The organism is Micavibrio sp. TMED2, assembly GCA_002168225.1.
Lineage (GTDB): Bacteria > Pseudomonadota > Alphaproteobacteria > TMED2 > TMED2 > TMED2.
The window spans coordinates 114,433-229,775 of record NHBH01000009.1 but is presented as its reverse complement, the minus strand read 5'-3'; the positions used below and the strand labels follow the sequence as shown (position 1 = coordinate 229,775).

107 protein-coding genes and 1 other RNA gene (2 of these 108 only partly in view) are annotated in these 115,343 nt (G+C 59.1%); 56 read left to right on the top strand and 52 right to left on the bottom strand.

Going from position 1 to position 115,343, the window contains the following annotated elements; all coding sequences use genetic code 11:
• Positions 1 to 108 carry the 5' end (the start) of an A/G-specific adenine glycosylase gene (locus tag CBB62_12810; GenBank protein OUT39279.1) on the bottom strand. 1,056 nt of this gene lie to the left of the window's left edge, so 108 of the gene's 1,164 nt are visible here — the first part of the coding sequence; the start codon lies at positions 106 to 108; its stop codon lies off the left edge, out of view.
• A gap of 136 nt (positions 109 to 244) precedes the next feature.
• Between CBB62_12810 and CBB62_12805 the strand changes: the two genes are divergently transcribed.
• From CBB62_12805 to CBB62_12770, 8 genes are all read left to right on the top strand, one after another.
• A complete protein-coding gene (locus tag CBB62_12805) occupies positions 245 to 775 on the top strand; it encodes a hypothetical protein (protein OUT39278.1) in 531 nt (176 codons plus the stop codon).
• Between the two features lie 131 nt (positions 776 to 906).
• Positions 907 to 1,689 (top strand): hypothetical protein, encoded by a 783-nt coding sequence (locus tag CBB62_12800; protein OUT39277.1) that lies wholly within the window; start codon positions 907 to 909, stop codon positions 1,687 to 1,689.
• Positions 1,690 to 1,708: 19 nt separating this feature from the next.
• A complete protein-coding gene (locus CBB62_12795) occupies positions 1,709 to 5,170 on the top strand; it encodes a chromosome segregation protein SMC (GenBank protein OUT39276.1) in 3,462 nt (1,153 codons plus the stop codon).
• Positions 5,171 to 5,385: 215 nt separating this feature from the next.
• On the top strand, positions 5,386 to 5,712 hold the full coding sequence (locus tag CBB62_12790) for a hypothetical protein (GenBank protein ID OUT39275.1): 327 nt from the start codon (positions 5,386 to 5,388) through the stop codon (positions 5,710 to 5,712).
• A gap of 107 nt (positions 5,713 to 5,819) precedes the next feature.
• Positions 5,820 to 6,545, top strand: coding sequence for a F0F1 ATP synthase subunit A (locus tag CBB62_12785; protein OUT39274.1), 726 nt, complete (start codon positions 5,820 to 5,822; stop codon positions 6,543 to 6,545).
• Positions 6,546 to 6,632: 87 nt separating this feature from the next.
• Positions 6,633 to 6,857 carry a F0F1 ATP synthase subunit C gene (locus tag CBB62_12780; protein OUT39273.1) on the top strand — a complete coding sequence of 75 codons (225 nt, stop codon included), beginning with the start codon at positions 6,633 to 6,635 and terminating at the stop codon, positions 6,855 to 6,857.
• Positions 6,858 to 6,873: 16 nt separating this feature from the next.
• Positions 6,874 to 7,536 (top strand): hypothetical protein, encoded by a 663-nt coding sequence (locus CBB62_12775; GenBank protein OUT39272.1) that lies wholly within the window; start codon positions 6,874 to 6,876, stop codon positions 7,534 to 7,536.
• Positions 7,536 to 8,024, top strand: coding sequence for a hypothetical protein (locus CBB62_12770; GenBank protein OUT39271.1), 489 nt, complete (start codon positions 7,536 to 7,538; stop codon positions 8,022 to 8,024). Before CBB62_12775 ends, CBB62_12770 begins: the two co-directional genes overlap by 1 nt.
• A 64-nt stretch (positions 8,025 to 8,088) precedes the next feature.
• Here the strand turns inward: CBB62_12770 and CBB62_12765 are convergent, their stop codons facing one another.
• Both CBB62_12765 and CBB62_12760 read right to left on the bottom strand, forming a co-directional pair.
• Positions 8,089 to 10,179: a hypothetical protein gene (locus CBB62_12765; protein ID OUT39270.1), complete on the bottom strand. Its 2,091-nt coding sequence runs from the start codon at positions 10,177 to 10,179 to the stop codon at positions 8,089 to 8,091.
• A 74-nt stretch (positions 10,180 to 10,253) separates the two neighbouring features.
• A complete protein-coding gene (locus CBB62_12760) occupies positions 10,254 to 11,255 on the bottom strand; it encodes a hypothetical protein (GenBank protein OUT39269.1) in 1,002 nt (333 codons plus the stop codon).
• Positions 11,256 to 11,279: 24 nt separating this feature from the next.
• On the opposite strand from CBB62_12760, the gene CBB62_12755 reads away from it, so the two are divergent.
• The 5 genes from CBB62_12755 (at position 11,280) to CBB62_12735 (ending at position 15,160) form a co-directional block, all read left to right on the top strand.
• Positions 11,280 to 12,572: a glutamate-5-semialdehyde dehydrogenase gene (locus CBB62_12755; protein OUT39268.1), complete on the top strand. Its 1,293-nt coding sequence runs from the start codon at positions 11,280 to 11,282 to the stop codon at positions 12,570 to 12,572.
• 32 nt (positions 12,573 to 12,604) lie between these two features.
• A complete protein-coding gene (locus CBB62_12750) occupies positions 12,605 to 13,270 on the top strand; it encodes a nicotinic acid mononucleotide adenylyltransferase (protein OUT39267.1) in 666 nt (221 codons plus the stop codon).
• A 74-nt stretch (positions 13,271 to 13,344) separates the two neighbouring features.
• On the top strand, positions 13,345 to 13,767 hold the full coding sequence (locus CBB62_12745) for a ribosome silencing factor (protein OUT39266.1): 423 nt from the start codon (positions 13,345 to 13,347) through the stop codon (positions 13,765 to 13,767).
• A 51-nt stretch (positions 13,768 to 13,818) separates the two neighbouring features.
• Entirely contained in the window at positions 13,819 to 14,280 is a 462-nt protein-coding gene (locus CBB62_12740) for a 23S rRNA (pseudouridine(1915)-N(3))-methyltransferase RlmH (protein ID OUT39265.1), read from the top strand.
• Between the two features lie 64 nt (positions 14,281 to 14,344).
• Positions 14,345 to 15,160: a hypothetical protein gene (locus CBB62_12735; GenBank protein OUT39264.1), complete on the top strand. Its 816-nt coding sequence runs from the start codon at positions 14,345 to 14,347 to the stop codon at positions 15,158 to 15,160.
• On the opposite strand, the gene CBB62_12730 is transcribed toward CBB62_12735, so the two are convergent.
• Positions 15,155 to 16,597, bottom strand: a complete 1,443-nt coding sequence (locus tag CBB62_12730; GenBank protein OUT39263.1) for a 30S ribosomal protein S6--L-glutamate ligase — start codon at positions 16,595 to 16,597, stop codon at positions 15,155 to 15,157. The two genes, CBB62_12735 and CBB62_12730, sit on opposite strands and share 6 nt — an antisense overlap.
• 150 nt (positions 16,598 to 16,747) lie before the next feature.
• On the opposite strand from CBB62_12730, the gene CBB62_12725 reads away from it, so the two are divergent.
• The 5 genes from CBB62_12725 (at position 16,748) to CBB62_12705 (ending at position 22,965) form a co-directional block, all read left to right on the top strand.
• Complete coding sequence (locus tag CBB62_12725) at positions 16,748 to 18,307, top strand: phosphoglycerate mutase (2,3-diphosphoglycerate-independent) (GenBank protein ID OUT39262.1); 1,560 nt, start codon at positions 16,748 to 16,750, stop codon at positions 18,305 to 18,307.
• A complete protein-coding gene (locus tag CBB62_12720; protein ID OUT39261.1) occupies positions 18,304 to 19,527 on the top strand; it encodes a hypothetical protein in 1,224 nt (407 codons plus the stop codon). Before CBB62_12725 ends, CBB62_12720 begins: the two co-directional genes overlap by 4 nt.
• Positions 19,528 to 19,588: 61 nt before the next feature.
• Complete coding sequence (locus tag CBB62_12715) at positions 19,589 to 20,905, top strand: peptidase S41 (GenBank protein ID OUT39260.1); 1,317 nt, start codon at positions 19,589 to 19,591, stop codon at positions 20,903 to 20,905.
• A gap of 132 nt (positions 20,906 to 21,037) precedes the next feature.
• Positions 21,038 to 22,447 (top strand): hypothetical protein, encoded by a 1,410-nt coding sequence (locus CBB62_12710; GenBank protein OUT39259.1) that lies wholly within the window; start codon positions 21,038 to 21,040, stop codon positions 22,445 to 22,447.
• Between the two features lie 11 nt (positions 22,448 to 22,458).
• The gene (locus CBB62_12705; GenBank protein ID OUT39258.1) at positions 22,459 to 22,965 is read left to right on the top strand and encodes an RNA pyrophosphohydrolase; all 507 of its coding nucleotides are present in this window, start codon (positions 22,459 to 22,461) and stop codon (positions 22,963 to 22,965) included.
• Here CBB62_12705 and CBB62_12700 read toward each other — a convergent pair.
• The 7 genes from CBB62_12700 to CBB62_12670 all read right to left on the bottom strand — a co-directional run bounded on the left by CBB62_12700 (position 22,889) and on the right by CBB62_12670 (position 29,375).
• Positions 22,889 to 23,908 (bottom strand): hypothetical protein, encoded by a 1,020-nt coding sequence (locus tag CBB62_12700; GenBank protein OUT39257.1) that lies wholly within the window; start codon positions 23,906 to 23,908, stop codon positions 22,889 to 22,891. The genes CBB62_12705 and CBB62_12700 overlap by 77 nt on opposite strands.
• Positions 23,909 to 23,987: 79 nt before the next feature.
• Complete coding sequence (locus CBB62_12695; protein ID OUT39256.1) at positions 23,988 to 24,938, bottom strand: EamA family transporter; 951 nt, start codon at positions 24,936 to 24,938, stop codon at positions 23,988 to 23,990.
• Positions 24,939 to 24,941: 3 nt separating this feature from the next.
• Complete coding sequence (locus tag CBB62_12690; protein OUT39255.1) at positions 24,942 to 25,430, bottom strand: hypothetical protein; 489 nt, start codon at positions 25,428 to 25,430, stop codon at positions 24,942 to 24,944.
• Between the two features lie 13 nt (positions 25,431 to 25,443).
• Entirely contained in the window at positions 25,444 to 25,890 is a 447-nt protein-coding gene (locus tag CBB62_12685) for a hypothetical protein (GenBank protein OUT39254.1), read from the bottom strand.
• Between the two features lie 32 nt (positions 25,891 to 25,922).
• The gene (locus tag CBB62_12680; protein OUT39803.1) at positions 25,923 to 26,645 is read right to left on the bottom strand and encodes a beta-ketoacyl-ACP reductase; all 723 of its coding nucleotides are present in this window, start codon (positions 26,643 to 26,645) and stop codon (positions 25,923 to 25,925) included.
• Positions 26,646 to 26,735: 90 nt separating this feature from the next.
• Positions 26,736 to 27,911, bottom strand: a complete 1,176-nt coding sequence (locus CBB62_12675; GenBank protein OUT39253.1) for an acetyl-CoA acetyltransferase — start codon at positions 27,909 to 27,911, stop codon at positions 26,736 to 26,738.
• 180 nt (positions 27,912 to 28,091) lie between these two features.
• Positions 28,092 to 29,375, bottom strand: coding sequence for a hypothetical protein (locus CBB62_12670; GenBank protein ID OUT39252.1), 1,284 nt, complete (start codon positions 29,373 to 29,375; stop codon positions 28,092 to 28,094).
• Between the two features lie 574 nt (positions 29,376 to 29,949).
• On the opposite strand from CBB62_12670, the gene CBB62_12665 reads away from it, so the two are divergent.
• Positions 29,950 to 30,537 carry a polyhydroxyalkanoate synthesis repressor PhaR gene (locus CBB62_12665; protein ID OUT39251.1) on the top strand — a complete coding sequence of 196 codons (588 nt, stop codon included), beginning with the start codon at positions 29,950 to 29,952 and terminating at the stop codon, positions 30,535 to 30,537.
• Here CBB62_12665 and CBB62_12660 read toward each other — a convergent pair.
• A complete protein-coding gene (locus CBB62_12660) occupies positions 30,534 to 32,309 on the bottom strand; it encodes a hypothetical protein (GenBank protein OUT39250.1) in 1,776 nt (591 codons plus the stop codon). The two genes, CBB62_12665 and CBB62_12660, sit on opposite strands and share 4 nt — an antisense overlap.
• Before the next feature lie 103 nt (positions 32,310 to 32,412).
• Here CBB62_12660 and CBB62_12655 point away from each other — a divergent pair, with 103 nt between their 5' ends.
• On the top strand, positions 32,413 to 32,955 hold the full coding sequence (locus CBB62_12655; GenBank protein ID OUT39249.1) for a hypothetical protein: 543 nt from the start codon (positions 32,413 to 32,415) through the stop codon (positions 32,953 to 32,955).
• 54 nt (positions 32,956 to 33,009) lie between these two features.
• On the opposite strand, the gene CBB62_12650 is transcribed toward CBB62_12655, so the two are convergent.
• The 3 genes from CBB62_12650 to CBB62_12640 form a co-directional block, all read right to left on the bottom strand.
• Positions 33,010 to 33,222: a hypothetical protein gene (locus CBB62_12650; GenBank protein ID OUT39248.1), complete on the bottom strand. Its 213-nt coding sequence runs from the start codon at positions 33,220 to 33,222 to the stop codon at positions 33,010 to 33,012.
• A 44-nt stretch (positions 33,223 to 33,266) separates the two neighbouring features.
• Positions 33,267 to 33,677 carry a transcriptional repressor gene (locus tag CBB62_12645; GenBank protein OUT39247.1) on the bottom strand — a complete coding sequence of 137 codons (411 nt, stop codon included), beginning with the start codon at positions 33,675 to 33,677 and terminating at the stop codon, positions 33,267 to 33,269.
• Between the two features lie 140 nt (positions 33,678 to 33,817).
• Positions 33,818 to 34,462, bottom strand: a complete 645-nt coding sequence (locus tag CBB62_12640; protein OUT39246.1) for a uracil phosphoribosyltransferase — start codon at positions 34,460 to 34,462, stop codon at positions 33,818 to 33,820.
• A gap of 221 nt (positions 34,463 to 34,683) precedes the next feature.
• On the opposite strand from CBB62_12640, the gene CBB62_12635 reads away from it, so the two are divergent.
• Together CBB62_12635 and CBB62_12630 are read left to right on the top strand one after the other, a co-directional pair.
• Positions 34,684 to 35,754, top strand: coding sequence for a tRNA preQ1(34) S-adenosylmethionine ribosyltransferase-isomerase QueA (locus CBB62_12635; GenBank protein OUT39245.1), 1,071 nt, complete (start codon positions 34,684 to 34,686; stop codon positions 35,752 to 35,754).
• 8 nt (positions 35,755 to 35,762) lie between these two features.
• Positions 35,763 to 36,905 (top strand): tRNA guanosine(34) transglycosylase Tgt, encoded by a 1,143-nt coding sequence (locus CBB62_12630; GenBank protein ID OUT39244.1) that lies wholly within the window; start codon positions 35,763 to 35,765, stop codon positions 36,903 to 36,905.
• 340 nt (positions 36,906 to 37,245) lie between these two features.
• On the opposite strand, the gene CBB62_12625 is transcribed toward CBB62_12630, so the two are convergent.
• From CBB62_12625 to CBB62_12615, 3 genes are all read right to left on the bottom strand, one after another.
• Entirely contained in the window at positions 37,246 to 37,539 is a 294-nt protein-coding gene (locus tag CBB62_12625; GenBank protein ID OUT39243.1) for a 50S ribosomal protein L28, read from the bottom strand.
• A gap of 273 nt (positions 37,540 to 37,812) precedes the next feature.
• Positions 37,813 to 38,910 carry a hypothetical protein gene (locus tag CBB62_12620; protein ID OUT39242.1) on the bottom strand — a complete coding sequence of 366 codons (1,098 nt, stop codon included), beginning with the start codon at positions 38,908 to 38,910 and terminating at the stop codon, positions 37,813 to 37,815.
• A gap of 55 nt (positions 38,911 to 38,965) precedes the next feature.
• Positions 38,966 to 40,897 carry a metal ABC transporter permease gene (locus CBB62_12615; protein ID OUT39802.1) on the bottom strand — a complete coding sequence of 644 codons (1,932 nt, stop codon included), beginning with the start codon at positions 40,895 to 40,897 and terminating at the stop codon, positions 38,966 to 38,968.
• Positions 40,898 to 41,063: 166 nt separating this feature from the next.
• Between CBB62_12615 and CBB62_12610 the strand changes: the two genes are divergently transcribed.
• From CBB62_12610 to CBB62_12585, 6 genes are all read left to right on the top strand, one after another.
• Positions 41,064 to 41,399, top strand: a complete 336-nt coding sequence (locus CBB62_12610) for a hypothetical protein (GenBank protein ID OUT39241.1) — start codon at positions 41,064 to 41,066, stop codon at positions 41,397 to 41,399.
• Between the two features lie 130 nt (positions 41,400 to 41,529).
• Positions 41,530 to 42,141: a 3-isopropylmalate dehydratase small subunit gene (locus CBB62_12605; GenBank protein OUT39240.1), complete on the top strand. Its 612-nt coding sequence runs from the start codon at positions 41,530 to 41,532 to the stop codon at positions 42,139 to 42,141.
• 85 nt (positions 42,142 to 42,226) lie between these two features.
• Complete coding sequence (locus CBB62_12600; protein ID OUT39239.1) at positions 42,227 to 43,330, top strand: hypothetical protein; 1,104 nt, start codon at positions 42,227 to 42,229, stop codon at positions 43,328 to 43,330.
• 81 nt (positions 43,331 to 43,411) lie between these two features.
• Positions 43,412 to 44,581 (top strand): hypothetical protein, encoded by a 1,170-nt coding sequence (locus CBB62_12595; GenBank protein OUT39238.1) that lies wholly within the window; start codon positions 43,412 to 43,414, stop codon positions 44,579 to 44,581.
• Between the two features lie 110 nt (positions 44,582 to 44,691).
• Positions 44,692 to 45,804: a 3-isopropylmalate dehydrogenase gene (locus CBB62_12590; GenBank protein ID OUT39237.1), complete on the top strand. Its 1,113-nt coding sequence runs from the start codon at positions 44,692 to 44,694 to the stop codon at positions 45,802 to 45,804.
• Positions 45,801 to 46,649 (top strand): hypothetical protein, encoded by an 849-nt coding sequence (locus CBB62_12585; protein OUT39236.1) that lies wholly within the window; start codon positions 45,801 to 45,803, stop codon positions 46,647 to 46,649. Before CBB62_12590 ends, CBB62_12585 begins: the two co-directional genes overlap by 4 nt.
• Here the strand turns inward: CBB62_12585 and CBB62_12580 are convergent.
• On the bottom strand, positions 46,646 to 46,909 hold the full coding sequence (locus tag CBB62_12580; GenBank protein ID OUT39235.1) for a hypothetical protein: 264 nt from the start codon (positions 46,907 to 46,909) through the stop codon (positions 46,646 to 46,648). The genes CBB62_12585 and CBB62_12580 overlap by 4 nt on opposite strands.
• A gap of 42 nt (positions 46,910 to 46,951) precedes the next feature.
• Complete coding sequence (locus CBB62_12575) at positions 46,952 to 47,293, bottom strand: hypothetical protein (GenBank protein ID OUT39234.1); 342 nt, start codon at positions 47,291 to 47,293, stop codon at positions 46,952 to 46,954.
• A gap of 196 nt (positions 47,294 to 47,489) precedes the next feature.
• Between CBB62_12575 and CBB62_12570 the strand changes: the two genes are divergently transcribed.
• On the top strand, positions 47,490 to 48,527 hold the full coding sequence (locus CBB62_12570) for an aspartate-semialdehyde dehydrogenase (protein ID OUT39233.1): 1,038 nt from the start codon (positions 47,490 to 47,492) through the stop codon (positions 48,525 to 48,527).
• Between the two features lies 1 nt (position 48,528).
• The gene (locus CBB62_12565; GenBank protein OUT39232.1) at positions 48,529 to 48,831 is read left to right on the top strand and encodes a hypothetical protein; all 303 of its coding nucleotides are present in this window, start codon (positions 48,529 to 48,531) and stop codon (positions 48,829 to 48,831) included.
• Here the strand turns inward: CBB62_12565 and CBB62_12560 are convergent.
• The 3 genes from CBB62_12560 to CBB62_12550 are packed head-to-tail and all read right to left on the bottom strand — an operon-like array spanning position 48,805 to position 53,672.
• Positions 48,805 to 49,668 carry a pyridoxal kinase gene (locus CBB62_12560; protein OUT39231.1) on the bottom strand — a complete coding sequence of 288 codons (864 nt, stop codon included), beginning with the start codon at positions 49,666 to 49,668 and terminating at the stop codon, positions 48,805 to 48,807. The two genes, CBB62_12565 and CBB62_12560, sit on opposite strands and share 27 nt — an antisense overlap.
• Before the next feature lie 18 nt (positions 49,669 to 49,686).
• Positions 49,687 to 51,597, bottom strand: a complete 1,911-nt coding sequence (locus CBB62_12555; protein ID OUT39230.1) for a hypothetical protein — start codon at positions 51,595 to 51,597, stop codon at positions 49,687 to 49,689.
• 2 nt (positions 51,598 to 51,599) lie between these two features.
• The gene (locus CBB62_12550) at positions 51,600 to 53,672 is read right to left on the bottom strand and encodes a hypothetical protein (GenBank protein ID OUT39229.1); all 2,073 of its coding nucleotides are present in this window, start codon (positions 53,670 to 53,672) and stop codon (positions 51,600 to 51,602) included.
• A 366-nt stretch (positions 53,673 to 54,038) separates the two neighbouring features.
• Between CBB62_12550 and CBB62_12545 the strand changes: the two genes are divergently transcribed.
• Genes CBB62_12545 through CBB62_12530 form a run of 4 tightly spaced genes read left to right on the top strand, consistent with a single transcriptional unit; the run spans position 54,039 to position 57,518 of the window.
• Complete coding sequence (locus tag CBB62_12545; GenBank protein OUT39228.1) at positions 54,039 to 54,455, top strand: succinate dehydrogenase, cytochrome b556 subunit; 417 nt, start codon at positions 54,039 to 54,041, stop codon at positions 54,453 to 54,455.
• A 12-nt stretch (positions 54,456 to 54,467) separates the two neighbouring features.
• The gene (locus CBB62_12540; GenBank protein ID OUT39227.1) at positions 54,468 to 54,857 is read left to right on the top strand and encodes a succinate dehydrogenase, hydrophobic membrane anchor protein; all 390 of its coding nucleotides are present in this window, start codon (positions 54,468 to 54,470) and stop codon (positions 54,855 to 54,857) included.
• 5 nt (positions 54,858 to 54,862) lie between these two features.
• Positions 54,863 to 56,683, top strand: a complete 1,821-nt coding sequence (locus CBB62_12535; GenBank protein ID OUT39226.1) for a succinate dehydrogenase flavoprotein subunit — start codon at positions 54,863 to 54,865, stop codon at positions 56,681 to 56,683.
• 58 nt (positions 56,684 to 56,741) lie between these two features.
• Positions 56,742 to 57,518, top strand: coding sequence for a succinate dehydrogenase iron-sulfur subunit (locus CBB62_12530; GenBank protein OUT39225.1), 777 nt, complete (start codon positions 56,742 to 56,744; stop codon positions 57,516 to 57,518).
• Positions 57,519 to 57,775: 257 nt separating this feature from the next.
• Here CBB62_12530 and CBB62_12525 read toward each other — a convergent pair whose 3' ends face one another.
• Complete coding sequence (locus CBB62_12525; GenBank protein OUT39224.1) at positions 57,776 to 60,916, bottom strand: hypothetical protein; 3,141 nt, start codon at positions 60,914 to 60,916, stop codon at positions 57,776 to 57,778.
• A 177-nt stretch (positions 60,917 to 61,093) separates the two neighbouring features.
• Between CBB62_12525 and CBB62_12520 the strand changes: the two genes are divergently transcribed.
• A complete protein-coding gene (locus CBB62_12520) occupies positions 61,094 to 61,597 on the top strand; it encodes a hypothetical protein (protein OUT39223.1) in 504 nt (167 codons plus the stop codon).
• 16 nt (positions 61,598 to 61,613) lie between these two features.
• On the opposite strand, the gene CBB62_12515 is transcribed toward CBB62_12520, so the two are convergent.
• Together CBB62_12515 and CBB62_12510 are read right to left on the bottom strand one after the other, a co-directional pair.
• Entirely contained in the window at positions 61,614 to 62,135 is a 522-nt protein-coding gene (locus CBB62_12515) for a hypothetical protein (GenBank protein ID OUT39222.1), read from the bottom strand.
• A complete protein-coding gene (locus tag CBB62_12510) occupies positions 62,132 to 63,322 on the bottom strand; it encodes an aspartate aminotransferase (protein OUT39801.1) in 1,191 nt (396 codons plus the stop codon). Before CBB62_12510 ends, CBB62_12515 begins: the two co-directional genes overlap by 4 nt.
• A 125-nt stretch (positions 63,323 to 63,447) precedes the next feature.
• Here CBB62_12510 and CBB62_12505 point away from each other — a divergent pair, with 125 nt between their 5' ends.
• Entirely contained in the window at positions 63,448 to 64,089 is a 642-nt protein-coding gene (locus tag CBB62_12505) for a hypothetical protein (GenBank protein ID OUT39221.1), read from the top strand.
• A 2-nt stretch (positions 64,090 to 64,091) separates the two neighbouring features.
• Here the strand turns inward: CBB62_12505 and CBB62_12500 are convergent, their stop codons facing one another.
• Entirely contained in the window at positions 64,092 to 65,435 is a 1,344-nt protein-coding gene (locus CBB62_12500; GenBank protein OUT39220.1) for a hypothetical protein, read from the bottom strand.
• A complete protein-coding gene (locus tag CBB62_12495) occupies positions 65,435 to 66,856 on the bottom strand; it encodes a hypothetical protein (protein ID OUT39219.1) in 1,422 nt (473 codons plus the stop codon). The genes CBB62_12500 and CBB62_12495 overlap by 1 nt, the downstream gene beginning before the upstream one ends.
• Positions 66,857 to 67,282: 426 nt before the next feature.
• On the opposite strand from CBB62_12495, the gene CBB62_12490 reads away from it, so the two are divergent.
• From CBB62_12490 to CBB62_12480, 3 genes are all read left to right on the top strand, one after another.
• Positions 67,283 to 70,315, top strand: a complete 3,033-nt coding sequence (locus CBB62_12490; protein OUT39218.1) for an aminopeptidase N — start codon at positions 67,283 to 67,285, stop codon at positions 70,313 to 70,315.
• A gap of 84 nt (positions 70,316 to 70,399) precedes the next feature.
• Positions 70,400 to 71,488, top strand: coding sequence for a TIGR00341 family protein (locus tag CBB62_12485; protein OUT39217.1), 1,089 nt, complete (start codon positions 70,400 to 70,402; stop codon positions 71,486 to 71,488).
• Between the two features lie 14 nt (positions 71,489 to 71,502).
• Complete coding sequence (locus tag CBB62_12480; protein OUT39216.1) at positions 71,503 to 71,973, top strand: GNAT family N-acetyltransferase; 471 nt, start codon at positions 71,503 to 71,505, stop codon at positions 71,971 to 71,973.
• A gap of 2 nt (positions 71,974 to 71,975) precedes the next feature.
• Here the strand turns inward: CBB62_12480 and CBB62_12475 are convergent, their stop codons facing one another.
• Both CBB62_12475 and CBB62_12470 read right to left on the bottom strand, forming a co-directional pair.
• On the bottom strand, positions 71,976 to 75,149 hold the full coding sequence (locus tag CBB62_12475; protein OUT39215.1) for a hydrophobe/amphiphile efflux-1 family RND transporter: 3,174 nt from the start codon (positions 75,147 to 75,149) through the stop codon (positions 71,976 to 71,978).
• A 41-nt stretch (positions 75,150 to 75,190) separates the two neighbouring features.
• Positions 75,191 to 76,372 (bottom strand): efflux transporter periplasmic adaptor subunit, encoded by a 1,182-nt coding sequence (locus CBB62_12470; protein OUT39214.1) that lies wholly within the window; start codon positions 76,370 to 76,372, stop codon positions 75,191 to 75,193.
• Positions 76,373 to 76,520: 148 nt separating this feature from the next.
• Between CBB62_12470 and CBB62_12465 the strand changes: the two genes are divergently transcribed.
• The 3 genes from CBB62_12465 (at position 76,521) to CBB62_12455 (ending at position 78,165) form a co-directional block, all read left to right on the top strand.
• The gene (locus CBB62_12465; protein OUT39213.1) at positions 76,521 to 77,180 is read left to right on the top strand and encodes a hypothetical protein; all 660 of its coding nucleotides are present in this window, start codon (positions 76,521 to 76,523) and stop codon (positions 77,178 to 77,180) included.
• Between the two features lie 108 nt (positions 77,181 to 77,288).
• Positions 77,289 to 77,735, top strand: coding sequence for a hypothetical protein (locus CBB62_12460; protein ID OUT39212.1), 447 nt, complete (start codon positions 77,289 to 77,291; stop codon positions 77,733 to 77,735).
• A 4-nt stretch (positions 77,736 to 77,739) separates the two neighbouring features.
• Positions 77,740 to 78,165: a permease gene (locus CBB62_12455; GenBank protein OUT39211.1), complete on the top strand. Its 426-nt coding sequence runs from the start codon at positions 77,740 to 77,742 to the stop codon at positions 78,163 to 78,165.
• Here CBB62_12455 and CBB62_12450 read toward each other — a convergent pair.
• The 12 genes from CBB62_12450 to CBB62_12395 all read right to left on the bottom strand — a co-directional run bounded on the left by CBB62_12450 (position 78,148) and on the right by CBB62_12395 (position 92,144).
• The gene (locus CBB62_12450; GenBank protein ID OUT39210.1) at positions 78,148 to 79,062 is read right to left on the bottom strand and encodes a xanthine dehydrogenase accessory protein XdhC; all 915 of its coding nucleotides are present in this window, start codon (positions 79,060 to 79,062) and stop codon (positions 78,148 to 78,150) included. The two genes, CBB62_12455 and CBB62_12450, sit on opposite strands and share 18 nt — an antisense overlap.
• Positions 79,055 to 81,379, bottom strand: coding sequence for a xanthine dehydrogenase molybdopterin binding subunit (locus CBB62_12445; GenBank protein ID OUT39209.1), 2,325 nt, complete (start codon positions 81,377 to 81,379; stop codon positions 79,055 to 79,057). Before CBB62_12445 ends, CBB62_12450 begins: the two co-directional genes overlap by 8 nt.
• On the bottom strand, positions 81,379 to 82,845 hold the full coding sequence (locus CBB62_12440) for a xanthine dehydrogenase small subunit (protein OUT39208.1): 1,467 nt from the start codon (positions 82,843 to 82,845) through the stop codon (positions 81,379 to 81,381). Before CBB62_12440 ends, CBB62_12445 begins: the two co-directional genes overlap by 1 nt.
• A complete protein-coding gene (locus CBB62_12435) occupies positions 82,845 to 83,177 on the bottom strand; it encodes a hydroxyisourate hydrolase (protein OUT39207.1) in 333 nt (110 codons plus the stop codon). The genes CBB62_12440 and CBB62_12435 overlap by 1 nt, the downstream gene beginning before the upstream one ends.
• Positions 83,174 to 84,595, bottom strand: a complete 1,422-nt coding sequence (locus CBB62_12430) for a monooxygenase (GenBank protein ID OUT39800.1) — start codon at positions 84,593 to 84,595, stop codon at positions 83,174 to 83,176. Before CBB62_12430 ends, CBB62_12435 begins: the two co-directional genes overlap by 4 nt.
• An 8-nt stretch (positions 84,596 to 84,603) precedes the next feature.
• Complete coding sequence (locus CBB62_12425) at positions 84,604 to 85,110, bottom strand: OHCU decarboxylase (GenBank protein OUT39206.1); 507 nt, start codon at positions 85,108 to 85,110, stop codon at positions 84,604 to 84,606.
• Positions 85,107 to 85,487, bottom strand: a complete 381-nt coding sequence (locus tag CBB62_12420; GenBank protein OUT39205.1) for a DUF4440 domain-containing protein — start codon at positions 85,485 to 85,487, stop codon at positions 85,107 to 85,109. Before CBB62_12420 ends, CBB62_12425 begins: the two co-directional genes overlap by 4 nt.
• On the bottom strand, positions 85,484 to 86,371 hold the full coding sequence (locus CBB62_12415) for a chitin deacetylase (protein OUT39799.1): 888 nt from the start codon (positions 86,369 to 86,371) through the stop codon (positions 85,484 to 85,486). Before CBB62_12415 ends, CBB62_12420 begins: the two co-directional genes overlap by 4 nt.
• 5 nt (positions 86,372 to 86,376) lie before the next feature.
• Positions 86,377 to 87,558: an aminotransferase gene (locus tag CBB62_12410; protein ID OUT39798.1), complete on the bottom strand. Its 1,182-nt coding sequence runs from the start codon at positions 87,556 to 87,558 to the stop codon at positions 86,377 to 86,379.
• 37 nt (positions 87,559 to 87,595) lie between these two features.
• Positions 87,596 to 88,897 carry an allantoate amidohydrolase gene (locus tag CBB62_12405; protein OUT39204.1) on the bottom strand — a complete coding sequence of 434 codons (1,302 nt, stop codon included), beginning with the start codon at positions 88,895 to 88,897 and terminating at the stop codon, positions 87,596 to 87,598.
• A complete protein-coding gene (locus CBB62_12400) occupies positions 88,891 to 90,471 on the bottom strand; it encodes a gamma-glutamyltransferase (GenBank protein OUT39203.1) in 1,581 nt (526 codons plus the stop codon). The genes CBB62_12405 and CBB62_12400 overlap by 7 nt, the downstream gene beginning before the upstream one ends.
• Before the next feature lie 323 nt (positions 90,472 to 90,794).
• Positions 90,795 to 92,144, bottom strand: coding sequence for an AtzE family amidohydrolase (locus CBB62_12395; GenBank protein ID OUT39202.1), 1,350 nt, complete (start codon positions 92,142 to 92,144; stop codon positions 90,795 to 90,797).
• A 204-nt stretch (positions 92,145 to 92,348) separates the two neighbouring features.
• Here CBB62_12395 and CBB62_12390 point away from each other — a divergent pair, with 204 nt between their 5' ends.
• Entirely contained in the window at positions 92,349 to 93,203 is an 855-nt protein-coding gene (locus CBB62_12390) for a hypothetical protein (protein ID OUT39201.1), read from the top strand.
• Positions 93,204 to 93,216: 13 nt separating this feature from the next.
• Here CBB62_12390 and CBB62_12385 read toward each other — a convergent pair whose 3' ends face one another.
• Positions 93,217 to 93,411 carry a hypothetical protein gene (locus CBB62_12385; GenBank protein OUT39200.1) on the bottom strand — a complete coding sequence of 65 codons (195 nt, stop codon included), beginning with the start codon at positions 93,409 to 93,411 and terminating at the stop codon, positions 93,217 to 93,219.
• A gap of 170 nt (positions 93,412 to 93,581) precedes the next feature.
• Here CBB62_12385 and CBB62_12380 point away from each other — a divergent pair, with 170 nt between their 5' ends.
• From CBB62_12380 to CBB62_12360, 5 genes are all read left to right on the top strand, one after another.
• The gene (locus tag CBB62_12380; protein OUT39199.1) at positions 93,582 to 95,366 is read left to right on the top strand and encodes a glucoamylase; all 1,785 of its coding nucleotides are present in this window, start codon (positions 93,582 to 93,584) and stop codon (positions 95,364 to 95,366) included.
• Positions 95,367 to 95,490: 124 nt separating this feature from the next.
• Positions 95,491 to 95,943, top strand: a complete 453-nt coding sequence (locus CBB62_12375) for a hypothetical protein (protein ID OUT39198.1) — start codon at positions 95,491 to 95,493, stop codon at positions 95,941 to 95,943.
• Between the two features lie 70 nt (positions 95,944 to 96,013).
• The gene (locus CBB62_12370; GenBank protein ID OUT39197.1) at positions 96,014 to 97,426 is read left to right on the top strand and encodes a hypothetical protein; all 1,413 of its coding nucleotides are present in this window, start codon (positions 96,014 to 96,016) and stop codon (positions 97,424 to 97,426) included.
• A 128-nt stretch (positions 97,427 to 97,554) separates the two neighbouring features.
• Positions 97,555 to 98,061 carry a hypothetical protein gene (locus tag CBB62_12365; GenBank protein OUT39196.1) on the top strand — a complete coding sequence of 169 codons (507 nt, stop codon included), beginning with the start codon at positions 97,555 to 97,557 and terminating at the stop codon, positions 98,059 to 98,061.
• Positions 98,048 to 98,755, top strand: coding sequence for a GNAT family N-acetyltransferase (locus tag CBB62_12360; GenBank protein OUT39195.1), 708 nt, complete (start codon positions 98,048 to 98,050; stop codon positions 98,753 to 98,755). The genes CBB62_12365 and CBB62_12360 overlap by 14 nt, the downstream gene beginning before the upstream one ends.
• Before the next feature lie 10 nt (positions 98,756 to 98,765).
• On the opposite strand, the gene CBB62_12355 is transcribed toward CBB62_12360, so the two are convergent.
• The 8 genes from CBB62_12355 to CBB62_12320 form a co-directional block, all read right to left on the bottom strand.
• Positions 98,766 to 99,278, bottom strand: a complete 513-nt coding sequence (locus CBB62_12355; protein OUT39194.1) for a hypothetical protein — start codon at positions 99,276 to 99,278, stop codon at positions 98,766 to 98,768.
• 45 nt (positions 99,279 to 99,323) lie between these two features.
• Positions 99,324 to 99,833, bottom strand: coding sequence for a hypothetical protein (locus CBB62_12350; GenBank protein OUT39193.1), 510 nt, complete (start codon positions 99,831 to 99,833; stop codon positions 99,324 to 99,326).
• Between the two features lie 150 nt (positions 99,834 to 99,983).
• Positions 99,984 to 101,639: a microcin ABC transporter ATP-binding protein gene (locus CBB62_12345; GenBank protein OUT39192.1), complete on the bottom strand. Its 1,656-nt coding sequence runs from the start codon at positions 101,637 to 101,639 to the stop codon at positions 99,984 to 99,986.
• Positions 101,636 to 102,784, bottom strand: coding sequence for an ABC transporter permease (locus CBB62_12340; GenBank protein ID OUT39191.1), 1,149 nt, complete (start codon positions 102,782 to 102,784; stop codon positions 101,636 to 101,638). The genes CBB62_12345 and CBB62_12340 overlap by 4 nt, the downstream gene beginning before the upstream one ends.
• A gap of 9 nt (positions 102,785 to 102,793) precedes the next feature.
• Positions 102,794 to 103,882 (bottom strand): microcin ABC transporter permease, encoded by a 1,089-nt coding sequence (locus CBB62_12335; protein ID OUT39190.1) that lies wholly within the window; start codon positions 103,880 to 103,882, stop codon positions 102,794 to 102,796.
• A 14-nt stretch (positions 103,883 to 103,896) separates the two neighbouring features.
• Positions 103,897 to 105,771, bottom strand: a complete 1,875-nt coding sequence (locus tag CBB62_12330) for a hypothetical protein (protein ID OUT39189.1) — start codon at positions 105,769 to 105,771, stop codon at positions 103,897 to 103,899.
• Between the two features lie 213 nt (positions 105,772 to 105,984).
• Positions 105,985 to 106,770, bottom strand: a complete 786-nt coding sequence (locus CBB62_12325; protein OUT39188.1) for a histidinol-phosphatase — start codon at positions 106,768 to 106,770, stop codon at positions 105,985 to 105,987.
• A 53-nt stretch (positions 106,771 to 106,823) separates the two neighbouring features.
• A complete protein-coding gene (locus CBB62_12320; protein ID OUT39187.1) occupies positions 106,824 to 107,648 on the bottom strand; it encodes a hypothetical protein in 825 nt (274 codons plus the stop codon).
• A 194-nt stretch (positions 107,649 to 107,842) separates the two neighbouring features.
• On the opposite strand from CBB62_12320, the gene CBB62_12315 reads away from it, so the two are divergent.
• The 3 genes from CBB62_12315 to CBB62_12305 all read left to right on the top strand — a co-directional run bounded on the left by CBB62_12315 (position 107,843) and on the right by CBB62_12305 (position 110,553).
• Entirely contained in the window at positions 107,843 to 108,931 is a 1,089-nt protein-coding gene (locus CBB62_12315) for a hypothetical protein (protein OUT39186.1), read from the top strand.
• Positions 108,932 to 109,050: 119 nt separating this feature from the next.
• A complete protein-coding gene (locus CBB62_12310; protein OUT39185.1) occupies positions 109,051 to 109,521 on the top strand; it encodes a hypothetical protein in 471 nt (156 codons plus the stop codon).
• Positions 109,522 to 109,659: 138 nt separating this feature from the next.
• Positions 109,660 to 110,553 (top strand): prephenate dehydratase, encoded by an 894-nt coding sequence (locus tag CBB62_12305; protein OUT39184.1) that lies wholly within the window; start codon positions 109,660 to 109,662, stop codon positions 110,551 to 110,553.
• On the opposite strand, the gene CBB62_12300 is transcribed toward CBB62_12305, so the two are convergent.
• Entirely contained in the window at positions 110,550 to 111,554 is a 1,005-nt protein-coding gene (locus tag CBB62_12300) for a hypothetical protein (protein ID OUT39797.1), read from the bottom strand. The two genes, CBB62_12305 and CBB62_12300, sit on opposite strands and share 4 nt — an antisense overlap.
• A 152-nt stretch (positions 111,555 to 111,706) precedes the next feature.
• Here CBB62_12300 and ffs point away from each other — a divergent pair.
• The 5 genes from ffs to CBB62_12275 all read left to right on the top strand — a co-directional run.
• An RNA gene (gene ffs, locus CBB62_12295) (signal recognition particle sRNA small type) lies at positions 111,707 to 111,803 on the top strand.
• Positions 111,804 to 111,838: 35 nt separating this feature from the next.
• The gene (locus CBB62_12290; protein OUT39796.1) at positions 111,839 to 113,779 is read left to right on the top strand and encodes a hypothetical protein; all 1,941 of its coding nucleotides are present in this window, start codon (positions 111,839 to 111,841) and stop codon (positions 113,777 to 113,779) included.
• 44 nt (positions 113,780 to 113,823) lie between these two features.
• On the top strand, positions 113,824 to 114,147 hold the full coding sequence (locus CBB62_12285) for a YbaB/EbfC family nucleoid-associated protein (protein ID OUT39183.1): 324 nt from the start codon (positions 113,824 to 113,826) through the stop codon (positions 114,145 to 114,147).
• A 23-nt stretch (positions 114,148 to 114,170) separates the two neighbouring features.
• Positions 114,171 to 114,764 (top strand): recombination protein RecR, encoded by a 594-nt coding sequence (locus CBB62_12280; GenBank protein OUT39182.1) that lies wholly within the window; start codon positions 114,171 to 114,173, stop codon positions 114,762 to 114,764.
• A 40-nt stretch (positions 114,765 to 114,804) separates the two neighbouring features.
• Positions 114,805 to 115,343 carry the 5' portion of a pyrimidine 5'-nucleotidase gene (locus CBB62_12275; GenBank protein OUT39181.1) on the top strand. Its footprint extends 181 nt past the window's final position, so the window shows 539 of its 720 coding nt (coding positions 1–539); it begins with the start codon at positions 114,805 to 114,807; the stop codon falls past the right edge of the window.

The window sequence follows — 115,343 nt, the reverse complement described above, 5'->3', positions numbered from 1 at the left end:
CGCACAGCGCCATGGCAAGTGACGGCGATGACGGTCATACCAGTGGAGCAACGCATCACGCGATGGCACAACAACATCATTCAAACGGTCGTCTTTTGACTGTTTCATTATATATGTATGGATATCGCTAAAATGTGATGTTCATGCGGCAATGCAGTATTTGCCCTCTGATGGGCAATCCGCTTGAATATCTATCTATTGAGAGCATATTGCGCCACCCCGTCTTGGCAAGGGCCTGACATATATGTCTGACCAGTCAGATTCCACGGATGGGCCGACCTACCGGTCTGACGAGAAACCGTCGTTCACGCCCCGGCGACGCGGCAGCCTGCGCCCGCTCAACGCCATCATCCGTCCCATCAGCCGGAAAGCGGTCGGCAGCAAATCCATGCGGCTTGCCGATCTGCTCGATCACTGGGCCGATGTGGTCGGGCCACAATTTGCCGAACACACCGCCCCGATCAAGGTTATTGCTGGCAAAGGCCAGCAGGATGGCACAATACAGATCGCCATCAGTGCGGGCTTTGCACCGATCTGGCAACACGCGGAACCACAGCTTCTGGCCCGGATAAATGACTATCTCGGCGGTGCCCCGCGGATCACCCGAGTCGCCCTAAAACACCAATCCAGACCCGCTGCACCGCCCGTGAAGCGCCGCGCCGTCGGTGCCGCCACCCGTAAGCAACTGAGCGAAAATCTCGACGGTGTTGAAAACCCGGCCCTGCGCGACTCGTTGGAACGCCTTGGCTTGGCCCTACTTTCGCGCGGAAAATGACCGGATTTGTTTTCATCATGACCGGAATTTATCCGCAGAGACTTAACCCCGGCACAACATCGGTTTGTTGCGCCCCACATATCTAGTTGTCACCATTTGATCACACTTGGCCCGAGGAGCCACCCTTATCAATGCCAACCGCAACAACCGCTTTAATGACTGCTGAAACGACCAAGATCGCCAAAACTGTCCTGCGCCGCCTGCTGATCCTGCCGGTGGCCGCGACCGCTGTCATGGCGATGGTCAGCCTCGCCCCGGCACCAGCCGCCGCAGAGGATGCATCCGCATCAAGCACGATGCCACAGGTGGCACAGGCATCTGAGGTTCAGACTGATGGCCAGATCAGTATTCCGGGCAGCACTCCGGCAGTAACGGTTGCGCCAACCGATCAGCGGGTACTCGGCAATCCCGATGCGCCGGTGACCATGGTTGAGTTTTCCTCCATGACCTGCCCGCATTGCGCGAGCTTCCATAATGACACTCTGGCAAAGCTGAAGAAGGATTTCATCGATACCGGCAAGGTGAAGCTGGTGATGAGCGACTTCCCGTTTGACGGTGTCGCCCTTCGCGCCTCCATGCTGGCCCGCTGCGTACCGCCGAGCCGGTATTTCGACTTCGTCGATGTGCTGTTCAAGAACCAGCAGCGCTGGGCCCGTTCGCGCGATCCGATTGCCACTCTCAAAACCTTTGGCGCACTGGTCGGCCTCGACGCCACCGCAGTTGACGCCTGCCTCGCCAATGAAGACCTGCAGAATGCAATCCTGACCAGCCAGCTTGAGGCGCAGGAGCGATACAATATCCGCTCAACCCCTACTTTTATCCTCAACAACGATACCGACCGGATTGTTGGTGCCGAAGATTATGACGTTTTCAAACGCAAGATCGAAGCCCTGCTGCCCGACGAGGATTCGTAAGTAACAGCCCGGGTATTCAATGAAGTTTTCCAAGCTCCGCCTCCATGGTTTCAAAAGCTTTGTCGAACCGACCGAACTGACAATCGCACCGGGTCTTACCGGTGTTGTTGGGCCGAACGGCTGTGGCAAGTCGAACCTTGTGGAGGCGTTGCGCTGGGTCATGGGCGAGACCTCTGCCAAGCGTATGCGCGGCGGCGAGATGGAAGACGTCATCTTTGGCGGTACCGCCAACCGCCCGGCCCGTAACGTGGCAGAAGTCGCCCTCGGTCTGGAAAATGACAGCAAGACCGTCCCGCCACCATTCAATGATTTCGACGATCTGGAAGTCACCCGAAAGATTGAGCGCGGCAACGGCTCGGATTACCGGATCAATGGCAAGCCGGTACGTGCCCGCGACGTCCAGATCCTGTTCGCCGATCACGGCACCGGTGCAACCTCTACCGCCATGGTCAGTCAGGGCAAGGTTGGCGCGGTCATCAATGCCAAGCCGACCCAGCGCCGCTCGATCCTTGAGGAAGCTGCCGGTATCAGCGGTCTCCATGCCCGCCGTCACGAGGCCGAACTCCGGCTGAAAGCCGCCGAGAGCAACCTCGAACGGGTCGAGGATGTGCTGGGCACCATGGAAAACCAGCTCGCCAATCTGAAAAAGCAGGCCCGGCAGGCCGCCCGCTACCGCACCATGTCGGATCGCATCCGGCAGGCGGAAGCCCTGTTGCTGCACAAGAAATGGATTGATGCCGAGGCCGAGCTTGAACACAGCCAAGCCGTCTTCGCCGCTGCCGAAATCCGGGTCCGGGAACTGCTGGTCACCGTCGCCAGCGAAAGCACGGCACAGACCAATCAGGCCAGCGCCATGCCGCCGCTCCGCGATGCCGCCGCTGCCGCCTCGGCCAAGGTCCAGCGCCTGAAGCTGGAAGCCGAGCAATTGGCCAAGGAAGCCAAGCGGATCGAGAGCCAGCAGCAATCCGCCGCCCAGCGCCTCGAGCAGATCGAACAGGATCAGACCCGCGCCAGCACCCTGCTGACCGATGCCGCCGATGCGCTGGAGCGCCTCGGTCGTGAAAAGCGTGACATCGTCAAGGCACAGGACGGCGAGAATGACCGTGAAACCGAAGCGGTTGCCGCTGCCGGTGACGCCCAGAGCGAGGTTGCCCGCCTCGATGAGCGGGTTGCCGCCCTGACCCGGGAAACCGCCGTGCAGGAAACCGCGCAGCGCAACCTGAACCAGCGCCTTACCGATCTGGAAAAGCGCTTCAACAATATTACCGAAGAACGTGAACGCCTGAATGCCAAGCTGGCGACGCTTCAGGGTGACCTGATCCCGGAAGACCGGCTGAAAGCACTCGAGAAAGATGTCAGCGATGCCGAGGCGACACTGGCATCAGCGGAAGAGCAGCAGAACCAGACCGAGCAGAAAGTCAGCGCTGTCGAAGCCACGATGAACGAGGCCCGCAGCGACGAACAGGCGAGCAGTCAGGCCCTGAACCGGGTTCAGGCCGAGATCAGTGCGCTCCGACATCTGGTCGGCAAGGATGATGGCGATGCCAGCACCGGCAAGCCGGTTCTGTCCGAGATCAAGGCTGAGCCGGGCTATGAAACCGCGCTGGCAGCGGCGCTCGGTATTGCCCTCGACGCCTCGACCAATCCCGAGAATGATTTCTTCTGGCGCGAGACCAACGGTGTCAGCCTGAAAGCCCCGGCCAAAACCCAGCCGCTGCTGGACAAGATCGATGCACCGAAAGTGCTGCAAACCGCGCTCAACGGTATCGGTGTGGTTGAGGATCGCGCCACCGGCGATGACCTCGCCAAGAGCCTGCAGCCCGGTCAAATTCTGGTCAGCAAGGATGGCGAGAGCTGGCGCTGGGATGGCTATACCGCCCGTCGCATGGCCGCGACCGATGCCGCCGCCAAGCTCGAGCAACGCAACCGCCTGACCGCGCTGGAAAAGGAACTGGCCGCAGCCGAGAAGGAAGCTGCCACCAAGAAAACCGCGACCGAAGCGGCGAGCACAGCGCTCAATGACGCCCGCGAAGCCGCCCGCAGCGCGCGCGATGCTGTACGTGCCGCCTATACCACCGTTGGACAGGCACGCTCGGCCCTGACCCAGACGACACAGGCACAGTCCAAGGCTGCTTCCGAAGCTGCCGGTCTGAAGGAACGCATTGCTGGCCATGCCCGCGACCTAGACACGATCAAGGAACAGCGCGAGCAGGCCCATGGTGAACTGGCGGCGATGCCGTCACTGGATGAGGCGATACAGGTACTCGACGATTTCCGCGAACAACTGGCCGCCGCCCGTGAATCCGCCAATGACAAGCACCAGTTGGTTGACCGGATCAAACGCGAAATCTTTGGGCGCAAACGCCGCCTGACTGCTATCGACGATGAGGTCAAGGTCTGGAATGACCGTATGTCCGGTGCCGACGATCACAGCCAGGACCTCGCCAAGCGTGCCGCTGCCCTGCGTCAGGAACTGGAAGACCTCGCCAGTCAGCCGGAACAGCTGGCCGAGAAGGAGCAGTCCCTGCTGACCGCCCTGTCCGAGGCTGAGCGTGAGGGCAAACGTCAGAGTGATGCCCTGATCGAGGCAGAGGAAAACCTTGCCCAGATCGAGCGCCGCCTACGTCAGGCCGAGGGTCACTCCGCCGATAGCCGTGAAGCCCGCGCCCGTGCCGAAGCCGCCGTGGAGATGGCCCGCAATAGCTGCAAAAGCCTGACCGAGGAAATTGCCGAGCGACTGGATTGCAAACCGAACCAGACCCTCAGCATCTCCGAGCATGGCGAGGACAAACCGGTCCCGGCGCTGGAAGAGCTGCAGCGTCGTCTTGAGCGCCTGCGCCGTGAGCGTGAAACACTGGGTGCGGTCAATTTGCGTGCCGAGGAAGAAGCCGAGACACTGCAGACCGAAATCGACACGCTGGTTGCCGAGCGCGACGACCTGATCGCTGCGATCAACCGCCTGCGTCAGGGCATCGGCAAGCTGAAGAGCGAGGCACGCAACCGCCTGCTTGATGCCTTCGCCAATGTGGATCAGGCATTCCAGCACCTGTTCGTCACCCTGTTCGGTGGTGGTCGGGCACAGCTGACCCTGACCGAGGCGGAAGACCCGCTCGATGCCGGGCTGGAAATCTTCGCCTCACCGCCCGGCAAGCGTCTGCAGAACCTGTCACTGCTGTCCGGTGGTGAGCAGGCCCTGACCGCGATTGCCCTGTTGTTTGCGGTCTTCCAGTCGAACCCGTCACCGATCTGCGTGCTGGATGAGGTCGATGCACCGCTCGATGAGGCCAATGTGGATCGCTTCTGCACCATGCTCGACGAGATGGTGAAGACCGATACCACCCGCTTCCTGGTCATCACCCACCACCGGATGACCATGGCCCGGATGCACCGTCTCTATGGTGTCACCATGGGCGAGCGCGGGGTTTCGCAACTGGTTGCTGTCGATCTCGATGAGGGTGCCAGACTGCGCGAAGCGGGCTAAGTGCCGCACCCGCCGGAACTGTCCCCGTAAGGCGTTGAAATCAAACATATTTTTTAAGCGCATTTTGTATAATTTTCGCCATTCTTACTGCTTGACAGGACAGCCCCCCATCCTTACTTTGCGCGCTGACCGCGGTGCCCCGTTGTACTGCTGATTGTTTGATCATCCGGGTAGCCGGGCGGTTGAATGGAAAGCGACTACAGGGTACGGGTTCGATGTCGTCTGACGACCTCAAGACAAGAATTGCTGCTGCCAGACAAAAGGCCGGTATCGATGGTACCGACACCAGCCAAACGGCAAGCACAACAGGACATCTTGGGCAAGGCATGCGCGTCGGTATCGAGTTTGTCTCGGCGATCGGGGTTTCTACCTTCATCGGCTGGACGTTGGATAACTGGCTCGGCACATTACCACTGGCAATGATCGTCATGTTTGTCGTGGGTGCTGCTGCAGGTTTCCTGAACGTCTACCGTCTGGCACAAGATCAGGGTGGAATAGCAAAGCAAAACCCCGCCTCAACGGATGACAAGCCTGATACGTGAAATCTGTCCGTATGTATGTTGCAACAACCAGAACGACCTCTCGCCCGACGATCATACTCTGATCCGACACCCTGATCACCGAAGACCGCAAGACGACGAGAACGGCCGTGGCCCTAGATCCACTTCACCAGTTTCAGATCCAACCGATTATACCGATAGAGGTAGCCGGGATTGATCTGTCCTTTTCCAACGCTTCCCTTTTCATGGTCCTTGGCGCGGTGCTGACCGTTGCCTTCATGTCCATTGGCCTCAGCCGCCGCGCCCTGATCCCGGGCCGCTGGCAGTCTGCATCGGAAAGCATCTACGAATTCATCGCCAATATGCTGCGTGAGCAGACGGGTGCGAAAGGACGCGAGTTCTTCCCGTTTGTCTTTACCCTGTTCATGGTTGTCCTGATGGGCAACCTGCTCGGGATGATCCCTTACAGCTTTACCTATACCAGCCACATCATTGTCACCTTCACGCTGGCAATCGTTGTCTTTCTGCTGGTTACCATCCTCGGATTTGTGAAACACGGGCTGCATTTCCTCAGCTTCTTTGCCCCATCCGGCATTCCGCTGCCCCTGCTGTTCTTGGTTGTGCCGATTGAGCTCGTCGCCTATCTGTCACGTCCGATCAGCCTGTCGGTTCGTCTGTTTGCCAACATGATGGCCGGGCACATGATCCTGAAGGTTTTTGCCGGCTTTGCCGTGATGATGGGTATTGCGGGTGTTCTGCCGCTGATCCTCATCACCCTGCTGACCGGTTTTGAATTCCTGATTGCCTTTATCCAGGCATATGTGTTTGCCGTTCTGACCTGTGTCTATCTGAAGGATGCACTGGAACTGCACTAAACATTTGTATCAACAGCGTCGTTGTACAAAACCTCTCGGGCTTCGCCCATTTCGCTTAAACGAGTAAGAAAACAAGGAAACATTATCATGGAAGAACAAGCTGCACGCTTTATCGGCGCCGCTATTGCGGTCCTCCCACTCGCTGGTGTTGGCCTCGGTCTCGGCCACATCTTCTCCAACCTGCTGTCATCCATTGCCCGCAACCCATCGGTTGCCGGTGAGCTGAAAGCTACCGGTCTGCTGTACTTCGCACTGACCGAGGCTGTTGCTCTGTTCGCACTGGTTATCTCCCTGCTGATCCTGTTCGTCTGATCAGTCGGATTTACGCTTGAACTATCTGGAACATAAGGAAAGCCAGGTCATGGAAACTGCTGTTCGGCTGTATATCCAGAAGCTCGTATCGACCGGTGTCGTTGCGGCTTTTGTCTATGCCAGTACAGATGCAGTTGTTCTGGCTGCCGAAGCTGCCGCAGAACATGGTGAAGAAGGCAGCAGTGGTTTGCCACAGCTGAACCCTGCCAATTTCACATCACAGATTTTCTGGATGCTGCTGGTGTTCTTCTTGCTCTACCAGTATCTCCGCAAGCGCATTCTGCCGCGCTATGCCGAGGTTCTGGAAGAGCGTGAAGAGAAGATCACCGGTGATCTCGGCATGGCCGAGCAACTGCGTTCGGAAGCGGAAGCTGCCCAGACAGCCTATGAAGCATCGCTCGCCGATGCGCGTAAATCCGCCCATGAGACGATCGTCAAGGCGCAGGACAAGGCCGCTGCCGACATGGCTGCCAAGATTGCCAAGGTCGAAAGCACCATCAAGGGCCGTTTCACCAAGACCGAGAACAAGATCGCCGAACAGCAACAGGCTGTTTTCGCCGAGCTTGGCTCGATTGTCTCCGAGGCGGTTCATGACAGTGTCGAACGCATTGCCAATCTGAAACCGGCCGATGCCGATATCGAAAAAGCGGTCAAGCAAGCGCTGGAGGCGCGGAGCTGATGAGCCTGTTTCATGATACCAATACCTGGGTTCTGCTCGGTTTCCTGATCTTTGTCGGCTTCATCTACAAGCGGGCCGCCAATATCGTGACCACCAAGCTTGATGAGCGTGCGGACAACATCCGCAAGCAGATCGAGGAAGCCCGGACCCTGCGTGAAGAAGCCCAGGCCATGCTGGCCCAGTATCAGCGCCAGCAGCGCGATGCCGAGAAGGCCGCCGCAGAACTGGTTTCCGAAGCGAAGGTTCAGGCCGAGCACATTCTGAAACAGGCGCAGATCGATGCCGAAGCTGCCGCCGAGCGTCAGAAGAAGATGGCCGAAGCCCGCATCGCCCAGATGGAAGCCCATGCGGTTACCGAGATCCGGGCCGTGGCAGCGGAAGTCGCGGTTCAGGCGACCCGCAGCCTGATCGAGCAGAAGGTCGATGCCAAGAAAGCAGGTGATATCCTCGCCGACAGCATCGAGAAACTGCCCTCACGCATCAACTGAGCGCAGCCACCCGGTCATCCGGTCACTGAATAACTGATCTGAATAATGAGATTACGTAATACGCCTAGGCGCCTTTCGCCTGGGCGTATTGCTTTTTGGCGTATTCGCGCAGCTTGTAACGCTGCATGATGCCAGCATCCGTACGCGGCAGGCTCGGAACAAAGTCCCAGTGCGTCGGACATTTGAAAGCATCCTCGCGCTTGCGGATGAATGCCATCAGCTCCTTGATCAGTGCCTCTCCGGCCTTCTGATCCCTTGCCGGTACCACATAGGCCTTGGCGACCGTGCCCAGCGCCTGATCGGGTGCTGCTACCACAGCGCAATCGGCAACCGCCGGATGCTCCAGCAACATTTCCTCGATTTCCGGCGCCACGATCTCGTAACCGCCGTTATCGATGATGTCGTTCATCCGACCACCGAACCAGTAGAAGCCATCGGCATCGATGCTGTACAGGTCGCCGGTAATGTTCCAACCGTTCTTAACGTAATCGGTCTGGTTCTCACCCGCCAGATAGCGGCAGCCGGTTGGTCCCTTGACGATCAGCCGTCCGGTCATCCCGGTAGGAATGTCGCGATAACTCTCATCCACCACCCGGCACAGATATCCCTCCACCGGCTTGCCGGTCGCGCCCGGTCGCAATTCATCGAGCGGCGAGGCAATGACCCGGCCTAGCAACTCGGTTGACCCGAAGGCATCGATGATCGTGCTGCCGGTCAGGTTGTGCCACTGATTGGATAGCGAGGCCGATAGCATCTCCCCGGTCGAGATACAGGTTGTCAGGCCGGAGACATCATATTTCTTGGTATAGTCGAGCATGACGCGATAGCTGGCCGGTGACGAACAACAGATCGTCGCCTTCAGCTTGGTAATCGCCTGCATCAGGATTTTCGGCTCAAATTGCTGTAGCAGGATCGCTGATGCACCAACCCGCATCGGGAACAGGATTAGCGTCGACAGGCCGAATGCCTCACTGAGCGGCATATTGCTGACAAACACATCCTCCGGCCCCGACGGCATTGTGGTGCGCGGCAGGCAATCCGCCGTCACCATCAGATCGCGGTGATGGTGCATGGTGCCCTTTACCTCACCGGACGTGCCGCTGGTGAAGGCAATCAGGCAGATATCCTCGGCAGAGGTATCGAAATTGTCGAATTGCGGTTCCTTGGGCTGCATCAGCGGCTCGGCATAGCGCCAATCATTTGGTCCGGTTTCCGGTCCCTCATAATTCGCCGCCCCCTCGGGACGTTGACCGTTACCGGCAAAGACCAGCACTTCATACAGGCCCGGACGTTTCTCCTGTACCTTGGCGAGCTCAGCCGTCAGCCGGTCATCACAGAGCGCGAAATTCACCTGTGCCTTGTCGACGATCCGGGCCAGATCACGCGCCTTCATGGATGGCGGCGTCGGCACGGCAACCGCACCAACCTTGAGAATGGCCAGAAAGGCCGCACAGAGCAGCGGTGTATTGAACCCGCGGATCAGCACCCGCGAGCCGGGGATCACGCCCATTTCATCCATCAGCACATGGGCAAGCTGATTGGCATCCCGATAGACATCGGTATAGCTCCATACCCCCTTGGAGGTCTTGAAGCACGGGTTGTCGGCATGACCGGCAAACACCATACGATCGAGCAGATCGGTGACCGCATTAACCCGATCGGGATGGCGCAGCCAGATCTTGGTGAACTTGAACTCCGGCAACTGGTCTTCCGGCGGCATGTTATCGGCGCAGAAATTATCCCAGTGCGCGGTATAGCGCTGGCCCTGTTCAAGGGCGGCGATCTCCGCTTCCATCTGGTCGGCGGCTTCCGGTGTCACACCGCTGTCGCTCAGAATGGCGTCGATATCGTCCTGACTGGCATTATCGCCGGTGGCCGCCATCCAGGCCGCCATTTCATCCATATCGCCGAACTCACCATCGGGATCATAGCCGATCATGGTCGGCTCGGGTGCGTCCGGATCGCGGGCGGGTGCTGCCTCTGGCGCAGCCTCGGGCACCGCCGCCTGCTCGGGCAGGGGCGCCACATCATCCGCCTCGTCGTCGTCCATATACTGATTGGAACTCAGCTTTAATGGCGACAAAGCAGGTTTGTCGTCTCCAGCAACGGAATCATCGACAAATTCATCCGTATCGTTGGTTGAGCTGTCCGTCATCTCGGAATTGTTCTACCACTTTGCCTCAGGGCCCAGATCACTATGCCCATTTGTTTATTAAGCTACCATAATTATTAACTAAGTTCACCGCCATCGACGCTGATTACCTGCCCGGTAACCGCACGATTTCCCGGATCGGTGAGCCATTGCAACACTTCCCCCACTTCGGTCGGCGCGATCAGGCGGCGCTGCGGGTTACCAGCGGCGAGATCTGCCCGAACTGCCGACCGGTCACGACGAGTATGGGCAACAATCTGGTCAATTTCCACTGCCAGCCGGTCGGTATCGAGCAAACCGGCGCTGATGGCATTGACCACAACCCCGCTCTCGGCCACTTCACGGGCCAGAGCCCGCATCATGCCGACCAGACCATGCAGGATCATGCAGTTCGCCGTGCTGAGCGGCCGACCGCGCATGGCATCCTGTCCGAGCACAAAAACCACATGCCCGTGCCCGGCGGCCTGCATTGCCGGCAGGGTCGCCGCCATCAGGTTGCCGGCACCGATCAGCAGATTGTTCATCGACATCTGCACGCGCGCCGGATCAAGCTGGTCATAGGCACCGTAGACATCATCGCGCAGGGCGTAGACGACGATATCAAGCTTGCCGAACCCGTCAATCGCATGGTCCACCGCGCGCCGGATTGTGGCCGGATGGGTCAGGTCGGCGGTCACCGTCTGGACATCGCCATCGACCTCATTGATCAGCCGGGTTGCCGCCGTGGTCAGCCCCTCGGAGCCACGGGCCAGCAGGCTGACCCGACAGCCCACATCCACCAGCGCCCGGGCGCTGTAGAAGCCCATCTCACCGCTGCCACCGGCAATCAGGGCATGTTGGCCATCGAGTGCGTGCGGCATGAGCGAAAAACAGAAACCCTGGAGCTTACAAAACCCGGACATCTTCGTGGGCCGGGTGAATACGAGGATCAGCCTAGCGCGCCAACTGTTCATGTACAAAGCCTTATTACCGACGACGGGATGCAAGGCGGGAGAAATGTCGGAACAGGGTAACAGCCATAACTGTTGGTGTTTTTGATTGCAGGCCCAGAACCGTTGTAGAACAGTGGTAGACAGCATTCCGACAGGATTAGAGAGACCCCAATGAATTCCGCACCCGCGACCATGCAGACCACATCGGATATCGATGCCACACAGCTGATCGAGCGGATGGGCCGTGATGCCCGTGCCGCCGCCCGCATTCTGGCAACCATCCCGACCGAGCAGAAGAATGCCGCCCTGCGTGCCGCTGCCACCGCCATTGATGCCGCTGTGGAGCAACTGCTCGCCGCCAATGAGCAGGATGTGGCCTTTGCCCGCAACAAGGGTGTGCCCGAAGCAATGCTCGACCGGCTGGTCCTCACGCCGGAGCGGATCAAGGCCGTCGCCGATGCCGTTCGGGATATTGCCGAGCTGCCCGACCCGGTTGGCAAGGTCATGACCTCATGGGAACAACCCAACGGCCTGAAATTCAAGCGTGTGCGGGTGCCGCTCGGCGTGATCGGCATCGTGTTTGAGAGCCGTCCCAATGTCACCGCCGATGCCGGTGCCCTGTGCCTCAAATCCGGCAATGCGGTTATTCTGCGTTGCGGATCGGAGAGCCTCAACTCGGCCACCGTGCTGGCCGATTGTCTGCGCCAAGCCTGCGCTGAGAACGGTCTGCCAGAGGCAGCGATACAACTGGTCCCGACCCGCGACCGCGAGGCGGTAGGCGCGATGCTGTCCCGTCCCGACCTGATTGATGTGCTGATCCCGCGCGGCGGCAAGTCGCTGATCCAGCGGGTCATGGGCGGACAGGTACCGGTCCTCGCCCATCTGGACGGGCTGTGCCATGTCTATGTGGATGGTGAGGCCGATCTCGATATGGCCGAACAGGTTGTGGTCAATGCCAAGATGCGCCGCACCTCGGTTTGCGGCTCAGCCGAAACCCTGCTGGTTGATAGCAGGATCGCCGATACCGCCCTTGCGCGCCTGATCCCGGCGCTGCAGACCGCCGGTTGTGCCATTCGCGGCGATGCGGCGGCACAGGCGATCAATGATCTGGTCACCCCGGCAACCGAGGAAGACTGGCACACCGAATATCTGGCCCCGGTCATTTCGGTGAAGGTGGTCGATGGCGTCGATGCCGCGATCGAGCATATCAACCATTACGGCTCGCATCATACCGACAGCATCATCACCCGGAATGCTACGACGGCAGAACGTTTCCTCAACCGGATCGACAGCGCCATCGTCCTGCACAACGCCTCAACCCAGTATGCCGATGGTGGCGAATTCGGCTTCGGTGCTGAAATCGGCATTGCCACCGGTCGGCTCCATGCCCGTGGCCCGGTCGGTGTCGAACAGTTGACCACGTTCAAGTATCAGGTGCAGGGTAACGGTCAGACACGCCCGTGATCTGCTGAGCATTCGATACAACGACACCATCCATGCCATACGACCCTGTCGGTACAGTTCGCAACCGCACCCTGCCGGGCTACGGCAATACCGCGTTTTCACCGCCGCATATCGCCAGCGGAAAACTCTGGCGCGGCCTGCGTATCGGCCTGCTCGGCGGCTCGTTCAACCCGGCCCATGACGGCCATCGGCATATCAGCCTGATGGCGCTCCGCCACCTCGGTCTGGATCAGGTCTGGTGGCTGGTGAGCCCGCAGAACCCGCTCAAGCCCAGCCATGGCATGGCATCGATGGAAAGCCGAATCGAACAGGCAAAACGCATCGCCCGCCATCCGCGCATCATGGTCACCGATCTGGAGCAGCAACTGGGCACGCAATACACCTCGGACACGCTTCCGGCGCTGAAATCCGCGTTTCACGGCACGGATTTCGTCTGGCTGATGGGGGCAGACAACCTGTCGCAAATCCGGTACTGGGACCGCTGGCAGAGCATTTTCACCACAATGCCGGTTGCGGTTTTTGCTCGCTCTCCCTATTCTTTAAGAGCGTGTTCGTCACTGGCGGCGGCACGCTATCAACGGCACCGTCTAACCGGCCGACAGTCACGACGATTGTCAAAGGTTGGACCGCCAGCCTGGACCTTCCTCGCCATCCCCCTGCACGGGGCATCGGCAAGTGCGATCCGGGCAGCGGGTTAGATCAGGAGTTTGGTTCAGGTTTTGCCAATACTGTATGGATCACATCACGGACGGTCGCTGACCAACCAAGGAGGATGACGATAAGTACGCATCGTCAAACAGCCAAACCGTCCCGCCTTCCCGAACCGGAAGATCTGGAACGTCTCGCCATCCAGTCCCTCGAAGATGACAAGGCACTCGACATTGTCTCGATCGATCTGGCCGGAAAATCAGCCCTAGCAGACAGTATGATTATTGCGTCCGGTACATCCGCGCGCCAGGTCGCTGCCATGGCTGAGCATCTGGTCGAGAAGATCAAGAAAACGGGTGTCAAGTCGGTCAAGGTCGAGGGCAAGTCCAATGCCGATTGGGTATTGATCGACGCTGGCGACATCGTTGTGCATCTGTTCCGGCCCGAGGTACGCGAGTTCTACAACATCGAGAAGATGTGGTTGCTCGACGCACCATCCGGGGCTGCAGGTGGCGGGGTGAAAACGTTGAACGCCGCAGGCGTCTGACGCAGGTTTGAAAATACGGACCGGCCCTGAAACGGCTGATTGTGAAGGCCTATGCAGTTCAGCCTTATTGCTGTCGGTCGTGCCCGTAAGGGGCCGGAAAAAGCGCTCTACGATCATTATCGTACACGCCTGCGATGGCCCCTTGACCTGATCGAGGTCGATCTCCGTAAAGCTATCGAACCCATGGAAAAACGCCGCGAGGCAGAAGCGGCCCTCATCCTTGATGCCTTGCCTCAGGGCGCGGTGCTGGTTGCCCTCGACGAGCGTGGCAAACAGCTCGGCAGCCGTGACTTCGCGGGCAAGATCAATGAATGGCAGGATCAGGGCGAGCGCCATACCGCGCTGGTGATCGGCGGTGCGGACGGCCTCGACCAGTCGGTCCGCGACCGCGCCCGGCTGCTGCTCTCCTATGGCAAGGCGACATGGCCGCATATGCTAGTGCGCGCCATGGCCGCCGAACAGATTTACCGTGCCCAGACCATTCTCGACGGCCATCCCTATCACCGGGATTGAGCCTTTGTTTTCAGCAATATGACTTGCACTCGCAACTTTCGCCCAAGCCGCCTAGGTTGCTGTCATGGCTGAATATTCCGCCCATTATCCGAAGAGTGCCTTTAGTCACAAGGCATGGCAGACATTCCAGCGCTATGTTGAGGATCAGCATGGCGTTGTTGGCGTTGCTGCCTTTATCGGTGGCTCGGTTGCCCGTGGTGTGGCGCAGCCCGGATCGGATGTGGACGGCGTTATCATCACGCCGGATGGCGCGGACAAACCACTCAGCCAGCGCAAGAAAATCACCATTGACGGTATCCCTCTCGACCTCGCCGTGTTCAATATGACGGGCCTGAAACGTCGCCTTGAGGGCGAATACCGTCGGGCCAACCCATGGGTCATGGATATCGTCGCCACGGGCCCAAACCTGTTCAATGCCCGCTCAAACACCGCCGTGACGGCGCGCTCAATAGCGCGCGACTATGTGCGCAAGGGGCCACCGGAGTTTACGCCACGGCAACAGCGCAGCAGTCAGGTCGAACTGACCGAACTCGCTGACAGCCTGCGCCAGAGCACAGACCCCAAGGAACAGCGCTTCATTGCCTCGATGATGGTGCCAAAACTTGCCGGATTTCACCTGCGGAGCAACAAGCAGTGGATCGGCAGCTATCGCCGGTTGCTGACCCGTCTGCGTGATATGGACAAGGGCTATGCCGACCGGCTCGACACTGCGGTTCACCAGCATCTGGCCGTGGGCGGCAAAACCGAACCCTTGCTCCAGCTCACGCTGGAAACCCTCGCCCCGGCAGGTGGATTCAGCCGCGACCTAGATACCGAGACCATGCCCGCACTGCCGTCAGCAAAACCCTCCAAGCCACCGGAGCCCGGCAAAAAGCTATAGCAGGTTGTCCGTACGTTCCTTGACGGTGCCGGTTTTGGTTGATTTGCGACGATATCGGCTAGGACGGAGATGCTTTTCGATCGCGTCATAGAGCTCGCGAACAATGTTCTTGCCGGTTGCCGTCTCGATCCCCTCAAAACCCGGTGAGGAATTGACCTCGAGCACCTTCGGCCCGTCATTGGAGCGGAGCAGATCGACCCCCGCCACCTGCAGATTGAAGGCCTTGGCCGCCTTGATCGCCATCTTGCGCTCGGTTGCCGTGATGCGCACCGGTTCCGCCGTGCCGCCCTGATGCAGGTTGGAGCGGAACTCGCCCTCTGCCCCGACCCGCTGGATCGACGCAATCACCTTGCCACTGATTACCAGACAGCGAATATCGTTACCGCCGGATTCCTTGATGAAATCCTGCAGCAGGAAACTGGCTTTCAGCCCCCGGAAAGCCGAGATCACGGATTCCGCCGCCTTCTTGGTCTCCGCCAGCACCACGCCCTTGCCCTGCGTGCTCTCCAGCAGCTTGATGATCAGCGGCGTCGATCCGACCAGCCCGATCAGATTGCCGGTATCCTTCGGTGAGGCAGCAAAGGCGGTCGGCGGCATGTCGATCTGGTGCCTCGCCAGCACCTGATGGGCGTGCAGCTTGTCCCGGCTGGCGGTAATGCCGACCGATGGATTGACGCAATAGGTGCCAATAGTCTCGAACTGGCGGATAACCGCCGTGCCATAGGGCGTGATGGACGCCCCGATGCGTGGAATAACCGCGTCATAGCGCGGCAGACGCTGGCCATCATAATGGATCTCCGGCGACATGGCGTTGATCGCCATATAGCAACGGGTGGTATCGATCACCTCAACCACATGGCCGCGCTTCTCGCCTTCCTCAACGAGGCGTCTGGTGGAATAGCTGGTTTCCTCACGGCTGAGCACGGCAATGCGCAGAGAGCGATCCGGCGCGGCATTCTTGATCTCCGCCGTGTGATACACATCGTAATCAAGCTCCGGCTGGCAATAGCTCTCACCCGGAAATACTGCCATATCATCGGCCAGCGCCTGCCGCCCGAGCAGCATCCGATAAGTCATTGAAGCCCGGTCGGTCAGCGTCACCTCAATCGGCCAGGTCCGGTCACCAACCTTGATATTGGTGCTGATGACATAACGCAACTCGGTCTCGCCATTGGAAGACGTGACCTCACGGCGATCCACCACATCTGCCGAACAGGTGATCGAGATATGATCCACATGGGTAATGGGGTGAATATCGAAGCGGACCTTGGGGTTCTCGGCATTACCGAACGGTTCGATATTAAAGGCATGGAGTGCCGACGTCTTGGCGCCGGTATCAACCTTGGCCTTGAGCGCAGGCAAGCCCAGCTCGGGCAGCGCAACCCATTCCTCCCAGCCGAGGCGGAACACTTCATCATTCGTGTTTGGTGCTGACATAAAGAACCATTCCCATAATCAATGCCGGCAAGGCAAATACCCCACCGGTCGGGGATAAACTTTGAAATTCGAGGTTGAGACCGCCGCACTCTCGCCCCATAACAATGGCATCCAATAAGAGCAACATTGCAAATCTGCGAGATAAAAATAATGCCGACCAAAAAACACCCCGTCATGCTCTGCATTCTGGACGGCTTCGGCTGGCGGGAAGAAGCAGCGGACAACGCTGTCCGCCAAGCAAAAACCCCGGTATTCGACCGCATCTGGGCCCATGGCCCAACTGCATTTCTGCAGGCTGGCGGCGGCGATGTCGGCCTGCCTGATGGCCAGTTCGGCAATTCCGAGGTCGGGCACATCAATATCGGCGCAGGCCGGATCGTCAATCAGGACTTACCACGCATCGACAAGGCAATCAAAGACGGCTCGCTGGCAAATAATGAAGCGCTGCAGTCAATCATTGCCAAACTGAAGGATACCGGCGGCAAGCTGCACCTGCTCGGCCTGCTGTCCCCCGGCGGTGTCCACGCCCATCAGCGCCATATCGCGGCACTCGCCAAAATCGTTGCCGGGGCCGGTGTGCCGGTTCTGGTCCACGGTTTCCTCGATGGCCGCGATGTCGGTCCAAAGTCGGCACAGACCTATGTGCAGGCATTTCTGGATGATCTGGGCGACAATCCCGACATAAAGCTCGCCAGCCTTTGCGGCCGTTACTTCGCCATGGACCGTGACAACCGCTGGGAGCGGGTGGCCAAAGCCTATCACCTGCTGACCAGCGGCACCGGTACGGCTGCCGATGATCCGATTGCCGCGATTCAGGCCGCCTATAACGCTAATGTCAGTGATGAGTTCATCGAACCGGTCAGCCTCAACGGTTATGATGGTATGGCCGATGGTGACGGGCTGCTGATCGCCAATTTCCGGGCCGACCGGGCGCGGGAGATACTGACTGCCCTGCTCGATCCGTCATTCAGCGACATTGACCGGCCCAACCGGCCCGAACTGGCGATTGCCGGCGGTATGGTTGAGTATTCCGACAAACTGAACCCGTTTCTGACCACGCTGTTCGCGCCGCAAAACCTCGTCAATGTGCTGGGAGAAGTGGTCTCGAACGCCGGCAAGCGCCAGCTGCGTGCGGCAGAGACCGAGAAATATCCCCATGTCACCTTCTTCCTCAATGGCGGTGAAGAAACCGAATATGCGGGCGAGGACCGGATTCTGGTGCCCTCACCCAAGGTTGCCACCTATGATCTGCAACCGGAGATGTCGGCCCCCGAACTGACCTCGAAGGTCAAGGCGGCGATTGATACCGGCGATTATGATCTGATCGTCATCAACTACGCCAACCCCGACATGGTCGGTCATACCGGCTCACTCGAAGCGGCGATGAAAGCCTGTGAAACGGTGGATACCGGCCTCGGCCAGTTGCTCGAGAGCATCGAGAAACTGGGCGGTATGGCGCTCGTCACCGCCGATCATGGCAACTGCGAGCTGATGCGCGATCCCGAAACCGGCGGCCCGCATACCGCCCATACCACCAACCCGGTGCCACTGGTGCTGGTCGGTGGCAGCGAGGGCCAGACACTGCGCAATGGCCGTCTGGCCGACCTCGCCCCGACCCTGCTGTTCATGATGGGCGTCGACCAGCCCGAGGAAATGACCGGCAGAAACCTGATTGCCGATGCCGGGGACAAGAGCCAGAGCGCCGCATGATCCGATTGCGCGTCCATGCAGCCGTTATCACGGTAATCGCGGGCCTGGGCAGTATCCCGGCCCCGCTATCAGCATGGGCGCAAACTGCGGATGGCGCAGCCACGCTGTCCGAACAGGATCCGGAAGCACTCCAGCAGGCACTGGAGAACAGCCGCGCCCGTGCAGCCGAACTGGCAGGCCGGGAGCAGGCGCTCAATCAGGAACTGGCGCAGATACGCTCAACCCTCGCAACCAATGCCCTGCTGTTGCAGGCACGGGAGAACGAGCGCCGGACGCTGGTGGACAAGATCGGTGATCTCGAAACCCGCCTGACACTGGCACAGGCCCGGCTCAAGGCCCGGCGCGAGGAGTTGTCACAACTGCTCGGCGGATTGCAGCGGCTTGGCCGGATTCCGCCCGAAGCCATCCTCAGCCACGCAAAATCCGTTACCGAACTGAGCCGCGCCGCCACCATCATGGGCAATGCAGTCCCGGCGGTGCAGCAAGCACTGGAACCACTGCGCGATGAGATCGAAACAGTCAAGGAACTGCGCGGCCTGATCGACAATCGCCGCATTGAGCTGGTCACGCTGTCCAACACCCTTGAACAGCAGGACAAGGAACTGGAAGCCCTGTTGAACGACCGGGCGGAGCGGCTCGCCTCGACCTCGGCAGATCATGCCGCGGAGGCTGAGCGGGTGGATAATCTCGCCAAACGCGCCGCCGATTTGCAGGCACTGATGCAGGAACTGGCGCGACTGCCCGATCCGCCGAATGCAACACCGGATACGGCACCCACGGCTCGAACGAGCCGATTGCGCTACCTGCCGCCAATTTCAGGCCAGATTACACAACGCTTTGGCAGTCATGTTGATGGCGGCGGTCGGGCCGATGGGCTGATCTATCATGCCCGCGCCGGTCAGATGGTGCTCGCCCCCGCCGATGGTACGGTCCGTTATGCCGGGCCATTTCGCCGCTATGGCCGGGTGGTGATCATCGATCACGGTCAGGAATACCACTCGGTTCTCGCCGGTCCACTGGCCCTGATGGCACAGGTCGGCCAGCCAGTGAGGGCCGGAGAACCCATTGGCAGACTTGATCATTCGATTGCGAGCAGTAATTCATTGCTTCAAAGTGGTGTTTCAGGCTCCAATACGGACGAACTGCCATTATACTTTGAATCACGTTATCGTGGTCGGCCACAGAATCCCTTACTTTTCGTGGCCAATCAGACCAATTAGGTATTCAATAGCAAGTATCAGGACGAACCGCGCCGAGCGGACTCACAGGACAAGAAGCCCAATGCGATCCAGTTTTATAGCCGCCACCCTATCCCTCGCCCTTGCCATCAGCCCCATCGCCTTCAAAGCGCAGGCAGAGAGCAGCGGCCAGTCATCAGCCGAAACCTATCAGCAACTGACCCTGTTCGGTGATGTGCTGGAGCGGGTACGGGCGGAATATGTGACGGAACTGACCGACAAGGAACTGATCGAGGCAGCAATCAACGGCATGCTGACATCGCTCGATCCGCATTCCGGCTATCTGAACGAAGCCAATTTCCGCGACATGCGGGTCAAGACCCGCGGCGAATTTGGCGGTCTCGGCATTGAGGTCACCATGGAGAACGGCTTCGTCAAGGTGGTCTCCCCGATCGATGACACCCCGGCGGCCAATGCCGGTATCCAGCCTGGCGACTACATCACCCATCTGGATGATGAGCCGGTCCTCGGCCTGACCCTGTCGGAAGCGGTTGAGAAAATGCGTGGCCGGATCGGCACCACCATCGTTCTCACCGTGCGCCGCGAAGGTGAAACCGAAGCACTCGAAATTCCAATCAAGCGCGATGTCATCCGCATCCGTTCTGTGCGCTCCGAAATTCAGGGCGATATCGGCATTATCCGCGTCAGCACCTTCAGCGAACAAACCTCTGATGGCGTCGAGGATGCTATTGCCAGCTTCAAGGACGAGTTGGGCGACAAGCTGACCGGTGTTGTGCTTGATCTGCGCAATAATCCCGGTGGCCTGCTCGATCAGGCGATTTCGGTCTCAGATATCTTCCTCGACAAGGGCGAGATTGTCTCGACCCGTGGCCGCCGCGAAGAGGACAGCCAGCGCTACAATGCGAGCACCGGTGATGATCTAGAAGGTCTGCCGATCGTGGTTCTGATCAATGGCGGTTCCGCATCCGCATCCGAAATCGTGGCTGGCGCCCTGAAGGATCACCGCCGCGCGCTGATCATCGGCACCAAATCTTTCGGTAAGGGATCGGTTCAGACCATCATGCCATTGTCCGGCAACGTCGCGATCCGTCTGACCACAGCCCGTTATTACACCCCGTCCGGTGTTTCCATTCAGGCTGAAGGCATCGAGCCCGATATCGAGGTTAAACCGGCCCGTCTTGAGGAAATTGCCGTGCTTGAGCGCCGTCGCGAGGCTGACCTCCGTGGCGCTCTTAACAACCCGGATCATGAGGACGTCGATGTAAATGTCGAGGTTGAGGTAAATGACCAGCCTGTGGCCGGGAATGCGACCGATGAGCAACCGTTCGACTATCAATTGGCCCGTGCAGTTGACCTGTTGCGCGGAGTGTCGCTATTTCGCTCTACAGTGGTGAATTAATAGGCATGTGACCGCTGGTGATTTGACTGGTCGACATGTCGGCCTGATAATCATGTGCTGAGAAACGCACAACTGAATAAGGCGGGGGATCGAACCCTGGACGGCAATTTGCCCAACTCCCTGAAAGAGTCGATGGCAGGTGCAGGCATTGAGGATGATGCCAACACCAATAGCGACGACACGATCGAGACCGGTAACAGTCTCGATAACGATGCTGCCATGTCTGATAGCCTTCAGGAAGCTGATGGTGCGACGGTCGAAACGCTGGCCGATGACGGCCATGACGATTCCTTCCCGCAGGATCAGGACAGCCGTACCACATGGGACGATGACGAGCCGCCCCGGCGACGCTCCTACGCCTCCATGGCCGCCTCGATGACCAATGAACAAGCCAGTGCTGGTGGTTCGGGTGGCCTAAAAGGCCCATTGCTGGCCGGTACCGCCTTCCTGCTCCTGCTGGGTGCCGGGGTCGGCTATCTGGCACTCGCGGTTGAGCCACCGGGCCCGCCCCCCTCACCCGATATTAAGAACGTCAGCGAAATCGGTGGTATGGCGGCAAGCATGATTGTCGATCAACAGCCGGAACCTGAACCACAGATCAGCATCGACACGCCACCGGAACCTGAACCGGTTATCGCCGTTGCGCCAGAACCTGAGCCGGAGCCAGTGGCTGTCACGCCGCCACCGGAGCCAGAGTCGGACATGCCGCAGGTTGTTGACCGGGCAGAGGGTACACCACCGGCAGAACCACGCGCTGACCTGCAGGAAAGCACCGAATATGGCCCGCTGCCGGTCATTGCTGCCAATGGCATGCGCGCTTCCATGGCCTATGCCCGCCGGGTGCCGATTGTCGATCTGCCGCGTATCTCGATCGTCATGACCGAACTGGGCCTGAACCCGGACAAGACCCGGCAGGCAATCGAGCAACTGCCACCGGATGTCAGCCTCGCCTTCCATCCCTATGCTCCGGCACTGGACGACCTGATTGCCGCAGCGCGAGAGGTCGGGCATGAATCCCTGCTGGCCCTGCCGATGCAGCCGATCAATTATCCGTTCGATGATCCCGGCCCGAATGTCCTGCTTGTCGATTCTGATCCTGCAGACAACATCACCGCCCTCTATCGTTCACTGGGCGCTGCCGAGGGTTATGTCGGTGTCACCGGCTTCCTCGGCTCGGCCCTGCTGGCATCACCGCAAGCACTGGACCCGATCCTGCGCGAACTGGCGCGGCGCGGCCTGCTGTTTATCGATAACAACTCGACCGTCAACTCGGTCTCTGCCGATCTCAGCAATCGGGCCAATCTGCCCTATAACCGCAGTGACCGGCTGATCGATGCTATCCCGACCGTCGCCGATATTGATGAACAGCTTATGGGGCTGGAATCTCTGGCCAAGCTCAATGGCCATGCCATCGGCTATGCTCAGGCCTATCCGGTAACCTTTGAACGGCTTGAGGAATGGATTCCGCTGCTCCGTTCCCGCGGTATTGATCTGGTGCCGGTAAGCGCCACCATCGGCCTCGACGACCGCAACCCAAGCTGATCCAACCTTCCATGACCGACCGCCAGATCGAGCGTATCCCAAGCGAATACCGCCCCTGTGTCGGTATTGTGCTGATCAATGATCACGGCATGATCTTTATCGGCGAGCGCACTGATGTGCCGGGCGCGTGGCAAATGCCACAGGGCGGTGTTGATGCCGGTGAGGATGTGGAGGAAGCGGCACTGCGCGAGTTGCAGGAAGAGATCGGCACGGACAAGGCCGATATCATTCAGGTCACGCCGTCTGAATTCTACTATGATTTCCCGAATGAAATGCGCAACCATCCCCGGCGCGGCAAATGGCGTGGTCAGCGCCAGCGCTGGGTACTCGCCCGGTTCACCGGGACAGAAGATGACGTCGACCTGACCGCGGACAAGCATCAGGAGTTCGGCCGCTGGCGCTGGGCCACCGCCGATGAGGTGGTCAATGCCATCATTCCGTTCAAACGGGCGGTATATCAGGCGGTTCTTGCCGAGTTGCTGGATCGACCGGATCTTCTCGAACCTCGATTGGAATGACTTCCAGTTCGGGTGTCGGACCGGGATCATTCCTGAGCGGCGGTTCCTGCAGCCACATTTCCAGACTGGCGAAAATCGACCCGCCGACGATCAGGAGACAGGCCAGAATGATACTGATATCGAAGGGCCGTACCCCGGCGATGATCAGCAACCATGAGGACAGCAGCGGCGTGAAAAACAGCAGGGCACTAACCACCCGTATATCGCCATGCTTGGTACCGTAATCCCAGACGAAGAACACCGCCCCGGCAGGCCCCAAGCCCATCAGCAGGATGGCGAACAGCTCTTCCGGCATGGGCATGACAGTTGTTTCCAGCGCCAGATGCAGCGGCAGGGCAAGGGCGGCGCTGGCCAGGGTGTAGCCGACCACGATTTCCGTCGGCACCTGTTTGAACTTGCGGTTCAGGACCGAGTACAGCGCCCAGCTGACTGCTGACCCGGCAGCCGCGAGCAGGCCCAGAACCGGTGCCGGTGCCATCTGCTGGTTCTGGTAATCAACGCTGAGGATAATCACCGCCGCCCCGGCAAAACCGGTCACGGTGCCGATAATATGGAACCAACGCAGCCGTTCCTTCAGCAGCACAGCGGCAAACAGAATAATCAGCGCCGGATACATATAGTTGATCAGGTTCGCCTCTGCCGGTGGCCCCATCTTCAGGGCAAAGAAATACAGGACATGATTGCCGAAGATACCGGCGATGCCGAGCAGCCAGACCGCCGCCGGTTGCCGGAAGATGCGTTGCAGCGCGTTACGTGTGGGATTGCGGCGGATGGTCCAGACCAGACCGGCAATACCGCCGATGGCAAAGCTCATGAATAGCAGCTGCAGTGGTGGCACCGACCCGGTCTTGACGGTCAGCAGGGCGAGCGTCGACCAGAGGAAAATAGCTGATCCCCCAATGATCGTCGCCCGTATACGGCGATCTGGCACCGGTCCCGTCATCTGGCTGCTCGATTTTTGTCTTTCCATAATCTTCCGCCAGAACCACGACAGGAAGAAGCAAAAACAGATAACGGGGTAACTAGTTTAGCATTTCTGTCATTTTGCGGGGTTTGCGCCACATCTCGGCACTGGCCATCACCGCCCCGCCGATAATCAGCAGGCAGGCAAGCCCAAGCAGCCAATCAAAGCCACGCACGCCGATTACCACCAGCGACAGGGTGGAGAGCAGCGGTGCCAGATAGGCAAGCGCGCCCAGTACCCGAATGTCGCCGCGCTTGGTGCCGTAATCCCAGACGAAGAAGGCACCGCCAACCGGCCCCAGACCGAGGGCCAGTGCCGCGAGCCATTCGATTGCAGTTGGCATGACGCTTTGCTCGAACACCAGATGGGCGGGGATGGCGAGCAGGCTGGTGGCGAGGCAAAACCCGGTCACCGTCTCGGTCGGCACATCGGGCAGACGGCGATTGAGGACGGAATAGCTCGACCAGATCAGGGCAGCGGCCAGTGCGACGCCAAGCCCGGCAAAGGATGAGGCATCATCAGAACTGGCCGTCTCGACACCGGTAATGATCAACGCGGTACCGGCAAGGCCAAGCAGTGCCCCGACAAGATGAAACCAGCGCAGGCGGTGGCCGGGCAGCAGGGCGGAAAACAGCACAATCAGCAGGGGCCAGAGATAGTTGAGCAGATTGGCCTCAACCGGCGGTGCCAAACGCAGGGCCAGAAAATAGGCGAAGTGATAGCCGAACAGCCCGCCAACCCCGAGTGCCCAGACCGATAACGGCTGACGGAAGGTGGCACAGGCCGCCCGCAGGCTGCCGCGCTTGCGGATCGACCAGATCAGGCCGATCAGGCTGGCGACGGCAAATGACATGGCCAGCAGCTGAAACGGCGGTATCCGGCCCGACAGCACCGTGAACAGCGCCAGCGTCGACCATAGTAGCACAGCGGTTGCGCCGATCAGGGTCGCCTTGACATGGACATCGGTTGCTGGAGCATCTGGCAAGGGAGCATCAGGCGAGACCGACATGGCCTATTCTATTCCGGTTCCGGTTTCAGGATGCCGTCGATCACTGTGCGGGCATCGGGATTGACCTTGTAAAGGATCAGCGTACCAGCGCCACCGAAAACCAGCGCACAGATCAGCAGGGCGAGATGCCACCGGCGCGGCATAGGCCTCACGCGGGCGGCGCGGATTGACATGCACCTTGAGCACCGTGCCCTCGGCCATGGTGGCAGCAACCGCCTCCACGCCCTGTTTTGTCTGGGTGACCAGACCGCCAGGTACGGGCTGGCGACCGATATAGTCCTCGCCCCGGAAGCGATAGCCGAACTCGATATCGAGCGCATAATGCCGATGCCGCGATGATTTCTGCCGAATTATGGATTTGCGCACCACTGCCTCAACCCGCGGCCAGTTCGGAATGCTGAGCCAGAGCCAGATTGCCCGGCAATGCCAGTAAAGACAGAGCAGTGCCGTGCCGAAACAGGCGATCACCATATACCATTCCATGAACGACATGGCGTTGCTCTCCCTACTCTATCCCTGCTGCCATCAGGATCACCCGCCGGGTTTCATCCCAGATGCCATGCTGATCGAGCCGATCCACCGGTATCCATGCCGCCTCCAGCGCATCATCGCCAGCAACCGGCTCGCCGCTGACATAGCGCGCCACAACATCCACCAGCAGATAATGGTACTGCACGGCGCCATCGGCATCGCGGTCAATACGATCAACAGCAGTCAGGACCGATACCGCTTCCGCAACGATGCCGGTTTCCTCCGCCACCTCACGAATGGCGGCCTCGGCGCAGGTTTCACCGAGATCAAGCGAGCCGCCCGGCAGGCTCCATTTGCCCTGCTCTGGCGGCTTGGCGCGCTTGACCATCAGCACGCGCCCCGCATGAATGACAATGGCCCCGACACCGACCCAGGGACGTGTCGGATAGGCACGTGGATCGGTATCGGGGCCGGATGTCATGAAACTACTCGCTGATTGCAGGAACTGCAGGATCAGACCATGTACTGGCCACCATTGACGGAGAAGGTAGCACCGGTGATGAAGGCGCTGTCATCACGCACCAGATAGGCGACCATATCGGCGATCTCTTCCGGCTTGCCCATACGGCCAACCGGGATCTGTTTGATAATGCTGTCGAGTACTTCCTGCTTCATCGCACCCGTCATCTCGGTCGCGATATAACCCGGGCAAATGACATTCGCGGTAATGCCCTTGAAGGCACCTTCCTGCGCCAGCGCCTTGGTGAAGCCGATCATGCCGGCCTTGGCTGCCGAGTAATTGGTCTGACCCATCTGGCCTTTTTGACCGTTGATCGAGCTGATATTGACGATCCGCCCGAAACCGGCCTCGCGCATGGCGGGAACAACCGCGCGGCAGAGGTTGAAACAGGAGGTCAGGTTGGTGTCGATCACCGCCTGCCAGGCATCGATATCCATCTTGTGCAGCATGCCATCGCGGGTAATGCCAGCATTGTTCACCAGCACTTCAACCGGACCGAGGGACGAAGCCACTTCATCGATGCCCTTGGCCACACTGTCGAAATCGGCAACATCGAATTTGAAGACATCAATACCGGTATCAGCCTTGAACTTCGCGGCCTTTTCATCGTTACCAGCATAGTTCGCCGCAACCTTGTAGCCGTCGGCTTTCAGTTTAATGGCGATATCGGCACCGATACCGCGGGTACCGCCGGTTACTACTGCCACACGTGACATCATTTTCTCCCAGATAACTGTTATTTTTTATGGTCATCGGGCCGGTCGCGTGTTGCGCGCCCGGCCCGGTGATAATCAGGTCGCGTTCACTTAGTCGCGTTCAACACACATGGCAATACCCATGCCGCCGCCGATGCACAGGGTGGCGAGACCTTTCTTGGCATCGCGCTTGCCCATCTCATGCAGCAGGGTGACGAGCACCCGTGCGCCGGAAGCGCCGATCGGGTGGCCGAGAGCGATGGCACCGCCATTCACATTGACCTTGTCCATGTCAAAGCCGAGGTCCTTGGCTACCGCCAGAGACTGTGCAGCAAAGGCTTCATTGCTCTCGATCAGGTCGAGGTCCTCAACCTTCCAGCCTGCCTTCTCGAGTGCCTTGCGGGAAGCCGGGATCGGGCCGGTACCCATGATCGCCGGATCAACACCACAGGTTGCCCATGAGACGATGCGGGCCAGCGGCTCAACGCCACGCTTTTTGGCTTCATCGGCGCTCATCAGCACAACAGCGGCGGCACCGTCATTGATGCCCGATGCGTTACCGGCGGTAACCGTGCCTTCCTTGGCAAAGGCCGGGCGCAGTTTCGCCATACCATCCATGGAGGCACCAGCGCGTGGATATTCGTCGGTGTCGACAACCACATCGCCCTTGCGGCCCTTGATGGTGACCGGGACAATCTCGTCCTTGAACTTGCCAGCCTTCATCGCAGCTTCGGCCTTGTTCTGGGAGGCAACCGCAAACTCATCCTGCTGTTCGCGGGTCAGTTGCCATTTCTCGGCAACGTTCTCTGCCGTCTGGCCCATGTGATAGCCGTTGAAGGCATCCCAGAGACCGTCACGGATCATGGTGTCGATCATCTGGAAGTCGCCCATTTTCTGGCCGTTGCGCAGTTGCTGGGCATGGGGTGCCTGGCTCATGCTTTCCTGACCACCGGCGACAACGATACCGGCATCACCGACCTTGATCGCCTGATAGCCGAGGGCCACCGTACGCAGACCGGAACCACAGAGCTGGTTGATGCCATAAGCGGTCTTTTCCTCTGGGATACCGGCATTCATCGCGGCCTGACGTGCCGGGTTCTGGCCGGCAGCGGCGGTCAGGATCTGGCCCATGACGACCTCATCGACTTCCGAACCCTCGACTTTGGCACGGCTCAGGACTTCACGGATCACGGTTTCACCGAGATAATGCGCAGGCACGGCACTGAGCGCACCATTGAATGACCCGATCGGGGTACGGGCCGCAGCGGCAATTACAACATCGGACATGGTTGGTTTTTCCTCTTGAAACAGGCGATAAGTCAGAAGGGATCAGGTACTGGAAAGGCCCGTTTTGATGCGGATGGTTGCATCTGATTTTGTCGTTGTGAGGCCATCCCTTCAACGGTGGCGACATTACGCGTGTCGGCACGGGTTTGGCAAGATTTGCATGGTTGAGATGGTGCCCGGTCAGGCCGATTTCAACCAGTCCGACATGGGCTCCCAAACCTGTGTCCGGGCGCTCGATCCGACCACCAGCCCCACATGGCCGAGGGAGACCGGCATGATTGTCGCAGCCGGGACGAGAGCCGCCAGCGCTGCCGCCGATGCCGGGGGCACAATCCGGTCGTGATCGGGGATAATCACCAGTGTCCGGGCGCGAATTGCGGTCGGGTCAACCGGCAGACCGGCAATCCGCCAGTTGCCATTGGCCGGATCATTGCGCCCATACCAGCCGCGCATACACTCATGGGCCACCTTCGCCGGTAGCGGAATGCCGTCGTTGAGCCAGTCCTCAAGCTCGACGAAATGACTGAACTGTTCGTCATCGCTATGAGCGATATTGGCAAATTTGCGCGGCACCAGCAGCGGATCAAGGCTGGCGAACAGGCTCTGGATGCTGTCCACCGGCAGGGCACCCCAGACCTCGACAAAGGGGGCGATGGCCTCATAAGCAGCCGCCACCCGCCGGGCAGCCGAGGCACCCATTGCATGGAACGACCATGGGGTGGCCAGCAGGATCAGGTCGGAGACATCGAGCGGTCGGCGCCAGGCGAGCGCGGTTGCCAGCATCCCGCCCATGCAATAGCCGATCACCGGCAGCTGTGATTGCCCGACCAACAGGCGGGCGGCATCCAGCGCCCGTTCCAGCCGTCCGGCGACATAATCGGTCAGCGAGAAATCGCGCTCCACCTCACCCGGCGCACCCCAGTCGAGCAGCAGGGGACGGTATCCCTCACCCACCAGCCAGCGCAGCAAGCTCGCCTCCTCGGTCAGGTCGAGAATATAACCGCGATTGATCAGGGACGGGACGACCAGAATAGGTGTGCCATCAGGGGTATCGCCAAGAGCACCATAATCGAGCAACCGACTGCCGCCCTCGGCCCATATTGCAGGCGGTTCCGTCAGTGACCGTTCGCAATCGGCCCGGCGGTAGCGCTGAACGCCGGTGAAGAAATCACCGAGACGCCGCCGTGCCTCGCTGTCGATGGCCGCTGCCAGTTCTGCCCTGAAATCGTGATTCGGTTGACCGGGATCAGCCGCGACCGCCTGTTCCTGTGTCGCGACCTGCTCGCGGAGCCTGTTCGCCCGCGTCATTAATTGCGGATGCCAGATCGGCGAGCCGCTGTTCCATAGCTGCCAGCCGGTCGAGGAGCTGAGCCATGTCACCATTGCCGCCTGCAGATGCAGCGCCAGTGGTCGCGGCCCCTGCCTTGGTGCTGTTGCTGGCTGTTGCTGGCTTTGCTTGCTCATGACCGCTGTTATTGTTGTCGTTTTTGGCAGGACGGGGGGCTGTGGGCGCAAAAGGACCACCCGGATAGGTGCCTGATGCCATTGCTTCTGCCGCTTGTGCCATAGTAGCGCCAGCATCGCCACCCGCAGCATACAAATTCGAGTGCCCAAGTAAATTGGCGAAATTGGCAAATGCCGCCGCCCCCGGGCCCATCATCTGGAAACCACGCGCCATCGCCTCCGCCACGACCGGGTCGTTGGCAAGGGCGGTCCACTGGTCCTGCCAAAGATCGAGATATTGGCGGGCCAGTTCGTCAAACGCGGGCGCACGGGCCTTTGCGTTATCGCTGTGGTTGGTTTCATCACTGCTCATGGCGCCGCACTATAGAAACCCGAAGAGGTAAAAGACCAGCCTGTTTTTGCCCGTATGCGAACACGCCGCTATATGCACTGCACCACGAACCGTAACCGCTGCAACATATGCTCCTGATGCTGCGCAGCATGTGCAGCGCACAATAATGGTTGGACTCGGTGTGCAATCGCGATTACATGTACGGAACAAATACTGATAACAAAAAGCTGGAAACGATCTCTCATGAGCGCAAAACAAGCCGCAGCCGACGCCCCCATCACGATCAAGAAATACGCTAACCGGCGTCTCTACAACACTGCGACCAGCAGCTATGTGACCCTCGATCACCTGTCCAAAATGGTCAAGGAAGGCGAGGATTTTGTCGTTTATGACGCGAAAAGCGGTGATGACATCACCCGCTCCGTCCTGACCCAGATCATTGTCGAGGAAGAGTCCAAGGGCGAGCACCTGCTGCCCACCAGCTTCCTGCGCCAGCTGATCGGTTTCTATGGCGGTAACATGGAAATGCTCGTGCCGAAATATCTCGAGCACACCATGCAGAGCTTTGCCAAAAATCAGGAACAGATGAACGACATGCTGCGCAACAGCATGGGCGGCATGTTCCCGCTCCAGCAGATGGAAGAGCTGAGCAAACAGAACCGCACCATGTTTGAGCAGGCGATGAAGATGTTCACGCCGGGTGCTGCCATGGGTGAAACCGGCACTACCAGCGACAGCGGCAAGAGCGCCAGCAACAGCAATCTCGACGATCTGAACCGCAAGATTACCGAACTGCAGGAACAGCTGGCAGAAATCAGCAAAAAAGCCTAACCGGCGTCTCGCGCGGCGGTTTTTTCGGCCTTCAGGAAGTCGGGCACCATTTCCGGCTGGCCGATGCCATAGCCCTGCAGGAAGTCCACACCAGCCTTGATCACAATGTCACGCTCGCTGTCGGTTTCAATGAATTCGGCAACGGTTGGGACACCCAGCCCCTTGGCCAGATGCAGCAGGGTCTGCACAAACAGGCGGCTGTCCTGATTGGTGGTGATGCCCTTGATGAACGAGCCATCGATTTTCAACAAATCAATGGACAGGGTCCGCAACTGCCCGAACGAGGTATAACCCGCCCCGAAGTCATCGAGCGCGAGGCGACAGCCGAGTTCCCGCATGGCCGCAATAAAGCGCTGCGCCTCGGCGATATCCTCCATGGCCACAGTCTCGGTAATCTCGACGATCAGACGCTTGGCGATATCCGGGCGATCCTGCAATTCCATGGCGACGCTGCGTGACCAGGCACGGTCGGCAACGGTCAGCCCGGACACATTGATCGACAGCGAAATATCCGGATATTCATCCAGCACCGAAATTGCCTTGGAGATGGCGTAACGGTCGACCGAACGGCCAAGACCAAGACGCTCGATCGCCGGCATGATCTGACCGGCAGTAATCCACTGGCCACGGCTATCCTTGATCCGCAGCAGCGCCTCATAAAACACTGTCTCACCGGTCTCGGAAGCGACAATCGGTTGATAGGCGAGTGCTGCCTGCTGATTGGTCAACGCGCTCTTGACCATCTCCGCCATGGCGAGGCTGTATCGCTGGGCCGCACGTTGTTCCTCGTTCAGCTGATAGCGGCGATAGGCGTCACGACCGGCGCGCTTGGCTTCCTGCATCGCGCTTTCGCCCATATTGATGACTTCTTGCGGCGAACCGCTCTGGTCCGGGAATACCACGCCACCGATCGAGCAGGTTACGGTGAAGGGATCGAAGCCCTGCGCCTGAAATGCATCCTGCCGGATCAACTGGAATACCCGGTCGCTGAGACTGGCGAGTTTCACATCATCGCCGCGGGTCATCACGATACCGAAAACATCACCGCCGACACGGGCGATATGGGTGCCGGGATCATCAATTTCCTGCAACCGCTTGCCGATCGACATAAGCACATGGTCGGCGGCCTCATAGCCATAGACCTCGTTGATGGTTGCGAGCTTGTCGACACCGACGCTGAGATAGCCACCGGTAAGACCATAGCGCAAGCTATTGACCAGCGACTGGTTCAGCACTTCCATGATGTGCCGACGGTTTAGCAACCCGGTAAGTTCGTCATAGCTGGCGAGCAGTTCAAGCTGTGCCTGATAGGCATGGCGCTCATCAACCTTGCGCAGGATGCCGGTCAGCGAAAGCAGCTTGCCGTTCTCATCCACCTTCGGCATGCCGCGATCATGGACAGAGACAAAATAGCCGCGCTCATGCCGGATACGGTATTCGCAATCATAGGTATCGCCATGAGCAATGGCCCGGCTCAGCGCCTTGATCCGCAGGGGCCGGTCCTCGGCATTGATCCGGCTTTCGAGTTTCTTGCCCGCATCCTCATTGATGCCGCGAGTCCAGCCGAGCAGTTCCTCACCACCCCTGGTCCAGATCAGGCGGTCAGATGCAACATCCCAGAAATAGGCGATATCCCCGGAGGCGGCGAGCGCACCCATCGGGTCCAGCAGGCTGGCCAAATCATTCTGGTCATCATGGTCGGGGAGTTGATCGTCTGGCACAGGCCTGTTCGGTCTCGCAACGGAATAATGCAGTCTGATAGGCACCATCATAACGGCAACCCATCATTCCCGCTCATACAAATTCAAATGGCTGAAAGTACTAAGCCGAACCGCCATATTTCAGTGACAGCATAATTATGGCATAAGCTGTGTGATGTACAGACCGCAACGGCAACCGATCATACTGATAATGAACATTTTTTCCGTTACCCGCCCTGCACCCATGCGTGCGGCAGCCATGGCCCTTGGCCTGCTTTGCATACTCCCGCCCCAATCAGCGATTGCTGCGGACATGATCACCAAACTCAGCGGCGAACAGCTCACCGGGCTGATGAAGGGCTGGGGCTACAAGGCTGAATTGAGCGAGGATGACTACGGCGATCCGATGATCAGCACCGCCACCAGTGGTGCCCAGTACAAGGTCTATTTCTACGATTGTTCGGAAACCAAACCGAAACGCTGTGACAGCATCATGCTGTCAGCGGGCTTTATCTATGAGCAAGATATGGAACCTGCCATCGCCAATCAGTGGAATTTGGATAACCGCTATGGTCGCGCCTACATCGACGAGGAAGGCGACCCGATCCTTGAGCGTGACATCAGCCTTACCGGCGGTATCAGCGAGGCTAATCTGAAAGAACAGTTCCGTATCTGGGATGACAGTCTGGGCGATTTCCTGACCGCGATTGACTGGTGATACCAGTCAGGCGCATCAGTCAGTTGCTATCAGTCAGCGGAGAGCGAAATCCGATCAGTGCATCTGGCCGCGATGGACCCAGCGCTCAACCGTGATCTTGATCCGCTCGACCGGCATTTCCGGATGATGATGGAAAAGCACGCGTTCGGCCACATCAAGGGCAATACGCTCTGACGTGCCCGATTTCTTCATACCGTCATAGGCGCGGATAACCGCCGGCTTGCAGATACAGGGTTCGGAATCACCAACGAGGGCGATTTCTTCCATATTTCCGTCCGGGCGCTTACCTGATTGATCGGTATGATCTGTGGTCATGCTTTCTTCTTTATCTTGCGGCCATAAAGCTCAAGGCGGTGGTCGAGCAGTTCAAAACCCAGCTCGGCGGCAATCCGTACCTTGAGGTGCTCGATTTCTTCATTCTGGAACTCAATCACCTCACCGGTTTCCAGATCCACCAGATGATGGTGGTGCTCCATATTCACTTCAAACCGTGAATGCGGTTCATTGAAGTCATGGCGTTGTACCAGATTCAACTCATCAAGTAGATTCAAAGTGCGATAGACGGTCGCAATACTGATCGAGCTGTCTTCTGCCTTGGCGCGTTCATAGACGGTTTCAACAGACGGGTGGTCATTGCTTTCACCCAATACTTTCAGGATCACCCGGCGCTGGCCGGTCATCTTCAGACCCGCCTCAACACACTTTTCTTCAAGATTTTCCATTTCAAAGTCTCCCGACAAATCCGTCGTTGCCACATCCGATGTTCAGAATGCACATGATATGTTGCGAGATGCCAGGCACTCACAGTTTAGAATGCTTTTAATTATCATCTCACTCGGGATTTTTGAAGTGCTTATCGCGCTTATAATGTACCGAATATCCGGTCGCCTGCATCACCGAGGCCGGGCACGATATAGGCATCATCATTCAAGCGCTCATCAAGCGATGCCGTGAATACCTGAACATCCGGGCGGGCCTCATAGACACGGCGGACACCTTCCGGTGCGGCAACGAGGGTCATCAGGCTGACCCGATCGCCCTCGAACCCGCCCTGATCGCGCAGGACGTTGAGGGCATGAACGGCGGAGTTGCCGGTGGCCAGCATGGGATCACAGACGATGCAGCGACGCACATCCTGTGGCGGCATCTTGACCAGATATTCCACCGGCTGCTTGGTCTCCTCATCCCGCGCCAGACCGATGTGAGCGATCACGGCATTGGGCATCAACTCGACCAGACCGTCAACCATGCCCAGCCCGGCGCGCAGCACCGGCACAATTGCCAGGGTACGCTCGGCCAGCGTCGGTGCCTCGAATTTGATCAGCGGGGTATCAATCATCCGTTGGGTCAGCGGCAGATCGCGGGTGACCTCATACCCCATCAGCAGTGAGATTTCGGTCAGCAGGCGACGGAATTCACCGGTCGGGCAGCTCGTCTCCCGCATCCGGGTCAGCTTGTGCTGGATCAGCGGGTGTTTGACGACAGTCAGTTGCGAGAGATCAGACATGGACAGGCTCGGTCTGCTGGGGCGGAAATGTAAATGCGGCGGCAACTTACCATGACCGGACGTGGAGCCAAGCGATAACTTCCGCGACCGGTCCATGGCGGGAATTGATTTCCTGCCCTTCTGTGCGTAACTTCCCGGCAATTCACGATTTCAGGTCGCCCGAGCCGACCGGAAACGCCCCATTCCGCGACAGATCGAGACCCGATCGGACATCCCGACCCATGGATATTTCCCTGTTCGATTACCCGCTGCCAGCCCGGCTGATTGCCGACCGGCCAGCCGAGCCACGCGAGAGCGCGAAGCTGCTCGACCTGACCAGCGGTGAACCGGTTGACCGGACCATCAACGACCTGCCGGATATTCTCACCCCCGGCACCATTCTGGTGGTCAACAATACCCGCGTGCTCCCGGCCCGTCTGACCGGTCGCCGGATCGCCGCTGATGGCGACGGCACACCGGGCGGGGTGATCGAGGTGACCCTGCATCAGCTTGTCTCCAACGGTGACGACACGATCTGGCATGTCTTTGCCAAACCGGGCAAACGCATCAGGCCGGGTGACCGTATCCGCTTCGCCAATGACTTCGAGGCGCTGGTCGATGCCAAGCATGAGAACGGTCAGGTGACCTTACGCTTCCAGATGCCGTTCGACATGCTGCGCGATCAGCTCGACATTCACGGCGTCATGCCCCTTCCGCCCTATATCAAGCGCGACAAAGGGGGCGACGATCAGGACAAGCAGGACTACCAGACGGTTTTCGCCAAACGCGAGGGCGCGGTTGCCGCACCGACCGCCAGCCTGCATTTCACCGACGACCTGCTGACCCGCCTCGCGGCCAGGGGGATCACGACGGTACAGGTCACCCTGCATGTGGGTGCCGGCACCTTCCTGCCGGTCAAAACCGAGGATGTGACCGAACACCAGATGCATGAGGAATGGGGCGAGGTAACCCCGGAGACCGCCGACTTGCTCAATCAGGCAAAAGCCGATGGCCGCCCGGTGATCGCGGTCGGCACAACCGCGCTGCGCATCCTCGAGACCGCTGCTGCCGCAACCGGCAGCATCCAGCCCTTTGCCGGGGCCACCGACCTCTATATCCTGCCCGGCTACCGGTTCAATTTCGTCGACCGCCTGCTGACCAATTTCCACCTGCCCCGCTCGACCCTGCTGATGCTGGTCAGTGCGCTGGCCGGACGGGAGCGTATGCTCCACGCCTATCACCATGCCATTGCGCATGATTACCGTTTCTTCTCCTATGGCGATGCCTGCCTGCTCGCCGCGATGCCGGATTGACTAAAGACATGACCACTGCCACTGCACCCGATTTCGGCTTTGAGCTGTTCAACACCGATGGCATGGCCCGGCGCGGGCGGATCACCACCGCCCATGGCCAGATCGAGACCCCTGCCTTCATGCCGGTCGGAACCGCCGCCACGGTCAAGGCCATGCGCCCGGAGAGCGTCGCCGAGACCGGTGCACAAATCCTGCTCGGCAATACCTATCACTTGATGCTGCGCCCAACGGCGGAGCGGATTGCCGCCCTCGGTGGTCTGCACAAGTTCATGAACTGGCCCGGCCCGATCCTGACCGACAGCGGCGGGTTTCAGGTCATGTCCCTGAGCAAGCTGCGCAAGATGACCGAGAAGGGGGTCACCTTCCGCAGCCATATCGACGGCACCGCCTATGACCTGACGCCCGAGCGCTCGATTGAGATCCAGCACCTGCTGGATTCCAACATCACCATGGTGCTCGATGAATGCACGCCCTACCCCGCCACCCATGAGGAAGCGGACAAGTCCATGCAGCTGTCGATGCGTTGGGCCGAACGCTCAAAGGACGCGTTCAAAAAGCGACCGGGCTACGGGCTGTTCGGGATCGTACAGGGCAGCACCTATGCCGATCTGCGCCAGCAATCGGCGGAGCGGCTGATCGAGATCGGCTTTGACGGTTATGCGGTTGGCGGCCTCGCCGTCGGTGAGGGACAGGAGATGATGTTCGACACCCTCGACGTCACCACCCCACACCTGCCCGATGACCGGCCACGCTATCTGATGGGCGTTGGCAAGCCGTCCGATCTGGTCGGTGCGGTCAAGCGCGGCATCGATATGTTCGATTGCGTGCTGCCGAGCCGCTCAGGGCGCACCGGTCAGGCCTTCACCCGCCGCGGACCGGTCAATATCCGCAACGCCCGCCATGTGGACGACCCACGCCCGCTCGATGAACACTGCACCTGTCCGGCCTGCCGTGATTACAGCCGCGCCTATCTGCACCACCTGCTCAAGGCCGGTGAAATCCTCGGCCTGATGCTGACCACCTGGCACAACCTGCATTATTTTCAGGAACTGATGGCCGATATGCGCGCCGCCATCGCCGAAAACCGCTTCCCCGAGTTTGAAGCCGCCTTCCACGAACAACAGGCCGCTGGCGACATCCCGGCATTGTAATGCAAGGCCACAGAACAGCAAAAAGCCGGGTCAAAGCCCGGCTTTTTAGACTTGCAACTCCACAAGTAAGTAAATAAAATCACAAACAACAAAATTTATTTCAGAAAATTAATAATGGCCAAAACAAAATCAACAGTGGCAGCAACCAAATTTAAAATTCTAACAATTAAATCCATGAAAACAGAAACTCCTTTCTAATAATTTACGCATAAGCAATGCGCATTAATGAAATAAATAACATAAAATTAAAAATAGACGCAAATTTAGGTTACATAACTCAACAAAAAAAGCCGGGTCAGAACCCGGCTTTTTTAAATTCGTGATTTAAGGCGTTTGTCGCTTATGCAGCGTCTTTTGCCTTGGCAGCTTCAACCAGCTTCTTGATCGGGCGCAGGGCCGGATCGAGTTTGGTGATGGCGGTACCGGTAACAAGAGCGTCGAGGCCGCCCTTGTGCTCAATGGTACGCAGGCCATGGGCAGAAACGCGCAGGCTGAAGTTGCGCTTCAGCGTATCGCTGTAGACACCAACGGTCTGCAGGTTTGGCAACCAGCGACGGCGGGTCTTATTCATGGCGTGGCTGACATTGTTGCCAGTCTGGACGCCTTTACCGGTTACAACACAACGGCGGGACATTGCTTTTCCCCAATCAGTTCAATCTGTTCGATACAAAATCGGCTGTCATACCGGGCAGTGCCACAGCCATGAAAACCGCTAAAATTCTGGCAACTCGTACAATCCGTACGGCTGCGAGCCGTGGATATAGGCCAGACACATGCTTTCGGTCAAGCATTAAAGAGAATTGATCCCGGTCACGTCATCCCGGCGAAAGCCGGGATCTTTTGCCGGACTGCGACAGATTCCTGCTTGCGCAGGAATGACGTTTTTCACGGAACCGGGGATGTATCTCTACTGCATGGCGCGGGCCGGATCGAACAGCGGTGAGCCGACCCGGTCACGGTTGCGGAAAAATGCCCAAATCTCTTCGGTTGCATCAATATCCATATTCGGGCGACCGAGGACAAACTTGCGCAGTTTGTTGAGCTGATCGACGACGCCGGGCCATGTGGGACCGCCGCGCTCGATTTCGTAGAGCACAACATCGGCATGGGTACGGCAACCGTTCCAGCGATGGGCAATCACCCGTGAGCCGTCATCAGGCGCGAAGTTGAGCATCCGCTCAAGCGCCACATCACCGATACAGCCATTGGACCGCCGCCAGGCTTCCGCCGCCTCGAAGGCACCGATAACCGGACCGGCAGGCTCACCCATATGGGTACTCTCCCCGCCTTTGAACGGCACAAAGGGATCGGACGTGCCCTGTATCATCATGATCGGCATGGGAGCGGTCGGACGGCAGCGGGCTGCAACCGGCTCCGGGATCGCGGCATTGACCGTGGCAACAGCGGCAAAAATCCGGCTGTCCTCACAGGCGATGCGCTGGGCCAGCATCCCGCCCTCGGCGAGACCGACAAGATAGAGCCGGGCCGGATCGGCATTGAAGGTATCGACCAGATGCCCGGCCAGTCGGTTGATGAAACCGACATCGTCAATTTCCTTATGGCCGGGGCTCATGGAGCGACCATCATTCCACGCCCGCTCGATCGCTGCCGGATAGGCAACCTGAAACCCGTACTGGTCGGCATAGGTGTTGAAATTGGTGAGTTCGGCCACGCGCTCGGGATTGCCACCGGTCGAGTGCAACACAATCACGGTCGGCACCGGTACCGGCGACAGACCATCGGCCTGTTTCGCCTGTGGCGGCTTGTGCAGCAGGAACAGGCGGTTGAGATTCTGGTGCTGGATCGCGCCGGATGCGGCATCACGTGGCTTGATCCGTGGCGGCAGCGGCGGCGACTTCGGCTCAAGCGGGCGGTAGGCGCCGCTCATGTCTTCCTTGATAAGGCTTTGCTGGGCTGCCGCTGGTGTTGCGGGCAACAGGGACAGGCCGACCAGAGCGAACGAGCCGAGGGCAAGGCCGAGTAATGTGCGGGATGACGTCTTCATGGGACGGGATTCTAACGCGCTGCCGGTGAAGCGGGAGCAGCTTTTTATTCCCCTCCTATGCCTCACCCGCGTCAGATGCCCCCAATTCAAGGGATTCCGCGGTTGGGCCGGGCAGGGTTTCCTCACCCTGTTGTTGTCGCTGCCACATCATCGCATAGGTACCGTCCGCCGCCAGCAGTTCGGCATGGGTCCCGCGCTCTTCGATTCGACCATTGACCAGCACCAGAATCTGGTCGGCATCGACCACGGTAGACAGCCGGTGGGCGATCACCAGCGTCGTCCGGCCCTTGCTGACGGCATTCAGATTGGTCTGGATCGCGCGCTCGGTCGCGGTGTCGAGGGCAGAGGTGGCCTCATCGAAAATCATGATCGACGGGTCCTTGAGCACCGAGCGCGCAATGGCCACCCGCTGCTTCTCCCCGCCCGAGAGTTTCAGCCCACGCTCCCCGACCATGGTTTCATAGCCATCAGGCAGGCCGGCGATAAAGCCGTCGATCTGGGCCCCCCGTGCCGCCGCCTCGACCGCTGCCATATCGGCACCGGGGCTGCCATAGTCGAGATTGTAATGGATGGTCTCGTTAAACAGGACGGTATCCTGTGGCACGATGCCGATGGCACGGCGCAGATCGGTTTGGCGAATATCCCGCAGGTCGGTGCCATTGACCATGATCGCGCCACCGGTCACGTCATAGAACCGATAGAGCAGCCGGGCGATGGTGGATTTGCCAGCACCGCTCGGCCCGACCAGCGCCACCTTGGCCCCAGCCGGTACAGCAAAGCTGATGCCCTTGAGGATCGGGCGGCGTGGATCATAGCCGAATGAAACCTCATCAAACCGCAGCGCCGCCGGACCATGGGCAATGCCAATGCCATCGGGTTTGTCGACCACCTCGGCCTTTTGCCCCAGAAGGTCAAACATGCGCTCAAGGTCAATTACCGACTGGCGCAGTTCCCGATAAACAAAACCGAAGAAGCCAAGCGGCTGATAGAGCTGCAGCAGATAGGTATGCACCAGCACGAAGTCACCGACGCTCATCTCGCCCGAGGCAATGCCCTTGGCCGACATATAGAGTGCAATGGTGATCCCGACCGCGATGATCGCCGCCTGCCCGATATTGAGCGCGGAGAGCGATAGCTGGGAGCGTACGGCGGCTTCCTCATAGCCCGCGAGCGAGGCGTCATAGCGGGTGATCTCATGGCGCTCATTGCCGAAATACTTCACCGTCTCGAAGTTGAGCAGGCTGTCGATAGCCCGGGTATTGGCCTGCTGTTCGCTGTCATTCATCCGCCGCCGGAACTGCAGCCGCCATTCGGAAATCCGTATCGTGAAATAGATATAGCCACCGACGGTAATCACCGTCAGCGCGGCAAACCCGGCATCGAAGAAGCCCCAGAGAATACCGGCAACCAGCAACAACTCGAGAATGGTCGGAATGATGCTGAACAGCGAGAAGCGCAGCAAGGTCTCCACCGCCCGCGTGCCGCGATCGATTGCGCGGCTGAGGCCACCGGTGCGGCGCTCCAGATGAAACCGCAGGGACAGTTGGTGCAGATGCTCGAATACCTGAATGCCGAACCGGCGCATAGCGCGCTGACCGACCCGCGCGAACAGGGCATCGCGCAATTCGTTGAAGGCAAGATTCAGGATGCGGGCGACACCATAGGACAGGATCAGCAGCATTGGGATCGCGACAACGGCATTTTCCGCCACCATCGCCCGTGCTGCGCTCAGCTGATCCACGGCGCGCGAGAACAGGATCGGCGTGAAGACGTTGAACAGCTTGGCGATCACCAATGCCACCATCGCCGCCACAACCCGCAGCTTGATCCCCGTCTCCCCCGGTGGCCACAGATAGGGCAGGAACGCCCAGACCGCGTGCAGCCCGTCATGGCGGGCGGCGAAGGCATTGCCGCCACTATCGGCCACCGGCTCCGGGGTGCTGTCAGGGGCTGCGTTAGGGGAAGTATCTGGTTGTGCAGTTGTCATGGGCGATGACATAGGCGCTCGCATGGAAAAAGTCGCTCTTTGTCTGCCTGATGCCGCGTGAAAACCGATAATTAGGATTTTTTACCTATTTTATCTTGCGCCAATCTAAATATGACTATATTCCTATTTTGCCATCACATTTCAGACACCAAGGAACCGCCAGACCATGCCGACCAGCCTCCCCATCGACAGCCAGGGCAATGCCATCCCGGCCCTCCGCCCACGCCCCGACCATGCTTTTGAGGTAACAATCGACAGCACCAGTACCCGCACCGCCACCGCCTTTGCCGCCGACACTCAGGTTATCAGCCTCTACGCCACGGCGGATGCCAAGATCGCGCTCGGCGATAGCACGGTGACAGCCACAACCGGCGACCATTTTATCCCGGCGGGTCAGTATCTGTATTTCGCCATCGGCAACAAGATGCGCACTCGCGCCAGCCATCTGGCGGTTATCGCCACCAGTGATGGCGGCACGCTGCATATCTCCGAGCTGGATTGAAAACCGCAGCTCCATCGCAGTCCTGCTGCAGCCCAGCCACCCGGATAAAGCGATTGCGGAGCCGCCGGCTTCTGCGCTAGGTCATGATCAGTCTGATCACCTCAATCCTATGAATTGACATAAAAGAGCCATGCAGAAGTTTACCCAGCTGACCGGTATCGCCGCCCCACTGCCCCTGATCAATATCGATACCGACATGATTATTCCCAAGCAGTTCCTGAAGACCATCAAGCGTACCGGTCTCGGCCAGCATCTGTTCGACGAGATGCGCTTTACTCAGGACAAGCAGGAAATTCCGGACTTCGTGCTGAACAAGGCACCTTACCGGGATGCAGAAATCCTCGTCGCCGGTGACAATTTCGGCTGTGGATCCAGCCGTGAGCATGCCCCATGGGCCCTGCTCGATTTCGGCATCCGCTGTGTGATCGCACCATCCTTCGCAGACATTTTTCACAATAACTGCTTCAAAAACGGCATTCTGCCGATCGTCCTGCCGCAGGAAACCATCGACGAGTTGATGGAAGATGCACAGGGCGACAACAGCTGCCGCATGACTATCGACCTCGAAAACCAGCAGATCATCCGCGCGAATGGTGAGATGATCTCCTTCCCGGTTGATCCGTTCCGTCGTGACTGCCTGCTGAAAGGACTTGACGATATCGGCTTAACCCTTGAGCATGAAGGGGAAATCACAAATTACGAGGCCAAATTGACCGCCGAGCGGCCATGGCTGATGGCATAGCAGCGCCGATTATGCTTAATCCGGGGGGCTTTAGGCATTGCAGAGCAGCAATAATGACGCGGAGAAGCTTCCGAATTCGTCACGAGTGCTTAATCTCTTCGAGTTAAGCACCCAACGCGCTCAACTCATTGATGGTCGGGATGAAGAGAACAAAGCTGATCTGGATACGATCCAGCATCACGTAAAAGGCGCATTCTTCCTCAATCCCATCCTGAACAAAGCGGTCATCATCAAGCACCGGCTGAATCAGGACCAGCGCAAGTCCATGGCTGATCCCGACAGCTTCATGGGCACCAAGATTTTCGTCCGCTACGGCTTCGATAACAGCCGGGATAACAGCGGCAAATACATGTATCTGGGCGAGCGCGGTTCCGATGCCATTTTGCAGGAACATTTCGGGCTTGGACGCAACAGCGGATCCGCCGAACAAATCGAACGCGACCTCAATCTGCTATCGATTATCGACAAACTGCCATCCCTCGACCCATTCCTACTGCGTGAACGCCTGATCCGTGAGGGTCTCGGCATCGACGATCATTATTTCCGCATGTCGAGCAACGAGACCCAGAAGATCAAGGATGACATCATCCGTGAATTCCAGCCGTTGGTTAAGGTTGCCTTTGATGAACGGGACGATACCAAGCGTCTGACCCAGTTGATCATCAACAAGATGTGGCTGGCGACCGATATGAGCGTGCTCGGCCCATTGCTGAAAGCACTGGAGCTTGAGCCGGAAAATGCCAGCGAGGTATTCTTCGCGTGGAAGGGCTTTGTTTACTACAAGCTGCTGATGCGTCGCCTGTCAGGAAATTTCGCGACGTTTCTGGTATCGCTGGAGAATGCGCAGCCGGTCAGCATTCCGACCGCCAAGGCCGGAGATGAAATCAATATGCTGAGACCGAGGATCGTGAGCAGCCTGAAACAGGAATATGATCTCGCAACCGCTCAGATCGAAATGTATAACCATGCCTATCGGCATGAAATGATCCGCCTCTCCCGCCCCCGGCAGTTTACACAATTTTTGGGCCGGGCCGGTTACCAGTTCGAGCGACTGGGCGCATCGGTCGTTGGCATTGAACATGCACAGACAACCTGGCGACGGCGGTTTGGCATGAGCAAGACCGTTCTGGTCAGCGCCAATGATCTGCTGGAGATGCTCCGTGATTTTGACGACGGGCTCCCCACCTGACGATCACAAAGAATAATGGAATGGCTTGTATGCCGGGCAGGCAAACAACCAACCACCGCGACGATGAGGCAAACAGGGTTCATGGAATACCAACCCGCACAGGCAGAAAACTTCTCCAATTCATCGAGGGTACTCAACCTCTTTGAACTGACGAGAAAGCGCCTCAATGCACCAGCACCCCCACCAATGTTCGATGATGACGGCGACGATACTGCCGTCGCCACAGCTCAGGCGGTTGATCCCAACAACATAGCCGGCAACTTCTTCCTCAATGAAACGCTGAACAATGCGGTGATTATCAAGCACCGGATCAGCCCCGAGGAACGGCGCATGATGGCCAATCCCGAGGCGCTGGTCGGCACCAAGATATTTATCCGTTACGGCGAGAAGGACAGCCGGGACAACAGCGGCAAATACATGTTCCTCGGTCAGAAGGGTGCCGAAGATGTGTTCCAGCAGCATTTCGGCCTGAGCCCGGAGAAGAACCCGGACGACCGGCGCGACATCCTGCTGCTGCACAGCCTCGACCGCCTGCCGTCTCTCGATCCGTTCCTGCTGCGTGACCGCCTGACGCGCATGGGACTTGGCATTGACGAGGCCTATTTCCGGCTCTCAGAAGGTGAAGCCCGCAAATATCGCGAGAGCGTCATCCGGGAGTTTTATCCGCTGGCAAAGACCGCCTTCCGGGGGGCGGCGGATATTGACCGGCTTTCCGGCCTGATCGTCGACAAGATGTGGGAAGCGACCGATCTGCAGGTGCTCAAACCCATGATGGATGCCATGGACATCCCGTTTGCCGAGTCCAATGACATCTTCTTCGCCTGGAAAGGCTTCGTTTATTACAAGCTGATCCTGCAGAAGATCAGCGAGAACTTCGCCATGTTCGTGACCTCGCTGCAAGCGGCACAGGCGGTCAACATGCCAACCCCGGCAGTAAAGGAAGAGATCGAGAACCTGCGGCCACGGGTTCTCTCTGCCCTGCGGGAAGAGTTCCAGAAGGCGACCAATTCGATTGACCAGTATGACCTCGCCTATCGTCACGAGATGATCCGCAAGGGACAGCCGAAACAGTTCACTGCCTTCCTGCGCGATGCCTCCCGGCATTTCGATCATCTGGGCGCCTCGGTGGCCGGGATCGACCATGCCCAGACCACATGGCGGCGGCGCTTCGGCAAACAGAAAGACCCGTTCATTCCCGGCCCGGTCTTCCTCGAACTGCTCAAGGATTTTGCCGACGGCCTGCCGGTCTGAGCCCCGCAAATATTGCATCTCACCCTTGAGTGGCTGGACACCTGCCAGCACGCACCTTAAAAGCGACGTCACGAATTTTATCGCTGACAGTTCTCAAGGGAGCATCCCCCATGTCCAAATCGATCCTGTTTCTCGCCGGTGACGGCATCGGCCCCGAAGTCATGGGTCAGGTCCGTCGTGTAATCGACTGGCTGAACGCCACCCGCAGCACCGGTTTTGAGGTGATCGAGGATCTGGTCGGTGGTGTTTCCATCGACGCCCATGGCGTGCCCCTGACCGATGCCGCACTTGAGCGGGCGAAACAGGCCGATGCGGTGCTGCTCGGTGCCGTCGGTGGTCCGAAATGGGACAGCATCGATTTCAACATCCGCCCAGAGGCTGGCCTGCTGGCGCTCCGCAAAGAACTGCAACTCTTCGCCAATCTACGCCCGGCGCTGGTGTTCGATGCGCTGATCGATGCCTCCAGCCTGAAGCCGGAAATCATCCGCGGCCTCGACATCATGATCGTGCGCGAGCTGACCGGCGGCGTCTATTTCGGTGAGCCACGCGGTATCGAGGACCTGCCGGACGGCACCCAGCGCGGCATCAATACCCAAGTCTACACCACGCCGGAAATCGAGCGTGTTGCCTGCGTTGCCTTCGACCTCGCCGGTAAGCGTCAGGGCCGCGTTACCTCCTGTGAAAAGGCCAATGTGATGGAGAGCGGTCGCCTCTGGCGCGCTGTGGTCCAGAAGGTCCATGACGCCGAGTTCAGCAATATCGAGCTCAGCCACATGTATGCCGATAACGCCGCCATGCAGTTGCTGAAAAACCCGCGCCAGTTCGACGTGATCGTCACCGACAACCTGTTCGGCGATATCCTGTCCGACGAAGCGGCCATGCTGACCGGTTCTCTCGGTATGCTGCCATCGGCCTCGCTCGGTGCAGCGGACGCCAGCGGCAAGCGCGCGGCCATGTATGAGCCGGTACACGGCTCCGCACCGGACATTGCCGGTCAAGACCTCGCCAACCCATCCGCCACGATCCTGTCCTTCGCCATGATGCTGCGCTACAGCTTCGATATGGCGGCAGAGGCTGACCTGATCGAGAACGCCGTTCAGTCGGTCATGGTCAGTGGTATCCGCACCGGAGACATCATGGCCGAGGGCTGCACCAAGGTCGGCACCACCGCCTTTGGTGATGCGATCATCGGTGAGCTGGACAAGCAAAAGGCTGCGGCTTGACCGCAACCCCGGCAACGACCATCCGGCCACCGCACCAGCCGTGGCCGGTTGATGCGCAGCAACAGCAGTTGACTGACAGCTATCTGGAGCCAGCGCGGCAGGAAATTGCCGCCTGGCTTCTGTCGTTACGGCAGGCGATCGATGCCGCGTTGGAGCCGAAACTGCCGAGTTTCAAGGGCAAACCGTATCCGCTTGGTCGCTGCCGGGAAATTCGCGATGCGGTGGCGCAGAACCTGAACCGGCAGACACCACAGGCACTGATCCAGTTCCAGCATCAGGGCGGGTTTATCGGCAAGATATGGGGCGATCTGCGCGGTGAGTATTTCCAGAACGCACTGCAATTCGGTGCCTGGTATGTGGATGCCGCCAATGACACGGTCAATCCCGACAAGCCGAAGCTGGAAATCCTGCCGCTCGCCGACAGCCGGTTCACACCCATCGGCGACTTTCACCACTTCTGTCGTGTGGCGGCGAAATACTGGCAGGTGGACATCACCGCCAATACGGTATTCCCGCGCCTCGCCCCGTTCTTCCCGCTGATCTGTACCGGACAGGATGGCAAGAGCCGCCTCGCACCCGCCTTTGACGAGATGATCGAGCTGACACGCGCAAGCGGTTTCGACCTCTCAGCAGATATCCTGAACTCCCTGCCGACACCGGATGACAGCATCACCGCCGCGCTGACCCGGCACTATGACGGTATCGAGCACCCGCTGCTCGCACGCGACGGCACATCGTTTGAATATTGTCAGCAATATCGGGATGGCGCGCAGCATCTGGATCAGGCATTCCGCGACACCGCCGTGCTGGTCTATCTGCGGCAAATCCAGTCGGAACAGCCCTAACTCAGCCGTCGGGCGTTTTCGACCATCAGGATATAGAGTTCGCGCATCAGCTGTTCCGGCTTCATCTGACCGAACGGCATGTTCTCGACCATATAGTCGATCAACTCCTCGCTCGGCTGCTTCGGTACGATCTCGAACCCCTCACGCCGCAGCACCGAGATCACCTCGGCACCCTGTTTGGCATAATCCTCATTGAAGAATGAGGTATCGGCGCTCTTGATCGCCGCGCCGATGGTGGCGACGAGGTTCTTTTTGGCCATAACGTAACGCTTGCCCGTTCAGATAATCCGGCTGTCCTGTACTCAGGAGCTTTGAGGTTTAATCTCGCATCGGTTCAGCTCGGCATCCAGCTTCCCGGCGATAAACAGGAAAAACATCCTGAAATCGCTGTAAAGCGACCACAGCGGGTAGGTGAAGGTGGCCGGGCGGTTGCGCTCGATCAGCATATGGCTGCCCCAGGCAAAACCGTATCCGGCAATGAGGGCCGCCAGCAGATACCACGGGTTCATCTGGATAATTGCCAGCGCCAGAAACATCAGGGCGAGTGCCGTGCCGACGAAATGCCAGCGCCTTGTACCGGGCTCGGTATGTTCGGCAAGGTAGTGGGGCCAGAACGCCTGATAGGTTGCAATCTTGTCCGTCACGGGTTTCCTCCCGCCGTCGCCATTTCCGGCTTTCGGCTTTTTTGTTTTGTTTGTAACAGGCTGCTATGCGTAACGATCATTGTAGCCTGCCGTTTTCAACGCTAGTCTCGAAAACAGCTTTGGGCAATTCTATATCAATAGAACTGGATATGAGCCGGGATCGACCGGCGTCAACGATACTGCAGGGAACAGGATTATGGCTTTTAACGTCGCCATCATGGGTGCAACCGGAAATGTCGGACGCGAATTGCTGAACACTCTGGCCGAGCGCAACTTCCCGGTGAAGGATGTGGTCGCGCTGGCATCGCATCGCTCCGCCGGTCAGGAAGTCTCCTTCGGTGAGAAGGACGTGCTGAAGGTTCAGGATCTCTCGAAGTTCGATTTCAAGGGCATCGACATTGTCCTGTCCTCACCCGGTGGCAAGGTATCAGCCGAGTACTCGCCCAAGGCCGCAAAGGCCGGTGCGGTTGTCATCGACAATACCTCGCATTTCCGTATGGACCCCGATGTGCCGCTGATCGTGCCGGAAGTGAACCCGGAAGACCTCGCCGGTTATACGAAAACCAACATCATCGCCAATCCGAACTGCTCAACCATCCAGATGGTGCTGGCGCTCAAGCCGCTGCATGAGCGTGCGAAGATCAAGCGCGTGGTGGTGTCCACCTATCAATCCGTCTCCGGCGCTGGCAAGGAGGCCATGGACGAGCTGTTTAACCAGACCCGCAAGATCTACATGAACGAGCATGTGGGTCCGGAGCATCTGCCACGTCAGATCGCGTTTAACGTGATCCCGCAGATCGACGTGTTCATGGATGACGGCACCACCAAGGAAGAGTGGAAGATGATGGTCGAGACCAAGAAAATCCTCGATCCGAAAATCAAGGTTGCCGCCACCTGTGTCCGCGTACCGGTTTTTGTCGGCCATGCCGAAGCGGTCAATGTGGAGTTTGAAGAGGAAATCTCGGCACAGGAAGCCCGGGAAATCCTGCGTGACGCACCCGGCATTGCGGTGATCGACCGCCATGACGAGGAAATGTATGTCACCCCGGCCGAAATCGCCGGTGAGGACATGGTTGCCGTCAGCCGTATCCGCGAGGACGCCAGTGTCGAGAACGGCCTGTCCATGTGGATCGTTGGCGACAATATCCGCAAAGGCGCTGCCCTCAATACCATCCAGATTGCCGAGCTTCTGGTGGCGCAGCATCTTGGCCTGAACGCCGCCCAGAACCAGTAAGGTGGCGGCGATGCACTTGCGTCGACCAACCCGATACGAGGCGATCTCGATCGTTGTGTTCCTGGCTCTCTGCGTTGGCAGTGTCTGGTATCTGGCAACCGCCAGCAACATGATCGGCGATGTGGAGATGGGCTTTCACGGGCAGCTTGCCCGCGCCCTCGGCATCGGCATTGCGGTTGTTCTGGCACTGGTGCTGAACATCGCCTTCATCATCCTGGCGCGCAAACAAACCGCCATGGAAGAAGCCGAGGAAGCGTCAGACGATGCGCAGCCGCACTCAGGCAATCCGCGCGGGCTGGAATAGCCGGGTCGGTGCGACCATCACTTCCTGTGCATCGATCAGCGCCAGTTCCCGCGTGCCGCGTTCTGCCGTCGCCTCAAACACCGCATAGATGCTGGCAGCCGTTGCCGCCAGCGCCGCCGCCGGGCTGGTCAGGCGCAGCATATGGCCCATGTATAGTGCCGCCGTGCAGTCCCCGGCACCGTTCGGCGCGGGATTGAGCGGCAGGCGCGGCGTATCCACCTGCCATGCCCCCTGCCCGGTATCGAGCAGCATACTGATCTGGTCCCGGTCACCATCCACCGGCTCGAAGCTGGTCAGCAGCACCTGATCGACGCCGCGTTTGCGTAACTCACCCGTCGCTGCGAGTGCATCTGCCAGCGTCTCGACCGTCCTGTTAGTCAGATAGGCGAGCTCGAACTGGTTGGGCACCAGAATATCCGCCATGGGCAGGGCCTCGTCCCGGAAGAACTCGGGGATGCCCTCACGCACGAAAAACCCGCGCCCGACATCGCCCATTACGGGATCACAGCAGTAAATTGCATCCGGGTTGCGCGCCTTAACCCGTTTGACTGCATCGAGCACCACCTCACCCAGCGCTGCCTCGCCCAGATAACCGGAGAGCACACCGGCGCAGAGGTCGAGCCCGCCCCGCGCCTCAATGCCGTCAATCAGGCTGGCAATATGCCCGGCGGAGAAAACCTCGCCGGTCCATTCCCCATAGCCGGTATGGTTGGAGAACTGCACCGTATTGACCGCCGAGACATCAAAGCCGAGCCGTTGCAGCGGAAAGGTCGCCGCGCGATTGCCAACATAGCCGAACGCCACATGGGACTGGATCGACAACAGAGCCTTGGCCATTTCTGGTGGTCCTTCAGATCAGGAGAGGTGAATATCGGCGGGCGCCTCACCGGCAACATAGCGCTGCCACATGGCCCGGTACAACTGTTCCAGATGCCGGACCCGCCCCGGCGTATCGAACAAGGCGCTGCCGGTACGGGCGGCGACAACCCGCTCGCGGATCGCGGCAAGCGCCGCCGGATCATTGGCCAGCGCAATCGCCTTGTCCCGATACCCATCGGCATCATCGGCCACCATATCGGGCAGACCAGCGGCATGGAGCAGGCTCTGCGACACCCGTGAGGCAAAATGGGTACCGCGCTTTGCCAGTACCGGCACCCCGGCCCAGAGCATATCCGTGGTGGTTACGTGGCCGCCGTAATTCCAGGTATCAAGGATCAGATCGGCATGTTGTACACGGGCGAGATGCTGCTGTTTCTGCATCATGGGCGCAAAGACAAGCCGCGCCGGGTCAATACCGCCCGCCACAGCCACAGCACGCAGGTTCCCTCTGGTCAGATCATCATCGGCCCAGAGCCACAGGATCGAACGCGGCACCGCCTGCAATATCTCCATCCAGACCGCAAACAGTTCCGGTTCGATCTTGTAGGGCTGACAAAAGCAGCCGAAAACAAATGTCTCCGCATCCAGACCCGGCAACACCTCTGCCCGGGTGATCGGTGCACCAACAGGCTGCGTGTTGTCGGTCATCTGATAGGTCGATGGCAGGACGGCCAGAGCACAGCCAAAAGCATCACGATCCTGTTCCGGCGCAATGATCGGATCGACAAGTTGATAATCCACCACATCGGGTGGCATCGGACCGGGATAGCCGAGCCAGGTAACCGTAACCGGTGCCGCCCGCTGCCGACACAGATTGATCCGCGAGCTCTCGGTAAATCCGCGCAGATCGACCAGAATATCAATGCCCGCTGCCTTTACCTGCTGCAGGGCGTTTACGTTATCCGCGTGACCGAAATCGATAAAAGCATCGGTCTGTTCAACGATCTTCTGTCGTTCCGGCCCGGTCCGTTCCGGGCCATAGGTGATGCCGACAATCTCAAAATTCTCCCTATCATGATGCCCGAACATGCCGGCAATCAGATGCATGTTCGGGTGATCGTAGAAATGGCCCGAGAGATAACCGATGCGTAATCGTTTGTTCGCATCGGGCGGTGGCACCGGCGCGGCTGCGCGCGGCACCGCCGGGCCGAGCGTTCGGGCAAAGGCCGCCCCGACATCACGGACATAGTGGTCATCGCCATATCGGATCAGGGCATGAAACGGCAGTTCCGCCGGCACGCCACCAGCCGCAATCGCCGCACGGGTCTGTTCCCGCACAACCGGTTCCAGTGCTGCTGTCCGTCCCCAGTTCGCGGTCCGGCGATAACAGTATTCGAGCACATTGCAGACCTGTGGATGGCCGGGACGCAGGGCGAGGCAATGCTCCAGCATCGCGATTGCCGGTGCCATGCGCTTTTGTTGCTGCAGGCTGCTGGCATGGTGATAGGCGGCATCGAGATTGTCCGGATCAAGCGCCAGCGCTGCCCTGAACAACTCATCGGCCCGGACATAATCACGCTGATACAGGGCCACCTTCGCCCGGATGGTCAGGGCATCATCACGGCTTTCATCCAGCGCAAAAGCCTGCGCCGCGAGATCATCGGCCAGCCCGATATTGGACTGCATCGCGGCAATGGCCGCACGTTCAGTGAGACTGTTGGCCGAAACCCTGCCATCCGCCTCGATCGCGGCCAGCCAGTTGGTGATATCCGCCATGCGTCCCTGCTGACGACACAACAGACCGTAATACCGGCCAAATGCCGGATGATCGGGTTGCTGCATGATAATTGCGGTCAGCTGATCGGCATGCTCTGCCAGCCTGCCGTCCCGTACGGCCAGCTTCACCATGTCCAGAAACTGTTGCTGCGCGTTCTCCTGCATGGTCATCCCTATGACATCACATGAATATCTGCCGGTGCCTCACCCTGCAGGTAAAGATGCCACATCCGGCGATAGAGCGCTTCCAGATCACGCACCCGTTTTTCCGTATCAAACAGCGTGCTGCCGGTACGCGCCGCCGCAACCCGCTCACGGATCGCGGCAAGGGCAACAGGATCATTGGCCAGCGCTATCGCCTTGTCACGATAGCTTGCGGGATCATCCACCACCATATCGGGCAATCCTGCGGCGTGGAGCAGGCTCTGTGATACCCGTGAAGCGAAATGGGTACCGCGCTTGGCCAGCACCGGCACCCCGGCCCAGAGCATGTCGGTCGTGGTGACATGGCCGCCGCAGCGCCAGGTATCAAGGATCAGATCGGCCTGCTGAACCCGCGCCAGATGTTGTTCCTTGGGCAGGCCCGGAGAAAAGATCAGCCGATCCGGATCGACACCCGCATCGCGCGCAAACCGGCGCAAATTCTGCTTTGCCTGCTCAACATCGCACCAGAGCCAGAGCACTGAATCCGGCACTGCCTGCAGGACTTCCATCCAAACCCGGAACAGCTCCGGCTGAATTTTGTAGATATTGCAGAAACAGGCGAAAACGAATGTATCAGAAGCAATGCCGGGCAAAACCGCTTTGCGCTCTACCGCTGCGGCAATCGATTGCCGATTGTCTGTCATCTGATAGGTATCCGGCAGAAAGGCCAAGGCCGACCCGAAACTCTCCCGATCTTCAGGCGGCGCAACAAGGTCATCGACAATCTGGTAATCAACCATGCCGGACGGCATCGGCCCCGGAAAACCCAGCCATGTCACATGCAGATGAGCCGGTCTGTACAGGCAGAGATGAAGCCGGGAGTTCTGACTGAACCCCCGCAAATCAATGAGAATATCGAGGTTCAGATCACGCAAGTCAGACGCCCCGGTAATCATATCCGGATCGTAAACGTCCACAAACCGATCCACTTGCGCACGCACAGCCTCACGGAACACATTCTCATCGTGAGTACCGACAGCCACCGCAACAGTTTCAAAATGCTCACGATCGTGGTGTTGAAACATGCTGGCAACAAGATGCATGCCCGCATGTTCGCTAAAATGGCTGGACATATAGCCAATACGAAGCCGTCTCCCGGCTTCATCGCGTGCCGGTCTTGGCAACGTTGGCAAGACCGATCCAAGCGCCTCATCTCTTGCCACCACTTCCTTGATCTCGACAGTGGAAAGTTCGGCGACCAGTCGGTTGTGCTGCGGATCATCACTGGTGAGAAATGAAACGAAAGGCCGGTATTGCGACACCACAGCACCGGTCTTTACCTGTTCAAGATGCTCGGCGGCCCGCGCATCAAATGTCTCCAGCAGAGACCATTCGGCCAGTTTCCGAATGAGCATCACCATTGTCATGGTGGCGTCGGCATTCAGTGGCCCAAGATGCATTGCGGTCTTGTACGCAGCGAAGGCGGCTTCCGGAAAATTCTTCTGCACATCCAAGATCTTGCCACGCAGACTATGTGCATAGCCCAGATCCGGACGCAGCTCGATCGCATGGTTCAAACATTGTTCCGCTTCAGCATATCGCTCCAGATACGCATATATCTGGGCAATGTGGCAGAGCAGCTCGACATTGTCGCCATCCTGTCCGAGCGCCTGCTCCAGATACTGCAGACCGGCCTCATATTGCATGGACCCGGCCAGCGCCAGACCGTATTCGATGCGCATTTCGGTAGAGAATTCGGGCCGTTCAACCCATGGGCCGAGCAGTTCCAACACGTCGCCATAGGCAAATTGCATCCGTTTGGCCGTGGCCAGCAGGGCGACGATCAGCGGGTGGTCGGCTGTCGACTTATTGCCCCCGGCCGCACTGACCAGCATCCGGCGCAGGGCGTCCAGATGCGCCTCGGCCCGTTCCGCCTCACTGAAATTCAGCGCCAGCTGCGCGGCATTGAGCCAGATATCCGGCTGGGCACTGGCGTCATCGCGCGTCATTAGCGCTTCCATCGCCTCAAGTCCTGCCTGCAACTCCCCGGCATTCACGAGGGAACAGGCATCGGCATAAGCTTGCTGGAGTTGGTCGGACATTGAAAAACAGGCTGATTGGTCGTGAGAATATATCCCGGCTCGCGGGCAAACTGGCAGTGCACCATGTCACACTAAAGACCGGTTGCACCACCGACAAACGAGCCATTCAGCCGATGCGCCTGCCGGCTGTTTCGTTTTTTCATCATGTATTTAGAGAAATTCTAAACAATGCTTGACCTGACGCGCCAGATCGCCATTCTCCAAATTACCTTTCTGCAATGCGGCAATGTGCATTCTGCCATGTCAGACCGTCCCGTTGTCCGCAATCCGGAAGCGTGTCAAAAAGTTTTATGCTGCACAGCATGATCCATACAGCATCCGAATGCCGTAATCAGGCTGTGTTCTAGAGATTCAGGAGTCCAGCTCATGGCGTCGTCCAGCACGACAAAATCCGCACCGGAACGCGCACGGCCCTTGTCACCGCACCTGCAGGTGTACCGTCTGCCACTGGTTGCCATAACCTCGATCACCCACCGGATTACCGGCGTCGGCAATGCCATCGGTCTGATCCTGATGACCTACTGGCTGATCGCAGCCGCGGGTGGTGAAGTGGCCTATGACAACGCCATGTGGTTCTTCGGCTCGTTCATCGGTCGTCTGATGCTGTTCTGCTGGACGCTCAGCATCTTCTATCACCTGCTGAACGGTATCCGCCATCTGGTCTGGGATGCCGGTTATGGCTACAGCCTGCCGGTGGCCAATAAATCGGCTACCTTTGTTTGCATTGCCACTATCGTGCTGACGATCATCACATGGATCATCGGCTACGCGGTTTACGGGTAAGGAGACAGGATCATGGAACCAACCGGTTATATCAGCCCGCTCCGTCGCGCCCGTGGCCTTGGCGCCGCCAAGGACGGTACCCATCACTGGTGGATGCAGCGCGTCTCGGCACTTGCCCTCGTGCCGCTCGTCCTCTGGTTTATCGCTCTCGTCATCGGCCTTGCCGGTGAGGACTATTACGCAATGGTCGGTACGCTCAACAGCCCGATCAATGCCATTCTGCTGATCCTGCTCGTCACCGGCGCGTTCTATCACGCGGCGCTCGGCCTGCAGGTCGTCATCGAGGATTATGTCTCTCGTGAAATCTGCAGAAAACTATCTATCATCACGGTCAACCTGCTGTGCATTGCAGGGGCCGTTGCCTGCTATTACAGCATTCTGAAAATCGGCCTCGGAGGTTAAGTCTCATGGCTCAGGGAAATGGTTCAGCCGCTCCGGCGGTGAACGGTGCAGCATACGACATCATCGATCATGAATATGATGTTGTGATCGTCGGTGCCGGTGGTGCCGGTCTGCGGGCAACGCTCGGGATGGCGGAAGCCGGTCTGAAGACCGCCTGCGTATCCAAGCTGTTCCCGACGCGCTCTCACACCGTCGCGGCACAGGGCGGTATTTCCGCTGCCCTCGGCAATATGGGCGATGATGACTGGCGCTATCATATGTACGACACCGTCAAGGGTTCCGACTGGCTCGGCGATCAGGACGCGATCGAGTACATGTGTAAGGAAGCCATCCCCTCGATCATCGAGCTGGAGCACTATGGCGTGCCGTTCAGCCGGACCGAGGAAGGCAAGATCTACCAGCGCGCATTCGGCGGCATGACCACCGAGTTCGGCAAGGGCACCGCCCAGCGCACCTGTGCGGCGGCTGACCGGACCGGCCACGCGATCCTGCACACGCTCTACCAGCAATCGCTGAAGGAGCACGCAGAGTTCTTCATCGAATATTTCGCCATCGACCTGCTGATGGATGAGGGCGAGTGCCGCGGCGTGATTGCCTGGGACCTGAATACCGGCACCCTGCACCGTTTCCGCGCACATCAGACGGTTCTGGCCACCGGCGGTTATGGCCGGGCCTATTTCTCCTGTACCTCAGCGCACAGCTGTACCGGTGACGGTGGCGGCATGGTGCTGCGGGCCGGCCTGCCACTGCAGGATATGGAGTTCGTCCAGTTCCACCCGACCGGCGTTTATGGTGCCGGCTGTCTGATTACCGAGGGTGTCCGCGGTGAAGGCGGCTACCTGACCAATTCCGAGGGCGAGCGCTTCATGGAGCGTTATGCGCCATCGGCCAAGGACCTTGCCAGCCGTGACGTTGTCTCGCGCTCCATGACCATGGAAATCCGTGACGGTCGCGGCGTCGGCAAACATGGCGACCATATCCACCTGCATATCGAACACCTTGACCCGGCTGTGATCAACAAGCGCCTGCCGGGCATTGCCGAGACCGCAAAAATCTTCGCCGATGTGGATGTGACCAAGGAGCCGATCCCGGTTCTGCCGACCGTTCACTACAATATGGGCGGCATCCCGACCAACTTCCGTACCGAGGTGCTGAACCCCACCGCCGCCGACCCGAACAAGGTTGTGCCGGGCCTCATGGCCATTGGTGAGGCAGGTTGCGTTTCCGTGCACGGTGCCAACCGCCTCGGCTCGAACTCACTGCTCGATCTCGTCGTCTTCGGTCGTGCGGCAGCCCATACGGCAGCCGAAACGGTCAAGCCGGGTCAGGCGCACAAGCCGCTGTCCAAGGATGCCGACGACATGGCGCTGTCACGCCTCGATGCGATGCGCAATGCCAATGGCGGCACCCGTACCGCCGAAATCCGCCGCGAAATGCAGCGCACCATGCAGAATAACTGCGCGGTGTTCCGCACCGGCGAAGTTCTGGAAGAAGGCGTTGGCCTGATCGCCGAGACCTGGAAGAAGCGCGAGGACATCAAGGTTTCCGACCGCTCCATGGTCTTCAACACCGATCTGATCGAGGCGCTGGAACTCGACAACCTGCTGCATCAGGCGGTTGTCACCATGAATTCAGCAGCCAACCGGAAAGAAAGCCGCGGCGCCCATGCCCGTGAGGACTTCCCGGATCGTGATGACGAGAACTGGATGCACCACTCGATCTCCTACCTGAAAGACGGCAAGGTCGAACTCGGCAAACGTCCGGTGACCCTCACCCCGATGACCAATGAGGTTCAGGCATTCCCACCAAAGGCTCGGGTCTATTAAGTCCCGGGCTTTTGCCGATTACTCTTTTTGAAACCACGCAAACTCAGGCGTTTCGATCATGGTACAGTTCACGCTTCCGGCGAATTCCAAAATTACCGATGGTAAAAAGCATGCAGGGCCGAGCAGCCCGGCACGCCCGAAGACGGTAAAGGTCTATCGCTACGATCCTGATACCGGAAAAAATCCGCAGGTTGATGAATACACCATCGACCTTGATGATTGCGGCCCCATGGTTCTCGATGCGCTGATCCACATCAAGGATGATTACGATCAGACCCTGGCCTTCCGCCGCTCCTGCCGTGAGGGTATCTGCGGTTCCTGCGCCATGAATATCGACGGTCGCAACACCCTCGCCTGTACCAAGGCGATCTCGGATGTCGAGGGCGACCTGAAAATCTATCCGCTGCCGCATATGCCGGTGGTCAAGGACCTGATCCCCGACCTCACCCATGTCTATGCGCAATATGCATCCATCGAGCCATGGATGAAGACGACCACACAGGCACCGACCCGCGAGCGCCTGCAGTCACCGGAAGACCGGGACAAGCTCGATGGCCTGTATGAGTGTATCCTGTGCTTCTGCTGCTCCACCTCCTGCCCAAGCTACTGGTGGAATGGTGACCGTTATCTCGGTCCGGCGATCCTGCTGCAATCCTATCGCTGGCTGGCCGACAGCCGTGATGAGGCAACCGGCGAGCGCCTCGACATGCTCGAAGACCCGTTCAAGCTCTATCGCTGCCACACCATCATGAACTGCACCAGCACCTGCCCGAAAGGCCTCAACCCGGCCGAAGCGATCGGTGAGATCAAACACATGATGGTCGCGCGCAAGTAATCGCGGTTTCGGAACGATTGTCGCCATAAAGTTTGCGATAACACAGCTCAAGTGACTATATTTCGTTTGGGAAGAGCGGCAAGAACGGTCCATGCACCATCTGACTTGTCGCTTGGCGACGCGCCAGGCACGGCTGGTGTAGTCTACTCACCACCTTTCAGCCTTTCTGCGACCAGTTCAATGCAGCAGGCGCACCATACAAAAAAGCCCGCATCCACACCGGTTGCGGGCTTTTTTGTATGGGTTAGGCTACCTGATCAGGGAGCCATGCCCGGACGTCGTTGCTCCGGCTCCTGACCATTGGGCATGGCGCCATTGGCAGAGCGACGCAGACGTAATCTGTCCAGCGTCTGTCGGGGGAAAGCGGTATTCTCGGCACCTGCAAGCTGCCGTTGCTGCATCTCGGGTGCTTTCATGCTGACCCGAAATTCCGTACCGATATCCTCGATCATCAATGTCGCGCCGGGACGGTTACGCAACTCCTTGTTCCGCAGCATCCAGAGTGCCAGCGGCTCTTCAACCATCTGACGCAAGGCGCGCTTGAGCGGACGCGCGCCCATCTCCTCATTGAAGCCCGCATCCATGAGCTTCTCGCGCGCCTCCTCACCCAGCTCCATGCCAACCCGCCAGTTATCACGCAACTGCCCCTCAAGCCGGGCAATGTTGTGGTCGAGAATAGGCCGCATGACCTGTTTCGACAGGCTGTAGAATGGCACGACGGCATCGAGGCGATTGCGGAATTCCGGTGTAAAGTGCCCTTCAACCGCGCGCTCCATGATCGCGGTACGGTCAACCTTCTCCTTGGGACCAAAGCCGATCTTCTCTTTCTTCTCTGCCATATTGGCTTCGGCGGCACCGAGGTTCGAGGTCATGACCAGCAGGGTATTGCGGAAATCAACCACCCGCCCATGACCATCGGTCAACTGGCCGTTATCCATGACCTGCAACAGGATGTTCAACACATCCGGATGCGCCTTCTCGATCTCGTCCAGCAGGACAATCGTATTTGGCGTCCGGCGTACCGGGCCGGTCAGGGTGCCTTCCTGATCGAAACCGACATAGCCCGGCGGTGCACCGATCAGCCGGTTGACGCTGTGCTTTTCCATGAACTCCGACATATCGAGCCGAACCATGCGATCCGCATCACCAGCGGTATGTTTCGCCAGTGCCCGGGTCAGTTCGGTTTTGCCAACACCGGTCGGGCCGACGAACAGATAGGAACCGATCGGTTTGTTCGGCTCACGCAAGCCCGCCTTGGCCACAGCCATGGCCATGGCCACCTGATTAACCGCCTGATCCTGCCCGAACACATCCTGTTTCAGGGTAGAATCAAGTTCGGCATAGCGCTCGTCATCCTCCTGACCGAGGAAACTTTCAGGCAATCGCGCCATGCGCGCAACCGTCTCAACCACAGCCTGATGATCAACCACCATCTTGCCATCACGAACAGCAGCGGAACCCGCCCCCTCAAGCGCATCAATCGCCTTGTCCGGGAAGTGCCGTTGTTTGACATAGCGGTCGGTCAGCCGCACCACGTCCCTGATGATTTCATCCGGAATCTCGGCCTCGTAATGCTGCTCGAACTTTGATTTCAGACCATCGAGAATGACAATCGTATCATCCAGACTTGGCTCATTGACCTTGAGTGTCTGGGTACGACGCACCAATGCACCGTCCGGCTCGATATGCTTGGCATACTCGTCCTCGGTGGTGAACATCACCGTCCAGAGGTTGCCTTCCTGCAGATAGGTTTTCAGAAACTGGCTGGCATCCTGTGCACCATCGCGGGTGGAGCCGAGCCCCACCAGCGTATGCGCCTCATCAATACCGAGGATGATCGGCGGACGATCACCGCGGGCATTGCGTTCGGCAACCCCTTGCAGGATGTTTTTCAGCCGCTGCTCGAAATCTCCGCGATATTTGGTGCCTGCGACAAGGGCTGCCGGATCAAGCTCCAGAACCTGTGCATCCACCTGATTGCCCGGTACATTCCCGGCTACGACATCCTGCGCATATCCATGCAGCAAGGCGGTTTTACCGACACCCGGTTCACCCAGCACAATCGGATTTTTCTTTTTCCGATTGGTCATGATGGTCTTCATCTGCTGCAATTCGCCTTCCCGACCGATGATCGGGTCGAGCTTGCCAGCCCGGGCCATGGCAGTGATATCGCGCGTGAACTGTTTGATCGCCTGTTTGAAGTCGTCTTCCGCAATCTGGATCGGCTCCAGATCAGCGGTATTGGTGTTGCCGTCGGCAATCTGCTGCCAGCGCTTGAAGCGCCAGTCGGTAAAGCCCAGTTCCCGCAAACCATCCTTCAACTCCGGATTTTTACGCAGCAGGGTCTGCATGGCCTGTGACGTGGCCTTCGGACCATCCTGCTCCAACACCGGGCGCAAGGCATCAACCGTACGCTCGAAAGCCGCTGGCGATGTTGCCTGCCGCCCCTCATTCGGATTTGAACTGAATGCCTGCTGGATATCGCTGATGGTGATCCGCCGGACACTCTGGTTGAGCTTCATGATCTCCTGCCGGATCGGCTCTTCCGTCAGCAATACCAGAAACAGGTGTTTGGGTTGGACGATCTGGTCACCACTGGCCCGGGCTTCGGTTTCGGCCTTGGCGATGAACTTCTGTAATGCGGTTACGGGCATCTTGCTCTCCGTTGCCGTGATGGTGCCGGCAAGTCCTGTATCGTGTCTGGTAATCAGCAGGTTGAGTAATCCGCCATCGAGACTCTGGCAGAAGCGTTGAACACCCGGCAGGCTGACCAGATGGGGCCCGCTCTCGAGTGTCATCAGAATGGAAAGGGGGGTTTGCGCAGCTTCCTTGCTGGCGCGTTTGACCGCGAGGATTGTCTCTGATGAGGCGGAAACCCGATGCCCGGTATTGCCGCCGTTGATCCGTGCCTGTCGATGATGCTCAACCGCCTTCCGGGCAGCGATCATATAGGCCATGTCATCAGGAGCAGCCGGTCGCTTGCGCTCGTAGCGGTTGGCGATATCCTGCAGGAAGTCCGCTTCGGCATTCTCGGTTATTTCTGTCGAGTAGTAGGCATAGTCCCGTGCCTCGGTCAGCCGCTGCTCGATATAATCCTCAAGCTCATGTACGACCTTCGGCACGGCCCGGTCGAGTGCGGCTCCAACCGTCTTGACCGGATCAACGGCCTGAAAACCAACCGGCCGTCCGAGCCGCCGTACGTCCTTCAGATCCTTGATGATGCCATCCGCATTCAGCTTTTTTCGCGGCGCAAGCGCACGACCATCCTCGAAACGGGCCAGCGCCAGCATCAGGTCGGTCATGTCATGGCTGTCGCGTTGACGTTCCTGCATGTCTTCTGCAACGAATATCGCCAACTGTTTGAAAAAGTCTGTCCGGTCAATCATTTGATCGGTCATGGGCAGGTCCCCACCGGTTCAGTATTCAGCGATTTCCTGCTTATGCCTGCCCCAAGAAAGATGCAAATGATTCTCAATAACAAATGAATAGGGAAATTTTCATATTGTCCGGGGCACTTTCACCGGCGAGGCGTAAGCTTTGGCGAAAGCACAAAATGAGGAAACAAGATACCTACTATGCAATATGTCATGGCCTGCGGCCCCGAGCGCGACAATCGCCTGCATCTGGGACCGGTCAAAACTCTCGCTGCCTTTGTTGCCCGTAACTACGGGCGCGCCACACTGGCGGCCACCCCGATCCTGTCGCTGGGTGCCGCCCTGTCCCTGAAAGACCCGCACGGGTTCGATCAGGCCGCCGCTAGCTGGGCTGTCACCATTCCGATGCTCGGCAGCATTCCGCTGGTCAATGCGGTTTCCAAACGCCTGACTGGTGCCCTCGGCGTCGATGAAATGCTCGGCGAATCCTTCATCACCTCACGTATCAAATTCTATGACCGCCGGGCCAACCGGTTCCGCGCCAATGGTGATGACGAGCGTGCGGACAAGGCACAGGCCAAGGCGGACAAGCTCCGCCACACCGAATTCCCCGCCTTCTCACAACTCGATCGTGAACAACGCGGCGGCATGAACAAGCGCGAACCAGCCTTGGACGATCAACTGCCCTCACTGAAGCCGATCTGACACGTCTGGTTACTCATCAATCCGTAAACAGTTTCCAGAAACTCGGTTTCGGCTTTGAAATACTGCGCCGGACAATATGACCAAGGCGTTGGCCCTCGTGCAGACAGGCATAATGAAAGCTGTTGTACAGTTCGGACTTGCTTGTCCGACCAAACCGGTCATTGTCACGCTTTATCTGGTCAATGATTGAACGGACAGATCGGCTACATTGGTACGCGCATTTCTGCGGGTCATCATAGCCCACCAGTTTACCGTCGGGCATCGCCCGCTTGAGAACGGCAACATGGCGCGTGCAAACCTGTTGCTCGCCCCGACAAGTTTGTTGTGCACGCGTACAGCTCTCACCCATTTTCTCCGGATCGAGTTCGCTTTTCAGCGTCGCCCCCTCTGGCAACGCGAACTCGACAGCATCACCGTAGTCGGGTTCCGAGATTATCCGCATCAGATATGGTTTGGCAAAAACCACCAGACTGGCAAGCAGCACCAACGCCAGAATAGTATCAATGATGCGGAACCGCATCTTTGCCATATCGTTCACCCTTTACTTAAATACCCAGTCAATCGCTCCATTGCTTGTATCAGGCTTTTCTCGCTCCGGGCGAAGCAGAGGCGCATGAAGCGCTCACCACCCGGACCGAAGGCCGTGCCGGGCGCGAGGCCGACATTGGCGTGATCGATGATATCGAAGCCGAGCTGGCGCACATCACTGATCCCCTCGACCGAGAAGAAGTAATAGAACGCGCCATCGGGCGGCGCTCCCTTCACATTCGGCAGGACCGCCAGCATATCACCGACAATCTCGCGGCCACGGGTTGCCCGCGCCACCTGCTCGGCAATGAAGTCATCGCCGTCATTGAGAGCGGCAATCGCCCCCTTCTGCATGAAGGTGGCAACACCCGAGGTTGAATACTGGATCAGGTTTTCGATCGTCTCGCCGACAACTGCCGGGGCCTCGATCCAGCCCACCCGCCAGCCGGTCATCGCCCAGTTCTTCGACATGCTGTTGACATAGAGGATGCGATCATCCGGCTCCGCCACATCATGGAACGAGGCGGCGCGTGCACCGCCATTGTCATGGCCGTAATAGTAGCGCGTGTAAATCTCGTCCGCGATGATCCAGATGCCACGCGCCCGGGCACGGGTCAGAATTTCCTGCAGCTCATCACGGGTCGCGGTCCAGCCGGTCGGGTTGCCCGGCGTATTGATGAAAATGGCACGGGTATCCTCGCGCGCCGCATCAAACAGCGCATCAATATCCAGATGCCAGCGCCCATTGGAAAACCCCATGGGCACGGTAATCGCCTGCGCGCCCGACAGGCCGACGGCGGCGGCAAAATTCGGCCATGTGGGGCTCGGCAGTACAACCGAGGTGCCGGGACCGGCAACACAGGCAACGGCGATCTGGATCGCCTGCATGCCGGAACCGGTGACAAGGAATCGGTCCGACTGAAACCCGAAATCGCTGCCGAAGGTACGGGTCATGTAATCGCAGATCGCCTGACGCAGCGGCGGGATGCCGCGCTGATAGGTATAGAAGGTATCGCCCGCCTCCAGTGATCTGATCGCCGCTTCCCGGATAAAGTCGGGGGTCGGCAGGTCGCCCTCACCGGCCCAGAGTGGTATCATCCCGTCACGACCGATGCCGTGATTGACCATCTCGACGATGCCGCTCGGCGGGGCCTGACGGGCCGCGGGGCGGAGCGCCTCACGCAATGATTGGTTGATGTCCAAGGACCAACACTCCAAGTTCAGGGTAAGTTAATCAGACTGTTCGGGGCCATCAGCGACAATACGCTGTCACACAGGCCACCATCAGGTATCAAATCCGGAGAGAAAAAGGTAGCGCACCAATGGCCGCACAACTCGTCTATTTCGCTGACCCCATGTGCTCATGGTGCTGGGGCTTCAAGCCGTCGCTGATGGCGGCCCTCCAGCAATATGGCAGCACCCTGCCGCTGCGCATGATCATGGGCGGGCTTCGCCCCGGCACGACGCATGTGATGGATGCCGCGCAGAAGGCCACAATCCGCCAGCACTGGGAGCATGTGGCGGAAGCCAGCGGCCAGCCCTTCCGCTACGAGTTCTTTGATCGTGACGACTTCATCTACGATACCGAACCGGCCTGCCGCGCCATTGTTGCCGGTGGCCGTCTGGCACCGGAACATGTGCTCGGCCTGCTGATTGCCGTGCAGGAAGGCTTCTATGCCGAAAACCGGGACGTGACCGATCCCGAGGTGCTGGCCGACCTGTCATTGGATGCGGGCTATGACCGCGATGAGTTTCTCGATGTCTTCGACGATCAGGCAACAGCCGATGAAACCCAGGGCGGTTTCCAGATCGCCAAGGACATTGGCATTACCGGCTTCCCCACCCTGCTGATCGGGGAGGATGATACCGGCTATGATCTGCTCACCGCCGGTTTCCAGAAACCTGAAGCCGTGGTCGGACGCATCGGCCAATGGCTCGCCCAGCGACCAACCACATCGGCCTGATATCAGGAAGCGGGTGCAGCACCGCCAAGCGGTGATGGACCGAAGCTGGCCTGCTGGCGTGGTTCAGTGACCACCGGCTCCGGCTTTGTCACCGGCTCGGCTGCTGTCTGATGGGTCACCGGGATCGTTGCCGGCATGGTGGCGCGCGCGACCTTCCAAGGCTGGGATTTGAACCAGGCGACGAAATAGGCGGTGGCGATAACAACCGCCAGCCCGAAGCAGTTGACCAGCGGTGCCGTCAGGTAATTCACCCCGACAATGTCGAAGATTAAGCCGAGTGCACGGGCCAGCGCCATCGAGACCAGAAACACGGCAAGCGATTGCTGGCCAACCTTGCGACAGACGGCAATCACCCCGGCCTTGAACCCGGAACCGAGCAGGCGATGCCCGCCCTCACCGGCAGCGGCATAGGCGAGATAGGCCAGCGCGAGGAAGTGGGCGTAACGGAACAGGCCGAAATCGGTTTTGTTGATCACCGGCCTCAGCATGGTGCGCCATTCACGCAGGAACTCGAAGCCCTCAAGCTGATACAGGCGGAAATAGGCCGTTGGCATGCTGAGCAGGATCACCGCAACCGCCACAATCACCAGCCACAGCCGGATCGGCGGGGCCGGTATCCAGCCGCGCATGAAGGCAAAGCCGGTGAAGAATACAAGCTGCCAGGCAAAGGGATTGAAGAACCATTCCCGATCCGACCACGGCTCGGCAGGCAGCCAGAGAATATCGAAATGTGCCAGCCCGTAGATCCCGGCGACAAAGGCCAGAACCAGCGACACATGCAGCCGCGAAATCATCATCACCACCGGCAGCATGGCGAGAATGACCATATACATCGGCAGAATATCGAAATAGTTCGGCACATAGGTCAGCGTCAAAAGGCCGAGCAACTGGGTCATCGGATCTTCAAAAAACGGATAGAGATTGAGGCGCCCGATCTGATCCTTCTCCACCAGCTCCATGCCGTTGAAGACGACCATCATGGCGGCGATGACAAGGAACAGGGCGATATGCGCCCAGTAAACCTGCCAGACCCGCTGGGCCACCCGCAGGGTGCCGCCCCACAGTCCGGCACGGTCGAACACCCGGCCAAAGGCAATGGCCGAGGCCATACCGGAGCAGAACACGAAAATCTCGGTCGCGTCGGAATAGCCGAACCGGGCCGGAATCCAGAGCGTCCACGGATTGCCCGGCGTATGGGCCAGCAGGATGATGAACATGCAGATGCCGCGGAAGAAATCGAGCCGCGGGTCGCGGGGCGTTACGGTACCCGATGTGCCGGTCGGGGCCGTGCCAGGTTTGGGTTCGTCCTGTAAAGCTACCAAACGATCAGAAAGTCCAGTGGTCATCAGCCCAGCATCCGGTCACCATCAGTGCCGCCGGAACCCGGCGTCTGTGGCGAAATGGAGGAAATACGCGCTGCTGTCGTGCGTTCATTGCTGAACCGGTCGGCTCCACAGCGCAGAATGGCGCGTTCTTTCAGTATCTTGCGCGCCATGTCAAGCGTTCCTGCATTGATCGCCGCATCGGTCATGATCCGTTTGAACACATCGCGCTGGGCGTGACTGCCGCCAATCCGGTAAAGTTGCTCATCTGCGGGCCGGAAAGCCTCGATCGCCGCTGCATGATTGCCGCGCGCATACTGATAGAGCGCCTTGGCCATCGGTGCCGCCGCCCGCCGGGTAATAACCCCGCTATCACCCAGATTCTGTTCGCCCGAGCGCTCCATCCGCGCAACCAGTTGTTCCGCCTCACCCATACGACCGGCACCGGTCAGGGACAGGAGATAATGCAGATCGGCGAAGGCAAGACAGGCATCATCAATCCGTGCCGCCGATTTATCCGCCAGTTCATCCCAACGATCCCCGACCGCGATGCCTTCCAGTTCAAGACGGCTGAGCATGGAGGCACCATTGGCGATGTCGCGGTAATCATCGGTCTGGTCGGCACGGATTTCCCGGTCATACAGATCGAGCACGGCGGCATGGTCGCCCTCCTCCAGCAGGTAGAGCGCCATATGCCACCAGACATGCACCTTGAAGTTATTGCTGTTCTGCCAGGCCGGTTTGTTGTCCATCAGCCAGCGCTTGCCGGTCTCCGGATCAACCCGCATTTCATGGACATGGGCCACGGCATGCAGGCCCCAGGCATCATCGGCATTGAGTTCCAATCCGCGACGACCCCAATGCTCGGCCTCGTTGTAATCCGCCGTCTCCTCCAGCGCGAAGGCATAGCAACCATAGACATAGCCTGCATGGGGATGGGTTTCGTTATAACCGGCCAGCACATTCTCGATGCTCCGGCGCATCCCGCGTGAGTCACCGAGAACGAACCGCACCGCATGGCTCAGCTTGACCAGCAGCGCATCCTGCGGCGACAGGTGGAGCGCCTGATCGAGCAGATCGGCACCGGCCCGCCAGCGATCATCCAGCAGCATGGCCAGCGCCTCGACGACCAACCGTTCGCTCTGGCTCGCGTCATAGCTAGCAATCGCGGCTTTGGCTTCGGTACAGGCGGCACGGGCAAGGGCCACCAGTTCACGCCGCCCGAGCAGCATGCAGCCCAGCCCCTTGAGCGCCCAGCCATAGGCAAAGCCGGGGGCAATGGTCAGAACCGTATCGAGGCGATCGGCGAAATCCGGACGGTGGGCGAGCAGCCCCGCTGCCGCCTCACCCCATGCCATACTGAGCCGGGCAGGATCGACCGGCGCGGCACCGGACAGATCGCCAGCGCTCAGCTCATAGCCATATATGTCGGTAAACCGTGCCAAGTGACCCGATGCTCCCTGCAACAAAGATTACACCGTCAAGCATGACGCACCCGGCATGGTTGAGACCATATCGCTTAACATCTTCGTGAGTGAGTTTTACCGAACCGCCCCGTTAAATCTTCGACAAGCGGGATGGCAAATCACCTCAAAATAGCGCTTCACATACCAGACACCCCAAGACACCGGAAAAATGTCGGTTTTGTTACAAAAACTGTCGGCGCTTTCATATGCAGATTTAACCATATGCCTACTGTCACTATGACATGAGCCCCCCACAAGCACATGTCAGCTCTCCCCTGATTACGGTGACACGTCGCATAACCCAGCCCATTGGCACCCGGATGCGCAATCAGTCAGATGACTGTGCACCTGCGTGAGCCAAGGGGTTGCCGTACTGATCGACTGTTGACCAGGAGAGCCAACTCAATGCTGCGTCCCAACCAGCCCGCGCCCGAACCGAAACAACCCAAGCGCCTCGCGGATTATACCCCACCTGCCTATCTGATTGACGAAGTCGACCTGAACTTCGATATCCGCGATGATGCAACCACGGTTACCTCAAAGCTGGATATCCGCAGAAACCCCGATGCCGCGCCCAGTGAGCCAACCACGCTCGATCTGGATGGCGAGGATCTGGAGCTGGTCGATATCAAACTGAATGGCCGCAAGCTGACCGAGCAGGATTATACCCGCACCGATGAGGGACTTAGCATCCCGCATATGCCGGAGAATGCGCAGCTCGAAATCACCACGCGCATCAAGCCCCATGAGAACCTGCGCCTTGAGGGCCTGTACAAGTCGAATGACCTGTTCGTCACCCAGATGGAGGCCGAGGGCTTCCGCCGCGTGACCTACTATCCTGACCGCCCGGATGTGATGGCAAAGTTTACCACCCGTGTTGAAGGCGATGCCGAGAAGCTGCCGGTACTGCTGTCCAATGGTGACCAGATCGACGCCGGTGTCACCGCGGAAGGCCGCCACTTCACCCAATGGCGCGACCCGCACCCGAAGCCCGCCTATCTGTTCGCGCTCGTCGCCGGTAACCTGATCAAGGTCGAGGACAAGTACACCACCGGTTCCGGTCGTGAGGTCAATCTCGCGATCTTCGTCGAGCCGGGTGATGAGGACAAGGTGGCGCACGCCATGGACAGCCTCAAGCGGTCCATGAAGTGGGATGAGGACGTCTATGGCCGTGAATACGACCTCGACACCTTCCACATCGTTGCGGCCAACGACTTCAACGCCGGTGCGATGGAGAACAAGGGCCTCAATATCTTCAACACCAAATATGTTCTGGCCAATCCCGAGACCGCAACCGATGCTGATTTCGATGGCGTCGAGGGTGTGATCGCCCACGAATACTTCCACAACTGGACCGGCAACCGCGTCACCGTGCGCGACTGGTTCCAGCTGACCCTGAAAGAGGGACTGACGGTTTTCCGTGACCAGAGCTTCTCTGCCGATATGAGCAGCCATGCGGTCAAGCGGATCGAGGATGTGCAGGGCCTGCGCGCCGGTCAGTTCGCCGAGGATGCCGGTCCGACCGCGCACCCGATCCAGCCGAAAGAATACATCGAGATCAACAACTTCTACACCAGCACTGTCTATGACAAGGGTGCAGAGGTTATCCGCATGATGCACACCCTCGTCGGCGAAGAAGGCTTCCGCAAGGGCACCGATCTGTATTTCGACCGGCACGATAATTCAGCCGTGACCACGGAAGAATTCATCAGCGCCATCGAGGATGCCAACGGTATCGACCTGACCCAGTTCCGCAACTGGTACAATCAGGCAGGCACCCCGAATGTGGATGCCAAGGGTGTCTATGACGCTGAGAAACAGACCTATACCCTGACCCTCAAGCAGAACACCGCCCCGACACCGGGCCAGCCTGAAAAACTGCCATTCCACATTCCGGTTCGCATGGGCCTCGTCGGTGCCGATGGCAAGGACATGGACCTGACCGTCGATGGCAAGGATGCGGGCACCGAAACCGTGCTCAGCCTGACCGAGAACGAGCAGACCTTCGTCTTCACCGGCGTCAAGGAAGAGCCGGTGCCGTCCCTGATGCGCGGGTTCTCCGCCCCGGTAAAACTGACCACCGATCTGAAGGCCGAGCAACTGCAGTTCCTCGCCGCCCATGACAGCGACAGCTTCAACCGCTGGGAATCAGCCCAGACCGTCAATCGTCAAGCAATGCTCGCCATGATCGACGACGTCAAGGCCGGTCGTGAGCTCACCATGCCGACCATGCTGATCGACCAGATGCGCGAGACCATCAGCAACCCTGATCTGGACAACCAGTACAAGGCACTGATGCTGCGCGTGCCGGGCTATTCCGAGCTGGCACAGGCAGTCGACGAGGTCGATCCCGACGCCATTCAGGCCGTGCGCAAATTCGTCCGTACCGAACTGGCCGACAAGCTGGCACCGGAATGGAAGCAAATGTTCGAAGGCACCAAGGCAACCGGCGCCTATGAAGCGACCGGGCCGGAAATGGGCCGCCGGGCGCTGCACAACCTTGCTCTCGGCTACCTCGCCGGTAACAAGCGCGGCAAGGCACCCGAGCATGCCTCTGCCCAGTTCCGCGATGCCGACAACATGACCGACCGCCTCGCCGCGTTCGGCGTTCTCTCCGGCATCAAGGGGCCGGAAAGCAAGCGCGCGATCCAGCAGTTTTATGATGACTTCAAGGACCAGCCACTGGTTATGGACAAGTGGTTTGCCATGCAGGCCACCAGCCCGAAAACCGATGCTGCCGCCCTGAAAACCCTGATGGCGCACCCGGATTTCAGCCTGACCAACCCGAACCGTCTGCGTTCCGTTGTTGGCAGCTTCGCCGCCGCCAACCCGTCGAATTTCCACGCCAAGGACGGCTCTGGCTACAAGCTGCTGGCCGATGTGGTTCTCGATGTGCAGAAGGTCAATCCACGCACTGCGGCCCGTCTGCTGTCACCGATGCGGCAATGGCGTCGCTTCGATGACGAGCGGCAGAAGCTTATGCAGGCGGAGATGGAGCGCATCGCCGCTACACCGGGCCTGTCCAAGGATGTCTATGAGGTCGTGACCCAGACGCTGAAGGCACCACCGCGCAACGGTCCGTCCGCACCACCGAAAGGCGTCCTGCCGCGTCTCGCCCTTGTGGACGAGGATGTGCCCGGCGCAACCGTCGCCCATATGACAGCCCAGAGCCCGGACCCGATCATCATCGGCCCGATCACCAATGGCCGTCTGAGTGCCATCAGTGAAAAACGGCCTGACCCGATCCAGATTGCCCCTGAAACCAAGGGCATCCTGCGCGGCGAAGGTGTGCGTGAACAACTCACCGGTGAAGGTGTTCGCGATCAGCTGACCGATGAAGGCATGGATAATGGCGTCAAGGCCGATCTAGACGCCTTCCGCAAACGTCGAGAGGCCAAAGCGGCACCGGCACCATCGCCAACCCGGCGCACGCCATAATTTGTAACGAACAGTCTTGGAAGAGCGGGCAATGTGCTATGAGCATATTGCCCGCTTTTTTATTGCTGCCATGATGCTGTTCAGATGACCCTGCGACTTATTGAAATTATCGGTGACGGTGCCTGCGCCACCCATGCCCGGGCGATTGCCCCGCGATATGGTGCCCATTCGGTCTATTCCAGCCCGCAGAACGAGGATGGCAAGCAGCGCACGACCGTCCTGATCGGTCTCGAACGACAGCAGGAATTTCTCGATGCCCTGCAGGATGCCTTTGGCAAAGGCGACTGGCGCATCGTCCTGACCGCCGTTGAAGCAGCCATACCCGACCCGGAAAAAGAACAGCGGGAACAGGAAAAGGCCGAGCGTGAGGAAAAGGAAGCCCTCGGCATCCCGCTCAATGCCAAGGAAGAAGAAGCGCGTAAGGCCAAGAAAACCAAGGCGGTCATGGCGACCCGCGAAGAGCTCTATAACGAGGTTGTCCGCAATGCTAAACTGGACCGCAACTTTGTGGTTCTGGTGCTGCTCTCCGCCGTCGTTGCCGCCATTGGCCTCGCCAGCGACAATGTCGCGGTCATCATTGGCGCCATGGTTATCGCCCCGCTGCTCGGCCCCAATCTGGCGATGGCTTTCGGTTCGGCACTGGGCGATCTCAACCTGATGTTCAAAGCGGCGATCACCAATGCCGCCGGTCTCGGTATGACACTCGCCTTGACCGTCATTATCGGCCTGATCTGGGATTTCGATGTTCTGGCCAGTGATGAGCTGTTGAGCCGAACCGAGCTGAATCTGGCAGCGATTGCACTGGCGCTCGCCTCCGGGGCGGCGGCGGTGCTGTCGCTCACCACCGGTCTGTCCTCAACCCTCGTCGGGGTGATGGTGGCGGTGGCCCTGATGCCGCCAGCAGCGACCGTCGGCATTACGCTCGGTGCCGGAAAATTCGACCTCGCCATGAATGCAAGCATTCTGCTCGCCGTGAATATCGTGGCGGTCAATCTGGCGGCACAGCTGGTGCTGCTGTTAAAAGGCATCCGCCCGCGTACATGGCTGGAACGCAAGACCGCGACCCAGTCGGTAAAAATCACCATTCTCGGCTGGGGTCTGATGCTGGCAATCCTGACCGCCATCATCATCGTGCTCGAAGACTTTGCCAAAATCGCCGAGAACCTGCAGTAGAGAGCAAACGGGATATGAGCCACGACAGCCTTGCCATCATTGACGGTGATCTCGACCATCCGGCGGTGCAGGCGCTGTTGGCGATCCACCTCGCCAATGCCCGCAGTATCAGCCCGGCCTGCAGCGTTCATGCACTCGATGACACCGGCTTGCGGATACCACAGATCAGTTTCTATTCGGCATGGCAGGATGACAGCCTGATCGGTTTCGGCGCGATCAAGGATCTGGGCGAACGGCACGGCGAGGTCAAATCCATGCATGTGGCCGCAGCCCATCGCGGCAAGGGTATGGCCGGGGTGATCCTGAACCACCTGATCGAACAGGCACGGTTGAAAGCCATGACCCGCCTCAGCCTCGAGACCGGATCACAGGACGGCTTCGCACCGGCACGGGCACTCTATGCCCGCCACGGCTTCGCATTCTGTGAGCCCTTCGCCGATTACCGGCTCGACCCCAGCAGTGTCTTCATGACCCGCGAGATATAGCTTCAGGCCGGTACTTCGCCCTGATTGCCATCGCTGCCAGCCTTGGCATCATCGGATACCGCAGCCTCATCCTTTTTCTTACGGACGAATACGCGGTAAACGAAGACGAAGAATACCGGCACGAAGAAGATTGCGAGCACGGTCGCACTGATCATACCGCCCAGAACACTGATACCGATGGCATTCTGACTCTCGGAACCGGGGCCGGTGCTGATTGCCAGCGGCACCACACCGAGCGAGAACGCCATGGAGGTCATCAGGATCGGTCGCAAACGCTGACGCGCAGCTTCGGTCACCGCCTCGGTCAGCGATCTACCTTCCTCATACAGGCTTTTGGCGAACTCCACGATCAGAATGGCGTTCTTCGCCGATAACCCGATCGTGGTCAGGATAGCCACCTGGAAATAAACGTCATTCGGCATACCGGCCAGTTTGGCAGCCAAAGCAGCACCGATCAGGCCAAGCGGCACCACCAACATGACCGAGAACGGCACCGACCAGCTCTCATACAGGGCAGCAAGACTGAGGAAGACGATCAGGATGGAGAGCGCATAAAGCGCCGGTGCCTGAGATCCCGCAAGCCGCTCCTCATAGGACAGGCCAGTCCACTCAATGCCGACACCCTCGGGCAGCTCACTGACCATATTCTCAATGGCAGCCATTGCTTCACCGGTACTGACACCGGGAGCAGCATTGCCCTGAATATTCATTGATGAGCTACCGTTATAACGCTCGAGACGCGGCGACCCATAAATCCAGTAAGAGTCAGAGAAAGAAGAGAATGGCACCATGTCGCCTGATGAATTGCGCACATACCAGCGGTCAATATCGCTCGGCAACATGCGGTATGGTGCATCAGCCTGCAGATAAACCCGCTTCACACGGCCGCGGTCGATGAAGTCATTGACGTAAGTTGAGCCCCATGCAGCAGACAGCGTGTTGTTGATGTCAGAAAGCGACAGGCCGAGAACACGGGCCTTCTCCCGGTCAACCTCGATGCGGAACTGTGGTGCATCAGCGATACCGTTAGGACGGACACCCGTCATACTCGGATTCTGGGCAGCCAAACCCAACAGCTTGTTTCTGGCTTCGGTCAGCACCTCATGGCCAACGCCATTACGATCAACAATCTGCAGGTTAAAGCCCGTAGCATTGCCTAGACCGCTGATTGATGGCGGCATGATCGGAAATGCCTGAGCATCCTTGATTGTGGAGAAGAAACCCATGGCTCGACCCACAATCGATGCCGCATCCATGCCCGGTTCTTCACGCACGGACCAATCCTTCAACCGAATGAAGGCCAAGCCCTGATTTTGCCCGCGACCGGCAAAGCTGAAACCAACAACCGTAAACAGTCCCTCGACCGTATCCTGTTCATCCTCAAGGAAGAAGTTCTCAATTTCCTGAGCCGTTTCACGTGTCCGTTCAATGGTTGAGTTGGCAGGCGTCGACCACAGGGCAAATATCTGCCCCCGGTCCTCGGTCGGCAGGAACGAGCTGGGCAGAGACATAAACAGATATGCCAGCCCACCGGCCAACAGCACATAAACAAAACCATAACGAACGAGGCGGTTACTGGATTTGCTGACGGTTCGCGTGTAGGAGTCACTGCCGTGGTCAAACAGACGGTTAAACCAGCCGAAGAACCCCTTCTTCTCATGACCATGGCCATGCTTGGGCTGTTTGAGAATGGTCGCACACAGTGCCGGTGTCAGTACCAGCGCCACGATAACCGACAGCCCCATGGCCGAAACGATCGTGATCGAGAACTGGCGATAAATTGCACCCGCAGATCCCGGGAAGAACGCCATCGGAACAAACACCGCTGACAGTACCAGTGCAATACCGATCAGCGCACCAGTGATCTGTTTCATCGACTTGCGGGTTGCTTCCTTGGGCGGAAGTCCTTCGTCTTCCATCACCCGTTCGACATTCTCAACCACAACGATCGCATCGTCGACCAGCAGGCCGATAGCGAGCACCATACCAAACATGGTCAAGGTATTGATCGAGAAACCGAATGCAGCCAGCACACCGAAGGTACCGAGCAGAACGACCGGGACAGCCAGCGTTGGAATCAATGTTGCCCGCAAATTCTGCAGGAATAACAGCATGACCAGGAAGACGAGGAAAATCGCCTCGAACAGGGTATGCACCACCTTCTCAATCGACTGACGGACGAATGGCGTCGTATCCAGAGGGTAGATAACCTCCAGACCACTCGGCAGATAAGGCTGCAATTCAGAGATTTTTGCCCTGACGGCATCGGCGGTTTCCAGAGCATTGGCACCACTGGCAAGCTGAATACCAAGCCCGGCAGCCGGCTGACGGTTATACCGCGCCACAATCTCATAGTTTTCAGAACCAAGCTCGATCCGGGCGACATCGCGCAGGCGGATCTGTGAGCCATCAGAATTTACCCGAACAAGGATATTGCCGAACTCACCGGGGTCGCGCAGACGTGTCTGGGCGATAATCGTTGCATTGATATCCTGTCCCTTAACCGCCGGGGCACCACCCAACTGACCTGCAGCAATCTGGGCATTCTCACTACGGATGGCCGCACTGATATCCATTACGGTCAGATTGAAACTGTTCAGCTTGTCCGGATCGAGCCAGATGCGCATCGCATTCTGGGGACCAAACAGGGTGGTTTCACCAACACCAGAGACACGGCTTACCGGGTCCTTGATGTTGGAAGCGATATAATCAGCAATTTGCCCTTGGCCCAAACCACTTTCACCGGCAACGAAGCCGACAACCATCAGGTAATCGGAACTGGATTTGGTGACGGAGATACCGAGCTCCTGCACTTCCTGCGGCAGAAGCGGCAAAGCGAGCTGCAGTTTGTTCTGCACCTGAACCTGCGCAATATCAGGGTCAGCTTCAGGCTCAAAAGTCAGCGTAACAGATACGTTGCCAGATGAGTCACTGGTCGAGGACATATAGCGAAGATAGTCCAGACCAGTCATATTCTGCTCTATCACCTGAGTAACCGTATTCTCAAGGTTACTGGCAGATGCACCGGGATAGCGCGCTGAAATCGAAATCGCAGGTGGGGCAATCGCTGGATATTGTTCAACCGGGAGGCGATAAATTGAAATCGCGCCCGCCAGCATGATCATGATGGCAATCACCCAGGCGAATACCGGACGATCAATGAAAAACTGAGCCATAATATGAGACCGTTTTTACCGCTGCCTGTCGGCAGGAATGATTAGAAAGTGATGGCTTGGGTTGTTTCGAGCGTCAGGTCGATCTCGAAATCTGATGGGGCTGGATCAACCTTGGCACCCGGCGAGACCTTCTGCAGCCCCTCGATAACAATGCTCTCACCACCGTCGAGACCATCCGCGATCAGCCAGGCATTACCCATCGCCTGTTCCGTCGTCACTGTTTTGGGCGATACCGTGTTGTCCTCGCCCAGCACCCAGACTAGTGCCTGACCATTCGGCCCGCGACCAACCGCGCGCTGCGGAACCAGAATAGCTTCATTGCGCACTGCCTGATCAATCACCGCCTTGACGAAGAGACCGGGCAGCAACTCATTGTTCGGGTTCGGGAAAACCGCACGGAGCTGAACTGTTGCCGTACTCTCATCAACGGTAACGTCAGAGAATTTCAACTCGCCCTGAAGTTCATAATCATTGCCGCCGTCAATGATCAAAGAGACCGGCGTACGATCGACCGTCTGGGTTAACTGCCCCTGTGCGATTTCACGACGCAGTTTCAGCAGTTGCGAGGCCGATTGGGTCATGTCCACATAAATCGGGTCGAGTTGCTGTACCACCGTCATCAGGGTGTCCTGATTGGCGGTTACCAGCGCGCCCTCGGTAACAGCAGATTTCCCGGTACGACCGGCAATCGGCGCTGACACGCGGGTATATTGCAGATTGATTTCCGCCGCATCGACCGCAGCCTTGGCCGCCGCCACTTCAGCGCGTCCCTGACGTTGAGCAGCGATGGCGTCATCATAATTCTGACGGCTGACCACGTCATTCCGCACCAGTTGATCATACCGGTTCACCCGTGCATTGGCATTGGCAACCGAGGCCTCGGCACGCTGCAGATCAGCCTTGGCACTGGCCAGTTCGGCCTCATACGGGGCGGGATCAATCTGATACAGCTGCTCACCGGCCTCAACCAGCGCGCCTTCCTCAAACAGGCGCTGCTGAATGATGCCGGTCACCTGTGGGCGTACCTCGGCAATACGGAAGGCAGAGGTGCGACCGGGCAGTTCGGCACTGACCTGCAACGGTTTTTTCTCAACCGTATAGACAGTAACAGCAACCGCCTGCGGCGCACCACCACCGGGGGCAGCGGCCTGCTCTTCATCTTTACAGGCGGTCGTCAGAGCAAGGGCAACCATAAGGATTGCAGGGGTCAGAATACGTTTCATGACGGGAATATCTCGATCAATTTTCAAGAGCAGCAAGAGTATTAGCAGAGCAACATGCAACCTGCACTTCAAACACACCGCTTGACTGTATTGTACGGTACAGTACATATTGTTTGTGCAGGTGCAACATAAAAATTCAAAATGGGCCATGAGCACCAAAGATCAACCAGAACTAGAACGACCCTCTTTCGATGAACTCGGCCAGCGCGGCCAGTCCCGTTACCGGGCACTGGTCAAGGCTGCCTCGAAACTGTTCACCGAACAGGGCTATGAGAACACGACGCTGAGCGATCTGGTAAATGCCGCCGGCGGATCACGGACCTCGCTCTACCAGTATTTCGGCGACAAGAGCGGGCTGCTCCATGCGGTTCTGGAAGAACATACCAACGAGTTTCTGAGCAAGTTTCACGATGTGCGCCCCGACCGTAACTCGGAACCACGGGAAGCATTGATCCGCGTCGGCATGCGGTTCCTCGAAAACCTGAACGAGCCAAGCACATTGGCCTTGGTACGCTTTCTGATTACCGAGAACGCCTTGCCGGAAGACATCACCGATACGTTCTTCCGGCAGGGACCCGATGTTCTGAGCCGCCGGGTCAGCGAGTATCTGAGCGAGTTGGCCAAGGGCGGCAAACTTGAGATCAGGGATCCGGACAACGCCGCCGTGATTTTCAAGAACATCATCGTCGGCGACCTGTTTATCCGCCAACTGATCGGCGTTGATGGCAAACAGACACAGGCCGAATTGCAAAAACGGGTCGAGAGCGGCGTCGATGTGTTTCTCAATGGCTGTCAGGTTCGCGGTTAAACTCTTGCCCTCATCGTAATGTCTGTGGAGTGGGACACTTTGCGTGTGCCAGATCAGCCTCCCTACCGCTACTGTTGGCGGCACGTACAAACATGTTCTGGACGACCCATGTTACACACAGACATCGAAACCGCTTTTACCCCATGGCAAAGCCTGTTTGGCGGCAGCCTTATCGGCCTTGCCGCTGTCCTGCTAATGCTGACCTTCGGCAGGATTGCCGGTGTGACCGGCATTTTGCGAGGTGCCTTGATAACGGCTCGTGGCCATGAACGTTACTGGCGGATTGCCATGGTACTCGGGATGGTCTCTGCACCACTGGCCTACCGAATGATACATGGCGACATGCCTGCCGTAGAAAGCCCGGCCGGTATCCCATTACTTGTAATCGGCGGATTGTTGGCCGGGATTGGGGTAACCCTCGGCAATGGCTGCACATCCGGCCATGGCGTTTGTGGCCTTTCAAGGCTCTCCCCGCGCTCCATCGCCGCAACACTCGCCTTCATGGCATCGGCCTTCATTACCGTCTTTGTCATTCGTCACATGGTCGGGGGCTGACGCGATGCGATTTGCTGCTGCATATCTGATTGGCCTGATCTTCGGACTGGGCATCCTGATTTCAGGCATGATCAACCCGGCGAAGGTGCTCAATTTCTTTGATGTATTCGGCACATGGGACCCGAGCCTGATGTTTGTCATGGGTGGCGCACTTGCCATCACGGCCACCGGCTATTGGCTGCTTTTCCGGCAGCACAAGCCGATATGGGGAGAAAGCTTCGATGTCCCCAAAAACCGCAAGATAGATTTCCGCCTTCTTGCCGGGGCCGCAATATTTGGCATCGGTTGGGGGATCAGCGGTTTTTGTCCCGGTGGGGCAATACCGGCGCTTGGCACAGGCTTGTCATCAGTAGTGGTTTTTGTTCTGTCCCTGATCACCGGTATGGCACTGGTCACCTACACCAATAGATGGTTATCCGCCCGCCAATAGCTGCGCCAGCACGGCCACCGCGATAACACCCGGCTGCTTGCCGCGTATATCCGGGTGACCGATCGGACAGACCAGCCGCGCCAGATCGTCTGCGCCGAAGCCCTCCTTCTCCAGCCGGGACAGAAACCGCGCGCGTTTGGTTATTGACCCGATCATGCCGATAAACGGTGCCGGGCTGTTCAGCGCCGCCGCCAGCAGCCGGTAATCCAGATCATGGTCATGGGTCAGGATCAGCAGCCTGGTATCGTCCGGACAATGCCGCGCCGCCTCGATCATCGCTGCCGGATCAGCCGCAATCAGCCCATCCGTGCCCGCCATTTCCGGGCGGTTGTCGTACCAGTGAAAATCCAGCGGCAGGCCGTAGCTGCCCCGGATGATCGCCTGCCCCACATGCCCGGCACCGAACATCAGCACCTGCTGACGCTTGCCTTCCCATGGCTCGATGAATGTCGCACCGGCCTGTGGTCGGTCACCACGGACACCGGGCAGTTCTGCGTCCGGCTTGGCGTGCCATGCGCGGAGAACCGCATCATCGGTCAGCATGGCGACCAGCTGCGCCGCATCATCGGCACCAGCGTTCAGCCAGTCGGCCTGCTCACCATTCACATGCTCGATCAGCAACCGCACCTTGCCGCCGCAGCACTGGTTCAGCAGGGGGCCGAGCGGATAATCCTGCACCCGCCATGTACCGGGTGGCTGGTCGAGGGCGGCGCGGGCCTGTGCCACCGCCTGATATTCGAGATTGCCACCACCGATACTGCCCTGAATGCTGTCAGCGGTAATAACCATGCGGGCACCGGCCTCACGCGGGGCCGAGCCTTCGGTTGCCAGAATGGTGATGAGTGCTGCCGGTCCGCCAGCCATCGCCTGACGCAGTTGTTGCAGCCACTCAGCCATTACGGGACTGCAGCTCGGTCACGGCTTTCAGGATACGCTCGGGCGTCGCCGGGGCATCGAGTTTTGGCATGCCCTTGCCGGGGGCAGCGGCTGCCACTGCCTGTGTCAGGGCAGAGAACACCGAAATCGCCAGCATGAAGGGCGGCTCGCCCACCGCCTTCGAGCGATGGATCGTCTCCTCACGGTTCAGTCCGCGTTCCCAGATGCGGATATCCATCCGTGCCGGGCGGTCATTGGCGGTTGGTATCTTATAGGTCGACGGCGCATGGGTCAGCAGACGGCCATCATCGCCATAGACCAGCTCTTCCGTGGTCAGCCAGCCCATGCCTTGTACAAAGCCGCCCTCGATCTGGCCCCGGTCAATCGCCGGGTTAATCGACCGACCCACATCATGCAGGATATCAACCGCCAGCACCTTGTGCTCACCGGTCAGGGTATCAATCACCACCTCCGACAGTGCCGCGCCATAGGCGAAGTACAGGAAGGGCCTGCCCTTGTGCTTGCTGCGGTCATACTCGATCTTCGGCGTCGCGTAATAGCCATTGGCGGCCAGCGATACACGGTTCAGATGCGCCAGACGGCAAAGATCGGCAAAGCTGATCAGTTCGACACCGGCGCGGATACCGGCGCTCGTGAACGCGACATCATCTTCGGCGACATTGAAGTGCTGGGCCGCCAGCGTGGTCAGCCGCTCACGGATCGTGCTCGCCGCCCGGAATGCCGCCATGCCGTTGATGTCAGTGCCCGAAGATGCCGCCGTGGCCGAGGTATTCGGCACCTTGTCCGTGCGGGTTGCGGAGATACGCACCTGATCCAGCGGAATGGCAAACACATCGGCAACAATCTGCGCCACCTTGACGAATAACCCCTGCCCCATTTCGGTACCGCCATGGTTGAGCAGCACTGTACCATCGGCATAGACCAGCACCAGCGCCCCACCCTGATTGAGATGCTTGGTGGTAAAGGAAATTCCGAACCGCACCGGCGTCAGGGCAAGACCCTTTTTCAGCACCCGGTTCGTGGCGTTGAAGGCAGCCACGGCCTTCACCCGCTCGGCATACCCCGCCCGCTCGGCCAGTTCGCCGATCAGATCAGCAGCGACATTGTCCTCAATGGTCATGCCATAGGGCGTGACGTTGTTCTCCCCGATGCCATAGAGATTGCGCTGACGCACGGTGAGCGGGTCCAGCCCCAAATGGGCAGCAATGTCGTCCATTGCCCGCTCGATCACCAGCATCCCCTGCGGTCCGCCGAAGCCACGGAACGCCGTATTGGAGACCGTATTGGTTTTCAGGCGGTGGGACGTGATCGAAACATCAGACAGCCAGTAGCAGTTATCGGCATGGAACATCGCCCGGTCATTGATGGCCGGGGACAGGTCGGTCGAGGCACCACAACGCGAGGCCAACTCCAGCGCAATCGCGGTGATCCGGCCATCATCGTCAAAACCCACATCATAGCCGCCGATAAAATCATGGCGCTTGCCGGTCAGCACCATGTCGTCGTCCCGGTCGGCGCGGAATTTGGCCGGGCGACCGGTCTGCATCGCCACCAGCGCCGATGCAGCAGCAAAGGCCGAGGCCTGTGTTTCCTTGCCCCCGAAGGCACCGCCCATGCGCCGCACCTCAATCACCACATCGGCATCGCCAAGGCCTAGCACCTTGGCCACCAGATGCTGCACCTCGCTCGGGTGCTGGGTGGAGCTGATAATGTGTATCCCGCCCTCGCCATTGGGCTGGGCCAGGGCAATCTGGCCCTCGAGATAGAAGTGATCCTGCCCACCGATGGCAAAACTGTTCTGCAGGCGGTTGGCCGCTTTTGGCAGGGCAGCGGCGGCATCACCGCGCGCCATATGCTGACTGTCCTCGATCTGTGACCCGGCAGCTTTCGCCTCATCGATGGTCACCAGATGCGGCAGTTCCTCATAATCCACCACCGCCTTGCGCGCTGCGATACGCGCGGCCTGATAGCTCTCGGCGGCAACGATGAACAGTGGCTGACCGACATAATGCACCGTGTCGGAAGCCATCAGCAGGTCATCCCCGGCAAACGGGCTCACATCATTGACGCCCGGAATGTCACCGGCGGTAAAAACCGCCACAACACCGGGCGCACCGCGCACCGCCGTCAGGTCGATTGCCTTGACGCGGGCACGGGCCTTGGTGCTCTGTCCGAATGCCAGATGCAGCAGGGCCGCCGGTTCCGGTATGTCGTCCACATAGCGTGCCCGACCGCTGACATGCATGACCGCACTGTCATGGGCCCGTGGTGAATGCACAGCTCTATCGGGGGGTAATTTGGTGCTGCCATCCGCCATCAGCCAGCCACCTCCACCAGCCGTGGATCGAGCACGCTGACCGGCTCGCCGCAGCCTTCATGCTGCAGCAACAGACGGCGCAGGAGATTGCCTGCCGCCTGCAGGCGATAGGCCGATGATCCGCGCAGATCGCTGAGCGGCGCGAAATCCTCGCCCAGTGCCGCAATCGCTGCATCCACCGCGGTCTGATCAAACGGCTTATCGGAAAGCACTGCCTCCGCCTTCTCCGCCCGTGCCGGGATACCGGCCATGCCACCGAAGGCGAGCCGCGCATCACGCACCACATCGCCGTCAAAATGTAAGGCAATGGCAGCGCAGACAGCCGAAATATCGCTGTCGAAGCGTTTGGACAGCTTGGTGATCGCGATCCGGCTGTTCGGGTCCGGGCGCGGAATGCGCACGCTCTCGACAAACTCGCCGGGCACCCGGTCCTGCCTGCCATAGGTGATGAAGAAATCTTCCAGCGGCATGGTGCGGTGCCGGTCGCCATGGCGCAGGGTCAGTTCCGCGCCGAGGGCGATCAGGGCGGGCGGCATGTCGCCGATGGGGGAGCCATTGGCGATATTGCCGCCGATGGTACCGGCATTGCGCACCTGCAGGCCGCCGATGCGCCGCACCAGCTCACCCAGATCGGGGTGCAACCGGGCCAGCGCTGCATGGGCATCGCTGTAGCGAACCCCGGCACCGATCACCAGATTGTTGCGGTCTTCCCGGATCGTATTCAACTCGGCCACATCACCAATCCAGATCAGCGCCTCGGGCCGGTCGAGCTTCTTGGTCACCCAGAGGCCGATATCGGTGCCACCGGCAATCACCCGTGCGGTCGGATGCGCCACCAGCATATCCGCCAGTTGCTCAATCGACCGTGGGGTCAGCCAATGGCGATCCACACCGGTTTCGGGATCATGGCTATGAATGGTCAGCGGCTGCTCCCGCCGCAGTCCCTGTAACAGGGCAATGGTATCGCCGTCATCGCGGGCACTCACCGGCACCGCGTTACCGGCATCGAGGATCGGGCCATAACCGGTGCAGCGACACAGATTACCCGCGATCACATCACCAACCGGCTGGTCCTTGGTACCGCAGGCCTCAATGCTGCGGGCATAGAGCGACATGACAAAACCGGGGGTACAGAACCCGCATTGTGAGCCGTGATAATCCACCATGGCCTGCTGCACCGGATGCAGTACGTCATCCGCCGCAAGGCTCTCGACCGTCAGCAGGGCGCGGCCATCAAGCATGGGCAGGAACAGGATACAGGCATTGACCGCCCGCCAGTCGATCAGGTCATCGCCATTGAGCGTACCGACGAGCACGGTACAGGCGCCGCAATCACCCTCCGAACAGCCTTCCTTGGTACCGGTCCGGCCAAGCTTGTAGCGCAGATGATCGAGCAGGGTCGCCGTCGGATCACTGACCGCAACTTCCTGTATCGCGCCATCAAGAACAAACCGGACCGTGCCCATCAGCTCCCCCGATAGGTTGAGTAGCCGAAGGGCGAGACCAACAGCGGCACATGATAATGGCCACCGCTGTCGGCAATACCGAAATCAATGCCAACCACATCGATGAACGGCGGATCGGGCAAGTCGATGCCCTTGGAACGGAAATAGGCCGCGACCGAAAACTCGATCCGATAGGTGCCGGGTGCCATCGGTTGCAGACCGGGACAGCGCCCATCCTCATCGGTCAGACCGCTGAACAGGACGTCCGAACCCTGCAGCAGGCGCACCTGGATGCCGCTCGCGGGTGTGCCGTGAGTCAGGTCAAGCACATGGGTCGAGAGTGACGAGGTCATTCCGCAGCCTCCGATGGCGAGGCATTCCACTCGCTGACAAATTCCGGCTCGTCATAGGCGTAATAGCCTTCGAGAATGCTTGCCTTGTCATCTTCGAACAGCTGGTTGGCGATACCACCGGCAAGGCGCGGCAAGGCATATTTCAGCCCCGACAGCGCTGCCGCCGACAGGCCGTGGCTGATCAGTGCGGAATAGTTGAAACCGTAGAGACCATGCAGCTTGTCGGCATCGCTGTCTGCACGCGGCACGAACTCGAAACTGTCACTGACATAGGGGTGCTGGCTGATGACCGTATTGGCCACATCCGCCGGTGGCTCATAGATATCGGCCCAGCGGGCAATATCCCCGGCCACATCGCACAGTTCCGGGCGCAAGCCGGGATCGGTCACCAGACCGGTGGAGAGCACGAGGAAGTCGAAGTGATAGATGCCCTTTTCGGTCTTCACCTTGACCATGTCGCCATCCACCGACACCGCCTCCCAGCCACAGCCGAGATGCAGGTTGAAGCCGGGATAGGCCGCCGCACGCTCGAACATATCGTTGGTCGGCGGTTGGTTGCGATGGAAGAACGAGGCCATGAAAGCATATTTCTCGGCATCACTCATCACGGCATAGCGCGGGATCACGCCATTCTGCTCCATGAACCGGATCGGGTTCACCGTCGGCAGTTGCTTGCGGCGAACAAAGACATGCACTTCCGTAACGCCGCTTTCCAGCGCGTGATGGGCGTTGTCAAAGGCCGAGGCACCGGCACCGAGCACAGCAATCCGTTTGCCCTTCAGCCGCGTATAATCGATGTCTTCCGAGGTATGGGCGTAAAACTCTTTCGGCAGGTTATCGGCGATAAAGCCCGGCGTATGCCATTCGCCGCCGCCCTGAATACCGGTCGCCAGCACGACCTTGCGCGCCAGTACCGGCTCACCCTTGCTCAGATGCAGGCGGAACAGGCCACGCTTGACCGGCTCAACCCGCAGCAGCTTTGTCTCGTTGCGCATCGGCAGGTCGAGCACCTTGCGATACCAGCGCAGGTAATCCATCCAGATCTTGCGTGGGATCTTGTCGAGCTTGTCCCAGCCCTCGGCACCATGCTGCGCCTCCCACCATGCCCGGAAGGTCAGGCTCGGCACGCCGAGATCAATCGAGGTCAGATGCTTGGGCGTGCGCAGGGTCGCCATGCGGGCATAGGTATCCCACGGCCCTTCATAACCCGCCGGGTTCTCGTCCAGTATCAGCAGATTGGCGATACGCTCACGCCGGAGAGCGAAGGCAGCACCCATGCCGCTCTGGCCACCACCGACAATCACCGTGTCATAGACATGCGCGCCCTTATAGGTGTGCGGCTGCAGCCAGTCGGCGGCATCATGGTTCAGGCAGGCAAGGTCATGGGCGACCCGTTGTTCCAGTGCATCAAGGCCAATGGCGTGGGTCATGCAACTTCTCCCAGACGCAGGCGGACAATCTCACCGATCTGTTCGATGGCGGTGGCGATTTCCTGCTCGCGGTCGTTATTCAGGCGATCCATCATAGCTTTCAGGATACCAGCCTTATCGGTCAAACGAACACAGATGATGAAAGGAAAGCCGAAACGCTCACCATAGGCCGCGTTAAGCGCATGGAAACGCTCATACTCTTGCATTGTCAGCTTATCGAGACCGGCAGAGGCCTGTTCGGCGGTGGAGCTGTCGGTCAGGTCACCGGCAATCGCTGCCTTGCCCGCCAGTTCCGGGTGCGCACGGATCAGGGCCAGCTGCTGCTCCTCGTCCGCCTCATGCACAACGGTCATCAGCCCGGCATGCAGATCATCAAACGGGCGACGCGCGGCAGCGGCCTCGACAATCCATGGCGAATGCTCGAACAGAAAGCCATAGCGCGCAATAAAGGCGTCATCGGACAGGCTGTTCGGATCAATCGCGGACGTGGTGTTCTCGCTCATGAATGGCTGCCCTCCAGCGACACATGGGCGGAGACAACCTTCCAGCCATCGGGAAACCGCACCCAGCTCTGGCTCTGCCGTCCGCGACGGTCGGAACCTTCACGGAAGAACTCGGCATCAGCGGTGGCGAAATCGGGGCCATAGGCGGTGATCTCCACCCGACCGAGGCGACGTTGCGGCGAGCCGCCACGGCCCTTGCGGAATTCGCGGATTTCCTCGATGCCGTAGAGCACCTCACCGACACCATAGCGAACAGTGGTCGGTGCATCGTGGAACAGTTGGTCCATCGCTGCCACATCATCGGCCATCAGGGCCGCCTCATAGGCATCGAAAGCGGCGCGCACCTCGGCGACAATATCGGGGTCATTGATCTTCATGGCGCATGTACCTTGAGCCAGTGATCGGCAATGTCGATGCGCCGGGTTACCCAGGCATCGCCGCTGGCGATCACATGATCGAGGAACCGGGCCACCGCACGGGCACGCGCGGGTTTACCGGCAATGCGACCATGCAGACCGACCGACATCATCCGGCCACCCTCGGCCCGTAACTGGTCAAAGGTATCGCGCAGATAACGGAAGAACTGCTCGCCCTCGGTAAAGCCGTTGAGCGCCACCATCTTCATGTCATTGGCGTCAAGGGTATAGGGCACGATCAGCTGTGCCCGGCCATGTTTGCGGTCGTAATAGGGCAGATCATCGGCATAGCTGTCGGCGTCATAGGTAAAGCCACCCTCCTCGGCGACAATCCGTGCCGTATTGGGTGAGGTGCGGCCCTGATACCAGCCGAGCGGGCGACTGCCGGTCAGCTTGGTATGCAACTCGATGGCCTGTGCCACATGCTCACGCTCAACCGCCTCTGATACATACTGGTAATCAATCCAGCGCAGGCCGTGGGTGGCAATTTCCCAATCCGCCTTGAGCATGGCCTCAACCGCCGCCGGGTTCATCGCCATGGCATGAGCAACGCCAAAGACGGTTACCGGCAACTGCCGTTCAGTGAACAGGCGATGCAGACGCCAGAACCCGGCACGCGAACCATATTCATAGAGGCTCTCCATCGCCATGGCGCGCGCGCCCTCATGGCTCGGAGCCCCGACCATATCGGACAGAAACGCCTCCGATCCCTTGTCACCATTGAGGACGGTATTCTCGCCGCCCTCTTCGTAATTGATGACAAACTGCACGGCGACCCTGGCCCCGTTCGGCCATTGCGGGTCGGGCGGATTGGCACCATAGCCAACCAGATCGCGGGGCTGCATCTCGCTCATTGGTCATAGACCTCAAGCGCGGCCTCGACCGCAGCACCGGCGGGGGCCACAAAACCTTCTGCACGCAGCACAGCCTCAAGCGCGCCGAGGGTAATCAGCACCTTATGTTTCATGGCGTTATAGCCCATGGCACCGATCCGCCATATCTTGCCCTGCAGCGGGCCAAAGGCGGTGCCGATCTCGATCTCGAAATCCTCACGCATCCGCTTGCGGGCCCGCTCGCCGTCAACGCTGTCGGGGATATAGATGCCGGTCACATTGGTCATGCGGGTGGCGTCGGTGCCGAACACTTCCAAGCCCAGTGCACGGGCACCGGCGGTAACCGCGGCACCGGCCTTCACATGGCGGTCAAAGCGGGCCTCAAGCCCCTCGCCCAGCACCACACGGGCACATTCACGCGCACAGTAGAGCATGCTCGTCGCCTCGGTATGGTGGTTGAGGCGCTTTTCCGACCAGTAATCCATGACCATGGCGAGATCGAAATAGTTGGAACCGATGCGGGTACCGCTGCCGTCGCTGATGTCATCGCGGACAATGCCCTTCTCCACATGGCGGCGGGAAAAGATGTACTCCGCCGCCCGGTCGGAAACCGTGATCGGCGAGGAACCGGACGGTCCGCCGAGGCACTTCTGCAAACCGCCGGTCACCACATCGATACCCCAGCGGTCAGAAGCGATTTCCATACCGCCAATCGTCGCCGTCGCGTCGACATAAGAATAGGCACCGGCAGCGCGACACAGCTCACCGAGACCATCCAGCGGCTGGGCCATGGTGGTCGACGTATCGCCATGCACCGAGGCGACAACCTTCGGGCCGTGACGCTCGATCGCTTCCTTGATTGCCGCCATGGGCACCGTCTCACCCCAGGGGGCATCGACGGTCACGATCTTCGCCCCGATCCGCTCCAGGATTTCGGTCAGCAGCAGGCCAAAACGACCGAAATTCACCACCAGCACGGTATCGCCAGGTGCGGCGAGCGACACCAGCGCTGCCTCGATCCCGGCACGCGCGGTACCATCGACCAGAAACGTCCAACGGTTCTCCGTCCCGAAAATCGGGCGATAGAGCGCCATCGTCTGGTTCATGTATTCGGTCATTTCCGGGTCGAACTGTCCGAGCAGGTCGGCGGACATGGCGCGCAGGACGCGCGGGTGGGCATTCACCGGACCGGGCCCCATCAGCAGGCGCTGCGGGGGATCGATCTCGCCAAAATAATCAGGCTTCAAGGGTTTCTCCGTTGGCGGATTGTTGTTGCTTCATGCCTGCCGTCATTGGACTTGCTGCAAGCTGGTCAATGAAGCCCAGCATGACGTTGAATGCAACATCAACATCGGCCTGCTCCACATGCTCCGCCGGATTGTGGCTGATACCGTCGCGGCAACGCACGAACAGCATGGCCACCGGACAGAAATCACCGAAGCTCATGGCATCATGCCCGGCACCGCTGACGAGGCGCATCGGCTGAACACCCACCTTGTCAATCGAACGGTCGAGCAGCGCCATCAGTTCAGGGTCACACGGACAGGGCATGATCTCCTGCAGCGGTGTCACCTCGAAGCTGACATTGCGCTTGGCGGCAATGATCTCGAACCGAGCCAGAATTTCGCTGGCGGCATCATCACGGGTCGGGGCATCACCCGCCCGAATGTCGACGGTAAATTCAACCTGACCCGGAATGACGTTGATCGCCCCCGGCGCCACCTGCAACACACCGACGGTCGAGACCAGATCATCCGGTCCGGCAACACCGACCTGCTCCACCGCCAGCACCGCATCTGCCGTGGCGGCAAGCGCATCACGGCGCAGGCTCATGGCGGTGGTGCCCGCATGACCGGCCTTGCCGGTCACAACCACACGGTAACGGCGCTGCCCGGCAAAGGCGGTGACGGTGCCCACCGGCAAATCCTTCGCCTCCAGCATCGGCCCCTGTTCTATATGCGCCTCGAGATAGGCCAGTATCTCCCCCTGTTCGCGGCGGGCGTCGAGGAAGTTTTCGGTACTCAGCCCGGATTTGATCAAGGCGTCGGACAGGCTGACCCCATCGGTATCGGCCTGATCGAGGTCACCGGCAGGCAGGGTACCGGCCACCGCCCGGCTGCACAGCATCGAGGCCGGGAAACGCGAACCTTCCTCATCACCGAAAGCAATTACCTCAATGGCATAGGGCATGCGTTTGCCAGCGCGGTTGAGGGCATCAACGCATTCGATGCCGAGCATGACACCAAGCGGTCCGTCATAGCGTCCGGCATCGCGGACACTGTCGAGATGCGAGCCGATCAGCAAGGCCGGGGAATCGGCAGTGCTGCCCTCATAGCGACCGATCAGATTTCCGGCAGGGTCGATACGGGTTGCCATGCCGGCTTCCGCCATCCATTTCGCAACCTGTTTCACCGTGCAGTGATAGCCCGGCGACAGAAACGAGCGGAACAGCAGGTCCTCCTCGTCGCTATAGGGTTTTCCGCCGAGAAAATCACAGCGCGCTACCGCGCGTTTGCCGGAAGGTTTCTGATCTACCATGCTGCCACCATGCCATCGCTTCTTGGATCGTTAGCGCCCTCCAATCGACCATCGCCATGCCGGACAATCGCCCCGGCATGGCCCATGGTCGCGGTAAAGGCGTCCATCAATTCGACCGCGTGCCCTGCCTGTTTCAGAGACTGAACCAGGTCAGAGGCAAAACGGTCCTCGAGTTTCAGGGAAGTACTTTCCTCGCCCCATGTGCGGCCAAGCAGCCAGCGCGGGGCGGTTATTGATTGCTGCAGGCCCATGCCGAACCGGGCATAACGGGTGAACAGCGCCGCCTGCGTCTGCGGCTGGCCCTCACCGCCCATGGTGCCATAAGCCATGGTGCGGCCATCGGCGAACCGGGCCAGCGCCGGGTTCAGCGTATGGAACGGCTTGCGACCGGGCTTGAGCGCATTCCAGCCGCCTTCGGTCAGGCGGAAGCTGCTGCCCCGGTTCTGCCAGGTGATACCAGTTTTCGGCAGCACGATGCCGGAGCCGAATTCAAAATAGGTGCTCTGGATTACGCTGACCACGCGGCCATCGCTATCGGCGGCACCGAACCATGTGGTGTCACCGGCGCTCGGTGGCTGCGGCCATGGCAGTGCCGTCGCCATGTCGATCTTCCCGGCCATGGCGTCAAGCGCAGAAGCATCATCGAGCAGCGCCTGCGGATCGCTGTTCATCCATGCCGGATCACCCACATGGGCATCGCGGTATAGAAAGGCCTGTTTGGTCGCTTCCACGAGGCCGTGGATATACTCAAACCCCTCACCCTCGGTCACGCCGAGGCGGTCGAACAGCGCCAGGATCAGCAGCGAGGCGACACCCTGCGTCGGCGGGGTCATGTTGTAGAGCTGGATATCGTCGAGCGAGACCGTCAGCGGTGTCGGGCGCGTGACCTCATGGGCCGCCAGATCATCCGCTGAAACCGGACTGCCCAGCGCCGCCAGATCCTCGGCAATCCGGGCCGCCAGATCACCGCGATAGAAACAGTCGGTGCCCTCGGCTGCAATCGTGGCGAGGGTTTCACCAAGCACCGGCTGTTTCAGGATATCGCCTTCGGCCAGCGGTTTGCCGTCCGGCTCGAAAGTATCGGCATAGGCACCGGGTTGAACGCGCAGTTCCGGGCCTTTGCTCGCCGCAATCTCGGCACCGCCCTTGGTTACCGCCACACCATGTTCGGCATGGTGGATGGCATCACGCAGCAGGCGCGACAGCGGCAGCATACCCGGAATGGTGTCGAGGGCGGCCTGCCATCCAGCAACCGTGCCCGCAACGGTATTCGCGGCCAGCGGTCCACGCATCGGGATTGCGTCATGGCCCTGATAATCATCAAGCGAGAGTGTCGCCGCCGAGCGTCCGCAGGCATCGACCCCATGCACCGTGCCATCGGGTTCGGCAATCAGCCAGAACCCGTCACCGCCAATCCCGGTCATATGGGGATAGACGACGGCAAGCGTCGCCGCGATGGCAACGGCAGCCTCAACGGCATTGCCACCATCCTTCAGGACGTCGCAACCGGCCTGTGCGGCCAGATGATGTGGTGCAGTGGTCATGCCCCGAAGGGCGCTTACGCTATGCAGCATTGGTGTTCTCTCTCGGCATTATTGCTTGTCTGATGCTTCAGATAGCAGCGGTGCGAGAGTTCAGCCGAATGTGCAATGCCGGTGTGATCCGGCCTGCGTGATGACCGTCGCGGCATGTCGCGCAGGACACAACGGCGCCAGCGCATTGCGGCGCGTCGCTCTTGCCGTATCGGTCGTTGAACATGGCAGTAACCCTTTAAATCAAAAGGGGTCTTTCCTCCTGCCTTGGTGCCATCTTGTGTGGCTTGAGGGCACTCTATCATGTCAGCTAGACAGTGCGAATAGGCTGGCAGCGGTTATTTCGCAAAAACCCTGTCTCTGCCCTACTCCCCAGTCGCGCCTGCGGACGGCGCGGAATAGCCGATAATGCCTGCCGCCTCGAGTGCCGTGGCAAAGGCAAGCAATGCCCCCTCACGCCCCGGCGCACCGACCAGCTGCAGCCCCAACGGCAAGTCGCCCGGTCGTTTGAGCGGTACTGCCAGCACCGGCAGACCGATTAAGCTGAGCGGCTGGGTATAGAGGCCGAGATTGGCGCGCGCTGGCACCATCTTGCCATCAACCGGCATTACCGGATCATTGATCAGTGGCGAGACACAGCCGACCGAGGGCGCAACCAGCACGTCATAATGGTCGAACAGCTTGTCAGCCTCGGCCCGGAACCATTCCCGGAACCGCTGGGCGCGGAAATAGGTCGAGGCAGGCAGCATCGCCCCGGCAATCAGCCGGTCGCGGGTGGCCGGATCAAAATCCATGACCCGCGAACGCAGATCATCGAGATGGCGCTCGCCACCCTCGGCGGCGGTCATCAGAAACGCCGCCGACCGGGCCACATCCACATGGGGCAACTCAACCGTCGGGGCATTGCCGAAACGCTCGCAAATACCCTTGATCGCCTCATCCAGCTCCGGAGCCAGATTACTGGCGAACCAGCCACCGAGCCGGGCAATTTTGTGATCGCCCCTCGGTGCGGTATCGCCGAGCGGTTGTTGCAGCAGAATGCGCCAGACCAGTTCCAGATCGGTCAGTGAGGTGGTGAACGGCCCGATGTCGTCAAAGCTGTCGACAAAGGGAAACACCCCTTCCATTGGCAGGCTGCCATGGGCGGGTTTGAGGCCATAGACACCGCAGAGCGCCGAGGGCACGCGGATCGACCCGTTGGTGTCGGAACCGAGGGTGAGCGGCAACATGCCATCGGCCACAGCCGCCGCCGAGCCACCGGATGAGCCACCGGCAAGGCGCGCCGTATCATGGGGATTTTTGGTCGTCCCCCAGCAGTCATTCACCGTGACGAAGCCATAGGCGTATTCGTCCATATTGAGGGTCGCGACCAGAATGGCCCCGGCAGCCTTGAGCCGTCGCACGGCCTCGGCATCACGGATCGCGGGCGGTGCATCCTTGCGCATCGCGGCCCCGGCGGTGGTCGGTATGCCCTCAACATCAAACAGGTCCTTGACCCCGAACGGCACCCCGGCGAGCGGTCCGGGGTCCTCGCCCTGCGCAATCATGGCATCGAGCGCTTGCGCATCGGCCAGCGCCTCATCCTCAAGCAGCCGGGTCACCGCGCCGATACGGCGGTCACGTTCTTTCAGCCGGTCGATCGCCTCGGTAACAACAGCTAAAGCCGTCATTTTTTTACTCGCGACCTCACCAACAATTTTGACCAGTTGGTTCAAACGACACCCCCTGATAAAATCAGATCAAAATGCCTCATATCAGGAACACCCCTCCCCAACTGGTGTTGCAAGGGAAAAATTAGCTTTTTTTAGCAAATAAAGCAGGTTAATTTCGAACATGTGAGATTAGCCAAGCACCTACACTCCCTAATCATCAAGAAAAATATTCTGACCTTTTCATCACTGCACATGTAGCAATCACGCATGATGACAGAGATTAAGAATGCGGATCTTTTTATGAAGAACATCCTTGTTGCCACTGATTTATCCATTCGTTCCGAGCGTGCGGTTCGGCGCGCATTTGCTATTGCAGAATCCTGTTCATGCGAAGTCACAGTAACCTGCGTTATTGATGATGAGCTACCAACTGGCGTGGCGAAAACACTCGCTGCCGATGCACGACAGGAAATAGAAGCCCTATGTACATCAATTACGGAAAAATCAGTTGATATAAGGGTAGTTATCGGCGACCCGGTACAAGACATAGTATCGCTTTCAGAAAAGCTTGATGTCGATCTGATTATTCTTGGCGTACATAAGAAACGCGCGTTCTGGGATATGTTCAGCGGCACAACCATGGAGCGCATAGTACGCGCCACCAATAGGGCCGTTCTATTGTCTAGCGAAGTAGTGGCCAATGGCTATAAAAATGTGCTTTGCGGCATTGATCTTTCGCCCGCTTGTGAGGCAGCAGCAAATATATCCATGACAGTTGCACCAGAAGCCAAATTGTATGGTTTCCACGCAATGCACGTTCCCTATATCGGGCTTTTTGGACCGGACAAGTCGGCTAAAACTCTTGAACCGTTTATTGAGACAGCAAACAAACGCCTTCATGACTGGTGGCAGAACGCCGATTTACCAACTGGTCTTGAAAAGCCAGAGCCCATGCCAATGAGTGTCACTGAATCTCTTGCCATAAAACTCAAAGAGATCAAGCCAGACCTTATCGCTATTGGTGCACACGGACGGTCATTAGTGTCACCAACCTTGCTCGGCAGCTTTACAGAAATGCTGATCCGTACACCGCCATGTGATTTGCTGCTGGTGCGCCGCTAATCGCTGCTGGTCATCAGTCGCCCTCTCCCGGCAGATCGAAACCGCGCAGAATATCCCGGTGAGTATTGAGCAGGTCTAGATTGGCCGTTACCCCCGGTACGCACTCATCGGGCAGGGTCATATCGAGCAGCCGCTCGGCCAGCTTGCGGGTCAGCGCTTCCGGCCCGGAATCAGTTGAATTGGGATCAGAGGGATTGTCAGAACTCATGGAAATCAGTCGGAAATACGAAACGGGACAGTCTTGAAACACCGCAACCAGTAATACGCCGTTTCGCCCTATTGGCAAACAAACAGCCGCAAAATCGCTGCTCGACCTGACCGAATTTGATGCTAAGTACTATGGCATCACACAGATTTCACAAACTTCAGAAGATTTTTATGGCAGGTATTGATCTCGGCCTTATCGGCAATTGCAGCATCAGCGCGCTCATTGATCCGCGCGGCGAAATCAAATGGTGCTGTCTGCCCCGTTTTGATGGCGACCCGGTATTCCACTCACTGCTCGGCAGCCCCGCCGACCGACCGGATCAGGGCGGTTTCGTAATTGAGCTGGAAGGCCAGACCGCAGCCCGTCAGCGCTATATCCCGAATACGGCGATCATCGAAACCGTGCTGGAAAGCGATGCCGGCAGTATCGAAATCCGCGACTTCGCCCCCCGGTTCAGAAGTCGCCAGCGCATCTTCCGGCCACAGATGCTGGTCCGGCGTATCCGTACCCTCTCCGGCAGTCCACGGATCGCGATCAAGCTGCGCCCCGGTTACAACCATGGACGCGGCACCCCGGACACCACCCAGGGTTCGAACCATATCCGCTATGTCGGTGGCAAGCAGGTGCAGCGCCTGACCGCCAACGCGCCGCTGGACTACATCATGCAGGAAACCCCGTTCCTGCTCGATTACCCGGTCGACCTGATCTTCGGACCCGATGAGACCCTGCCCTCGGGCATTGAGACCACGGCCAATGAATATGAGAGCCGCACCGCCGATTACTGGCGCGACTGGGTCAACTCCCTCGCCCTGCCCTTCGAATGGCAGGATGCGGTGATCCGGGCGGCGATCACGCTCAAGCTCTGCGCCTATGAATCCACCGGCGCGATTGTCGCCGCCATGACCACCAGTATCCCGGAAGCGCCGGGATCGGAACGCAACTGGGATTACCGTTTCTGCTGGGTCCGGGATGCATTCTTTGTGGTCCGGGCGCTGAACAGCCTCGCCGCGCTCAAGACCATGGAGGATTATGTCCAGTGGCTGATGAATATCATCGCCCAGACCGGTGGCGGCCATATCCAGCCGGTCTATGGCATCGGGCTGGAGGCAAACATCACCGAATGGATCGTTGAGGAACTGCCCGGTTTCGAGGGCAATGGCCCGGTGCGCATCGGCAATCAGGCCCATGAGCATTTCCAGTTCGACACCTATGGCAACATCATCCTCGGTGCCTCGCAGGCGTTTTTCGACAAACGTATTTTCCGCGCCATCGGTCAGGCCGAGTTCGAGCGTCTGGAAGGCCTCGGCGAGCAGTCATGGAAGCTCCATGACCAGCCCGATGCCGGTATCTGGGAACTCCGCACCCGCGCCCGCATCCATACCTCGTCCAGCGTCATGTGCTGGGCCGCCTGTGACCGGCTGGCGAAGATCGCTGCCCATATCGGCCTGCCCGACCGCGGCCGGTTCTGGCGTGAACGGGCCGATATCATCCGGGAAAAGGTGCTGACACAAGCATGGTCCGATGAGAAACAGGCCTTCGTCGAGAGCTTCGGCGGCCAGTTTCTCGATGCCAGCGTACTGCTGATGAGCGAGGTCGGCTTTATCGACCCGAAAGACCCGCGCTTTGTCTCCACCGTTGAGGCACTGGACAAGGATCTGGGGCGCGGCTCGTTCATGATGCGCTATCAGGAAGCCGATGATTTCGGTGAGCCGGAAACCGCCTTCAACATCTGTGCCTTCTGGCGGCTCGATGCGCTCGCCAAGATCGGTCGGATGGATGAGGCGCGGGCGATTTTCGAAGACCTGCTCGCCGCCCGGAACAGCCTCGGCCTGATGTCTGAGGATACCGATTTCAAGACCGGTGCCGCCTGGGGCAACTTCCCGCAGACCTATTCCATGGTCGGCATCATCAACGGTGCCATGCGCCTGTCGAAGCCATGGGACAGCGTGGTCTGATCCCCCCCTTACGTTGCGCATTTTGCCGCCCTGACCGCTCAATGATTGCGCGCGGTCTGAACATGCAGTATCGCCTGCAGATCATTCCGGCACACCCGCCATATCAGGGATCAACCCGCAGCCCATGACCGGACGCATCGCCGTCATCCTTCTGACCATTCTCAGCCTGCTTGTCGGCGGGCTGATCCCGGTCGGCTTCATGCCTGCGCTGTCGGATGATGGCGCGGTGCTGGAGATGGTCATCTGTACCGCCACCGGCACCAAAACGGTCTATGTGCCCGCCGCCGACTACGAGGCAGCCGACACGCCGGACGCACCTGACGGTGATGGCGATAACAACGATGACGGACAGCACAACGTCTGCGCCTATGCCGGTACCGTGCTGGCACAGGTTGCAAAGCCAACAACGATTGCGCTGACGGCTCTGCCGGTCGAGAGCCGGACATGGTTCCTCGATCACCAGACAACGCTGGCGCGGCTCCACGCCCTGCCACCGCCATCGCGCGGGCCACCGGCAACAGAACCAGCCCCGGTTCATATCGCCGTTCTGCCCGTTCCCCATAGCGCTGCTGCCTAAGGCCTGCCTTATCCGATGTGCCAAGTGACCGGGCCACGGCCCGTCTTCACATGCATATCAGGATATTTCCATGGATACCCAAACCCCGCTTGCCGCGTCCGACAGTGACGCCGAGGCAGCACGCGCCAATGCGTTCTACCGCGCCGCCTGGCGCTGGCATTTCTATGCCGGACTTTACGTCATTCCCTTCCTCATCATGCTGGCAATTACCGGCACGCTGATCATGTGGAGCAGCGTGCTCTATGGTCGTGACGGTGAGGGCACCGCCGTCGTGCCGCAGGAACAGACCCTGCCGGTTTCGGTACAGGCCGATGCGGCGCTGGCAACCGTGACCGATGGCACCGTCAAACAATACATCGCGCCCAAGGCCGACAACCTCGCCGCCATCTTCCGCGTCGATGAGGGCAGCGATGCCTATATGGTCGCGGTCGATCCATACACCGCTGAGGTGGTCGGGACCATGAAGCGGCGGGAGAGCTGGTACGAGTTCTTCCGCGAAATTCACGGCTCGCTGCTGATCGGTGTTACCGGCGACCGGATGATAGAGATTGCCGCATCTCTGGCCATGGTGCTGATCGCCACCGGTCTCTATCTCTGGTGGCCGCGCGGGACCGGCATCCTGCAATCACTGGTGCCAAATCTGGCGGCACGCGGTCGGGCACTCTGGAAATCCCTGCATGTCACCATCGGTGTCTGGATTTCACTGACCCTTGTGATCTTCCTGATTACCGGTCTGTCATGGGCCGGCATCTGGGGCAGCAAATTCGTACAGGCCTGGAGCACCTTCCCGGCGGCGAAATGGGACAATGTCCCGCTGTCCGATGTGAACCATGCGAGCCTCAACCACGGCGTGATCCATGAGGTGCCATGGGCGCTGGAACAGACCCCGATGCCCGCATCCGGCTCTGATGCCGGGGCAACCGGCCTGCCAGAGGGTACGCCGGTCACCCTCGACAATATTATCGCCCTCGCCCGGCAGATCGGTTTTGACCAGCGCTTCCAACTGCACTTCCCGCGCGGTGAAACCGGTGTCTGGACCATCGCCCGGGATTCCATGAGCAATGACAGCGACGATCCACTCTCGGACCGCACCGTTCATATCGACCGCTATACCGGCAATATTCTGGCCGATGTAAAATTTGCCGATTACTCGGTCTATGGTCAGGGCATGGCCGTGGGTGTTGCCCTGCATGTGGGCTTCATGGGGCTCTGGAACCTGATCTTCAACACGCTGTTCTGCCTGATGTTGGTGTTTGTCTGTGTCAGTGGCGTGGTCATGTGGTGGCTGCGTCGCCCGGCCCGTGCGGGTCGTCTGGTCGCCCCGCCGCTGCCGCGCAACATGCCACTCTGGCAAGGTGCAGTGCTGATCGGTCTGGCCCTGTCCCTCGCCTTCCCGCTCGCCGGGGTGACCCTGATCACGGTACTGGCGCTTGATCTCCTGATCCTGTCTCGCATCCCGGTATTGAAACGGGCATTATCATAACGCGACCAACACCAGAGCAGACCGTCTTTTACTCGATCGTGGTCTGCTCTGGTGCATATAACGCTTGCATCACAGCGGTCATACACATTTATATAACAGGATATATAACTGGGTATGGGCATGTCGGTATGGAAGACACTCTCAAGGAACTTGGGCACCTTGTTCTGGGCAGCCGATTGAAGCGCCTGGCGGAAAGATTGCAGACAGATACTCAGGCTTATCTATCCCAACGGGGCATAACAATTCCTGCAGCACAATTGCCGGTACTGTCGGTACTTGACCGCATGGGCCCGCTCAATATCGGTGACATTGCCGAGGCCCTTGGCATGGCCCAGCCCGGCATCACCCGATCGGTCAGCAAGCTCGAGGCCAGCGGCTATCTGCACTCGGAACCCGACACACGGGATCGGCGGATCCGAATGGTCCGGCTCTCCGCAAAGGGTCAGGACATGATGACAAATGCCACACAGCAAATATGGCCGAATATCGAAGCTGCAGTTGCAGAAGCCTGCCAGAACCTGTCCGGCTCATTGCTTGAGCAGATATCCACGCTCGAAACAGCGCTGGATGCAGCATCAATTGCAACCCGTGCCAGCGCTCATCAATCAGGGGACATTGATCATGCAGCACTCTGAACGCGATACAGTCGATCTGACGTCACTTGACCGACCGGTCTGGTCAACGCTCAACAACCATCATAAGAACTCGGCGATCGGCAACGATCTGGCACGGCGCTTTATGCCGGACGTCAACCTGTTTGCTTGCGCTCGCGATGACAGCGAAGCTGCGATTGCTGCACTGGATACGATCATCAAGCAGCGCGAGAAAGTGTACTTTCTGCAGGCCGATCCGGTGAAACTGCCGCCCGAACTGACAGTGGAAATGGCAGCACTCTGCGTGCAAATGGTTCTGCAAAAGCCCATATCGACGCCAGATGACGCTGCTGAATTTCACCTACTTGGCGATGATGATGTACCAGAGATGCTGGAACTGACGGCACTGACCAATCCGGGACCATTCCAACCCCGAACCCATACCATGGGCAATTATTATGGCATCAGGATCAATGGTCGCCTTGCAGCAATGGCGGGGGAGAGGATGCGCTTTCCGGGTTTTACCGAAGTCAGCGCCGTCTGCGCACACCCCGATTTCCGAGGGCAGGGCTTTGCCCGACGACTATCGGCGCATGTGGCAGCGGGCATTCAGGCGCGTGGCGACATACCGTTTCTCCACGCATGGGAAACCAACACGGCGGCGCGCAGTCTCTATCAATCACTGGGTTTTGAATTACGCCACGAGATGCATGCAGCGGTCGTAACCAAACCCTGATCGACCAGCCTTACAGTGCCTTTTTGAGGGCGACGATCGGGTCTTCGCGGGTCAGGCGGGCCTCTGCGCCGTCGGTCGCCGCGATCACCCGGCTGACCGCATCATCGCTGTACAGCTTGTCGAACACCTTGCCGGCCTCGACCGCCAGTGCCTGCCGGAACCGGTCATGCTGACGCCGCCATTCCGGGTTCTCCCGGTGCTCCTGAACCGGGAAGTGGGATTCCGTCAGTCCTATTTGCAGGACTGCCTCACGGAACTTGCCGGTACCGATGCTGTCCGGGGTCTTTGACAGGCTTTCCAGTTGCCGCTCGGCATTTCTCAGGAAGCTGCGCTGGTCACTGTCCAGCGCCTTGCCCTCACGCCGCAGCATGGTGCGAATGTCCTTTGCGTAGCGCGCTGCCTTTGCACTGGCCCAGCTGCCGGGCATGCCGGTGAGGTCGAAATCCTTCACACCGGTCGCAAGACCAATCACTTCAAGGGTCAGGGTTTCACTGTCGGTTTTGCGCAAAAACTTGGTGAACATGGGATCATTCTTTCGTCAGGAATGGAGCAATAAGAGGAGAGACACTCAGCCGTTCAGCTTGATCTGCAGCTCAACCTTCGGTTCCTTGCGGCTGAGATCATCAAGCGCCTGCATTCTGGCATCCCTGATCCGCTGGTCAGCCTCGCGGCTGAAGTGGCGCTCGAAAACAGCTTCCGCCTCGGGCTTCATGCTGCCCTGAAATGCCTGCAGCTTGCGCAGCCATTCCGGGTTTGCCCGCCGCAGACGGACCAGCGGGTCGGTACCATGTTCCGGATTTTTCAGGCGAATATCCTCGCCGATACTGCTCGGGATCGACGCAAGCGAACGCAACCCGTATTTCGACATTTCAAGGAAGCGTTTGATGTCAGGCTCGGTGGTATAGCCTTCCCGCTCCAGCGTTGTATCAATCTGACGCAACAGCTTGTCAGCCGCCCGGTTCGGATCACTGCCCCGGCGTTTCTCGGGATCGCCCAGTGAACGGGTACCGGCAATTACCCCCATGATCTCGACGGACAGGGTCTTGCTGCTTTTTTGCTTGAGGAACCGGGAGAACATTGTGGCCTCGATCCAGTGATGTGGCGTTATGACTGGACGCGCTGATACTCCTGTCGGAAAATCAGTTCAATATGAAAATGCGAATCATTCGCAATTATTTCTCAGGCAATATCAATTACCCCAGAAGGCAGCAGATCAGCGCACGGGCAATCAGCTGCTGACGGCTTCCTCATGTACCGCCTCGATATCAAAGGCGGCTTTGATCAGGGCCTTGGTGTAATCGGTCTGGGGGGCATCGAATATCTGGTCAACCGGGCCCTGCTCGACCACCTTGCCATCCTTCATCACGATGACCGAGTTGGACAGGGCGCGCACCACCTTCAGATCGTGGCTGATGAACAGGTAAGCGAGATCGTGTTTCGCCTGCAGGTCACGGAGCAGGTCGACAATCTGCGCCTGCACCGACATATCGAGCGCCGAGGTCGGCTCGTCGAGCACGACGAATTTCGGCTTCAGGATCATGGCGCGGGCGATGGAGATACGCTGGCGCTGACCACCGGAGAATTCATGCGGATAGCGGTGCCGGGTTTCGGGGTCGAGCCCGACCTCCTGCAGCACCTCGGCGATCATGCGGTCTTCCTCGGCCTTTGATCCGGCGAGTTTGTGCAGGCGCACGCCCTCGGCAATAATCTCCGACACCGACATGCGTGGCGATAGGCTGCCATAGGGGTCCTGAAACACCACCTGCATCTCACGCCGCAGCGGGCGGATTTCCGAACGGCTCAGCCCTTGAATATCCTTGCCCTGAAACCGGATTGCGCCCTCACTGTCGACCAGCCGGAGCAAGCCCTGACCCAATGTGGTCTTGCCCGAGCCGCTCTCGCCGACCACGCCGACGGTCTCACCCGGTCGCACAGAGACCGGAATGCCATCGACCGCCTTCACATGATCCACCGTGCGCTTGATCACGCCCTTGCGGATCGGGAAATAGACCTTGAGGTTATCGGCCGCCATGATCGGTGCGGCATCACCGTTGAAGGCCAGTGCCTGCCCCTTCGGTTCGGCATCGAGCAGCCGCTTGGTATAGGCATGCTGTGGCGCATCGAAGGTTTCCGGCAGCTTGCCCGCCTCAACAATCTCGCCCTGATTCATGACACAGACCCGATCCGCCACCTTGCGCACCACGCCGAGGTCATGGGTAATCAACAGGATCGCCATACCAAGGCGTGATTGCAGATCCTTCAGCAGGTTCAGCACCTGCGCCTGCACCGTCACATCGAGCGCGGTGGTCGGCTCATCGGCAATCAGCAGGTCTGGCTCATTGGCCAGCGCCATGGCGATCATCACCCGCTGACGTTGCCCGCCAGAAAGCTCGTGCGGATAGGCATTGAGGCGCTTGGTCAGGCGCGGCAGGCCGACCAGCTCCAGCAACTCGATCACCCGTGCCCGCGCCGCCGCCCGGCCCATGCCCTTGTGCACGAACAGCGCTTCGGAAATCTGTTTCTCGATCGTGTGGAGTGGGTTGAGCGAGGTCATCGGCTCCTGAAAGATCATGGAAATCTGGTTGCCACGCACCCCGCGCAGGGTCCGCTGCGGCGCGCCGATAATCTCTGTCCCGCGATACTTGATCGACCCACGCGGATGGCTGGCGACATTATAGGGCAGCAACTGCAGGACCGAGAGCGCGGTCACCGACTTGCCCGAACCGCTCTCGCCGACCAGCGCCAGCGTCTCGCCCGGGTAGATGTCGAAATCCACATCGCGCACGGCCTCGGTACCGCCGAAACTGACCGCGAGATCGCGAATGGACAGTAAGGGCTCGGCACTGCCGGTAGTGGCTTCCGGCTGGGTCAACACATCACTCATTGGGTTGCTATCTCCCCTGCCTGATTGGTTTGGGCCGGGTTGGATTTTGTCGCCTGTTGCTCGGCCAGTTTTTTGGCTTCCGGACCGACCTGTTTTGCCGGTGGTGGTGCGGCCTTGCGCTGATCGAAGGCATCGCGTACCGCCTCACCGACAAAGGTCAGCAGGATCAAAATGCTGGCCAGCGAACAGAAGGCTGAAAAGCCGAGCCATGGTGCCTGCAGGTTGTTCTTGCCCTGCGCCACCAATTCACCCAGCGACGGCGAGCCGGGCGGCAAACCGAAGCCGAGGAAATCGAGGCTGGTCAGGGCGGTAATGGCCCCGGACAGGATGAACGGCATGAAGGTAATGGTGGCGATCATCGCGTTGGGCAGCACATGGCGGATCATGATCACGCCATCGGTGACACCCAGCGCTCGTGCGGCCTTCACATGGTCGAAATTACGTGCCCGCAGGAACTCGGCGCGCACCACATCAATCAATGACAACCAAGCAAACAGCGCCATGGCCAGCAACAGGGTCCAGAAGCTGGGCGCCAGGAAGCTGGTCAGGATGATCAGCGCATAGAGGCTGGGCAGCGAGCGCCATATCTCGACGACCCGCTGGCCGATCAGATCGGTCAGCCCGCCGAAAAAGCCCATACAGGCACCAACCAGAATGCCGATGATCGACCCGATAATGGTCAGCGCCACACCGAACACCACCGACAGGCGGAAACCATAGATTACCCGCGCCATCACGTCCCGGCCCTGATCATCGGTGCCGAGCCAGTTTTCCGCCGTCGGTGCCGACGGCACCGAGCCTTCGATGTCGTAATTGATGGTGTCGTAGGAGAACCGGATCGGCGGCCAGATCATCCAGCCGTTCTCATTGATCAGATCGGCAATATAGGGATCGCGGTAATCCGCCTCGATCTCGAACTCACCACCGAAATCGGTCTCGGTATAAACCTTGAAAACCGGCATGTAGAAATGCCCGTCATGGCGGATCAGCAGCGGCTTGTCATTGGCTACAACCTCTGCCGACAGGGTCACGACGAACAGGATGGTGAAGATGATCGCCGACCAGTAGCCACGGCGGTTGGCCTTGAAATTATGCCAGCGCCGCCGGGCGATCGGGCTTTTGAAGATGCGGTCGGAAAGTGCCATAGCCGTGTCTTACCGCCCCTCAAAATCAATGCGCGGATCGACCAGCGTATAGGTCAGGTCACTGATCAGATGGATCACCAACCCCAGCAACGAGAAGAAATACAGCGTGGCAAACACAATCGGGTAATCCCGGTTCACAATCGCCTCGAAACCGAGCAGGCCTAGACCGTCGAGCGAGAAGATCACCTCGATCAGCAACGCGCCGGTAAACAGAATGCCGATAAAGGCACCGGGGAAACCGGCAATGACGATCAGCATGGCATTGCGGAATACGTGGCCGTAGAGCACACGCTTTTCCACCAGCCCCTTGGCCCGTGCGGTGGTGACATACTGCTTGCCGATCTCATCCAGAAACGAGTTCTTGGTCAGCATGGTCAGGCTGGCAAACCCGCCGATAACCAGTGCGACCAGCGGCAGGGTCATGTGCCAGGCATAATCCACCACCTTGCCCCAGAGGCTGAGTTCATCCCAGTTGGGCGAGGTCAGTCCCCTGAGCGGAAACAGATCGAAATACTGGCCACCGGCAAAGACGATGATCAGCAGGATCGCGAACAGGAAACTCGGGATCGCATAGCCGACAATGATGATGGCGCTGGACCAGACATCGAAGCGCGAGCCGTCCCGCACTGCCTTGGCGATACCGAGCGGAATGCAGACCAGATAGGTCAGCAGCGTGGTCCAGAGACCGAGCGAAATGGACACCGGCAGTTTCTCGATCACGAGGTCGACCACCTGCCGGTCGCGGAAGAAACTTTCGCCGAAATCAAACTGGGCATAGCGGCCCATCATCAACAGAAACCGCTCAACCGGTGGCTTGTCGAAGCCATATTCGCGTTCAAGCTGCTCGATCAGTTCCGGAGGTAGGCCACGGGCACCACGATAGAGCGAACCGCCCTCACCGCCACCACCGGTGCCGAGATCGGTTGTCGCCTCACCCGAGACCCGTGCCGTGGCACCAACATCAGTGCCTTCGAGCCGGGCAGCAAGTTGTTCGATCGGGCCACCGGGCAGGAACTGGGTCATGACAAAGCTGACCAGCATGATGCCCAGCAGGGTGATCGGGATCAGGGCCACACGGCGGATGATATAGTCGAGCATTAACCGTCAGACCTTCAGCGCTTCAGATCGGTCTGGATGCTAGCGGCCTTGTCGGCATCGATCCACCAGCGAGTCAACAGGCCCGGCGCACCATATCTCGGTTGTTTCTCCGGATGACCAAAACGGTTCCAATAAACCAGACGGAACGCCGGCAAATGCCAGGCCGGGATATTGTACTGATTAGCCAGCAGCACCCGGTCGAGAGCACGGGTACGGGTAATCAGCGCCTGCCGGTCCGGCGCGGTGATAATCAGGTCGATCAGCTCATCAACCGCCGGGTTCTTAATGCCATTGACGTTGCGGCTGCCCTGATGGTCGGCCGCAGCGGTACCCCAGAATTCGAGCTGCTCATTGCCCGGTGACAGGGACTGACCAAACACGGTCGAGATCATGTCGAAATCGAAGTCATCAACCAACCGCTGATAGGTGGCGGTATCGACCACACGGATATTCAGATTGATGCCGACCCGCTCCAGCGTCTGTTTGTAGGCCAGCACGATCCGCTCAAAGGAAGGCGAGTTGATCAGCATCTCGAAACCGAGTTGCTTGCCGTCCTTGTCGAGCAGTTTGCCATCCTGCAGCGTATAGCCCGCCTGCTTGAGCAGGCTCAGTGCCTTGCGGGTCATGGAGCGATCACGCCCGGAACCGTCACTGACCGGCACCTTGTAAGGTTCGCTCAGAACGCTTGCCGGCACATAGTCGGGATACTTCTGCTGCAGCGGCGTCAGGATTTCCAGCTCCGCCTCGGACGGTGCCCCTTCTGCAGCCAGTTCCGAGTTCTCGAAATAGCTGTCGGTGCGGGTATAGCTGTCATAGAAGATGGTCTTGTTCATCCACTCGAAATCGAACAGCTCAATCAGAGCCTGGCGTACGCGGATGTCCTGAAATATCTGACGACGCAGGTTGAACGAGAAGGCCTGCATGCCCTGCGGCAAATCATGCTCGATCTGTTCCTTGAGCATATCACCGCGCTTGATCGCCGGAATGTCATAGGCGGTTGCCCAGTTGCGCGCGGTATTCTCCACCCGGAAATCCAGTGCCCCACCCTTGAATGCCTCAAGCTGGACATTGGCATCGCGGTAATAATCGATGTCGATGCGGTCGAAATTATACTGTCCCTTGAACACCGGCAGATCAGCTGCCCACCAGTCCTCGACCCGCTCAAGCGTCACCGAACGCGGGCTGTCGACCGTGGCCACACGATACGGGCCGCTGCCGAGCGGTGGCTCCAGCGTGGTATCGCCGAGATTACGGTCCTCAGCGGTCCAGTAATGTTTCGGCAGGATCGGCAGCTGGCCCATGATCAGGGGCAGCTCGCCATTACCTGCGCGCTTGAACTGGAACTTGACCCGGCGCTCGCTCTCTGCCGTCACCGTGTCCACATCGGCATAATAGCTGGCATAGATCGGGTGACCGACCTCGCGCAATGTGTTGAAGGTCCAGACCACATCCTCGGCGGTGATCGGCTCGCCATCATGCCAGACAGCCTCGGGCCGCAACTCGAAGGCAACCCACGAATAGTCTTCCGGATATTCGATGGTCCGGGCCAGACCGCCATATTGGGCGAAGACTTCATCCTCACCCCGCTCGGTCAGGGCCATATAGACAAAACCGGTATCGAGCAAACTGCTGATGCCCGCTGCCTGCCCCTTGATGATGAAGGGGTTGAGACTATCGAAACCACCGACCGCGCCGAGCTTCACCGTCCCGCCCTTGGGCGCATCGGGATTGACGTAATCGAAGTGATTGAAATCCGGGCCATAGGCCGGTGGCTCGCCCTTGGAAACGGCATGGCCGACATAGTTTTCCGCCAGTGCAGTCTGGGCTGTAAACAGCAGGATGGAAACAGTGGCCGAGAAACGTAATGCGCGGGACAGGGCTGGCAGCATGGGCGAAAACACAGTCATTCCATGAGAAAATCGGTTGATCGAACATCAACGCACAATGATTAACCTAGAATAGGGCGTGAACGCGGCAACGCCAATCAAACCCGATGATATATTTGGCATATGATCGGGATAACCGGGCAATAGCGACGGATTGGTCCACATTGTAGTGTGAAATGTGCGGCTTCCGGCTCTCAAAACCGGGAATCGGGCCGATCAGCCGCCGAGAATCGCCAGCGCCGCGCCATGGGCGGTGCGGTCGGCTGCCGCCAGAATACGGCCATCGCTTTCCATAGTCAGCGGATTGCCTGACCAGTCGGTAATCAACCCGCCAGCACCCTCGACAACCGGCACCAGTGCCATGAAGTCATGGGGATGCATGGATGCCTCGACCACCAGATCGAGGAAACCGGCAGCCAGCAGGCCGTAGTTCAGCGCATCACCACCATAGGAGGTAAGCTGCACCGCCTGGGTCAGGCGGTAGAACAGGGCAGCATCTGCGCCCTGAAACATCTCGTGGGATGTGGCCTTGAGGTGGGTTTTGTCGAGACTGCGACAGCGGCGGGTAACCGCCTTCTGGCCGTTGAACAGCGTGGTGCGCCCGGCAGCACCGAGCCAGCGGTCACCGGTAATCGGCTGATCAATCAGACCAAGCACCGGCTTGCCGTTATGCAGCAGGGAAATCAGGGTCGCGAAAGTTGGCAGACCGGAAATAAACGCCCGCGTACCGTCTATAGGATCGAGTACCCAGACCCATTCGGCATCGAGCCGCTCACTGCCATGCTCCTCGCCCCAGATACCGTCATTGGGCCGCTCGGCAGCAATCATGCCACGCAGCGCCGTTTCGATGGCACGGTCGGCCTGGGTTACCGGGCTGTTATCAGCCTTGTGATCAACCTGGGTACCGGTACGCCAGAACGGCTGAACCACATCACGCGCCCGTTCGGCCATATTTTCGGCCAGTGCTACCAAATGCGCGGGACAGACATCAATCGCAGTCATAAGCCATCATACCGGTGCCCGGAAAAGCACCTGAAACCTAGTGAACGGTACTCTTACTCGGTGGCGTCACGGACCGCATCAGCGGCACCGGTCACACCATCCTGAATTGCCTCATCCGCAGCACGGGCAGCATCCTTGATCGCCTCAAGCGCGGAATTGCCAGCCTCGGAAGCAGCCTCACCGGCCTCTTCCAGCGCTTCACCAGCGTCGGTTTCTTCACCGGCAGCCTCTTCAGGCTGAGCTTCTGCAGTCGCATCATCACCATCGGTTGCAGCCTCAGCGCTTTCCTCGCCACCTTCAGCAACCTGATCGTAGCCAAGGTCAGCTTTCTCGGCATCAATGCGGGCCTGATCAGGCAGTGGTGCCGGGCTGCCGCTCAGGGTGCGCAGATAGGCAATCAGATTGGCACGGTCCTCAGGATCCTTGAGGCCGATATAGTTCATCTTGGTACCGGCAACATAATCCTTCGGCTTATAGAAGAACTTGTTCAGTTCCTCATAGGTCCACTCACCACCGAATGAGGCCATGGCGCTGGAATAAGAATAGCTGTCGAGATGCGCCTTATGGGCATTGACGATGCCATAGAGGTTCGGACCAACCTTGTTGGCACCACCCTGCTCAAAGGTGTGGCAGGCGGCACAGGCACGGGTCAGACCTTCACCAGCGGCGGGATCGGCAGTTTCCAGCATGGCCAGAATCGGCTCAGGGCCAGTTGGGCCGGCATCGGCACTGGCCCGTTCAACACCTTCGATCTCGAGCGCGGATTCGTGCGGATGCTCCGGATGCACAATCTTGCGCGAAATAAAGCTCGCCATCATGGCGACGAGGCAGGCGGTCAGAACGGCCGCAAAAATCTTGTTAAACTCGATGCTGTTCATCGTAAAACCTGTAAGACGCGGGGTACGCGGAATGCTGGAATGCCTCTTGGCCAGCCGAACTTAGTCAGCGTTTTGCCGGTTGTCGATGGTCAAGAATGTCTCGGCTGGGCACCATCAAGCAAAACCGCCGCCATCAATCAAGCGTCAAAATCATTAACAGGGGATATATATCGCCGCATATGGCATGCCCGCGCATGTCGGATGGCCTGATGCCGGGCACGTTTTTTGACTGGCAAATCCGGTTTACTCGGTTCACATGCGAATACAAATCGAAACGCGACATATTCCAAGCTATAACAATTGCCATGTTTCCGTTTCATGAAGACACCCTGTTTCTTCTGAGTGCAGTCATTTTCACAGCGGGCATATCATTGCTAACGGCCATACGCGGGCGCTTGCGCACCCGATATCTGGTCCCGCTTTTTCTACTTGGCCTGCTATGGCCTTGGCCAATCGCCATCCATTTGGGACTGGATGGATATACGATGAATATCGCCTTTCATCTCGGTCTCTTGACGGCTGCCGCCCTGATGGCCGGCACAATATGGGGTGTGATCTCGCGCCATATATCAACCGGCATCGGAACCGCCTTGGTGGCTGTAATCCCGGCAATCGTTATCTCTGGAATTTTTCTGGAGCGACAGAGGGTGCCTGATACCGCCTGTTCTCAAAGAGCCCTAGTGCGCATAGGCGATCTGAACCTTGCCATACCGCGCGAGATCGGCTTCAGGTCGACAACAGCCGATGGCGCACCAGAACAGGCATGGGAAGGTTCTTACGGCAGCTGGGTCGGCAACAAACCGAAGGTCAAAACCCTGTGCGACGCTACTGATGGCGGACGAAAGGCCATTGATATCTCGCATATATGGCTGCCGTATAATTCATGGCGCAAGATGCAGCCGGTAACCTGCAAGGCAGTACCGGTCCCGGCTCATGCTGAAGCCTATTGTGCCGCTCTTGCACGAACAGAGCCGACGATCATCCAATTCTATGTGCGACCGGATGGTTTGCCGCGACCATCCTTGAGCTACTTTAATGAGGAAGTGATTTCGCAAGCAGTATCGGAAGGGCAACTCGAAGGCTATCGCTGCGGTGATCCCCTGCCAGCAACAGGCATCCGGTATTGTACCATCTGGATGAAGCTGACACCTGAGATACTGGCAGTTTCCGCAGCAAAACTGGTACGAATGACCACCCCGGAGGACGCGATAACCGATACCGCCTTCCTGTTGAACCTGATGATCCGGGACTTGAGCACCGATCAATCGGATGATCGACCATAAACTGATTAAATCCCATCAAACAAAAAGCGAGGGCAAGCGACGGTTTTCGGAAACCATTTACACCAATCCGGCGTTTTTCACAGGACGTGATGTAACAGCTTGCAGATGGAGCCCCCCGAATGCTGAGAGCCGTTGTTTATATTCCCAATCTGGAACATTTCTCCCTGGCCCAATCGATTATCGAGCGGTCGGATGATGTACATCCCTATTACTGCACCGATATAGACCAACTCGAAGGCATGATGCGATCGGTTGACTGCCATCTGCTGATGATCTTCATGCCCCGGAAAGTAGCCGATCTCGGCACCTCCATGAGCAAGGTATTCAAGTATGTCTATGCGTGGAATATCCCGGTCAGCATTGTCAGTTCGGCCGTAACGCTGAAACAGCTCAAAAAGCTGAGAAGCCTGAATATTGCTGATTTTGCCGTACTGCCGGTCCGCCCCGGCACTCTCAAAAAACGCATGGCACGCACCGCCAACCTCATCATGGGAGAACATCTGATGAATGGTGATGATTCCAATGGCGGGGTCGATGCCGACTATTACCTCAGCAGCATGCGCTATTCGGATATGCTCGCCCATGCGTGAATCGGGAAATCGGCACTAACTGATTAAATGACGTTGCGGTGCGACAGGGTGCTTGTCCCCGGCCCGAGGCAGGGTTAGACAATACTCCCCTTGATTTTGCGCCTATCCGGCGCAGCCCACCGCAACGTCATTGCCATCATGTCCAAACCTGCCTCCCAGCCTGATCAAACCATCGCATTTCAGGGTGCCCTCGGTGCCTATTCCGATCTGGCCTGCCGGCAGCGGTTTCCCGAGATGACCACCCTGCCCTGCCGGTCATTCGAGGATATGTTCAACGCGGTGACTTCAGGTCGCGCGCGGCTCGCCATGATCCCGATCGAGAACACGATTGCCGGACGGGTCGCAGATATTCACCGCCTGATCCCCGGCAGTGGTCTCAAGATTATTGGCGAACATTTCGCCCGTGTGCGGCACCAGCTGCTGGCCATGCCCGGCGTGAAGCCTGAGGACGTGAAGACCGTGCACAGCCACGTCCATGCCCTCGGTCAATGCGGCAAGATCATCGCCGAGCTGGGTGCAACCGCGGTTATCGAGGCTGACACCGCCGGATCGGCAGCCATGCTCGCGGAAGGCAAACAGCGCGACCGTGCGGTTATCGCCTCCAGCCTTGCCGCCGAGACCTATGGGCTGGAGATTATCGCCGCTGATATCGAGGACGCCGATCACAACACCACCCGTTTCGTGATCATGACCAAGGACGAGAATGTCGGTTCACTGCCCTCTGCCGACGACATGGTCGAGATCACGCCGAATATCGTCACCAGCTTTGTCTTCCGGGTCCGCAATATTCCGGCTGCGCTGTACAAGGCGCTGGGCGGTTTTGCCACCAATGGGGTCAACATGACCAAGCTGGAAAGCTACATGCTGAACGGCGATTTCGTCGCCACCCAGTTCTATGCCGACATCGAGGGGCACCCCGACGACCGGCTGGTGGCACTGGCGCTGGAAGAGCTGAATTTTTTTGCTGCCGAGCTGAACATCATGGGCGTTTATGAAGCCCATCCCTATCGCTACCAGAACCGAAGCGACTAGGCCTTCTTGAACAGCCAGTCATCGATCAGCCGCCGGGCGATCGAGCCGGGGCGCGACAGGGTGAAGGGTGCCGGGTTATCCTCATCATGGGCGTGCTGTCGTTCCAGCAGCCAGTCGCGCTCATACCAACCCGCATCAGCAATTTCGTTTGGATCAATGGTAATATCCGTGGTCTCGGCCTCAGCATAGAAACCGACCATGATTGAACCGGGAAACGGCCATGGCTGGGATGAGTGGTAGCGGATATTGCCGACCCGGACATTGACCTCTTCGTGAATTTCCCGGGCCACCGCATCCTCAAGGCTTTCGCCCGGTTCCACGAACCCGGCCAGCGTCGAATACATGCCCTCGGGGAAGTTCTTGCCCCGCCCGAGCAGGCAGCGGTCACCGTCACTGACCAGCATGATAACGGCAGGATCGGTGCGCGGGTGATGCAGGGTCGGCCCGTTCTCGGTACAGTTCGGATCAAGGCAGGCGCGGACGAATCCGGCCTCGCGCATGGCCGTTGGCCCACCACAGACACCGCAGAACTTATGCTGCCGATGCCATGCGGTCATGCCCTTGGCATAGGCGAGCAAGGCAGCCTCCGCGCCATCCATGATCGGCCCGGCCCGGCGCAGATCGACAAAGACGCCAAGATCACGCAAAGGGCCAAACGCTTCCGGGTCCGGTATCTGGGACAGGTCGATGGCAAAATAGGTTACGGCATCCACATCACCGACCTCGGCCAGACCTGACGCCTCACCGAGCAGGATCGGTGCGCTCGCAGCATATTCCGGCCACCACTCCACCTGCGGCGATATATAGACCGGGCTGGCCGCATCGCGGGCACCCTCCGGCATCCGTTCAACGAACACCTTGCCGCGCCAGACCGGAACCAACCGGGTCTTACCGGCATAAAGCCGCTTGGCATAAAACTGCTGGTCACGGCGCTTCACCGCCATCCGGTCCAGTGACGGATGACTGTACAGATTGTGCGGGCGCTGGTTGCTGAGGGTCATGGTCATGATGGCTTGTGCTTTATCAGAAACCGGACAGGCGGTCGACAAATCCGGGATCAATCTTCGGTTATTCAGGAAACCGGCGCTGTTTTTCAAAAAAACCGCATATTGCCTCTTGTCTTTACCGTGCTGAATCACTCTATTGAGGCATGGAAGGCTGGCGACGGGCGGTGCCCTCGCCAACCCGGTCAGGTCCGGAAGGAAGCAGCCGTAACGAGTTCGCTCCGGGTCGTCTGTCCAGTCTTCCACTTCTGCCTGTCATGTCCACGGACCCGATCAACCTCATGGATGCTGCATTCCCCGGCCTAGAACTGCCAGAAACCAGCAATCAGGCCGGGTACCGGGTTCTTGCACGCAAATACCGCCCACAGAGTTTCGACACCCTGATCGGTCAGGAAGCGCTGGTCCGCACCCTGCGTAACGCGATTGCCTCGGGTCGTATACACCACGGCTATATGCTGACCGGCGTGCGCGGTGTCGGCAAGACCACCACCGCGCGGCTGATCGCCCGTGCCCTCAACTATATCGGCCCCGATGGCAAGGGCGAGCCGACCGTCGGCCCCACCGATGACTGCCCGGTCTGCAAGGCGATTGCCGAGGGCCGCCATGTAGACGTGATCGAGATGGATGCGGCGTCGAATACCGGCGTCGATGACATGCGCGAAGTGATCGACAGCGCGCGCTATGCCCCGACCGAGGCACGGTACAAGGTCTACATCATCGATGAGGTTCACATGCTGTCGAAGAGCGCGTTCAACGCGCTCCTGAAGACGCTTGAGGAACCGCCACCGAGCGTTATTTTCATCTTCGCCACCACCGAAATCCGCAAGGTGCCGGTGACCGTGCTGTCGCGCTGTATGCGCTTTGATCTGCGTCGCGTCCCGGCGGAAATGCTGATCGACCACTTCAAGGGCATTGCGGAGCAGGAAAACGTCACCGTTGAACCGGAAGCCATGGCACTGGTTGCCCGTGCTGCCGATGGCTCGGTCCGTGACGGCCTCAGCCTGCTCGATCAGGCGATTGCCCTCGGTGATGGCAAGACGGTTACCGCCGAGGACGTGCGCGGTATGCTTGGCCTCGCTGACCGGCAACTGATTTTCGATCTGATCGAAGCAATCATCGAAGCCGATGCCGAGCGCGCGATTGCCACATATGGCACCCTGCATAATGCCGGGGCCGAGGCGACCACGGTTATTCAGGACCTGCTCGACCTGACCCATTTCATCACCCGCTGTGCGCTGGTCCCGACCGCTGCGAAGGGTGCTGATGTTCCGGAAGCAGAAGCCACCCGCGCCAGTGCGCTGGCAGGCAAGCTGGCAATGCCGGCACTGACCCGCATCTGGCAAATCCTGATGGCCGGGCTGAACGAGGTGCAACGGGCACCGCAGCCCCACATGGCTGCCGAGATGGTCATTCTGCGCCTGTGCCATGCCGCCGGTCTGCCCGACCCGAGCGATCTGATCAAGAAACTGAAAGACAGCGAGGGTGCCAGCGGCGCCGCCAGCGGTGCCAGCGGCGCCGCCAGCGGTGGCAGCGCGCCGACCAGTGGCGGTCCAAGCGCCAACCAGAACTCGCGCCATGCGGCACAAGTATCGCCCGGCATGCCGACCCGCCCGACGCCATCCGTGGCCGCGACAAGCGGTAATGCCGCGCTGTCGGTTGTACCGCAACAGCCACGGCCAATGCCCCAGACGGCAGCGCCCCGAACCGCACCACAGACTGCACCACAGCCAGCCGCCCAACCGGCCGCCGCGATCGCACTGAATTCCTTTGAGGATGCGCTGGAAGTCGTCCGGCAGCAGAAAGAACTTACCCTCTTTGCCGAGCTGAAACTCGATGCCCGCGTAGTAAATTTCGAGCAGGGCCGGATCGAGCTGCAGGACGAAGTCGGCATTTCCCCGACACAGGGTTACAAGCTGTCACAGCTGCTGACCGAGGCAACCGGCACCCCATGGGTGATCGAACTGGTCAACAAGGCCGGTGCCGAACCGGTGCGCGAACAGGAAAAGCAACAGGAAGCCGCCGAGATCGAGGAGCTGTCCCGGCATCCGATCGTTGCCGCCATCCGTGCAGCCTTTCCCGATGTGAGCATGGTGATCGACAATCTCAACGAACCGGAGATAGCGGGTTTTTCTGCTGGCGAGAGTTTCAGCAGTGATATATCCGACGATGTACCATTCGACCCGGAAGACCCGGGCTTCAATGATGATGACCCCGAGTTCTGATAACCCGAACCAATAACCGTCCCCCAACCGACAAGCAGAAGATCATGAAAAACCTTCAGCAGATGATGAAGCAGGCCCAACAGGCCCAGGCCAAGATGGCCGAAATGCAAAAAGAGATGGAACAGATGGAAGTCGCCGGCGAGAGCGGTGGCGGTGCCGTCAAGGTCGTCCTGACCGGCAAGGGCGAGGCCCGCAAGATCGACATCGACAAATCCATCATTGATCCCGATGACAAGGAAATGCTTGAGGATCTGCTCGTCGCCGCCATCAATCAGGCGCGCGGCAAGGCCGAACAGGAAATGCAGACCCGGATGCAGGACTTCGCCAAACAGATGGGTCTGCCACCGGGCATGAACCTGCCGTTCTGATACCGTAAAGGCCGCTGGACATCATGGCCGCTGGTGCCCTTGAAAACCTGATCCTGATGCTGGGCCGTCTGCCCGGCATCGGCCCGCGTTCCGCACGGCGCGTGGCCCTTGCCATGCTGCAGCGGCGCGACAGCCTGATGCGGCCACTGGGTCAGGCGATCCTCAATGCGGCTGACGCCATCCGCGATTGCCAGATTTGCGGCAATCTCGATACCACCGATCCCTGCGCCATCTGCGCCGACACCGAGCGCACCAGAAGCCAGATTTGCGTCGTGGCCGGGGTTGCCGATCTCTGGGCGATTGAGCGGACCGGTGCATTCAAGGGCCGCTATGCCGTGCTCGGCGGCACGCTCTCGGCCATTGACGGGATCGGCCCGGAAGACCTCGGCATACCCAAGCTGATCGCCCGTGCCCATGATGCGGAGGTAACCGAGGTGATCCTTGGCCTCAACGCCACCGTCGACGCCCAGACCACCGGCCATTACATCGCCGAGCAACTGCATGATGCCAATGTCGAGGTCACCCGCCTCGCCCACGGCATCCCGGTTGGCGGCGAAATGGATTATCTTGATGACGGCACCTTGACGACCGCGCTCCGCGCCCGACGTCGACAGTGATCAGTCAGTGAGTACACCGAACAACCAGAGGCAGAGAGCCATGTCAGCCGATACCAGCTTCGACCATATCGACACCTGGGTTTTCGACCTCGACAACACGCTCTATTCCGCCCGTGATGGTGTCTTCGTTCAGGTACACAAGCGCATGGGCTCCTTCATCGCCGACCGCTTCGGGCTGGATGCCGATGCGGCACGGCAGTTGCAGCGCGACTATTTCCGCAAGCACGGCACCACCCTGCGCGGGCTGATGGTCGAGAAGGGCATCGATCCCCACGAGTATCTGAGCTTTGTCCACGATATCGACCTGAGCGTGATCGAGGAAGCAGCCTGGCTCAACGAGGCGTTGCACCAATTGCCGGGGCGCAAGGTGATCTATACCAACGCCACGACGCCCTATGCCGAGCGCATTCTGGAACGGCTGACCATCAACCATCATTTCGACGGCATCTTCGACATTATCGCCGCCGATTATGCCCCGAAACCCGCCGATCAAGCTTTTGACCGGTTTCTGAGCGACCACAAGGTTAACCCGGAGACCGCCTGTATGGTCGAGGACATGGTCGTCAACCTCAAACCGGC

Excerpts from the sequence above, each read along its gene's own strand:
- CBB62_12805 (OUT39278.1), top strand. The coding sequence starts at position 245 with ATGTCTGACCAGTCAGATTCCACGGATGGGCCGACCTACCGGTCTGAC.
- CBB62_12800 (OUT39277.1), top strand. The coding sequence starts at position 907 with ATGCCAACCGCAACAACCGCTTTAATGACTGCTGAAACGACCAAGATC.
- CBB62_12795 (OUT39276.1), top strand. The coding sequence starts at position 1,709 with ATGAAGTTTTCCAAGCTCCGCCTCCATGGTTTCAAAAGCTTTGTCGAA.
- CBB62_12790 (OUT39275.1), top strand. The coding sequence starts at position 5,386 with ATGTCGTCTGACGACCTCAAGACAAGAATTGCTGCTGCCAGACAAAAG.
- CBB62_12780 (OUT39273.1), top strand. The coding sequence starts at position 6,633 with ATGGAAGAACAAGCTGCACGCTTTATCGGCGCCGCTATTGCGGTCCTC.
- CBB62_12770 (OUT39271.1), top strand. The coding sequence starts at position 7,536 with ATGAGCCTGTTTCATGATACCAATACCTGGGTTCTGCTCGGTTTCCTG.
- CBB62_12765 (OUT39270.1), bottom strand. The coding sequence starts at position 10,179 with ATGACGGACAGCTCAACCAACGATACGGATGAATTTGTCGATGATTCC.
- CBB62_12760 (OUT39269.1), bottom strand. The coding sequence starts at position 11,255 with ATGCTGTCTACCACTGTTCTACAACGGTTCTGGGCCTGCAATCAAAAA.
- CBB62_12755 (OUT39268.1), top strand. The coding sequence starts at position 11,280 with ATGAATTCCGCACCCGCGACCATGCAGACCACATCGGATATCGATGCC.
- CBB62_12750 (OUT39267.1), top strand. The coding sequence starts at position 12,605 with ATGCCATACGACCCTGTCGGTACAGTTCGCAACCGCACCCTGCCGGGC.
- CBB62_12745 (OUT39266.1), top strand. The coding sequence starts at position 13,345 with ATGACGATAAGTACGCATCGTCAAACAGCCAAACCGTCCCGCCTTCCC.
- CBB62_12740 (OUT39265.1), top strand. The coding sequence starts at position 13,819 with ATGCAGTTCAGCCTTATTGCTGTCGGTCGTGCCCGTAAGGGGCCGGAA.
- CBB62_12735 (OUT39264.1), top strand. The coding sequence starts at position 14,345 with ATGGCTGAATATTCCGCCCATTATCCGAAGAGTGCCTTTAGTCACAAG.
- CBB62_12730 (OUT39263.1), bottom strand. The coding sequence starts at position 16,597 with ATGTCAGCACCAAACACGAATGATGAAGTGTTCCGCCTCGGCTGGGAG.
- CBB62_12725 (OUT39262.1), top strand. The coding sequence starts at position 16,748 with ATGCCGACCAAAAAACACCCCGTCATGCTCTGCATTCTGGACGGCTTC.
- CBB62_12720 (OUT39261.1), top strand. The coding sequence starts at position 18,304 with ATGATCCGATTGCGCGTCCATGCAGCCGTTATCACGGTAATCGCGGGC.
- CBB62_12715 (OUT39260.1), top strand. The coding sequence starts at position 19,589 with ATGCGATCCAGTTTTATAGCCGCCACCCTATCCCTCGCCCTTGCCATC.
- CBB62_12710 (OUT39259.1), top strand. The coding sequence starts at position 21,038 with ATGGCAGGTGCAGGCATTGAGGATGATGCCAACACCAATAGCGACGAC.
- CBB62_12705 (OUT39258.1), top strand. The coding sequence starts at position 22,459 with ATGACCGACCGCCAGATCGAGCGTATCCCAAGCGAATACCGCCCCTGT.
- CBB62_12700 (OUT39257.1), bottom strand. The coding sequence starts at position 23,908 with ATGACGGGACCGGTGCCAGATCGCCGTATACGGGCGACGATCATTGGG.
- CBB62_12695 (OUT39256.1), bottom strand. The coding sequence starts at position 24,938 with ATGTCGGTCTCGCCTGATGCTCCCTTGCCAGATGCTCCAGCAACCGAT.
- CBB62_12690 (OUT39255.1), bottom strand. The coding sequence starts at position 25,430 with ATGTCGTTCATGGAATGGTATATGGTGATCGCCTGTTTCGGCACGGCA.
- CBB62_12685 (OUT39254.1), bottom strand. The coding sequence starts at position 25,890 with ATGACATCCGGCCCCGATACCGATCCACGTGCCTATCCGACACGTCCC.
- CBB62_12680 (OUT39803.1), bottom strand. The coding sequence starts at position 26,645 with ATGTCACGTGTGGCAGTAGTAACCGGCGGTACCCGCGGTATCGGTGCC.
- CBB62_12675 (OUT39253.1), bottom strand. The coding sequence starts at position 27,911 with ATGTCCGATGTTGTAATTGCCGCTGCGGCCCGTACCCCGATCGGGTCA.
- CBB62_12670 (OUT39252.1), bottom strand. The coding sequence starts at position 29,375 with ATGAGCAAGCAAAGCCAGCAACAGCCAGCAACAGCACCAAGGCAGGGG.
- CBB62_12665 (OUT39251.1), top strand. The coding sequence starts at position 29,950 with ATGAGCGCAAAACAAGCCGCAGCCGACGCCCCCATCACGATCAAGAAA.
- CBB62_12660 (OUT39250.1), bottom strand. The coding sequence starts at position 32,309 with ATGATGGTGCCTATCAGACTGCATTATTCCGTTGCGAGACCGAACAGG.
- CBB62_12655 (OUT39249.1), top strand. The coding sequence starts at position 32,413 with ATGTACAGACCGCAACGGCAACCGATCATACTGATAATGAACATTTTT.
- CBB62_12650 (OUT39248.1), bottom strand. The coding sequence starts at position 33,222 with ATGGAAGAAATCGCCCTCGTTGGTGATTCCGAACCCTGTATCTGCAAG.
- CBB62_12645 (OUT39247.1), bottom strand. The coding sequence starts at position 33,677 with ATGGAAAATCTTGAAGAAAAGTGTGTTGAGGCGGGTCTGAAGATGACC.
- CBB62_12640 (OUT39246.1), bottom strand. The coding sequence starts at position 34,462 with ATGTCTGATCTCTCGCAACTGACTGTCGTCAAACACCCGCTGATCCAG.
- CBB62_12635 (OUT39245.1), top strand. The coding sequence starts at position 34,684 with ATGGATATTTCCCTGTTCGATTACCCGCTGCCAGCCCGGCTGATTGCC.
- CBB62_12630 (OUT39244.1), top strand. The coding sequence starts at position 35,763 with ATGACCACTGCCACTGCACCCGATTTCGGCTTTGAGCTGTTCAACACC.
- CBB62_12625 (OUT39243.1), bottom strand. The coding sequence starts at position 37,539 with ATGTCCCGCCGTTGTGTTGTAACCGGTAAAGGCGTCCAGACTGGCAAC.
- CBB62_12620 (OUT39242.1), bottom strand. The coding sequence starts at position 38,910 with ATGAAGACGTCATCCCGCACATTACTCGGCCTTGCCCTCGGCTCGTTC.
- CBB62_12615 (OUT39802.1), bottom strand. The coding sequence starts at position 40,897 with ATGACAACTGCACAACCAGATACTTCCCCTAACGCAGCCCCTGACAGC.
- CBB62_12610 (OUT39241.1), top strand. The coding sequence starts at position 41,064 with ATGCCGACCAGCCTCCCCATCGACAGCCAGGGCAATGCCATCCCGGCC.
- CBB62_12605 (OUT39240.1), top strand. The coding sequence starts at position 41,530 with ATGCAGAAGTTTACCCAGCTGACCGGTATCGCCGCCCCACTGCCCCTG.
- CBB62_12595 (OUT39238.1), top strand. The coding sequence starts at position 43,412 with ATGGAATACCAACCCGCACAGGCAGAAAACTTCTCCAATTCATCGAGG.
- CBB62_12590 (OUT39237.1), top strand. The coding sequence starts at position 44,692 with ATGTCCAAATCGATCCTGTTTCTCGCCGGTGACGGCATCGGCCCCGAA.
- CBB62_12580 (OUT39235.1), bottom strand. The coding sequence starts at position 46,909 with ATGGCCAAAAAGAACCTCGTCGCCACCATCGGCGCGGCGATCAAGAGC.
- CBB62_12570 (OUT39233.1), top strand. The coding sequence starts at position 47,490 with ATGGCTTTTAACGTCGCCATCATGGGTGCAACCGGAAATGTCGGACGC.
- CBB62_12560 (OUT39231.1), bottom strand. The coding sequence starts at position 49,668 with ATGGCCAAGGCTCTGTTGTCGATCCAGTCCCATGTGGCGTTCGGCTAT.
- CBB62_12555 (OUT39230.1), bottom strand. The coding sequence starts at position 51,597 with ATGACCATGCAGGAGAACGCGCAGCAACAGTTTCTGGACATGGTGAAG.
- CBB62_12550 (OUT39229.1), bottom strand. The coding sequence starts at position 53,672 with ATGTCCGACCAACTCCAGCAAGCTTATGCCGATGCCTGTTCCCTCGTG.
- CBB62_12545 (OUT39228.1), top strand. The coding sequence starts at position 54,039 with ATGGCGTCGTCCAGCACGACAAAATCCGCACCGGAACGCGCACGGCCC.
- CBB62_12540 (OUT39227.1), top strand. The coding sequence starts at position 54,468 with ATGGAACCAACCGGTTATATCAGCCCGCTCCGTCGCGCCCGTGGCCTT.
- CBB62_12535 (OUT39226.1), top strand. The coding sequence starts at position 54,863 with ATGGCTCAGGGAAATGGTTCAGCCGCTCCGGCGGTGAACGGTGCAGCA.
- CBB62_12530 (OUT39225.1), top strand. The coding sequence starts at position 56,742 with ATGGTACAGTTCACGCTTCCGGCGAATTCCAAAATTACCGATGGTAAA.
- CBB62_12525 (OUT39224.1), bottom strand. The coding sequence starts at position 60,916 with ATGACCGATCAAATGATTGACCGGACAGACTTTTTCAAACAGTTGGCG.
- CBB62_12520 (OUT39223.1), top strand. The coding sequence starts at position 61,094 with ATGCAATATGTCATGGCCTGCGGCCCCGAGCGCGACAATCGCCTGCAT.
- CBB62_12505 (OUT39221.1), top strand. The coding sequence starts at position 63,448 with ATGGCCGCACAACTCGTCTATTTCGCTGACCCCATGTGCTCATGGTGC.
- CBB62_12500 (OUT39220.1), bottom strand. The coding sequence starts at position 65,435 with ATGACCACTGGACTTTCTGATCGTTTGGTAGCTTTACAGGACGAACCC.
- CBB62_12490 (OUT39218.1), top strand. The coding sequence starts at position 67,283 with ATGCTGCGTCCCAACCAGCCCGCGCCCGAACCGAAACAACCCAAGCGC.
- CBB62_12485 (OUT39217.1), top strand. The coding sequence starts at position 70,400 with ATGACCCTGCGACTTATTGAAATTATCGGTGACGGTGCCTGCGCCACC.
- CBB62_12480 (OUT39216.1), top strand. The coding sequence starts at position 71,503 with ATGAGCCACGACAGCCTTGCCATCATTGACGGTGATCTCGACCATCCG.
- CBB62_12475 (OUT39215.1), bottom strand. The coding sequence starts at position 75,149 with ATGGCTCAGTTTTTCATTGATCGTCCGGTATTCGCCTGGGTGATTGCC.
- CBB62_12470 (OUT39214.1), bottom strand. The coding sequence starts at position 76,372 with ATGAAACGTATTCTGACCCCTGCAATCCTTATGGTTGCCCTTGCTCTG.
- CBB62_12465 (OUT39213.1), top strand. The coding sequence starts at position 76,521 with ATGAGCACCAAAGATCAACCAGAACTAGAACGACCCTCTTTCGATGAA.
- CBB62_12460 (OUT39212.1), top strand. The coding sequence starts at position 77,289 with ATGTTACACACAGACATCGAAACCGCTTTTACCCCATGGCAAAGCCTG.
- CBB62_12455 (OUT39211.1), top strand. The coding sequence starts at position 77,740 with ATGCGATTTGCTGCTGCATATCTGATTGGCCTGATCTTCGGACTGGGC.
- CBB62_12450 (OUT39210.1), bottom strand. The coding sequence starts at position 79,062 with ATGGCTGAGTGGCTGCAACAACTGCGTCAGGCGATGGCTGGCGGACCG.
- CBB62_12445 (OUT39209.1), bottom strand. The coding sequence starts at position 81,379 with ATGGCGGATGGCAGCACCAAATTACCCCCCGATAGAGCTGTGCATTCA.
- CBB62_12440 (OUT39208.1), bottom strand. The coding sequence starts at position 82,845 with ATGGGCACGGTCCGGTTTGTTCTTGATGGCGCGATACAGGAAGTTGCG.
- CBB62_12435 (OUT39207.1), bottom strand. The coding sequence starts at position 83,177 with ATGACCTCGTCACTCTCGACCCATGTGCTTGACCTGACTCACGGCACA.
- CBB62_12425 (OUT39206.1), bottom strand. The coding sequence starts at position 85,110 with ATGAGCGAGAACACCACGTCCGCGATTGATCCGAACAGCCTGTCCGAT.
- CBB62_12420 (OUT39205.1), bottom strand. The coding sequence starts at position 85,487 with ATGAAGATCAATGACCCCGATATTGTCGCCGAGGTGCGCGCCGCTTTC.
- CBB62_12415 (OUT39799.1), bottom strand. The coding sequence starts at position 86,371 with ATGCAGCCCCGCGATCTGGTTGGCTATGGTGCCAATCCGCCCGACCCG.
- CBB62_12410 (OUT39798.1), bottom strand. The coding sequence starts at position 87,558 with ATGGGGCCCGGTCCGGTGAATGCCCACCCGCGCGTCCTGCGCGCCATG.
- CBB62_12405 (OUT39204.1), bottom strand. The coding sequence starts at position 88,897 with ATGGTAGATCAGAAACCTTCCGGCAAACGCGCGGTAGCGCGCTGTGAT.
- CBB62_12400 (OUT39203.1), bottom strand. The coding sequence starts at position 90,471 with ATGCTGCATAGCGTAAGCGCCCTTCGGGGCATGACCACTGCACCACAT.
- CBB62_12390 (OUT39201.1), top strand. The coding sequence starts at position 92,349 with ATGATGACAGAGATTAAGAATGCGGATCTTTTTATGAAGAACATCCTT.
- CBB62_12385 (OUT39200.1), bottom strand. The coding sequence starts at position 93,411 with ATGAGTTCTGACAATCCCTCTGATCCCAATTCAACTGATTCCGGGCCG.
- CBB62_12380 (OUT39199.1), top strand. The coding sequence starts at position 93,582 with ATGGCAGGTATTGATCTCGGCCTTATCGGCAATTGCAGCATCAGCGCG.
- CBB62_12375 (OUT39198.1), top strand. The coding sequence starts at position 95,491 with ATGACCGGACGCATCGCCGTCATCCTTCTGACCATTCTCAGCCTGCTT.
- CBB62_12370 (OUT39197.1), top strand. The coding sequence starts at position 96,014 with ATGGATACCCAAACCCCGCTTGCCGCGTCCGACAGTGACGCCGAGGCA.
- CBB62_12365 (OUT39196.1), top strand. The coding sequence starts at position 97,555 with ATGGAAGACACTCTCAAGGAACTTGGGCACCTTGTTCTGGGCAGCCGA.
- CBB62_12360 (OUT39195.1), top strand. The coding sequence starts at position 98,048 with ATGCAGCACTCTGAACGCGATACAGTCGATCTGACGTCACTTGACCGA.
- CBB62_12355 (OUT39194.1), bottom strand. The coding sequence starts at position 99,278 with ATGTTCACCAAGTTTTTGCGCAAAACCGACAGTGAAACCCTGACCCTT.
- CBB62_12350 (OUT39193.1), bottom strand. The coding sequence starts at position 99,833 with ATGTTCTCCCGGTTCCTCAAGCAAAAAAGCAGCAAGACCCTGTCCGTC.
- CBB62_12345 (OUT39192.1), bottom strand. The coding sequence starts at position 101,639 with ATGAGTGATGTGTTGACCCAGCCGGAAGCCACTACCGGCAGTGCCGAG.
- CBB62_12340 (OUT39191.1), bottom strand. The coding sequence starts at position 102,784 with ATGGCACTTTCCGACCGCATCTTCAAAAGCCCGATCGCCCGGCGGCGC.
- CBB62_12335 (OUT39190.1), bottom strand. The coding sequence starts at position 103,882 with ATGCTCGACTATATCATCCGCCGTGTGGCCCTGATCCCGATCACCCTG.
- CBB62_12330 (OUT39189.1), bottom strand. The coding sequence starts at position 105,771 with ATGCTGCCAGCCCTGTCCCGCGCATTACGTTTCTCGGCCACTGTTTCC.
- CBB62_12325 (OUT39188.1), bottom strand. The coding sequence starts at position 106,770 with ATGACTGCGATTGATGTCTGTCCCGCGCATTTGGTAGCACTGGCCGAA.
- CBB62_12320 (OUT39187.1), bottom strand. The coding sequence starts at position 107,648 with ATGAACAGCATCGAGTTTAACAAGATTTTTGCGGCCGTTCTGACCGCC.
- CBB62_12315 (OUT39186.1), top strand. The coding sequence starts at position 107,843 with ATGTCGGATGGCCTGATGCCGGGCACGTTTTTTGACTGGCAAATCCGG.
- CBB62_12310 (OUT39185.1), top strand. The coding sequence starts at position 109,051 with ATGCTGAGAGCCGTTGTTTATATTCCCAATCTGGAACATTTCTCCCTG.
- CBB62_12305 (OUT39184.1), top strand. The coding sequence starts at position 109,660 with ATGTCCAAACCTGCCTCCCAGCCTGATCAAACCATCGCATTTCAGGGT.
- CBB62_12300 (OUT39797.1), bottom strand. The coding sequence starts at position 111,554 with ATGACCCTCAGCAACCAGCGCCCGCACAATCTGTACAGTCATCCGTCA.
- CBB62_12290 (OUT39796.1), top strand. The coding sequence starts at position 111,839 with ATGGATGCTGCATTCCCCGGCCTAGAACTGCCAGAAACCAGCAATCAG.
- CBB62_12285 (OUT39183.1), top strand. The coding sequence starts at position 113,824 with ATGAAAAACCTTCAGCAGATGATGAAGCAGGCCCAACAGGCCCAGGCC.
- CBB62_12280 (OUT39182.1), top strand. The coding sequence starts at position 114,171 with ATGGCCGCTGGTGCCCTTGAAAACCTGATCCTGATGCTGGGCCGTCTG.